This is a genomic window from Microbacterium pratiae, assembly GCF_047302165.1.
Lineage (GTDB): Bacteria > Actinomycetota > Actinomycetes > Actinomycetales > Microbacteriaceae > Microbacterium.
The window spans coordinates 1077712-1193054 of record NZ_CP154843.1 but is presented as its reverse complement, the minus strand read 5'-3'; the positions used below and the strand labels follow the sequence as shown (position 1 = coordinate 1193054).

96 protein-coding genes, 1 pseudogene and 1 riboswitch (2 of these 98 only partly in view) are annotated in these 115343 nt (G+C 71.0%); of the genes and pseudogenes, 48 read left to right on the top strand and 49 right to left on the bottom strand.

Features of this window, described 5'->3' with window-relative positions; all coding sequences use genetic code 11:
* Positions 1-257: the end of an FtsX-like permease family protein gene (locus AA0Y20_RS05540; protein ID WP_412937948.1), read on the top strand. The gene continues 1171 nt to the left of window position 1, outside the view; 257 of the gene's 1428 nt are visible here — the last part of the coding sequence; its start codon lies beyond the left edge, outside the window; it ends in the stop codon at positions 255-257.
* 26 nt (positions 258-283) lie between these two features.
* On the opposite strand, the gene AA0Y20_RS05535 is transcribed toward AA0Y20_RS05540, so the two are convergent.
* Positions 284-1129, bottom strand: a complete 846-nt coding sequence (locus AA0Y20_RS05535; protein ID WP_412937946.1) for an alpha/beta fold hydrolase — start codon at positions 1127-1129, stop codon at positions 284-286.
* A gap of 82 nt (positions 1130-1211) precedes the next feature.
* Between AA0Y20_RS05535 and AA0Y20_RS05530 the strand changes: the two genes are divergently transcribed.
* Both AA0Y20_RS05530 and AA0Y20_RS05525 read left to right on the top strand, forming a co-directional pair.
* A complete protein-coding gene (locus tag AA0Y20_RS05530) occupies positions 1212-1670 on the top strand; it encodes a MarR family winged helix-turn-helix transcriptional regulator (protein ID WP_412937944.1) in 459 nt (152 codons plus the stop codon).
* Positions 1671-1678: 8 nt separating this feature from the next.
* Positions 1679-3019 (top strand): MFS transporter, encoded by a 1341-nt coding sequence (locus AA0Y20_RS05525; protein ID WP_412937943.1) that lies wholly within the window; start codon positions 1679-1681, stop codon positions 3017-3019.
* A 145-nt stretch (positions 3020-3164) separates the two neighbouring features.
* Here AA0Y20_RS05525 and AA0Y20_RS05520 read toward each other — a convergent pair whose 3' ends face one another.
* From AA0Y20_RS05520 to AA0Y20_RS05510, 3 genes are all read right to left on the bottom strand, one after another.
* Entirely contained in the window at positions 3165-6041 is a 2877-nt protein-coding gene (locus AA0Y20_RS05520) for a rhamnogalacturonan lyase (RefSeq protein ID WP_412937942.1), read from the bottom strand.
* A 174-nt stretch (positions 6042-6215) separates the two neighbouring features.
* A complete protein-coding gene (locus tag AA0Y20_RS05515) occupies positions 6216-8633 on the bottom strand; it encodes a glycoside hydrolase family 2 TIM barrel-domain containing protein (RefSeq protein WP_412937941.1) in 2418 nt (805 codons plus the stop codon).
* Positions 8630-9289 (bottom strand): TetR/AcrR family transcriptional regulator, encoded by a 660-nt coding sequence (locus AA0Y20_RS05510; protein WP_412937939.1) that lies wholly within the window; start codon positions 9287-9289, stop codon positions 8630-8632. Before AA0Y20_RS05510 ends, AA0Y20_RS05515 begins: the two co-directional genes overlap by 4 nt.
* A gap of 183 nt (positions 9290-9472) precedes the next feature.
* Here AA0Y20_RS05510 and AA0Y20_RS05505 point away from each other — a divergent pair, with 183 nt between their 5' ends.
* The 8 genes from AA0Y20_RS05505 (at position 9473) to AA0Y20_RS05470 (ending at position 22955) form a co-directional block, all read left to right on the top strand.
* Positions 9473-10999: an ABC transporter substrate-binding protein gene (locus tag AA0Y20_RS05505; RefSeq protein ID WP_412937938.1), complete on the top strand. Its 1527-nt coding sequence runs from the start codon at positions 9473-9475 to the stop codon at positions 10997-10999.
* Positions 11000-11066: 67 nt separating this feature from the next.
* Positions 11067-12008: an ABC transporter permease gene (locus AA0Y20_RS05500; RefSeq protein ID WP_412937937.1), complete on the top strand. Its 942-nt coding sequence runs from the start codon at positions 11067-11069 to the stop codon at positions 12006-12008.
* On the top strand, positions 12005-13870 hold the full coding sequence (locus AA0Y20_RS05495; protein WP_412937936.1) for a dipeptide/oligopeptide/nickel ABC transporter permease/ATP-binding protein: 1866 nt from the start codon (positions 12005-12007) through the stop codon (positions 13868-13870). Before AA0Y20_RS05500 ends, AA0Y20_RS05495 begins: the two co-directional genes overlap by 4 nt.
* Positions 13867-14715 (top strand): ATP-binding cassette domain-containing protein, encoded by an 849-nt coding sequence (locus tag AA0Y20_RS05490; protein WP_412937935.1) that lies wholly within the window; start codon positions 13867-13869, stop codon positions 14713-14715. Before AA0Y20_RS05495 ends, AA0Y20_RS05490 begins: the two co-directional genes overlap by 4 nt.
* Before the next feature lie 195 nt (positions 14716-14910).
* Positions 14911-17196 carry a beta-glucosidase gene (locus AA0Y20_RS05485; protein ID WP_412939709.1) on the top strand — a complete coding sequence of 762 codons (2286 nt, stop codon included), beginning with the start codon at positions 14911-14913 and terminating at the stop codon, positions 17194-17196.
* Positions 17193-18350, top strand: coding sequence for a serine hydrolase domain-containing protein (locus AA0Y20_RS05480; protein WP_412937933.1), 1158 nt, complete (start codon positions 17193-17195; stop codon positions 18348-18350). Before AA0Y20_RS05485 ends, AA0Y20_RS05480 begins: the two co-directional genes overlap by 4 nt.
* Entirely contained in the window at positions 18347-21124 is a 2778-nt protein-coding gene (locus tag AA0Y20_RS05475; RefSeq protein WP_413332186.1) for a family 78 glycoside hydrolase catalytic domain, read from the top strand. The genes AA0Y20_RS05480 and AA0Y20_RS05475 overlap by 4 nt, the downstream gene beginning before the upstream one ends.
* 73 nt (positions 21125-21197) lie before the next feature.
* Positions 21198-22955 carry a DUF5605 domain-containing protein gene (locus tag AA0Y20_RS05470; protein ID WP_412937930.1) on the top strand — a complete coding sequence of 586 codons (1758 nt, stop codon included), beginning with the start codon at positions 21198-21200 and terminating at the stop codon, positions 22953-22955.
* An 18-nt stretch (positions 22956-22973) separates the two neighbouring features.
* Here the strand turns inward: AA0Y20_RS05470 and AA0Y20_RS05465 are convergent, their stop codons facing one another.
* Entirely contained in the window at positions 22974-23690 is a 717-nt protein-coding gene (locus AA0Y20_RS05465; protein WP_412937928.1) for a FadR/GntR family transcriptional regulator, read from the bottom strand.
* Between the two features lie 107 nt (positions 23691-23797).
* Here AA0Y20_RS05465 and AA0Y20_RS05460 point away from each other — a divergent pair, with 107 nt between their 5' ends.
* Genes AA0Y20_RS05460 through AA0Y20_RS05425 form a run of 8 tightly spaced genes read left to right on the top strand, consistent with a single transcriptional unit; the run spans position 23798 to position 32433 of the window.
* A complete protein-coding gene (locus tag AA0Y20_RS05460; protein ID WP_412937926.1) occupies positions 23798-25180 on the top strand; it encodes an MFS transporter in 1383 nt (460 codons plus the stop codon).
* On the top strand, positions 25177-26916 hold the full coding sequence (locus AA0Y20_RS05455) for a dihydroxyacetone kinase family protein (protein ID WP_412937924.1): 1740 nt from the start codon (positions 25177-25179) through the stop codon (positions 26914-26916). The genes AA0Y20_RS05460 and AA0Y20_RS05455 overlap by 4 nt, the downstream gene beginning before the upstream one ends.
* Entirely contained in the window at positions 26913-27383 is a 471-nt protein-coding gene (locus AA0Y20_RS05450; protein WP_412937922.1) for a ribose-5-phosphate isomerase, read from the top strand. The genes AA0Y20_RS05455 and AA0Y20_RS05450 overlap by 4 nt, the downstream gene beginning before the upstream one ends.
* Positions 27383-28168 (top strand): triose-phosphate isomerase family protein, encoded by a 786-nt coding sequence (locus tag AA0Y20_RS05445; RefSeq protein ID WP_412937921.1) that lies wholly within the window; start codon positions 27383-27385, stop codon positions 28166-28168. The genes AA0Y20_RS05450 and AA0Y20_RS05445 overlap by 1 nt, the downstream gene beginning before the upstream one ends.
* Positions 28165-28986, top strand: a complete 822-nt coding sequence (locus AA0Y20_RS05440; protein WP_412937920.1) for a sugar phosphate isomerase/epimerase family protein — start codon at positions 28165-28167, stop codon at positions 28984-28986. Before AA0Y20_RS05445 ends, AA0Y20_RS05440 begins: the two co-directional genes overlap by 4 nt.
* Complete coding sequence (locus AA0Y20_RS05435; RefSeq protein WP_412937919.1) at positions 28986-29834, top strand: phosphogluconate dehydrogenase C-terminal domain-containing protein; 849 nt, start codon at positions 28986-28988, stop codon at positions 29832-29834. Before AA0Y20_RS05440 ends, AA0Y20_RS05435 begins: the two co-directional genes overlap by 1 nt.
* Before the next feature lie 11 nt (positions 29835-29845).
* Positions 29846-30601: an SDR family NAD(P)-dependent oxidoreductase gene (locus AA0Y20_RS05430; RefSeq protein WP_412937918.1), complete on the top strand. Its 756-nt coding sequence runs from the start codon at positions 29846-29848 to the stop codon at positions 30599-30601.
* Between the two features lie 2 nt (positions 30602-30603).
* Entirely contained in the window at positions 30604-32433 is a 1830-nt protein-coding gene (locus AA0Y20_RS05425; protein ID WP_412937916.1) for a hypothetical protein, read from the top strand.
* A 104-nt stretch (positions 32434-32537) separates the two neighbouring features.
* On the opposite strand, the gene AA0Y20_RS05420 is transcribed toward AA0Y20_RS05425, so the two are convergent.
* On the bottom strand, positions 32538-33542 hold the full coding sequence (locus AA0Y20_RS05420) for a LacI family DNA-binding transcriptional regulator (RefSeq protein ID WP_412937915.1): 1005 nt from the start codon (positions 33540-33542) through the stop codon (positions 32538-32540).
* 125 nt (positions 33543-33667) lie between these two features.
* Between AA0Y20_RS05420 and AA0Y20_RS05415 the strand changes: the two genes are divergently transcribed.
* The 8 genes from AA0Y20_RS05415 to AA0Y20_RS05380 all read left to right on the top strand — a co-directional run bounded on the left by AA0Y20_RS05415 (position 33668) and on the right by AA0Y20_RS05380 (position 43131).
* Complete coding sequence (locus AA0Y20_RS05415) at positions 33668-34087, top strand: L-rhamnose mutarotase (RefSeq protein ID WP_412937914.1); 420 nt, start codon at positions 33668-33670, stop codon at positions 34085-34087.
* Entirely contained in the window at positions 34084-35250 is a 1167-nt protein-coding gene (rhaI, locus tag AA0Y20_RS05410) for an L-rhamnose isomerase (RefSeq protein WP_412937913.1), read from the top strand. The genes AA0Y20_RS05415 and rhaI overlap by 4 nt, the downstream gene beginning before the upstream one ends.
* Positions 35247-36563, top strand: a complete 1317-nt coding sequence (locus tag AA0Y20_RS05405; RefSeq protein ID WP_412937911.1) for an MFS transporter — start codon at positions 35247-35249, stop codon at positions 36561-36563. Before rhaI ends, AA0Y20_RS05405 begins: the two co-directional genes overlap by 4 nt.
* Positions 36560-37420: an alpha/beta hydrolase fold domain-containing protein gene (locus AA0Y20_RS05400; protein ID WP_412937910.1), complete on the top strand. Its 861-nt coding sequence runs from the start codon at positions 36560-36562 to the stop codon at positions 37418-37420. The genes AA0Y20_RS05405 and AA0Y20_RS05400 overlap by 4 nt, the downstream gene beginning before the upstream one ends.
* Positions 37421-37448: 28 nt before the next feature.
* The gene (locus tag AA0Y20_RS05395) at positions 37449-39500 is read left to right on the top strand and encodes a bifunctional aldolase/short-chain dehydrogenase (protein ID WP_412937909.1); all 2052 of its coding nucleotides are present in this window, start codon (positions 37449-37451) and stop codon (positions 39498-39500) included.
* Between the two features lie 97 nt (positions 39501-39597).
* Positions 39598-41025 (top strand): rhamnulokinase, encoded by a 1428-nt coding sequence (locus tag AA0Y20_RS05390; protein ID WP_412939708.1) that lies wholly within the window; start codon positions 39598-39600, stop codon positions 41023-41025.
* Between the two features lie 175 nt (positions 41026-41200).
* Entirely contained in the window at positions 41201-41422 is a 222-nt protein-coding gene (locus tag AA0Y20_RS05385; RefSeq protein WP_412937908.1) for a hypothetical protein, read from the top strand.
* Between the two features lie 98 nt (positions 41423-41520).
* Positions 41521-43131 (top strand): DHA2 family efflux MFS transporter permease subunit, encoded by a 1611-nt coding sequence (locus AA0Y20_RS05380; protein ID WP_412937907.1) that lies wholly within the window; start codon positions 41521-41523, stop codon positions 43129-43131.
* Here AA0Y20_RS05380 and AA0Y20_RS05375 read toward each other — a convergent pair.
* The 12 genes from AA0Y20_RS05375 to AA0Y20_RS05320 form a co-directional block, all read right to left on the bottom strand.
* Positions 43115-43960 (bottom strand): transglutaminase family protein, encoded by an 846-nt coding sequence (locus tag AA0Y20_RS05375; RefSeq protein ID WP_412937906.1) that lies wholly within the window; start codon positions 43958-43960, stop codon positions 43115-43117. The two genes, AA0Y20_RS05380 and AA0Y20_RS05375, sit on opposite strands and share 17 nt — an antisense overlap.
* Complete coding sequence (locus AA0Y20_RS05370) at positions 43957-44889, bottom strand: alpha-E domain-containing protein (protein ID WP_023952605.1); 933 nt, start codon at positions 44887-44889, stop codon at positions 43957-43959. Before AA0Y20_RS05370 ends, AA0Y20_RS05375 begins: the two co-directional genes overlap by 4 nt.
* Positions 44883-46562 carry a circularly permuted type 2 ATP-grasp protein gene (locus AA0Y20_RS05365; protein ID WP_412937905.1) on the bottom strand — a complete coding sequence of 560 codons (1680 nt, stop codon included), beginning with the start codon at positions 46560-46562 and terminating at the stop codon, positions 44883-44885. Before AA0Y20_RS05365 ends, AA0Y20_RS05370 begins: the two co-directional genes overlap by 7 nt.
* Before the next feature lie 182 nt (positions 46563-46744).
* On the bottom strand, positions 46745-48238 hold the full coding sequence (locus tag AA0Y20_RS05360; protein ID WP_412937904.1) for a cellulase family glycosylhydrolase: 1494 nt from the start codon (positions 48236-48238) through the stop codon (positions 46745-46747).
* A 58-nt stretch (positions 48239-48296) separates the two neighbouring features.
* Positions 48297-49919 carry an FAD-dependent oxidoreductase gene (locus AA0Y20_RS05355; RefSeq protein ID WP_412937903.1) on the bottom strand — a complete coding sequence of 541 codons (1623 nt, stop codon included), beginning with the start codon at positions 49917-49919 and terminating at the stop codon, positions 48297-48299.
* On the bottom strand, positions 49916-50962 hold the full coding sequence (locus AA0Y20_RS05350) for a LacI family DNA-binding transcriptional regulator (RefSeq protein ID WP_412937902.1): 1047 nt from the start codon (positions 50960-50962) through the stop codon (positions 49916-49918). Before AA0Y20_RS05350 ends, AA0Y20_RS05355 begins: the two co-directional genes overlap by 4 nt.
* Positions 50959-52053: an ABC transporter ATP-binding protein gene (locus AA0Y20_RS05345; protein WP_412937901.1), complete on the bottom strand. Its 1095-nt coding sequence runs from the start codon at positions 52051-52053 to the stop codon at positions 50959-50961. The genes AA0Y20_RS05350 and AA0Y20_RS05345 overlap by 4 nt, the downstream gene beginning before the upstream one ends.
* Positions 52050-53093: an ABC transporter ATP-binding protein gene (locus AA0Y20_RS05340; RefSeq protein ID WP_412937900.1), complete on the bottom strand. Its 1044-nt coding sequence runs from the start codon at positions 53091-53093 to the stop codon at positions 52050-52052. Before AA0Y20_RS05340 ends, AA0Y20_RS05345 begins: the two co-directional genes overlap by 4 nt.
* Before the next feature lies 1 nt (position 53094).
* Entirely contained in the window at positions 53095-54015 is a 921-nt protein-coding gene (locus AA0Y20_RS05335) for an ABC transporter permease (protein ID WP_023952618.1), read from the bottom strand.
* Position 54016: 1 nt separating this feature from the next.
* A complete protein-coding gene (locus tag AA0Y20_RS05330; RefSeq protein ID WP_412937899.1) occupies positions 54017-55096 on the bottom strand; it encodes an ABC transporter permease in 1080 nt (359 codons plus the stop codon).
* A complete protein-coding gene (locus AA0Y20_RS05325; protein WP_412937898.1) occupies positions 55093-56736 on the bottom strand; it encodes an ABC transporter substrate-binding protein in 1644 nt (547 codons plus the stop codon). Before AA0Y20_RS05325 ends, AA0Y20_RS05330 begins: the two co-directional genes overlap by 4 nt.
* Before the next feature lie 264 nt (positions 56737-57000).
* A complete protein-coding gene (locus AA0Y20_RS05320) occupies positions 57001-58119 on the bottom strand; it encodes an aspartate aminotransferase family protein (protein ID WP_412937897.1) in 1119 nt (372 codons plus the stop codon).
* Positions 58120-58329: 210 nt separating this feature from the next.
* On the opposite strand from AA0Y20_RS05320, the gene AA0Y20_RS05315 reads away from it, so the two are divergent.
* On the top strand, positions 58330-59220 hold the full coding sequence (locus tag AA0Y20_RS05315; protein WP_412937896.1) for an aldo/keto reductase: 891 nt from the start codon (positions 58330-58332) through the stop codon (positions 59218-59220).
* A 74-nt stretch (positions 59221-59294) separates the two neighbouring features.
* On the opposite strand, the gene AA0Y20_RS05310 is transcribed toward AA0Y20_RS05315, so the two are convergent.
* Entirely contained in the window at positions 59295-59615 is a 321-nt protein-coding gene (locus tag AA0Y20_RS05310) for a hypothetical protein (RefSeq protein ID WP_412937895.1), read from the bottom strand.
* A gap of 49 nt (positions 59616-59664) precedes the next feature.
* Between AA0Y20_RS05310 and AA0Y20_RS05305 the strand changes: the two genes are divergently transcribed.
* Positions 59665-60249, top strand: coding sequence for a TetR/AcrR family transcriptional regulator (locus AA0Y20_RS05305; RefSeq protein ID WP_412937894.1), 585 nt, complete (start codon positions 59665-59667; stop codon positions 60247-60249).
* A 9-nt stretch (positions 60250-60258) separates the two neighbouring features.
* Here the strand turns inward: AA0Y20_RS05305 and AA0Y20_RS05300 are convergent, their stop codons facing one another.
* The 14 genes and pseudogenes from AA0Y20_RS05300 to thiM all read right to left on the bottom strand — a co-directional run bounded on the left by AA0Y20_RS05300 (position 60259) and on the right by thiM (position 76228).
* Positions 60259-60540: a hypothetical protein gene (locus AA0Y20_RS05300; protein ID WP_412937893.1), complete on the bottom strand. Its 282-nt coding sequence runs from the start codon at positions 60538-60540 to the stop codon at positions 60259-60261.
* A gap of 56 nt (positions 60541-60596) precedes the next feature.
* Positions 60597-64292, bottom strand: a complete 3696-nt coding sequence (locus AA0Y20_RS05295; protein WP_412937892.1) for a proline dehydrogenase family protein — start codon at positions 64290-64292, stop codon at positions 60597-60599.
* Positions 64293-64358: 66 nt separating this feature from the next.
* Positions 64359-64919: an acyl-CoA thioesterase gene (locus tag AA0Y20_RS05290; RefSeq protein WP_412937891.1), complete on the bottom strand. Its 561-nt coding sequence runs from the start codon at positions 64917-64919 to the stop codon at positions 64359-64361.
* 169 nt (positions 64920-65088) lie between these two features.
* Positions 65089-66630: an alpha-N-arabinofuranosidase gene (locus tag AA0Y20_RS05285; RefSeq protein ID WP_413332163.1), complete on the bottom strand. Its 1542-nt coding sequence runs from the start codon at positions 66628-66630 to the stop codon at positions 65089-65091.
* Between the two features lie 73 nt (positions 66631-66703).
* Entirely contained in the window at positions 66704-67621 is a 918-nt protein-coding gene (locus AA0Y20_RS05280) for a carbohydrate ABC transporter permease (RefSeq protein WP_412937889.1), read from the bottom strand.
* Positions 67618-68589: a carbohydrate ABC transporter permease gene (locus AA0Y20_RS05275; RefSeq protein ID WP_412937888.1), complete on the bottom strand. Its 972-nt coding sequence runs from the start codon at positions 68587-68589 to the stop codon at positions 67618-67620. The genes AA0Y20_RS05280 and AA0Y20_RS05275 overlap by 4 nt, the downstream gene beginning before the upstream one ends.
* Positions 68586-69917 (bottom strand): extracellular solute-binding protein, encoded by a 1332-nt coding sequence (locus AA0Y20_RS05270; RefSeq protein WP_412937887.1) that lies wholly within the window; start codon positions 69915-69917, stop codon positions 68586-68588. Before AA0Y20_RS05270 ends, AA0Y20_RS05275 begins: the two co-directional genes overlap by 4 nt.
* A gap of 132 nt (positions 69918-70049) precedes the next feature.
* Positions 70050-71102 carry a LacI family DNA-binding transcriptional regulator gene (locus AA0Y20_RS05265; RefSeq protein ID WP_412937886.1) on the bottom strand — a complete coding sequence of 351 codons (1053 nt, stop codon included), beginning with the start codon at positions 71100-71102 and terminating at the stop codon, positions 70050-70052.
* Positions 71103-71160: 58 nt separating this feature from the next.
* Positions 71161-72261, bottom strand: coding sequence for an epoxide hydrolase family protein (locus tag AA0Y20_RS05260; protein ID WP_412937885.1), 1101 nt, complete (start codon positions 72259-72261; stop codon positions 71161-71163).
* A 94-nt stretch (positions 72262-72355) separates the two neighbouring features.
* A complete protein-coding gene (locus AA0Y20_RS05255) occupies positions 72356-72859 on the bottom strand; it encodes a CGNR zinc finger domain-containing protein (RefSeq protein WP_412937884.1) in 504 nt (167 codons plus the stop codon).
* Positions 72860-72988: 129 nt separating this feature from the next.
* A complete protein-coding gene (locus tag AA0Y20_RS05250; protein ID WP_412939707.1) occupies positions 72989-73426 on the bottom strand; it encodes an RNA polymerase sigma factor in 438 nt (145 codons plus the stop codon).
* A pseudogene (locus AA0Y20_RS05245) lies at positions 73324-74709 on the bottom strand (bifunctional hydroxymethylpyrimidine kinase/phosphomethylpyrimidine kinase); the annotation flags it as partial. The gene AA0Y20_RS05250 and the pseudogene AA0Y20_RS05245, both read right to left, overlap by 103 nt.
* 23 nt (positions 74710-74732) lie before the next feature.
* A complete protein-coding gene (gene thiE / locus AA0Y20_RS05240; protein WP_412937883.1) occupies positions 74733-75413 on the bottom strand; it encodes a thiamine phosphate synthase in 681 nt (226 codons plus the stop codon).
* Entirely contained in the window at positions 75410-76228 is an 819-nt protein-coding gene (gene thiM / locus AA0Y20_RS05235) for a hydroxyethylthiazole kinase (protein ID WP_412937882.1), read from the bottom strand. Before thiM ends, thiE begins: the two co-directional genes overlap by 4 nt.
* A riboswitch (TPP riboswitch) is annotated at positions 76219-76315 on the bottom strand. (Overlaps the previous gene by 10 nt.)
* 117 nt (positions 76316-76432) lie before the next feature.
* Here thiM and AA0Y20_RS05230 point away from each other — a divergent pair.
* The 3 genes from AA0Y20_RS05230 to AA0Y20_RS05220 all read left to right on the top strand — a co-directional run bounded on the left by AA0Y20_RS05230 (position 76433) and on the right by AA0Y20_RS05220 (position 79588).
* Positions 76433-77455, top strand: coding sequence for a hypothetical protein (locus AA0Y20_RS05230; protein ID WP_412937881.1), 1023 nt, complete (start codon positions 76433-76435; stop codon positions 77453-77455).
* A gap of 62 nt (positions 77456-77517) precedes the next feature.
* Entirely contained in the window at positions 77518-78024 is a 507-nt protein-coding gene (locus AA0Y20_RS05225) for a GNAT family N-acetyltransferase (protein WP_094261138.1), read from the top strand.
* A gap of 118 nt (positions 78025-78142) precedes the next feature.
* Positions 78143-79588 (top strand): HNH endonuclease, encoded by a 1446-nt coding sequence (locus AA0Y20_RS05220; protein ID WP_412937880.1) that lies wholly within the window; start codon positions 78143-78145, stop codon positions 79586-79588.
* Positions 79589-79669: 81 nt separating this feature from the next.
* On the opposite strand, the gene AA0Y20_RS05215 is transcribed toward AA0Y20_RS05220, so the two are convergent.
* Entirely contained in the window at positions 79670-80599 is a 930-nt protein-coding gene (locus AA0Y20_RS05215; protein ID WP_412937879.1) for a cytochrome b/b6 domain-containing protein, read from the bottom strand.
* Positions 80600-80608: 9 nt separating this feature from the next.
* The gene (locus AA0Y20_RS05210; RefSeq protein WP_412937878.1) at positions 80609-81385 is read right to left on the bottom strand and encodes an enoyl-CoA hydratase-related protein; all 777 of its coding nucleotides are present in this window, start codon (positions 81383-81385) and stop codon (positions 80609-80611) included.
* Between the two features lie 119 nt (positions 81386-81504).
* Between AA0Y20_RS05210 and AA0Y20_RS05205 the strand changes: the two genes are divergently transcribed.
* Positions 81505-85296, top strand: coding sequence for a choice-of-anchor I family protein (locus AA0Y20_RS05205; RefSeq protein WP_412937877.1), 3792 nt, complete (start codon positions 81505-81507; stop codon positions 85294-85296).
* A gap of 59 nt (positions 85297-85355) precedes the next feature.
* Here AA0Y20_RS05205 and AA0Y20_RS05200 read toward each other — a convergent pair whose 3' ends face one another.
* From AA0Y20_RS05200 to AA0Y20_RS05185, 4 genes are read right to left on the bottom strand one after another with little or no spacing between them, the layout of a single operon-like run.
* Positions 85356-86564: a bifunctional 2-methylcitrate synthase/citrate synthase gene (locus AA0Y20_RS05200; RefSeq protein ID WP_412937876.1), complete on the bottom strand. Its 1209-nt coding sequence runs from the start codon at positions 86562-86564 to the stop codon at positions 85356-85358.
* Between the two features lie 41 nt (positions 86565-86605).
* Positions 86606-87532 carry a methylisocitrate lyase gene (gene prpB / locus AA0Y20_RS05195; RefSeq protein WP_412937875.1) on the bottom strand — a complete coding sequence of 309 codons (927 nt, stop codon included), beginning with the start codon at positions 87530-87532 and terminating at the stop codon, positions 86606-86608.
* Complete coding sequence (locus AA0Y20_RS05190) at positions 87532-89052, bottom strand: MmgE/PrpD family protein (protein ID WP_412937874.1); 1521 nt, start codon at positions 89050-89052, stop codon at positions 87532-87534. Before AA0Y20_RS05190 ends, prpB begins: the two co-directional genes overlap by 1 nt.
* Positions 89049-89711 (bottom strand): GntR family transcriptional regulator, encoded by a 663-nt coding sequence (locus tag AA0Y20_RS05185; protein ID WP_412937873.1) that lies wholly within the window; start codon positions 89709-89711, stop codon positions 89049-89051. The genes AA0Y20_RS05190 and AA0Y20_RS05185 overlap by 4 nt, the downstream gene beginning before the upstream one ends.
* A 106-nt stretch (positions 89712-89817) precedes the next feature.
* On the opposite strand from AA0Y20_RS05185, the gene AA0Y20_RS05180 reads away from it, so the two are divergent.
* Entirely contained in the window at positions 89818-90348 is a 531-nt protein-coding gene (locus tag AA0Y20_RS05180; RefSeq protein WP_412937871.1) for a ribonuclease H family protein, read from the top strand.
* A gap of 17 nt (positions 90349-90365) precedes the next feature.
* Here AA0Y20_RS05180 and AA0Y20_RS05175 read toward each other — a convergent pair whose 3' ends face one another.
* Genes AA0Y20_RS05175 through rlmN form a run of 4 tightly spaced genes read right to left on the bottom strand, consistent with a single transcriptional unit; the run spans position 90366 to position 94170 of the window.
* Positions 90366-91313 (bottom strand): hypothetical protein, encoded by a 948-nt coding sequence (locus AA0Y20_RS05175; protein WP_412937869.1) that lies wholly within the window; start codon positions 91311-91313, stop codon positions 90366-90368.
* A gap of 9 nt (positions 91314-91322) precedes the next feature.
* The gene (locus AA0Y20_RS05170; protein WP_412937868.1) at positions 91323-91805 is read right to left on the bottom strand and encodes an NUDIX domain-containing protein; all 483 of its coding nucleotides are present in this window, start codon (positions 91803-91805) and stop codon (positions 91323-91325) included.
* A gap of 12 nt (positions 91806-91817) precedes the next feature.
* Positions 91818-92831: an aldo/keto reductase family protein gene (locus AA0Y20_RS05165; RefSeq protein WP_412937867.1), complete on the bottom strand. Its 1014-nt coding sequence runs from the start codon at positions 92829-92831 to the stop codon at positions 91818-91820.
* A gap of 55 nt (positions 92832-92886) precedes the next feature.
* Positions 92887-94170 carry a 23S rRNA (adenine(2503)-C(2))-methyltransferase RlmN gene (gene rlmN, locus AA0Y20_RS05160; RefSeq protein WP_412937866.1) on the bottom strand — a complete coding sequence of 428 codons (1284 nt, stop codon included), beginning with the start codon at positions 94168-94170 and terminating at the stop codon, positions 92887-92889.
* 94 nt (positions 94171-94264) lie between these two features.
* On the opposite strand from rlmN, the gene AA0Y20_RS05155 reads away from it, so the two are divergent.
* The 6 genes from AA0Y20_RS05155 to AA0Y20_RS05130 all read left to right on the top strand — a co-directional run bounded on the left by AA0Y20_RS05155 (position 94265) and on the right by AA0Y20_RS05130 (position 101112).
* Positions 94265-95176, top strand: a complete 912-nt coding sequence (locus AA0Y20_RS05155) for a PRD domain-containing protein (protein ID WP_412937865.1) — start codon at positions 94265-94267, stop codon at positions 95174-95176.
* A 186-nt stretch (positions 95177-95362) separates the two neighbouring features.
* The gene (locus AA0Y20_RS05150; RefSeq protein ID WP_412937863.1) at positions 95363-97222 is read left to right on the top strand and encodes a beta-glucoside-specific PTS transporter subunit IIABC; all 1860 of its coding nucleotides are present in this window, start codon (positions 95363-95365) and stop codon (positions 97220-97222) included.
* A 130-nt stretch (positions 97223-97352) separates the two neighbouring features.
* Entirely contained in the window at positions 97353-98768 is a 1416-nt protein-coding gene (locus tag AA0Y20_RS05145; protein WP_412937861.1) for a glycoside hydrolase family 1 protein, read from the top strand.
* Positions 98769-98852: 84 nt separating this feature from the next.
* Complete coding sequence (locus AA0Y20_RS05140; protein ID WP_412937860.1) at positions 98853-99728, top strand: Cof-type HAD-IIB family hydrolase; 876 nt, start codon at positions 98853-98855, stop codon at positions 99726-99728.
* A gap of 23 nt (positions 99729-99751) precedes the next feature.
* Complete coding sequence (locus tag AA0Y20_RS05135; RefSeq protein ID WP_412937859.1) at positions 99752-100621, top strand: Cof-type HAD-IIB family hydrolase; 870 nt, start codon at positions 99752-99754, stop codon at positions 100619-100621.
* Positions 100621-101112, top strand: a complete 492-nt coding sequence (locus AA0Y20_RS05130; RefSeq protein WP_412937858.1) for a GNAT family N-acetyltransferase — start codon at positions 100621-100623, stop codon at positions 101110-101112. The genes AA0Y20_RS05135 and AA0Y20_RS05130 overlap by 1 nt, the downstream gene beginning before the upstream one ends.
* Before the next feature lie 14 nt (positions 101113-101126).
* Here AA0Y20_RS05130 and AA0Y20_RS05125 read toward each other — a convergent pair whose 3' ends face one another.
* Positions 101127-101816, bottom strand: a complete 690-nt coding sequence (locus tag AA0Y20_RS05125) for a GntR family transcriptional regulator (RefSeq protein ID WP_412937856.1) — start codon at positions 101814-101816, stop codon at positions 101127-101129.
* A gap of 188 nt (positions 101817-102004) precedes the next feature.
* Here AA0Y20_RS05125 and AA0Y20_RS05120 point away from each other — a divergent pair, with 188 nt between their 5' ends.
* Genes AA0Y20_RS05120 through AA0Y20_RS05095 form a run of 6 tightly spaced genes read left to right on the top strand, consistent with a single transcriptional unit; the run spans position 102005 to position 109190 of the window.
* Complete coding sequence (locus tag AA0Y20_RS05120; protein ID WP_412937855.1) at positions 102005-102922, top strand: ABC transporter permease; 918 nt, start codon at positions 102005-102007, stop codon at positions 102920-102922.
* Positions 102919-103818 carry an ABC transporter permease gene (locus AA0Y20_RS05115; RefSeq protein WP_412937853.1) on the top strand — a complete coding sequence of 300 codons (900 nt, stop codon included), beginning with the start codon at positions 102919-102921 and terminating at the stop codon, positions 103816-103818. Before AA0Y20_RS05120 ends, AA0Y20_RS05115 begins: the two co-directional genes overlap by 4 nt.
* Complete coding sequence (locus AA0Y20_RS05110; protein ID WP_412937851.1) at positions 103815-105434, top strand: dipeptide ABC transporter ATP-binding protein; 1620 nt, start codon at positions 103815-103817, stop codon at positions 105432-105434. The genes AA0Y20_RS05115 and AA0Y20_RS05110 overlap by 4 nt, the downstream gene beginning before the upstream one ends.
* Positions 105431-106981 (top strand): ABC transporter substrate-binding protein, encoded by a 1551-nt coding sequence (locus tag AA0Y20_RS05105; protein ID WP_412937849.1) that lies wholly within the window; start codon positions 105431-105433, stop codon positions 106979-106981. The genes AA0Y20_RS05110 and AA0Y20_RS05105 overlap by 4 nt, the downstream gene beginning before the upstream one ends.
* A complete protein-coding gene (locus AA0Y20_RS05100; RefSeq protein ID WP_412937847.1) occupies positions 106978-108198 on the top strand; it encodes an amidohydrolase family protein in 1221 nt (406 codons plus the stop codon). Before AA0Y20_RS05105 ends, AA0Y20_RS05100 begins: the two co-directional genes overlap by 4 nt.
* Complete coding sequence (locus tag AA0Y20_RS05095; protein ID WP_412937845.1) at positions 108195-109190, top strand: ornithine cyclodeaminase family protein; 996 nt, start codon at positions 108195-108197, stop codon at positions 109188-109190. The genes AA0Y20_RS05100 and AA0Y20_RS05095 overlap by 4 nt, the downstream gene beginning before the upstream one ends.
* A 43-nt stretch (positions 109191-109233) precedes the next feature.
* On the opposite strand, the gene AA0Y20_RS05090 is transcribed toward AA0Y20_RS05095, so the two are convergent.
* From AA0Y20_RS05090 to AA0Y20_RS05080, 3 genes are read right to left on the bottom strand one after another with little or no spacing between them, the layout of a single operon-like run.
* On the bottom strand, positions 109234-110076 hold the full coding sequence (locus AA0Y20_RS05090) for an SDR family oxidoreductase (protein ID WP_412937843.1): 843 nt from the start codon (positions 110074-110076) through the stop codon (positions 109234-109236).
* The gene (locus AA0Y20_RS05085; RefSeq protein ID WP_412937841.1) at positions 110073-110897 is read right to left on the bottom strand and encodes an enoyl-CoA hydratase/isomerase family protein; all 825 of its coding nucleotides are present in this window, start codon (positions 110895-110897) and stop codon (positions 110073-110075) included. Before AA0Y20_RS05085 ends, AA0Y20_RS05090 begins: the two co-directional genes overlap by 4 nt.
* A complete protein-coding gene (locus AA0Y20_RS05080; RefSeq protein WP_412937840.1) occupies positions 110894-111655 on the bottom strand; it encodes an SDR family NAD(P)-dependent oxidoreductase in 762 nt (253 codons plus the stop codon). Before AA0Y20_RS05080 ends, AA0Y20_RS05085 begins: the two co-directional genes overlap by 4 nt.
* Positions 111656-111849: 194 nt before the next feature.
* On the opposite strand from AA0Y20_RS05080, the gene AA0Y20_RS05075 reads away from it, so the two are divergent.
* Together AA0Y20_RS05075 and AA0Y20_RS05070 are read left to right on the top strand one after the other, a co-directional pair.
* Positions 111850-112593, top strand: coding sequence for a phosphotransferase (locus tag AA0Y20_RS05075; RefSeq protein WP_412937839.1), 744 nt, complete (start codon positions 111850-111852; stop codon positions 112591-112593).
* Entirely contained in the window at positions 112578-113111 is a 534-nt protein-coding gene (locus AA0Y20_RS05070) for a GNAT family N-acetyltransferase (RefSeq protein ID WP_412937838.1), read from the top strand. The genes AA0Y20_RS05075 and AA0Y20_RS05070 overlap by 16 nt, the downstream gene beginning before the upstream one ends.
* A gap of 73 nt (positions 113112-113184) precedes the next feature.
* Here AA0Y20_RS05070 and glpK read toward each other — a convergent pair whose 3' ends face one another.
* Both glpK and AA0Y20_RS05060 read right to left on the bottom strand, forming a co-directional pair.
* On the bottom strand, positions 113185-114699 hold the full coding sequence (gene glpK / locus AA0Y20_RS05065) for a glycerol kinase GlpK (protein WP_112616195.1): 1515 nt from the start codon (positions 114697-114699) through the stop codon (positions 113185-113187).
* 47 nt (positions 114700-114746) lie between these two features.
* Positions 114747-115343 carry the 3' portion of an MIP/aquaporin family protein gene (locus tag AA0Y20_RS05060; RefSeq protein WP_274178264.1) on the bottom strand. It continues 156 nt past the right edge of the window, so 597 of the gene's 753 nt are visible here — the last part of the coding sequence; the start codon falls outside the window, past its right edge; the stop codon is at positions 114747-114749.

Genomic DNA, 115343 nt, shown 5'->3' with positions numbered 1-115343 from the left:
GTCTCGGGATGGAGCCCGCGGAGCTCGCCCGCGCGCGCCGGATCACGGTGATGCTGCCGCTGCGATGGGCGGCCGCCGGCGGTGCGGTCGTCGGCGCCGCGTTGGCTCTGCCGATCGTGGGGATCAGTCTGGTCGTGGCGCCGCTGACCATGGCGGTCATCGCAGCGACGTTCGCAGCCGGATTCGGCGCGGTCGCACTCGCGCTCGCGGCCTCACGACCCCTCGTCACCGCGATCCGGCGGGGCTCCGCCGGATGACCCGGCGCCCGCCCGTTTCCCGCGGCTCAGCTCCGCGGGAAACGGGCGTCGAGCCACGCGAGCAGGTCGGCCTGCACATCGCCTCGGACCGCCTCGTTGAAGATCTCGTGGCGGGCGCCGGGGTACACGAGCGTCGTCACGTCCGTGAGGCCCGAGCGCGTGCGGTAGGCGTCGGCGAGGCGGTGGACGCTCCGCGGCCCGCCGACCGTGTCATCGCGCCCCACCATGAGGAGCACGGGAACGTCGACCCCGACGTCCCGACGGGGTCGCCCCATGAGCTTGAGCGTCTCGACGGGTCCGAACAATCGCGGCAGAGGTGTCGTCGTGGTCAGGGGATCGTCGAGGAACGCCTGCTGGACGGCGGCATCCGTGCTCAGCCATTCGACGCCGGTCGCGCCGGGAGCCTTCCACGGCGCGTTCAGATCGCCTGAGTTGAGCGATCCCGGCCAGCGCAGCGCCGACCCCGACAGCACGAGCCCGGCGTAGGCGTCCGGCCGGTCGTCGAAGAGCATCTGCGCGAGGAACGATCCCCAGGAATGGCCGAGGAGCACGATCGGAACCCCGGGGCGGTCGCGCTCGATGATCCGGGTCAGCTCGGCGCACGCATCGCGGGCGGCATGCAGCCCGCCGCGCCCCAGTCGGCCCAGCTTGCGCGGGTCGCCGTGCTGCCGGATGCCGGTGCGTCCGTGACCGCGGTGATCGTCGGCGTACACCGTGAAGCCGGCGGCCGTGAGCACGGCCGCGAGCTCGCCGTATCGGCCCGCGTGCTCGCCGACGCCGTGCAGCAGCTGCACGACCGCCCGCTGCTCGCCCTGCGCGGGATGGATGTCGTAGACGATCGCGACCCCGTGCGCGTCGATGAACTCGGGCATGCGGCGAGTCTACGTTTTCCCCGTCGTTTCCCGGACACCACGGACCCTTAGCAAAACTAATGAGCTAAGCTAAGTATCACCGATGAGCACTTCTTCCCCCTCCGCCGCCCCGCCGCCCGCCATCGACCTCGCGCACGAAGCGACCGATCTTCGGATGGCGACGTTCCGCCTCGCGCGCCGGCTCCGCGCGCAGCGCGCCGTCGACTCGATGAGCGACGGGCAGTTCGCCGTCCTGGCGAACCTCCACGTGCACGGGCCGCACACGCTCGGCGAGCTCGCCGACCGAGAGCGCGTGTCCGCGCCGTCGATGAACCGCACCGTCAACCACCTCGAAGAACTCGGCTACCTGACGAGGACTCCCGACGACGGCGACCGACGGAAAGTCAACATCGCCCTCACCGACGAGGGACGCACCGTCGTGATCGAGACGACCCGCCGTCGCGACTCGTGGCTCGAGCACGCGCTGGAGGACCTCGAACCGGCCGAGCGCGAGACCCTCGCCGCCGCGGCCGTCATCATGCGGGCGGTGGCCGAGCGATGAGCTCCGCGATGTTCCGCTCGTTCTCGGTGTTCAACTACCGGGTGTGGTTCTTCGGCGCCCTCGTGTCGAACGTCGGCGCCTGGATGCAGGCGACGGCACTCAGCTGGGTCGTCCTGACCGGGCTCACCGACAACGACGCGGGCGCGATGGGCATCACCATGGCGCTGCAGTTCGCCCCGCCGCTCCTCCTCGTGGGCGTCACGGGGTGGGTGGCCGACCGCTTCGACCGGCGCCGCCTGCTCGTGGTGACCCAGAGCTCGCTCCTGCTCGTCGGCCTGGTCATCGGGACGCTCCTGCTCACGGGCGTCATGACGCTCCCGCTCATGTACGTGTTCGCGTTCACGCTCGGCATGATCTCGGCCTTCGACAACCCGGCGCGCCAGGCGTTCGTGTCCGACATCGTGGCGCGCGAGATCGCCGCGAATGCGGTCGCGCTCAACGCGGCATCCTTCAACGGCGCACGGATGATCGGTCCGGCGGCCGCGGGGATCGTGATCGTCGCGGTCGGCACCGGCTGGGTCTTCTTCATCAACGCCGCGACCTTCCTCGCGATGATCGTCGCGCTGTTCCTCATCCGTCCCGGCGAGCTCATCCCCCGCGTGACCTCGCCGGGCGCCGCCCGCCTCGCCGACGGCTTCCGCTACGTGCGCGGGCGCCCCGACCTCATCGTCACCTTCGCGATGGTGTTCCTCCTCGGCGCGTTCGGCATGAACTTCCCGATCTTCGCCTCGACCATGGCGATCGAGTTCGGGAGGGACGCCGACGGCTACGGGCTGCTCAGCTCGATCCTCGCGATCGGGTCGCTCGCCGGCGCGCTGATGGCGGCCCGTCGTGAGCGGGCACGGATCCGCGTCGTCATCCTCGGCGCCGGGCTCTTCGCGGCGGCCGCGGCGGTGTCGGCGTTCATGCCGAGCTACTGGTTGTACGCGGTCACGCTGATGTTCACGGGTTTCGCGGTCGTGACCACTCTGACGACGGCCAACGGGTATGTGCAGACGACGACCGACCCGGCCCTGCGCGGCCGCGTGCTCGCGCTGTACATGGCGATCCTCATGGGCGGCACGCCGATCGGCGCCCCGATCGTCGGGTGGGTCGCCGACCAGTTCGGGCCGCGCGCCGCCATCGGACTCGGCGCGGTGGCCGCGCTCGTCGCGTTCGGCGTCGGGGTCACCTGGATGCTCGTCTCCGGACGCGTCCACCGGTCGAGCTCACGTCGTTTCGCCCTCTCGCTCGACGAGACGCGCCCGATCTCGGTCGTCGCCCCCGAGGAGTTCAGCGACGAGGTCGCCGGCACGACACCCATCTCACTGCCCGACGCAGCCGCCGAGCGCCCCCGCCGCACCCGCTGACGCCCCGCACCCGCGCCCCCGCCCGCCCGATCCCGATACATCCGTCGGACGGGTGGGGCCGGTGAGCATTCGCACTGCCTCACCGGCCCCATCCGTCGCTCCGGCCCTGCAGATGTATCAGGGCATCAGGCCTGAGCGAGACGCGTCAGCACATCCGGGCGAAGTAGGGCACGTCGTAGGTGGCGTGGTAGCCCACCCCGTCGAGCCACTGGTAGGCGGTGACCGTCGCCGATCCGGGCACGAGCGAGTCTCGCCCCGAGTCGAAGAGCCGGTACGCCGCATCGCCCGCCGCGACCTTCTGCTGCGCATGGTCGCCGCCGACCGCGGCGAGCCGCACGTCGACGGGGGCGCCCGCCTGGTTGGCCGCGTGGACCGCGACGTGCACCGCTCCGTTCACACACTGCGACCGGGCGCTGACCCGCAGCGGCACCGGCTGCCCCGCGCGCACCGTGGCCGTCGCCGACGGCTGCGACGGTGCCGCCGAGCCGAAGGCTCCCGCGGGGGTGACGGTCGCGGCCCACTCCCCCGCCGGCACCTGCGCGAACCGCGCGGTGCGGGCGTCGGCGCCGACCTGCTGCTCGACCGTCTCGCCCGCCGCCGAGCGGAGCGTGACGGTGAAGCCGGTGGCCGAGGCGCCGGCATCCGTCGTCGTCCAGGTGACGTTCACCCCGGCCGAGTCCACCCCGATGCCGGGAGCCGCGACGGGCGCGGGGGCGGGCCGCAGCGGAACGCCGCCGAAGTCCATGCCCGACGCGAGGTGGAACCCGGTGTAGCTCGGCTGGTTGTAGGTCGTCTGCTGCCGGGCGACCTCGGCGCGGTACTGCGGATCGTGCATCAACGTGTACAGCTTGTGCGCGCTGAGCTCGGTCGAGACGTAGACCCGCAGCGCCGACGAATCGACCGTCCGCACGACGAGCTCCTCGCGCCAATCGCCCAGCACGTCGGCGACGAGGCCGGGATTGCCCTTCGTGCCGTTGTTGGCGAGGGTTCCGGATGCCGTCAGCACGGCGCCGCGCGCCCAGTCGTCGATCGTCGGGGTGACATCGCCGCTGCCGTTCACGATCTGGGTCGTCAGATCACCCGCCCAGCGGATCGAGGCGTTGGTGCCCGGCGTCGCCGCCGAGAGCACCTCGCCCTGCGCCGTGAGCAGACCCGAGGCATCCGTCCCGCCGGGCATGCTCGACCAGACCTCCAGGCCGGGGACGTCGGGACGGACATCGCCGATCATGCCGCGTCCGGTGTCGCGACCCGAGTACGCACCGAAGATGACCTCGCCGGTGGCGGCATCCCGCAGCGCTGTGCCATACGGCGCGTACGCCCCGCCCTCGTGCACGGTGAAGATCTCCAGGCCCGGGCGGGACGGGTCGATGTCGGCGACGTGCATCGCGTCGCCGTGACCGAGCCGCGCGATCTCGCCGGGTGTCGCCGATCCCTCGGGCATCTCGGCGAACGAGCTGTAGAGCAGGCTGCCGTCGTCGTCGAGGGTGGCCGAGCCGTAGACGATCTCGTGGCGACCGTCGCCGTCGACATCCGCCGCCGACATGCTGTGGAACCCCTGCGTCGTGATGGTGCCGTACACGGGATCGGTGCCGTCGACGCCGTGAGGGCCGTCGTTGAACGGGTTCGTCATGGGCGCGTGCCCGCTGTCGACGAACCAGCGTTTGACGAGGTTATCGCCGTCCCAGTCGTAGGTCGCGATCGTCGTGCGCGTGTAGTACCCGCGGGCGAAGACCGCCGACGGCCGCTCGCCGTCGAGGTAGGCGACGCCGGCGAGGAACCGGTCGACGCGGTTGCCGGGCTCGATGCGCGCCATCGCGTAGTCGCCCCACAGCAGGCCGTCGTCGCCGCGGTCCGGCTCGTAGCGGACGGTCTGCAGCTCGGCTCCGCTCTCACCGTCGAACACGGTGAGGTACTCGGGTCCGTCGAGGATGAAGCCCTCGAAGCTCCGCAGGACGTTGCGCGCGCTGCGGCTCGGGGCGTACACGTCGATGAAGTGGTCGACGAGGGCACGGGCATCGGCATCCGACAGCGGGTAGTCGTACCGCGGCTCGATGCCGAAGGCGGCTTCGAGCGTAGCGGGCCACTGGCCCGAGACGACCTCGTCGCGCGTCGACCATCCGCGGAACACCTCGACGAGATGGTCGGCGTAGTCGGCGGCGCTCATCCGGTAGTCGTCGGTGTGTGCGTACCCGGCCGCGACGTCCTCAGCGGGCATCGTGATGTACTGCTCCGAAGCGATCGACCCGTCATCGGCGTAGGTGATGGACTTCGTTCCGGGCGCGGTCTTGAGCATCGTCTCGGAGCGGCCGTCGCCGTCGAAGTCGTAGACCAGGAACTGCGTGTAGTGCGCACCCGCGCGGATGTTCGGGCCGAGGTCGAGCCGGTTCAGCAGACGCCCGTCGAGGCTGTAGGTGTCGATGTAGACCCCGCCGGTGTATCCGACCTGCGAGACGTCCTTGGAGTTCGAGGGATCCCATTTGACGATGAACTCATAGCGGCCGTCGCCGTCGACGTCCCCGACCGAGACGTCATTCGCCGAGTAGGTGTACTCCTCGCCCGCGGGCGTCACGCCGCCGTCGGGTCGCTGCAGCGCGACGTCGAGGAAGCCCCCGTCCATCGTGATCGCGGCGTCGCTCTTCGCCGCCTCGACGCCCGCCGTCACCGGCGCCACGCGATAGACGGATGCCGCCGTCCCGGCGTCGTCGCGGTAGTTCGTGCTGTCGGTGACGATGGCGATCGGCTCGTCGCCTCGGTACACGACGAAGTCGGTGCCGGTGAGCCCGGTCTCGCCCGCACCGCTGGCCTCACCCGCGAGCAGGCGCCAGCTGAGGAACACCCCTTCCTCGGTCGGCACGGCGACGAGGCCGCGATCGAGTGCTTCGAGCCGGGGCACGGGCCCGGGTGGCGCCGCCTCGGCCCCCGCGGCCGGGAGCGTCGCGACGCCCCCGACGGTGAGGGTCGCCGTGGCGAGCGTTCCCGCGGCGAGGCCGGCGAGCAGCGTGGAGCGGAGTCTGTTCTTCATCGAATCGATCCCATCGGAATGCGCTTTCCTGCGTCCCGACGAGCCTAAGCGACCGCCCCTCTCCCCCCGATGAGTTCTCTCTCATCCCCTATCCCCCCGCTCAGCACCGCGAGGATGCGCATCCGCACGGTCCGGACCCGCCCGCACCGTGCATTCGCGCACTCTCGCGGCTCGTCAGGGAGAAGAGACCTGGAACGTGGCGGATGTGGGAGGGAAGCCGGGGGCGGATGCCGAGACCGAGACGGTCCCGATCCCGGTGGGCTTCACGACCGCGAGCAGACGTCCGTCGAAGGTCGTGAAGACGGGACCGGCATACGACTCCTCGCTGTCGGTCCGCCCCGAGCCGATGCCCGCCAGCACCCCGGACCCGGTCACCTCGACCGTCACCGGAACGTCGCGGTCGCAGACCACGACTCCGCCGTCGTCTTCGAGCGTCAGGGCGACGAACGCCAGTGCATCGCGGTCCACGACCGCGTCCTCCGCTCGCGCGACGAGCGCGACCGGCCCCGCCGTGGGCAGCTCGTGTCGACCGATCTCCGCACCGCCGCGGCGCGCCACGGCGACGAGGCGGCCCGGACGGTAGCGGGTCTCGAAACGCGCGAGGAACGCCTTCTCGCGGCCGACCGGCGCGACCCCGACGCTCTCGTCGTCAACCAACAGCTCGACCTCGTCGGCATCCGCGTAGACATCGACGGTGACGGGCGCGCCGGATGCCGCACCCCACGACCACGAAGCCACCGTGTCGGTCCACGACCACGGTGTCGTCGCGGTCGGGCGGCCGTGGTGCTCCGGTCGGTGCACCGCGATATAGGGGTCTCGGCGCAGCCCGTAGACGATCTCGCGGTAGTACGAGATCGGGCGGCGGAATCCGGTGATGTCGATGTCACCGCACCCGGCGAGCCGATAGGGATAGGGGCCCGCCGTGCCGGTGGGCATGTAGCCGGGCTCGTCGGTGTAGTCGACGCGGCCGATGCCGGCTTCTCCGAGGTAGTCCCAGCCGGTCCAGGTGAAGTCGCCGATGACGTGCGGCAGCTCGCGCACGAGGCCCCACATCACGTCGATCCGCTCGGGAAAGGTCTCGGAACCGACGATGACGCGGTTCGGATGCTCGAGGGCGTCCTGCCGGTAGCGCGAATCGGCGTAGTTGAACCCGACCACGTCGAGCACCGCCGCCGACTCCTCGATCGACGCGCTGACGAGCGGCGAGGCGTTCATGAGACCCATCTGCTCGCCCATGTCGGCCATCATCGTGTTGGCGTCGGGAAGCTGGTCGCGCGCCTCGGCCATGCGGTCGAGGTTCGCGATGATGCCGTTGATCCCGTTGGTGACGAAACGCGTCGGGTCGAGCTCGCGCACCCGCTCGGCGAGGCGTCGGCTCCAGGTCGCGCCGAGCGGCGTGCCGAGCTCGAGGATCTCGTTGCCGATCGAGTACATGACGACGCTCGGGTGGTTGCGGTCCTTCGCGACGAGGGCCGCGATGTCGTCGCTCCAGCGCTCGGCGAACGTGATCGTCGCGTCGAACGGAGCCTTCGACCGGGTCCAGGCATCGGTGAGCTCGTCCATGACGAGCATCCCCTGCCGGTCGCACGCTGCGAGCATCGCGCGGCTCATCGGATTGTGGGCGCTGCGCAGCGCCGTGAACCCGGCCTGCTTGAGCAGCCGGACGCGCCGATCCTCGGCCGCGGGCTCGGTGGCCGCCCCGAGCATCCCGTTGTCGTGGTGCACGCACGCCCCGCGCAGGTCGATCGAGCGCCCGTTCAGACGCAGGCCGTGCCGCGGGTCGAGCTGGAGCGAGCGGATGCCGAAGTCGGTGTCGTCCTCGTCGAGCAGCGCGCCGTCGGCGGAGGTCAGCGTGCTGTGCAGGCGGTAGAGCTCAGGGCTCTCGACGTCCCACCGGCGGGGCGCGTCGACCACGAGGCGCGTTCGGGCCACGGCGCGCTCGCCCGGCAGGGCCGTGACGGGCGACTCGCCCCGCGCGACGACGGCCCCGTCGGGCGCGGTGATGCGCCAGCTCACACGCGTGAGCGCGGTGTGGCGGGTCGTGTTCGCGACCTCCGTCGCGACGGCGACGACCGCCCGCTCGTCGTCGATGTCGGGCGTCTCCACCCGCACCCCGTCGAGGGGGATGTGCACGGGGTCGGCGACGACGAGATGGACCGGACGGTAGATCCCCGCCCCCGAGTACCACCGCGAGTCACGATGCGCGCGCGCCTCGACGGTGATGCGGTTGACGGCACCGAAGCGGAGGAAGGGATCGAGCACGACCGAGAAGCCGGCGTAACCGCTGGCCTCGTGCGCGGCGAAGGCGCCGTTCACGAAGACCACGGCGTCACGATAGACGCCCTCGAACTCCAGCAGGACGGTGCGCGAGCGCCAGTCGACGGGCACGTCGAGCGACCGCGCGTACTCGAACACGCCGCCCGGGGTGTAGCCGGTGTGCACGCCCTGCGGTTCGTCGGGGGTGCGCGGGAGATCGCGCAGCGCGTCGTGCGGCAGCGTCACGCCGACGGGCGCCCGGCCGTCGCCGGCCGACTCGAACGGCCCGAGCTTGGGGCCGACGGTCCATCCGTCGAGCAACGGCACGCGGATCACGCGGGCTGCTCCGCGCCCTGTTCGACCGACCAGTCGATGTCGACGAAGCTCGCGAACAGGGCGCGCAGCTCACCCGCCATGTCCAGCGCGTCGCGATCGAGCAGCCACTGCACCTGCAGCCCGTCCATGAGGGCGACGACGGTGATGGCCGCGCGACGCGGGGTCATCCCGTGCCGCAGGCGCCCTTCGTCGCGCAGCGTCCGGAACGACCGCTCGATGTTGCCGCGGGTGTACTCGTACCGGCGGACGAAGTAGCCGTGGGCCGGATGATCGGATGACGTCGCCTCGGCCGACAGGGTCGTGTAGAGCTCGACGACGCCGGGCGTCGAGGCGTTGTGCGCCGCGAGGGAGACCAGCCCCCGCAGGACCTCGGCCCCGTCCTCCGACTCGATCGGAACCAGCGCCCGGGCGCGGTCGTCGCGCTCCTCGAGCACGGCCTCGAGCAGCGCGCTCTTGTTCCGGAAGTGGTGGAGCAGCCCGGCCTCGCTCATGCCCACCCGCATCGCGATGTCGCGGAGCGATCCGGCGCGGTAGCCGGATTGCGAGAACACCTCGAGAGCGGCATCCAGGATCGCCTGGCGGGTGGCTTCGGTCTTCGCGTAGGTGCCGCGCCGTCGACGGCGTTCAGGCGCCGTCGCGTCGGTCGTCGTCATCATCGTCCATCTGTCCGTGGTCGCCCTCATCGGCGAACGGAGGCCAGTCTGCCCGCTCGGATAACGAAAACCTAGCGATCGGTAGAAATTCGTTTCAAAAATCTAGTCACCGCTCGGATTTGGTGCTAGCGTCCACGGCCAGGGCGATCCACCGGGGTATCGCCTCTCCCGAGAAAAGGACCAAAGATGTTCCGATGGAAGGCCACAGCAGCCCTCACGGTCGTCGCCGCACTCGCTCTGGCGGGGTGCGCGGGGACGGATGACGGATCCGGCGGCGAGAGCGGTCGCGCCGACCGGCTCACCCTCACGGCGATCGCCGCCCCCACGAGTTACGACATCGGCCAGGGCGCGGAATGGGGCAACCGCAGCCCCTTCTTCCAGGCCGTGTTCGACACCCTCCTGTCGAAGGACTCGTCCGGTGAGACGCAGCCCTGGCTCGCCACCGAGTGGTCGTACAACGACGACAACACGGTGCTGACCCTGACGCTCCGCGAGGGCGTGAAGTTCACCGACGGCACCGACCTCGACGCCGCGGCGGTCGTCTCGAGCCTCGAGCACTTCCGCGACGGCACCGCCCCGCAGGCCGCGACTCTCGCAGGCAAGGAGTTCGCCGCTGTCGACGCGACGACGGTGACGATCACGCAGGAGGCGCCCGACCCCTCGCTGATCAACCTGCTCTCGATCGCGCCGGGCCTGATCCAGGCCCCGTCGACGTTCGATGACCCCGACTCGGCGACCGACCCCATCGGCTCGGGCGCGTACATCCTCGACACCGCCTCCTCGGTGACGGGCACGACGTACAACTACACCGCCAACCCCGACTACTGGAACGCCGACGCGGTCAAGTACGACAACCTCACGATCAACGTCCTCGAAGACGTCACCGCGACCGTCAACGCCGTCCGCGCGGGCGAGGCGAACGGCGCGAAGATCGCCGACAACAACACGATCTCCGAGGTCGAGGGCGCGGGCTGGACCATCGAGTCGAACGAGCTCGACTTCCAGGGACTGCTGCTGCTCGACCGGGCCGGCACGATGGCCCCCGAGCTGGCCGACGTGAAGGTGCGCCAGGCGATCAACATGGCCTTCGACCGCGAGGCGCTGCTGGCGTCGCTGCAGAGCGGCTACGGCACCGTCACCGAGCAGGTGTTCCCCGAGACCTCCGTGGCATACGACGCCGCGCTCGACAGCACCTACCCGTACGACCCGGATGCCGCGAAGGACCTCCTCGCCGAGGCGGGCTACCCCGACGGGTTCACACTCAACATGATGTCGACCCCGGCCTTCCAGACCACCTTCGACCTCGTCGCCCAGCAGCTGTCCGACATCGGGATCACGGTCAACTACACCGACCCCGGCACCGGCAACTTCATCACCGACATGCTGGCGCCGAAGTACCCCGCCACCTGGATGGCCCTGGAGCAGAACCCCGACTGGCAGCTGATCAACTTCATGGTCGGCCCCGACGCGACGTTCAACCCCTTCAAGTACCAGGACCCGACGGTCGACGGCTACATCCAGACCGTGCAGTTCGGAACGCCCGAAGAGTCGGACCAGGCGCTGAAGGACCTCAACAAGTACCTCGTCGACGAGGCGTGGTTCGCGCCGTTCTTCCGGGTGCAGGGCACGTTCGCGACCGACGCGAACACGAACCTCGAGTTCTGGCCCACCAACGCCTACCCGTCGATCTTCGACTTCTCGCCGAAGAACTGATCAGACTCCCCCGGCGCGGGCAGCCACGCACCGCCCGCGCCGGGGGCACCACCTTCGGGAAGGCATCATGCTCACATTCATCCTGCGGCGCCTGCTCTCGGGCGTCGTGCTGATCGCGGTGATCTCGTTCCTCGCGTTCGTCCTGCTCTACGCCGGCGGGGGCGACATCGCCCGCCGCATCCTGGGCGAGAACGCGACCGCCGAGACCGTCGCGAAGAAGACCGAGGAACTCGGTCTGAACCGTCCCCTCCTCGTCCAGTACGGCGACTGGGTCGCCTCGGCCCTCACCGGGAACCTCGGCCGCAGCTGGTTCACGGGCGAGCTCGTCTCGGTGAGCGTCAGCGGGCGCCTCGCCGTCACGCTCTCGCTCGTCCTGGGCGCGACCGTCGTCTCCGCCATCCTCGCCGTCGTCCTCGGTGTGCTCGCCGCGCGCCGCGGCGGCATCGTCGACGGGGCCGTGCAGTTCCTCTCGCTCGTCGGATTCGCCGTGCCGGGCTTCCTCATCGCCCTGCTGCTCGTGCTCGTCTTCGCGATCAACCTCGGGTGGTTCAAGGCGACCGGGTACGTGCCCATCACGACATCGCCGACCGGATGGATCGCCTCGGTGACCCTGCCCGTGGTCGCCCTCTCACTGGGCGCGATCGCGACGGTCGCGGCACAGGTGCGCGGCTCGGTCATCGACGCGATGTCTCGCGACTACGTCCGCACGCTCCGCTCGCGGGGCCTCGGCATGCGCTCGGTCATCTACAAGCACGTCCTCCGCAACGCGGGCGGACCGGCGCTGGCCGTCCTGGCCGTGCAGTTCGTCGGCCTCCTCGGCGGCGCGGTCGTGGTCGAGCAGATCTTCGCCATCCCCGGCATGGGGCAGCTGAGCGTCCGCTCCACCACCCTCGGCGACGTCCCCGTCGTCATGGGCCTCGTGATCGCCTTCGCGATCATCGTCGTCATCGTGAACCTCCTGATCGACCTCGCCCAGGCCGCTCTGAACCCGAAGGTGAGACTGTCATGACCGCCGTCGACGTCCCTCCCGCCGTCCCGATCGCCCCCGTGCGGGTGAACCTGTTCCGCCGCCTGCTGAAGAAGCCGCTCGGGGTCGTCTCGGCGCTGTTCCTGCTGCTGGTCGCCGTCATCGCGATCATCGGCCCCGCGATCGCGCCGCAGGACCCCAACTTCGCCGACATCCGCAGCATCCTCGCCCCGCCCAGCGCCGCGCACCTCCTCGGCACCGACGGCAGCGGCCGCGACGTGCTGTCACGGCTGCTCGCGGCGACGCAGACGAGCGTCGCCGCGGCCCTCATCGCGGTCGTCGTGGCCGTGATGCTGGGCGTCGTCAGCGGGCTCATCGCCGGCTACTACCAGGGGTGGTTCAACACCGTCGCCACGTGGGTGACCGAGCTGAACATGGCGCTCCCCGGCATCGTCGTGCTGCTCGCGGCACGCGCCGTGCTCGGCCCGTCCGTGTGGATCTCGATGCTGATCTTCGGCATCCTGCTCGCCCCCGCCTTCTTCCGGCTCGTCTACGCGGCGGTCACAGCGGTACGCGGCGAGCTGTACGTCGACGCCGCCCGCGTCTCGGGGCTCGGCGACGGCCGCATCATCGGCCGCCACGTCCTCGCCGTCGTCCGGGCGCCCATCATCATCCAGGGCGCGATCATCTCGGGCATCGCCCTCGCGATCCAGTCGGGCCTCGAGTTCCTCGGGCTCGGCGACGTCAACGTGCCCACGTGGGGCTCGATGCTGACCGACGGGTTCAAGAACATCTACAAGACGCCCGTCCTGATGATCTGGCCCTCGCTCGCGATCGCCCTGACGTGCATCGCGCTCACGCTCCTCGCCAACGTCATGCGCGACGAGCTCGAGCGCACCGTGACGGTCCGCCGCAAGCGTCGTCGTGCCGTCACCACCGCGACCGGCTCGGTCGCCGCCGTCACCACTTCGGTGTCGACCGGTGGCGGCGAGCCCATCGAGGACCTCGACGAGCTGCCCGTCGTCGAGGGGGCGGGCGTCATCGTCCACCCCGAGGACGCACGCAGCAAGGCGACCGAACGTGTGCTCGAGATCCGCGACCTGCACGTCGGCTACGACCAGCCCGATGGCTCGCACATCGAGGTGGTGCACGGCGTCTCGCTCGACATCCGCCGGGGCGAGGTGCACGGCCTCATCGGCGAGTCGGGCTCGGGAAAGACGCAGACCGCCTTCGGCGTGCTGGGCCTCCTCCCCCGCGGCGGCCGGGTGACCGGCGGCTCGATCCGCTACGAGGGCATCGAGCTCGCCGACGCCTCCGACCGGGTCTACGCCGGCGTGCGCGGCAAGCGCATCGGCTACATCCCGCAGGAGCCGATGAGCAACCTCGACCCCGCTTTCACGATCGGCAGTCAGCTCGTCGAGCCCCTGCGCACGACGCTCGGCCTGTCGAAGAAGGATGCGACCGAGCGCTCGCTCGACCTGCTCGCGCGCGTCGGCATCCCCCAGCCCCGGCGCACGTTCGACGCCTACCCGTTCGAGGTGTCGGGCGGGATGGCGCAGCGCGTGCTGATCGCCGGGGCGGTCTCGACCGACCCCGACCTGATCATCGCCGACGAGCCGACGACGGCTCTCGACGTCACGGTCCAGGCCGAGGTGCTCGACCTGCTCCGCGACCTCCAGGCGGAGCGCCACATGGCGATGCTGCTCGTGACCCACAACTTCGGCGTCGTGGCCGATCTGTGCGACCGCGTGACGGTCATGCAGAACGGGCGCTTCGTCGAGCAGGGCCCGGTGCGCTCGATCTTCCACGACGCACGTCATCCGTACACCCGCGCGCTGCTCGACGCGATCCTCGACGAGGGTCCCGCCCGCCCGGCGCTGGCCACGAAGGGAGCGAGCGCATGACCGCTCCGCTGCTCGAGGTCTCCGACCTCGTCGTCGAGTACCCCGGCAAGGGCTTCCGAGCCGAGCCGTTCCGCGCCCTCAAGGGGGTCTCGCTCGACATCCTGCCCGGAGAGACCGTCGGGCTCGTCGGCGAATCGGGATCGGGCAAGACCACGCTCGGACGCGCCGCGCTCGGCCTCGCACCCGTCACCGAGGGCTCGATCGTCTTCGACGGCCGCGACATCTCGCACCTGTCCCGGCGCGAGCGGCGCCCCCTCAGCGCCGACATCCAGGTCGTGTTCCAAGACCCGTACTCGTCGCTGAACCCGTCGATGACGATCGAGCAGATCCTCACCGAGCCGCTCACGGCGGCCGGGGTCGGCACGCGCGAGGCCCGCGACCGCGTCCGCGAGCTGCTCGACCAGGTCGGCCTCCCCGCGGACGCGCGCAGCCGTCTTCCGCGCGAGTTCTCGGGAGGTCAGCGTCAGCGCGTCGCGATCGCCCGCGCGCTCGCGCTGCGTCCCCGCTTGATCGTCTGCGACGAGCCGGTCTCGGCCCTGGATCTGTCGACCCAGGCCCGGGTGCTCGATCTCTTCATCGAGATCCAGGAACGCACCGGGGTGGCCTATCTCTTCGTGACGCACGACCTCGCGGTCGTCCGCCATGTGAGCCACCGCGTCGCGGTGATGTACCGCGGCGAGATCGTCGAGTCGGGCGACGCCGACCAGGTCACCGCGCGGCCGGAGCACCCGTACACGCAGCGCCTGTTCATGGCTGCGCCCGTTCCCGACCCCGATCGGCAGGAGGAGCGTCGCGCCGCCCGACGCGCGTTCCTCTCGTCGGAGGCCGCGCGCGGCGCAGCCTGAACGGATGCCGGGGCTCCCGTTCCGGCGCCCCGGCATCCATCCCCTCACCCCCTCTCGCTTGGAGTCCCCGTGACCGCGTCCACCGAACACCTCCGTCCCCTGCTCGACCGGCTCTCGCTGGAGGACAAGGCCGCCCTCGTCCAGGGCGCCGACTTCTGGACGACGGTGCCGCTACCGGCGATCGGGCTGCGGGCGATGACCCTCTCCGACGGCCCCGCCGGCGTGCGCGGACCGCGATGGGATGAGCGCGACCCCTCGCTGAACCTGCCCTCCGGATCGGCGCTCGCGGCGTCGTGGGACGCCGATCTCGCCTACCGCTACGGCGCGGCGTCGGCCTCGGAGGCCCGCCGCAAGGGCGTCGACGTCGTGCTCGGCCCGACCATCAACCTGCACCGCTCGCCGCTCGGCGGACGTCACTTCGAGTGCCTGTCCGAGGACCCCGAGCTCACCGGCGAGCTCGGCGCCGCCTACGTCCGCGGCCTGCAGGACAACGGGGTCGCCGCGACCCCCAAGCACTACGTCGCCAACGACTCCGAGACCGACCGCTTCACGGTCGACGTGCAGGTCGACGCCCGCGCGCTGCGCGAGCTCTACCTCGCCCCGTTCGAGCGCACCGTCGCCGACGCGGGCGCCTGGGCGCTCATGAGCTCGTACAACTCCGTCGACGGCGTCACGATGACGGAGAACGACCTGCTCGAGACCCCGCTGAACTCCGAGTGGGGCTTCGACGGCGTCGTCATCAGCGACTGGACCGCCGTGCGCTCGCTCGGCGCCGTGCCCGCGGCCCAGGACCTCGCGATGCCCGGCCCGGCGCCGGCGTACGCCGACCTCGTCGCCGCGGTGCGCGACGGCCGGGTCGACGAGGCCGACCTCGACCGCAAGGTGTTGCGCATCCTGCTGCTCGCCGAGCGGGTCGGCGCCCTCGGCGACAGCACCCCGCGCGAGACGGCCCCGGTCGACGGCGTCGCGTTCGCGCGGGAGGCCGCCGTCGCCGGGACCGTGCTGCTCCGCAACGACGGGACGCTGCCGCTCGACGCCGCCGTCCTCCGCCGGGTCGCCGTCCTCGGACAGAACGCGCGGGATGCCCGGACCCAGGGCGGCGGGTCGGCGACGGTCGTCCCCGAGCGCGTGGTCTCGCCGCTCGACGGATTGCGTGAAGCCCTCCCGGACGCCGACGTGCGCTTCGAGATCGGCGCCGTCGTGCAGGAGGGCGTCGCGGAGCTGCCGCTGTCGCAGCTGACGAACCCGGTGACGGGCGAGCCCGGCATGCGCGTGAGCTTCCTCGATGCCGCCGGCCGCGAGATCTTCGCCGAGAACCGGCGCTCGACCGCTCTCGTGTGGTTCGGCGGCGACGCTCCGATCGGAGAGAGCTCGACGATCGTCTACGAGACGCGCCTCACCCCGGACGAGTCCGGCGAGATCGAGCTCGGCTTCGCCGGGGCGAACCCCGGCCGCCTCTTCGTCGACGGCGAGCTGCGCCTCGACGACACTCCCGTGCTGACCGGCACCGACCTCGGCGCGGCGTTCCTCAACCCGCCCTCGCTCACGGCACCGGTCACGGTGACGGCGGGCACCCCCGTCGACATCCGCGTGGAGTTCGCTCGGGCGGGCAGCGGTGCGATCGCGGGCGCCTTCTCGGCCACGGTCGGCATCGCCCCCGAGCGCACCGACCCCGACGAGCTGATCGCCCGTGCGGTCGAGGCCGCCGCGGCGGCCGAGGTCGCGGTCGTCGTCGTGGGCACGAACTCCAAGGTCGAGTCCGAGGGGTACGACCGGGCCGACCTCGACCTCCCCGGCCGCCAGGACGACCTCGTGCGGGCGGTCGCGGCGACGGGCACTCCGACGATCGTCATCGTCAACGCCGGCTCGCCGGTCGTGCTCCCCTGGGCCGGCGACGTCGCCGCCGTGCTGCAGGGCTACTTCGGCGGCCAGGAGTTCGGCCACGCCCTCGCCGACATCGTCACGGGCGCCGCCGAGCCGGGCGGCCGCCTTCCCACCACCTGGCCCGCCGCGCTGTCGGACGTCCCCGTCACCGACGTGACGCCGACCGACGGCGTGCTGCGCTACGACGAGGGCATCCACATCGGCTACCGGGCCTGGCTGCGCGACGACGTCGAGCCCGCCTTCGCCTTCGGGCACGGACTCGGCTACACGACCTGGCGATGGGATGCCGCCGAACGCCGCGGCGACGCGCTCGCGGTGACCCTCACCAACACCGGCGATCGCGCCGGCAGGCAGGTCGTGCAGGTCTACGCCGAACGGGAGGGCTCCGTCGTCGACCGGCCGGTGCGCTGGCTCGTCGGCTTCGCCGTCGTGCGCGCCGAGGCCGGACAGACCGTGTCGGTCGAGATCCCGGTCGCCCCGCGTCGCCTGGCTCACTGGGACGGCGCCTGGGTCGTCGAGCCCGGCACCTATACCCTGCACACGGGAGCGTCGGTGGCCGAGCTCCCGCTCACCGCGGAGTGGGAGGTTCCCGCATGACCACCGAGTCGACCACCGAGCTGACCACCGAGCTGACCGGCATCCTGCGCGGGCAGGCCGACGACCGCCTCGCCGCGGTCGTGACCGAGCTCGAGGAGATGCTCGCCGCCGATCCCGATCTGTCTTTCCAGGTCGCGGCGATCCACCGCGGCCGCACCGTGCTCGACGCCTGGGGCGGCCCGCACCTCGACGGCGACTCCGTCATCGTGCCGTACTCGGTCACGAAGAACACGATCGGGCTCTCGGTCGGGCTGCTCGTCGAGCGGGGCGAGATCGACCTGGACGAGCGCGTCGCGCACTACTGGCCCGAATTCGGGGCGAAGGGCAAGGGGGCCGTCACCGTCCGTCAGCTGCTGTCGCATCAGGCCGGCCTTCCGCAGACCGATGACCCCCTCACGTGGGACGAGCTGCTCGACCACCACGCCGCCGCGGCGCGACTCGCCGACTCGACACCGTTCTGGCACCCCGGCAGCGCCTTCGGCTACCACGCGATCACGATCGGCAGCCTCGGCGACGAGCTCGTACACCGCGTGACCGGCCGCACCCTGCACGAGTTCTACGAGACGGAGATCCGGGCGCCCCACGCGATCGACTTCCATCTCGGGCTGCCGACGGAGCTCGAGCACCGACGCGTCGACGTGCTGCCGATGATACGGCCCGTCTCCGACACCGCGGAGCGGTCGTCATCGGCACTCGGCCCGAAGGTGTTCGCCCCCGCCGCGGGCGGCCTCGACCTCGCCAACTCCCCGCGGAGCTGGCGCTACGGGCATCCCGCCGGCAGCGGTACCGGCTCGGCCCGCGGCCTCGCCCGACTGTTCGCCGCCATGGTCACGGGTGTCGACGACGCCGCACCGGTGCTGAGCGCCGACACCGTGGCCGTGATCGGCCAGCAGCAGGTCCGCGGCTACGACGAAGTGCTCCACCAGCACGACCGTGCGCACGCCATCGTCTTCCAGAAGCCGTCGCAGCAGCTCGCCTTCGGCGGACCGCGCGCGTTCGGTCACGACGGAGCCGCCGGCGCGCTCGCCTGCGTCGATCCCGACACGGGGCTCGCCTTCGCCTGGACGATCGCCCGCGGGCCCTGGCCCGGCGGCGCCGATCCGCGCGCTGTGGCGCTGGCCGCGCGGCTCGGCCGCATCCTGGGCGACGCATGAGCGCCGCCGTAGCGACGCTGCGCGCCGAGCTGCGCGACGACACCGCTTTCGTCGCCACCCCGACACCGCGGCTGAGCTGGACCGTCCGGACCGACGAGCCCGCATGGCTGCAGCAGCGGGCCGAGATCGACGACGGCTCGGGCCCGGTCGCGTTCGAGCACGACGAGAGCGCGCTCGTGGCGTGGCCCTTCGCCCCGCTCGCGCCCGGCGAGACGCGGCGCGTGCGCATCCGGGTCTCCGGCGTCTCGGGCACGGTGACGCCTTGGAGCGACGACCTCGTCGTGGCGGCGGCCTTCCTCGCCGATGGCGAGTGGGTCGCCGAGCCGGTCGGGCTCGCCGATCCGCAGCGTGCGGCCCAGCCCGCCGTCGTCCGCACCCGGTTCCGGCCGGCCCGCCCCGTCGCCCGCGCGATCCTCTTCTGGACGGCGCTCGGTTCGGCCGAGCCCGAGATCAACGGCACCCCCGTCTCGGACAAGGTGCTCGCCCCGGGATGGACCGCCTACCGGGATCGTCTCGTGCACGAGACCGTCGATGTCACCGACCTCCTCCGCGACGGCGAGAACGAGCTCTCCGCGACGCTCGCGGGTGCCTGGTACACCGAGAAGTACGGCTTCTTCGCGTTCGCCGACCGCCTGTACGGCGACCAGCCGTCGTTCCTCGCGCAGCTGCGCGTGACGTACGACGACGGCACGATCGAGACCCTCGCCGCGACCGGAGCGGGATGGGAGGCGGCCGGCGACGGGCCGATCGTCGACTCCGGCATCTACGCCGGCGAGCACCAGGATCTCGCGCGCACGGCGACCGCGTTCTGGACGGCTCGGGTCGGCGCGGCGGCACGCCCCGGTTACGAGAACGTGCCGACCCCCGAGGCGCGCATCGCTCCGCCGGTGCGACGCACCCAGACGCTCCCGGTGTCGGAGGTGCTCACCACGCCCTCGGGCGGCCGCATCCTCGACTTCGGTCAGAACCTCGTCGGCCGGATCCGCCTACGCGTGCGCGGCCGGGCCGGTCAGCGCGTCGTCATCCGCCACGCCGAGGTGCTCGAGCATGGCGAGCTCGCGCTGCGGCCGCTCCGCAACGCGGCGGCCACCGCCACGTTCGACCTCTCCGGCGACGACGACGTGCTCGAATCCCGCTTCACCTTCTACGGTTTCCGCTACGCGGAGGTGACCGGCTTCGACATCGACCCGGCCGGCGTCGAAGCCGTCGTCCTCCACACCGACATGACGCGCACGGGGTGGTTCGCGTCGTCGGCCCCGCTCATCGACCGGCTGCACGAGAACATCGTGTGGGGGATGCGCGGCAACTTCCTCTCGATCCCGACCGACTGCCCGCAACGCGACGAGCGCCTCGGCTGGACCGGCGATCTGCAGGTCTTCGCACCGACGGCATCCTTCCTCTACGACTGCGCCGGGTTCCTGACGTCGTGGCTGCGCGACCTCGCTCACGAGCAGCGCCGCAGCGGCGGCTCCGTTCCGGTCGTCGTCCCTGCCGCACTGACGGCCTTCGGGGCGTTCGGGGTGAGCCCGGCCGCCTGGGGGGATGCCGCGACGGTCGTGCCCAGCGTGATGCACGAGCGCTTCGGCGACCGCGACGTCGTCGCCGCTCAGTACCCGAGCATGCGCTCGTGGGTCGACGCGGTGGCAGCGGATGCGGGCGAGAGCGGGCTGTGGGCAGGACGCATGCAACTGGGCGACTGGCTCGACCCCGCCGCCCCGCCCGACAAGCCGGGCCAGGCGAAGGTCGACTCCGACATCGTCGCGAGCGCCTACTTCGCCCGCTCGCTGCGGCAGGTCGCCGACGCGGCCGGGCTGCTCGGGTTCGACGCGGACGCCGCGCACTACGGGGCCCTGGCGGAGCGCAGCCGCTCGGCCTTCGTCGCGGAGTACGTCACGCCCGCCGGCCGGATGGTCAGCGACGCACCTACCGCCTACGCGCTCGCCCTCGAGTTCGACCTCGTCGTCGACCACCGAGTGCGCGCGGCGCTCGCGACCCGGCTGGCCGACCTCGTCCGCGAAGGTGGCTACCGCATCGGCACCGGGTTCGTCGGCACACCGCTCGTCGCCGACGCCCTCACCGAGGGCGGACGACGGGATGCCGCCGAGCGTCTGCTGACGCAGACGGAGTGCCCGTCGTGGCTGTACCCGGTCACGCAGGGCGCGACGACCGTCTGGGAGCGCTGGGACTCGCTGCTGCCCGACGGCAGCGTCAATCCGGGCGAGATGACCTCGTTCAACCACTACGCGCTCGGCGCGGTCGCCGACTGGCTCCACCGGACGGTCGCGGGCCTCGCCCCGGCGGCCCCGGGCTACCGGCGGCTGCGGATCGCGCCACGCGCACTGCGCTCGCTCGACCACGCCGCGGCGCGACACCTCACGCCGTACGGCGAGGCGAGCGTGGCGTGGCGCCGCGAGGGCGACGAGGTCGCGGTCACCGCTGTCGTGCCGCCGAACACGCGCGCCGACGTCGACCTCCCGGGCCTGCGCGCCGACGTCGGGTCGGGAACGCACGAGTGGCGCTTCCCCGCCGAGACCCCGCCGGAGCCCCGCCCGCTCGACGGCCTGAGCGCGTCGCTCGCCGACGTGATCGACGACCCGCGGGCGTACGACGCGCTGCTCGGTGCGCTCGAGCGCCACGCCCCGGAGCGAGTGCCGTCCGTGCGCGACGAGACCCGCTGGGGCGCGGGCCGGACGGTGAGCTCCGTGCTCATGTTCAGCCCGCCCGATCTGCTCACGGCCGTCGACTCCGCCATCCGCGACGCCACCGCGCGCTGATCCGCCTGTTCCGCCCGCCCGTCACGCCACCCCGTCCGCCCCCCGCCCACCCGTCCCCGCCCAGGAGGCATGAATGTTCGACCGCGCCACGACCTTCGGTGAAGCCCTCGACGATCCCGCCGCGCGCGCCATCCTCGAGCGATACATGCCCGGGGTCGCCGCCTCGCCGATGGCGACGCAGTTCCGGGGCGGACGTCTCGGCCAGCTCGTCGCCATCGTGCCGGCGCTCGAGGACCTCGCCGAGCGCGAGCGCTTCTTCGCCGCCCTCGCCGAGGTCGGCAGTGGCGCGCCTCGCCCGCCCTATGCGCCGGCGATCGACCCCGACCCGTCGTACGAGAGCGACGACGTCGCGCGCGGATCGGCGTCGCTCTCGGTGCCGGCGAGCGCGGCGCTGTGGGATCCGATCGAGATCCGGCTGACGGGGCCGACGCACGGCAACCCCTTCGTCGACGTCGAGCTCGACGCGGTCTTCGAGCGGGACGGGGCCGAGGTGCGGGTCGGCGGCTTCTACGACGGCGACGGCGTCTACGTCATCCGCGCCCTCGCCGACACGGTCGGGACCTGGACGTTCCGCACCCGGTCGACGGCGCGCTCGCTCGACGGCATCACGGGCGGCGTCGAGGTCGTCGCGGCGCGGGCGGGCTCGCACGGCCCGGTTCGTGTGGACGGGTTCCACTTCCGGCACGCCGACGGCACGCGGCACCGGCCGCTGGGAACGACCGCCTACGCCTGGACCCACCAGCCCGACGCCCTGCAGGAACAGACACTCGCCACGCTCGCGGCCGCGTCGTTCGCGAAGCTCCGCATGTGCGTCTTCCCGAAGTCGTACCTCTACAACAGCGACGAGCCCGCCGACTTTCCCTTCGTCGGCAGCCTCGCCGACGGGTTCGATCTCGAGCGGTTCGACCCCGCGCACTTCCGCCGGCTCGAGAAGCGGATCGCGCAGCTCGGCGAGCTCGGCATCGAGGCCGACGTCATCCTCTTCCACGCCTACGACCGGTGGGGCTTCGCCGATCTCGGTCCCGCCGTCGACGAGCGGTACCTGCGCTACGTCGTGCGCCGCTTGTCGGGGTATGCGAACGTCTGGTGGTCGATGGCCAACGAGTACGACCTGCTCTGGTCGAAGGACCTCGACGACTGGGAGCGGCTCGCCGCCGTCGTCGGCGAGGAGGACGCGTTCGGCCACCTGAACTCGATCCACAACTGCCGACCGGTCTACGACTACGACAGGCCCTGGATCACCCACGTCAGCATCCAGCGGGTCGACGTCTACCGCACGGCCGAGAACACCGACCAGTGGCGCGAGCAGTGGGGAAAGCCCGTCGTCATCGACGAGTGCGCCTACGAGGGCGACATCGATCAGGGCTGGGGCAACATCACCGGCGAGGAGATGACGCGGCGTTTCTGGGAGGGCGCGGTGCGCGGCGGCTACGTCGGCCACGGCGAGACCTACTACCCGCCCGCGCACGGCCGCGACGACGAGATCCTCTGGTGGTCGAAGGGCGGTGAGCTGCACGGCTCGTCACCCGACCGGATCGCCTTCCTGGAGCGCCTGCAGGACGAGTCGCCGACCGGGGTCTGGGACCCCCTGCCGAGCGATTGGGACGTTCCCTGGGGCGGGGTCGCGGGAGCCGTGAAGGTCGGCTACTTCGGCTTCAACCGCCCGCGGTTCCGCAATGTCATGCTCGACGAGGGGTCGTGGCGGGTCGAGGTCATCGACACCTGGAACATGACGGTCGAGCCGGTGCCGGGTGAGCATCGCGGTCAGCTGCGCGTCGAGCTTCCCGGCCGCCCCTACATGGCTGTCCGCCTCACCCGCCTCGCCGACTGACCAGGGGCCCGCGGGCGGTCAGGGGGCGATGCGGCGGGCGGCGGTGGCCATGTGCGCGGCCATGGCCGAGGCGGCGGCATCCTCATCGCCGGCGACGACGGCACGGGCGATCTCCTCGTGCTCGGCGAGCGCGCGGCGGGCCTGCTCGTCGTCGTGGACCGCGCGGTCGGCGTAGACCTGCAGCAGCGACCGCACGACGTGCAGCAGATCGATGAGCATGGCGTTGCCGGCGATGCGGGCGAGCTCATGGTGGAACGCGAGGTCGGCGCGGGCGAAGGCGCCCAGGTCGCTCAGCGTCGACCGCATCCGTTCGACGTGGGCCTCGAGGTCGCCGGAGCCCTCCGCCGCCGCCGCGAGACGGGCGACGTAGATCTCCAGCCCCGATCGCAGCTCGATCAGCTCGTGCGTGTTCCGCTCGCCGATGAGCAGTCCCCACCGCAGCGTCTGGGGCAGCAGCTCGCTCGCCGCGCCGCGCAGGTACGTGCCCGAGCCGGGGCGCACGTCGACGATCCCGAGGATCTCGAGCGCCGCGAGCGCCTCGCGCACGGCGGACCGCCCGACCTCGAGCGTCGCGGCGAGCTGGCGCTCCGGCGGCAGCCGCGTGCCCGGTGCGACATCGCCCGACGTGAACAGGTCGAGCAGACGTCGTGCGACCTCCGAGACGGGGGTGCGCGCCGGGAGCGCTGCGAGGGATGCCGCGAGGTCGGGCGATCCGTCGGAGCGATAGGCGGGCATGACGACCAACCTACCCGGCGGAATCGGGTTTGCAATTGGTCAACCGGTTTGCCAAACTAGCCGAGCGATGAGGCAACCCATCGCGCAACCGACGATGGGAAGTCAGCGTGGACACCTCTTCCGAAACGGAATCACCCGTAGCCCGTTCCGCGATCCGCAAGGTCGCAATCCGCCTCGTGCCGTTCGTGGCGTTGATGTTCTTCATCAACTACCTCGACCGCACGGCGATCGGCTTCGCCGCCCCGAACGGCATGAACGACGACCTCGCCCTCAGCGCCGCCCAGTTCGGGTTCGCCTCGGGGGTGTTCTTCATCGGCTACATCCTGCTCGAGGTGCCCTCCAACCTCGCGCTGCACCGATTCGGCGCCCGCAAGTGGCTCGCACGCATCATGGTCAGCTGGGGCATCGTCGCCGTGCTCTTCACGTGGGTGCAGAACTTCGAGCAGCTCGTCATCCTGCGCTTCCTGCTCGGCGTAGCCGAAGCCGGCTTCTTCCCCGGGGCGATCCTGTTCCTCAGCCTCTGGGTGCCCTCGCGCTACCGCGGCCGCATCCTCATGCTCTTCTACCTGGCCCAGCCCCTCACCACCGTGATCGGCGCCCCGCTGGCCGGCGCCCTCATCCAGCAGCACGGCGTCTTCTTCGGACTCGAGGGCTGGCGGTTCATGTTCCTCGGCGTCGCGATCCCCGCCGTCATCGTCGGCGTCGTCGCCTGGTTCTACCTGAAGGACTCCCCCGCCGACGCCACCTGGCTGACCGCGGACGAGAAGACCTGGCTCACGGGAGCCCTCGCGGCCGAGCGTTCGGCCACGGAGGCCCGCGAGAAGCACGTCTCGGCGCGGTTCGCGTTCCGCAGCGGTCGCGTCTGGGCCCTGTCCTTCATCTACTTCGGCTTCATCTACGGCCTCTACGCTCTCGCGTTCTTCCTCCCCACGATCATCGAGGGCTTCCAGGAGCAGACGGGCCAGACCTTCGACGTCTTCCAGAAGGGCCTCATCACCGCGATCCCGTACCTCCCCGCAGCGATCGTCATGGTGCTGTGGTCGCGCGATGCGCACCGCCGAGGCATGAAGACCTGGCACATCGCGGTGCCCGCCGTGGCCGGCGCCGTGTCGATCCCGCTCGCGCTCTTCGCCGGCTCGCCCGCCGCGACGATCGCCGTGATCACGATCACCGCATGTGCGATCTTCGCAGCCCTGCCGAACTTCTGGACCCTTCCCACCCGCTTCCTCACGGGAGCCGCAGCCGCCGCCGGCGTCGCCCTCATCAACACCGTCGGCAACCTCGCCGGGTTCAGCGCGCCCTACATCACCGGCGCCGTCCGCGACTGGACCGGCGGCTACGAGATGCCGATGGTCATCGTCGGCGTGATGATGCTCGTCTCGGCCGTGCTGATGGTACTGCTCGCCCGCGGCGACCGGATGGCACCGGCGACCGTCCCGCGAACAGGCGAGACGACAGCCGCGACGCACAACGGACCCGCGGCACGATGACCCGCCTGTGGAACGACCCGGCCGACTTCGCCGACGAGATGATCGAGGGCTTCGTCGCGGCCAACGCGCGCTATGTCCGGCGCGTCTCGGGCGGCGTGGTCCGCACCGCCCCCGCGCCCGAGGGCCGGGTGGCCGTCGTCGTCGGCGGCGGGTCGGGGCACTACCCGGCCTTCGGCGGGCTCGTGGGCTCCGGCCTCGCCGACGGCGCCGCGATGGGAAACCTGTTCGCTTCGCCGTCGACCCAGCAGATCCACTCCGTGGCGCGCGCCGCCCACTCCGGCGGCGGGGTGCTCTTCTCGTACGGCAACTACGCCGGCGACGTGCTCAACTTCGACGCGGCGCAGGAGCGCCTGCGCCGCGAGGGCATCGCCTGCGAATCGGTGGCGGTGACCGACGACATCGCCAGTGCGGCAGCCGACGAGGCGCACCGGCGGCGCGGCATCGCGGGAGACCTCACCGTGTTCCGCTCCGCGGCGGGTGCGGCATCCGCCGGGTACGACCTCGCGGACGTCGCGCGTGTGGCGCGCCTCGCCAACGACCGCACCCGCTCGTTCGGCGTCGCGTTCTCGGGATGCACGCTCCCCGGCGCCTCCGCGCCCCTGTTCAGCGTTCCCGAACGGCGCATGGCGATTGGGCTCGGCATCCACGGTGAGCCGGGCATCGACGAGGCCGAGGTGCCGACCGCCGACGGGCTGGCCGAGCTGCTCGTGTCGAGGCTGCTCGCCGAGCGCCCCGACGGCGCGGACGGACGTGTCGTCCCCATCCTGAACGGCCTGGGCTCGCTCAAGCACGAGGAGATGTTCGTCGTCTACCGGCGCATAGCTCGACTGCTCGCCGAGACGGGCCTGGAGGTGATCGACCCGCACGTGGGCGAGTACTGCACGAGCTTCGACATGGCCGGCACCTCGCTGACGCTGTTCTGGCTCGACGACGAGCTCGCCGAGCTGTGGGAGACCCCCGTCGACACCCCCGCCTACCGCCGCGGTTCCGTCGCGCCCGACGCCTCCGCCCGGGCGGCTCGGCCCGAGGACTCCGGAACAGGCGAGGCCGACAGTGCGATCGTCCCCGGCGACAGCGAGTCGCAGTCCGTCGCCCGCCTGATCGTCGAGGTCGTCGACGCGGTCGCCTCGACCGTCGACACCCACATCGACGAGCTGGGACGCATGGACGCGATCGCGGGCGACGGCGACCACGGCATCGGGATGCAGCGCGGCTCGCACGCCGCCCGCACTGCCGCCCACGAGACCGCGGCCGACGGGGCGGGCGCCGCCACGACGCTCACCCGCGCCGCGGACGCCTGGTCCGACCGCGCCGGCGGCACGTCCGGGGCGCTGTGGGGCGTCATCCTCACCTCGGTCGCGAGCGCGCTCGGCGACACGGGCCGACCGGATGCCGCGGCCGTCGCGAACGGTGTCGCCGCCGCGACCCGCGGGGTGATGTCGTACGGCAAGGCCGAGCTCGGCGACAAGACGATGGTCGACGCGCTCGTGCCTTTCAGCGCGGGGCTGTCGAGGAGCGTCGCCGCCGGAACGACGCTCGCCGAGGCCTGGCGCACGGCGGCGTCCGCCGCCACGACCGCCGCCGCCGCGACCGCCGCCCTGCTGCCCCGCATGGGCCGGGCGCGCACCCACGGCCAGCACAGCGTCGGCACCCCCGACCCGGGTGCGCACTCGCTCGCGCTCATCGCAACCGCCATCGGCGACGTGCTCACCCACCACGAGAGGAACCCGTCATGACCGAACCGCTCCGCATCGTCATCGGCTGCGACGACGCCGGCTTCGACTACAAGGAGGTGCTCAAGCGCGACCTCGAGGCCATCGACGGCGTCGCGTCGGTCGTCGACGTCGGCGTCGGCGCCGACGGGCACACCCCCTATCCGACCGTCGCGATCGAGGCCGCCGAGCGGGTCGCGCGCGGCGAGGCCGACCGCGCCCTGCTGATCTGCGGCACCGGGCTCGGCGTCGCGATCGCCGCGAACAAGGTCACCGGCATCCGCGCCGTCACGGCGCACGACTCGTTCTCGGTCGAACGCGGCGTCCTGTCGAACAACGCACAGGTGCTGACGATGGGCCAGCGCGTCGTCGGCATCGAGCTCGCCCGACGCCTCGTCCGCGAGTGGCTGACCTACCGATTCGACGCCGCCTCGGCCTCAGCCGAGAAGGTGGCCGTCATCGATCGATACGAGAGCACCGGATCCTGCTGATGCTCCCCGTGACCGTCGGGGTGAGCCTCAAGGCGTACTTCGGCCGACGCGCCGCCCGTGTGTGGTTCGGTGAGGTCGCCGCCGTCGTGGGCGCCCATGAGGCCGTGCGCAACGGCGACGTCGAGGTGTTCGTCATCCCCACGTACCTCCAGTTCGACGACGCCCGCGACTTCCTCGCGCCCGCCGGCATCCAGGTCGGCGTCCAGGACGTCTCGGCTCATGAGCCGGGCGCCTACACGGGCGAGATCACGGCGGCCGAGGTCGCCGAGTCGGGCGGGACGTTCACGGAGGTCGGCCACGCCGAGCGCCGGCGCCTCTTCGGCGAGACCGACGAGATCACGGCGGCCAAGGCCGCGGCGGCCCTGCGGCACGCCATCACCCCGGTGCTGTGCATCGGAGAGTCGGAGCGGATGGATGCCCCGGCCGCGGCGCGCACGACCGTCGCACAGCTCCGCGCCGACCTCGCGGGCGCTCCCGCGGGCCGGGTCGTCGTGGCGTACGAGCCGGTCTGGGCGATCGGGGCTCCCGAGCCCGCGCCGACGGAGCACATCGTCGCCGTGAGCCGTGCGCTCCGGGCCGCGCTCGACGCCGACCCCGCGCGCGTCGGATCGAGCGTCATCTACGGCGGATCGGCCGGGCCCGGTCTGCTCGCGCGGCTCGAGGGCGCGGTCGACGGCCTCTTCCTCGGGCGGTTCGCGCACGACGCCGCCGCCTTCGGCCGCGTCATCGACGAAGCCGCGGAGCTCGCGGCATCCCGCAGCACCCCGGACGGAGCTACATCGTGATCGGCCTCGGCACCTACGCCTTCCTGTGGGAGCACTCCGACCGTGCGCCCCAGCCCCTCTCGCTCGTCGGCGCGTTCGAGCGCACCCGCGAGCTCGGCGTCGACCTGTTTCAGATCTGCGACTACGCGCCGCTCGAGCTCATGGACGACGTCGAGCTGGACGATGCGGCCGCCGCAGCCCGCGACCTCGGCCTGACCATCGAGGTCGGGACGAAGGGCGTCGCCCCCGAGCGGCTCACCCGATTCCTCGAGCTCGCGGCCGTCTTCGACGCGCGGCTCGTCCGCAGCATGATCTACGCCCCCGACTCCCGGCCGACGCTGGCACAGGCGGAGGCGTGGCTGCGCGGCATCCTGCCCGCCTACGAGGCGGCCGGAGTATCCCTCGCCCTGGAGACCTACGAGCAGGTGTCGACCGCCGACCTGACGCGCCTGATCGCAACGATCGGCAGCCCCGCCCTCGGCGTCTGCCTCGACCCCGCCAACGTCGTCGCGCGACTCGAGCTGCCGCGCGAGACCGTCGAGCTGGCAGCGCCCTACGTCACGAACATCCACGTCAAGGACTTCGCCTTCGCCCGGCAGCCCGGCTGGGTCGGCTTCACGTTCACGGGAACCCGCATGGGCGAGGGCCTGCACGACTACCCCCATCTGCTCGAGACCGTCCGGCCGCGCGAGCGCGAGGTCAACGAGCGCAAGGTCAACGAGCGCGAGGTCAACGAGATCGTCGAGCACTGGCTGCCCTGGCAGGGCGATGCCGAGACCACTGTCCGAACCGAGCGGGAATGGACCCGCGCCACCCTGGAATACCTGAGGAGCACCTGATGAGCCACACGATCGCCGTCGTCGGAGCAGGCGGGAAGATGGGCATGCGCGTGTCCAACAACCTCGTGAAGACCGACCACACCGTCTTCTACGTCGAGAACTCGCCCGCCGGCCGCGAGCGCACGATCGCCGCAGGGCGCGAGCTGACGGATGCCGCCGACGCGGTCACCGACGCCGACATCGTCGTGCTCGCCGTGCCCGACCTCGCACTGGGTCCGGTGACCGCCGACCTCGTTCCGCAGCTTAAGCCGGGCGCGATCGTCCTGACGCTCGACCCGGCCGCCGCCTACGCGGGCCTGCTCACGACGTGCGACGACGTCATCCAGGCCGTCGCGCACCCGTGCCACCCGTCGGTCTTCCTCGAGCGGACCACGAAGGAGGAGTGGGCCGACACGTTCGGCGGCATCGCGGCCCCGCAGGACGCGATCGCTGCGATCGAGTCGGACGACCCCGAGAAGCAGCGCATCGTCGAAGAGACCGTGCGGGCCATCTACGCGCCGGTCATCGACGTGCACTGGGTGACGATCAAGCAGCTCGCCCAGCTCGAGCCGACCCTCGTCGAGACCGTCGCCTGCATGATCGGGTCGCTCCTGAACGAGGCGCTCGACGAGGCGATCCACACGATGGGCGTGCCCGAGGCGGCGGCCCGCAGCATCCTGTACGGCCACACCCAGGTCGCCCTCGCGAACGGTCTGCGCGGCGACAACCCGTTCAGCGATGCGTGCCTGATCGCGATGGACTACGGTCGCGAGAGCATCATCAAGGACGACTGGAAGAAGATCTTCCGCGACGACGAGCTCGACAAGAACCTCGCCCGGATGCTGCACCTGGACCACATCGAGCGCTGAGGACGACGACGATGACGAGACTGCAGGGCAAGACGGCGCTCGTGACCGGCGCTGCGATGGGTATCGGGCACGCCGTCGCCGAGCGGTTCGTCGCGGAGGGCGCGCGCGTCGTTCTCGCCGACCGCAACGGGCCGACGGTCGGCGACGCCGCGGCCGCGCTCGGGCCGCTCGCGCGTGCGGTCACCATGGACATCGCCGACGAGTCCGCCGTCGCGGCGGCCTTCGCCGAGCTCGAGGCCGCCGGCTGGACACCCGACGTCGTCGTCGCGAACGCCGGCGTCCAGCTCTTCGGGCAGGACGCCCCCGCCGCCGACCTCGACCTCGAGGTCTGGCGGCGGACGATCGACATCAACCTCACCGGGACGTTCCTGACGGTGAAGTACGCCGTCCGCGCGCTGCTATCGCGCGGCGGCGGGTCGATCATCCTGACCGGGAGCCCGACCGCCGTCAACGGCGAGGGGTGGGCGTTCACCGCCTACAGCGCGTCGAAGGCCGGCGTGCACGGGCTCGGCCGCACGGTCGCCGCGGCGTATGCCGATCGCGGCATCCGGGTGAACATCGTGCAGCCGGCGTATACCGAGACGCCGCTCGTGTCGGCCATCAGCGACGACCCCGAGTCGCGGGCAGCCATCGTCTCGCGCATCCCGGTGGGTCGCGCGGGCACCCCCGCCGACGTCACCGGCATCATGGTCTACCTCGCGAGCGACGAGGGCTCGTTCGCGACGGGTGCGACCTTCTCGGTCGACGGCGGCATGACGACCCTCTGAGGATGCCGACGATGTGGGGGCGCGACGAGGCGGACCGGCGACGGATCGGAGCATGGGAGTTCGAGCTGCGCGGCGACGAGCTCGCCGACATCCGGCGCGACGGCCGCCTTGTGCTGCGCAGCATCCGGGCCGTCGTGCGCGACCGCGATTGGAACACGGTCGACCTCGTCGTCGACCGTGTCGCCGCCGGCGAGGCGAGCATCATGCTGCACGTCCGCAGCACCGACGAGCGGATGCCGCTGAGCGGCGTCGTCCGCGCCGAGGTGCGCGGCGAGAGCCTGCGGGTGCTGTGCGACCTCGAGGCGGCGACGCGCATCGAGACGAACCGCACCGGCCTCGTCGCCCTCATCCCGCCCGCAACGGCCGGGGCCGGGCTATCGGTGACGCACCGTGCCGGCGGCACGTCGGAGACGACGCTGCCGATGGCCATCAGTCCCCACCAGCCGGTGCTCGACATCGCAGGTCTGCGGTGGCGCCACGACGGCATCGAGGTCGGCCTCGTGTTCGACGGCGACGTGTTCGAGATGGAGGATCAGCGCAATTGGACCGATGCCTCGTACAAGGTCTACAGCCGGCCGCTCGCGCTGCCGTTCCCGTACCCGGTCGAGGCGGGCGAGCGCGTGCGGCAGGCCATCACCGTCACGGCTGAGCCCGTGCCGGTGCCGGGTGCCGTACCGGACGCGGATGCCGCCGCCGAGGGCGACGAACCCGAGGGCGCGGTGATCGAGCTGCGGCCCGCCGGGGCCTTCCCCGCGATCGGGCTGAGCGCGTCGACCGCGCCCGACCCCGCGCCTGCAGGCATCGGCGACGGCGGCGCGGCGACCACACTCGTCGAGCTCGACCTCGCGTGGCCGGGATGGTCGGCGGCGCTCGAGCGCGCGGCATCCGAAGGCCCTTCCCTCGACGTCCGGCTCGTGCTGCCCGCCGAGGCGGGCGTGTCAGGCGACGCGGATGCTGCGATCGCCGCGGCGCTCTCCGGCGCGGTTGCCGCGCTCGGTCGTCATCGTGTGACCCGGGCGACGGCGTTCCAGCCCAGCGGGGCGGCTCGGCACGTGTCGGATGAGGCGGCCGTCGCACTGCTCCGAGATGTGCTGGAACGCTCGGGCCTCACCGTGCCCGTCGTCGGCGGCGTGCGCTCGCACTTCACCGAGCTCAACCGCGAGCAGCACCGCCTGCCTCGGGATCTCGCGGGTTTGACGTTCAGCGTCACCCCGCTCTTCCACAGCCGCGATACGGAGCAGCTCGTCGAGTCGCTCGCGATGCAGCGACGGGTCGCGACGCAGGCCGTCGAGATCGGCGGCGGGGTGCCGGTGCACGTCGGTCCCGTGACCCTGCGGCCGCACTTCAACGACGTCGCCACGACGGCGCCGCCGCGTACCGCGGCATCCGATCTGTCGGCCGGCTACGGCACGCACCTGACCGATGCGGACGACCCGCGGCAGCGCGCGCCCGAGCTCGCGGCGTGGACGATCGCGAGTGCCGCGGCTCTCGCCGTTCCCGGTGTCGCGAGCCTGACGTTCTTCGAGTCGTGGGGTCCGCGCGGCATCGTCGATGCCGACGGCACGGTGCTGCCCGTCGCCGAGGCGATCGCAGCCCTCGCCGCCCTCGCGGGCTCCGAGCTGCTGTCGGGCGCGAGCCCCGACGGCCTCGTCTGGGCCATCGGTGCCGAGCGTCGGGGCGAGGTCACGGTGCTGGCAGCCAACCTCGACACCCGCCCTCGCACGCTCACGTTCACCATCCCCGCCCACCCCACCCTTCTTTCCCCCACCCCTCTCTCCCCCACCCTCCTCTCCCCCACCCTCCTCTCCCCCGGCACCTGGTCCCGCCTCTGACCCCCGCCCCGCCTCGCACCGAGGACGCGCGAACGCACGGTCAGAGCGGCCCAACACCGTGCAGATCTGCACTCTCGCCGCTGGTCAAGAGCGGAACTGAGGGATCAGCCGGTGGAGTCGCGGACGACGAGCTCTGGGCGGAACCGCACGCGGCGCTCGTGCTCGCCCGCGGGGTCGTCGAGGCCGCGCAGCAGGAGGTCGACGGCGCGGTATCCGATCTCGTGCGCGGGCTGGCGGATCGAGCTGAGCGGCACGACGGTGGCCGACGCGAAGTCGATGTCGTCGTAGCCGATGAGCGCGACCTCCTCGGGAACGCGCAGCTGCCCGAGCACCGCGAAGGCCTGCAGCACCCCCACGGCGAGCAGATCGTTCGCCGCGAACACCGCGTCGACACGGTCGTCCCCGCGGCGCTCACGCAGCCGCTCACCCGCAGCGCGGCCGTGCAGCACCGAGAGGGCGGGTACGGCGATCTCCTCCAGGCGGGCACCGGCGACCTCGGCCACCGCGCGCCGCGCACCCTCGAGACGGTCGGCGACCTGACGGATCGACACCGGCCCCCGAACGAACGCGATGCGCCGACGCCCGCGCGCGAGAAGGTGCGACACGGCGAGGTACCCGCCCTCGACGTCGTCGACCGAGACCGAGGCGAAGACGTCGTCGGGCACCTCGCGGTCGACGAGGACGACCGGCACGCCGGCCGCCTGCAAGCCGCGCAGCCGCTCGAGATCGTCGCTCGCGGGGGTGACGAGCACGCCGTTGACGCGCTGTTCGCGGAAGAGGTCGAGATACGCCGACTCGCGCTCGGGCTTCTCGTCGCTCGTGCTGAGCAGCACGGCCATGCCGCTCTCGGCCGCACGCTCCTCCGCGCCGCGCGCCACCTCGGCGAAGAACGGGTTGCCGATGTCGAGCACCACGAGCCCGATCGAACGGCTGCGACCGGCGCGCAGCTGCCGCGCCGCGTCGTTGCGTACGAACCCGAGATCGGCGATCGCCTGCTGAACGCGGGCGACCATCTCGGGCGACACGCGCGTCGGGTTGTTGAGGACGTTCGAGACGGTCCCCACCGAAACGGATGCCGCGACCGCGACATCCCGCACGCTCACTGCCATGCACACCACCGTAGCGCGAGCGCGACAGCAACGGCAGGATATGGGTAAGCGCTTGCCGTTTGTGTCCGCGCGCACAACCCGCTACGCTCGTGAAACGATTCACAACCGCTCACCAAGGAGCCTCGATGACGAGTGCATCTGCCCACCGGGTCTGCTTCTCGCTGCAGATCCGTCCGGACCTGCTCGATGAGTACATCGCCCGGCACACCCCTGTCTGGCCCGAGATGCTGGCGGAGATCGCGGCATCCGGCCGTCGCAACTACTCGCTGTTCCTCGGCGAGGGCGGCCGGCTGATCGGCTACTACGAGGTCGACGACGACGCCGCGGCCCGGGCGTACCTCGCCGCATCCCCCGTCGCGGCACGGTGGGAGGCCGAGATGGCCCGCTTCTTCGTCGGGCTCGAGGGGCGCCCCGACCAGGCCGCGACGCCCCTCACCGAGGTCTTCAACCTGCACGACCAACTCGCGGCGACGGACACCGGCGCCGTCACCGACACAGCCTCACCGACATCCATCCCCACCGACGAAAGCGACGACGCATCGTGAGCACCCTCTCCCCCGACCACTTCGCCCGGCTCGAGCGCCAGGGCATCGAGCTGCCCAGCTGGGCGTTCGGCAACTCGGGCACGCGCTTCCGCGTGTTCCCCACGGCGGGCACGCCGCGCGATCCGTTCGAGAAGATCGCGGATGCCGCCGAGGTCAACCGCGTCACCGGGCTCGCGCCCGCCGTCGCGTTGCACATCCCCTGGGACAAGGTCGACGACTTCGGCGCCCTGCGCCGCCACGCCGAGGATCTGGGCGTCGCGCTCGGCACGATCAACTCCAACACGTTCCAGGACGAGGACTACAAGTTCGGCGCCCTCACCCACGAGGACGACGCGATCCGCCGCAAGGCCATCGACCACCACCTCGAGTGCATCGACGTCATGGATGCCACGGGCTCGCGCGACCTGAAGATCTGGCTGGCCGAGGGGTCGAACTACCCCGGGCAGAACGACATGCGTGCACGTCAGGACCGCCTGGCCGACTCGCTGCAGCGGATCTACGACCGCCTGACGGGCGAACAGCGCCTCGTGCTGGAGTACAAGTTCTTCGAGCCGTCGTTTTACCACACCGACGTCCCCGACTGGGGGACGAGCTACGTGCAGGTGGCGGCCCTCGGCGAGCGCGCGATGGTCTGCCTCGACACCGGGCACCACGCCCCCGGCACGAACATCGAGTTCATCGTCATGCAGCTGCTGCGCCTCGGAAAGCTCGGCTCGTTCGACTTCAACTCGCGCTTCTACGCCGACGACGACCTCATCGTGGGCGCGGCCGACCCGTTCCAGCTGTTCCGGATCCTCGTCGAGGTGCTGCGCGGCGGCGGCTTCGACAACCCCGACGTGGTCTTCATGCTCGACCAGTGCCACAACATCGAGGCGAAGATCCCCGGGCAGATCCGTTCGGTGCTCAACGTCCAGGAGATGACGGCGCGTGCGCTGCTCATCGACGCCGACGCCCTCGCCGCCGCGCGCACCGCGAACGACGTCCTCGGCGCGCAGGCGGTCTTCATGGACGCGTTCTACACCGACGTCCGGCCGGCCCTCGCCGAGTGGCGCGAGTCGCGGGGACTTCCCGCCGACCCGATGGCCGCATACGCGGCATCCGGCTACCAGCAGAAGATCGAAGCCGACCGCGTGGGAGGCACCCAGGCGGGGTGGGGCGCATGAGCAGTACGCGCACCCGGCGCCCGCTGAGCGCCTGGAAGGCGACCATCGCCGTCGCCATGTCGAACTACATCGAGGCCGGCGCCATCATCGCGCTCGCCACGAGCCTGACGCTCTGGCAGGAGGCGTTCGGGTTCGACGACGGCGTCGTCGGGATCGTCGCCGCCCTGTCGGCCAACGCTTTCGGCGCCGCGATCGGTGCGGCGATCGGCGGTCCGCTCTGCGACCGGCTCGGCCGCAAGTTCATCTACACCTACGACCTGATCGTGTTCATGCTCGGCGCTCTGGCCGTCACGTTCGCGCCGAACCTCGCGATCCTGCTCGTCGGAGTCATCCTCATGGGCATCGCCGTCGGCGCGGGCGTTCCGGCATCGTGGACCTACATCGCCGAGGAGGCCCCGAACGAGCACCGGGCCGCACACGTGGGCACGGCCCAGCTCGCCTGGTCGATCGGCCCGGCGGTCGGGTTCCTGCTCGCGGTCATCGTCGGTCCGCTCGGCCTGCTCGGCTCGCGTCTGATCTTCTTCCACCTCTTCGTCATCGCCGCCGTCACGTGGTGGGTGCGCCGCGGACTCCCCGAGTCGCGCCGGTGGAAGAGCCAGCGCGAGGCCGCGCTCGTCGCGGGCGAGCGCCCGTCGTTCTTCTCCGGCATCGTGGGCCTGCTCAAGGAGCCGAAGAACTGGGGCGCCCTCGCCTTCCTCATCGGCGTGTACGGCCTCTGGAACACCGTCGCCGGCCAGGCCGGCATCTTCCAGCCGCGGGTGTACGACGCGGCGGGCCTCCACGACCCGATGCAGCAGAACCTGCTGCAGGTGCTCGTCTGGAGCCTCACGGCGGCGGCGACGTTCTTCGGATTCATGCGCTTCGGCGACCGGGTGCGCCGCAAGTGGCTGTACCTCGGCGGGGCGGCGCTCGGCGTCGTCGCGTGGGCCGTGCTGATCTACGCTCCCCCGGGCCTGTTCTCGCTGCTCTTCTTCGCCGTCGCGTGGGGTGTCTCCGCCGGTGTCGGAGCCCAGGCGTTCTACGGCCTGTGGACCGCCGAGCTGTTCGCGACGCGCTATCGCGCGAGTGCGCAGGGCGTGCTCTTCATGCTCGCGCGTGTCATGGTCGGGCTGCTGAGCCTCGTCTTCCCGGTCCTGCTGTCGGGTCTCGGGCTCGCCGGCCTGGGCGTCATCATCCTCGGCCTGCTCGTCGCGGCGCTGCTCATCGGCACGATCTGGGCACCGAACACCGAGGGCAAGTCGCTCGAGGACATCGAGCTCGAGCGCTACGGCCGGCACGTGCCGAGCCCGGCGGAAGAGTCGGTGCGGCGATGAGCGCCGCTGCGGCCGCCGCGCCCTCCCCGACGTCCGAGGCCGGGGGCCTCATCCGGCTCTACCGCGCGGCGGAGCCCGACGGCACCGGCCTCGTGTGGATGCACGGCGGCGGCTTCGCGTTCGGCGACCTCGACATGCCCGAAGCGGATGCCGTCGCGCGCGAGCTCTCCGCCGCGGGGACGACGGTCCTCTCCGTCGACTACCGCCTCGCCCCGGTCCCGCCCACGTGGGACGGCGCCGACCAGCAGAGCGAGGACCGGAGCGGCAACCGCTACCCGGCGGCATCCGACGACGTCCTGCGCGCGTGGGAGTGGGCGACGGCGCACGCCGACGAGCTGGGCGTCACGCGCCTCGCGATCGGCGGCGCGAGCGCGGGGGCGAACCTCGCGACGGGGGCGACCCTGCGCCTTCTCGGCGCGGGCGGCGACCTGCCCCACCTCGTCGTGCTCGCCTACCCCACCCTCCTCGCGGTGCAGCCGGCCCCCGGTCCCGCGCTGCGCGCCGCCCTCGCCGCTCACCCCGAGCACGACCGGTTCGGAGCCGACGTCGTCCGCGCGATGTACGAGAACTACCTCGGCGGCTCGGTGATCGGCGCGCCGATCGCCGCGGTGCCGGGCCTCGCGTCGACCGGTGAGCTGCGGGGCTTCCCTCCGACCCTCATGATCAACAGCGAGATCGACGAGCTGAGCGTCTCGGGCGACGTGTTCGCCGCGACGCTGCGGGCCGCCGGCGGCGATGTCGACGTCATCGTCGAGCCGGGCACCGATCACGGCCATCTCAACCGGCCCGAGCATCCGGGCTTCGCCGCCTCGATGAGACGCGTCGTCCAGCGATTCGCCTCGCTCGCCGCATCCTGACCTCCCCTCCCTACCCCGAAGGAAAGCCATGACCTCCGCCACAGCCGCCGACCTCATCGCGCGCAGCAACCGCCTGGGCTCCGACCCCGCGAACACCAACTACGCCGGGGGCAACACCTCCGCCAAGGGCACCGACATCGACCCCGTCACCGGCGAGCCCGTCGAGCTGCTGTGGGTCAAGGGGTCGGGCGGTGACCTCGGCACTCTGACCGAGTCGGGGCTCGCGGTGCTGCGGCTCGACCGGATGCGCGCGCTGGTGAACGTGTACCCCGGTGTCGAGCGTGAAGACGAGATGGTCGCCGCGTTCGACTACTGCCTGCACGGCAAGGGCGGCGCAGCTCCCTCGATCGACACCGCGATGCACGGACTGGTGGATGCCGCACACGTCGACCACCTGCATCCCGACGCCGGCATCGCCATCGCGACCGCCGCGGACGGCGAGGCGCTCACCGCGAGAATCTTCGGCGACGGCACCGGTTCACAGCGTGTCGTGTGGGTGCCGTGGCGGCGACCGGGCTTCCAGCTGGGCCTCGACATCGCCGAGATCAAGGCGCAGAACCCGCAGGCCATCGGCTGCATCCTCGGCGGGCACGGCATCACGGCGTGGGGCGACACGTCGGATGAGGCGGAGGCGAACAGCCTCTGGATCATCGAGACCGCGCAGGCCTACATCGACGAGCACGGCGCGGCCGAGCCCTTCGGCGGCGTGCGCCCCGGCTTCGAGGCACTGCCCGAGGCCGACCGCCGAGCCCGCGCCGCAGCCCTCGCCGCGACGATCCGCGGCATCGCCTCGACCGACAAGCCCATGGTCGGCCACTACACCGACGCCGACGTCGTGCTCGACTTCCTGGCGTCCGAGAAGGCTCCCGCCCTCGCCGCGCTGGGCACGAGCTGCCCCGACCACTTCCTGCGCACGAAGGTCAAGCCGCTCATCCTCGACGTGCCCGCGACCGCATCCGTCGACGAGCAGGTCGCCCGCCTGCACGAGCTGCACGCCGAGTACCGCGCCGACTACCAGGCGTACTACGACGCGCACGCCGACGCGTCGTCGCCGGCGATCCGCGGCGCGGACCCGCTCATCGTGCTGGTCCCGGGCGTGGGCATGTTCTCGTATGGCGCGAACAAGCAGACCGCCCGCGTCGCGGGTGAGTTCTACGTCAACGCGATCAACGTCATGCGCGGCGCCGAGGCCCTCTCGACCTACGCACCGATCTCGGACGCCGAGAAGTTCCGCATCGAGTACTGGGCGCTCGAAGAGGCGAAGCTCCAGCGGATGCCGAAGCCGAAGACCCACCAGGGTCGCATCGCGTTCGTCACGGGCGCGGCATCCGGCATCGGCAAGGCCATCGCGACCCGACTCGCCGCCGAGGGCGCGTGCGTCGTCGTCGCCGACCTCGACCTCGAGAAGGCGCAGGCCGCGGCCGCCGAGCTCGGCGGCACCGACGTCGCGATCGGCGTCGCAACCAACGTCGCCGACGCCGACGGCGTGCAGGCCGCGATCGACGCGACGCTGCTGGCGTTCGGCGGCATCGACCTCGTCGTCAACAACGCCGGGCTGTCGCTGTCGAAGCCGCTGCTGGAGACCACCGAGAAGGACTGGGACCTGCAGCACGACGTCATGGCGAAGGGCTCGTTCCTCGTCGCCAAGGCGGCGGCGAAGGCGCTCATCGAGCAGAAGATGGGCGGCGACGTCATCTACATCTCCTCGAAGAACTCCGTCTTCGCCGGGCCCAACAACATCGCGTACTCGGCGACGAAGGCCGACCAGGCCCACCAGGTGCGGCTGCTCGCAGTCGAGCTCGGCGAACACGGCGTGCGCGTGAACGGCATCAACCCCGACGGTGTCGTGCGCGGCTCGGGCATCTTCGCCTCCGGCTGGGGCGCCAACCGCGCCGCGACCTACGGCGTCAACGAGGAGGACCTCGGCCAGTTCTACGCCAACCGCACGATCCTCAAGCGCGAGGTGGTCCCCGAGAACGTCGCCGACGCGGTCTACGTGCTGACCGGCCCCGAGCTCTCCCGCACGACGGGCCTGCACATCCCCGTGGACTCCGGCGTCGCCGCCGCCTTCCTCCGATGAACGCGTGGGCTCGAGTGCACGGCTTCGCGCCGAGTGCACGGCATCCGCACGGTCCGAGGTCGTGCACTCGGCGACAGGCCGTGCACTCGCGGGAAGGATGCCGCGCGTGAGCGCGTCGGGGGACGTCGCGGCGGTCGATCTCGGGGCCACCAGTGGGCGAGTCATCGTGGGGCATGTGGGGGCTGACACGCTGCGCACCGAGACGGTCGCGCGGTTCGCCAACGACCCGGTGCATGCCGGCGACGGCCTGCACTGGAACCTCGTGGGCATGTACGGCTCGGTGCTGGGAGGGCTGCGCGACGCGTTCCGCACGACCCCCGGCATCGCGTCGATCGGGGTCGACTCGTGGGCCGTCGACTACGCGTTGCTGCGCGGCGGGCGGATGCTGGGCGAGCCGTTCCACTATCGCGACGAGCGCACCGCCCGCGGGGTCGAGAGCGTCCACGCGCGCTTCCCCCACGCCGAGCTGTTCGAGCGCAACGGCCTGCAGTTCCTGCCGTTCAACACGCTCTACCAGCTCGCCGCGGAGGACCCCGAGGTGCTCGCGTTCGCCGACACCGCGCTGCTCGTGCCCGATCTCGTCGGGTACTGGCTCACCGGCGAAGCCCGCGCCGAGCAGACCAACGCATCGACGACCGGGCTGCTGCGGGTGCTGCAGGCGTCGTGGGACGGGGCCCTCGTCTCGGCGCTCGGCATCCCCCGCGGCATCCTTCCCCCGCTCATCGCGCCGGGTGATCGGCTCGGTGCGCTGCGTGCGGACGTCGCGGCGTCGATCGGAGCACCCGAGGGCACGCCCGTCACCGCCGTCGGCTCGCACGACACCGCTTCGGCCGTCGTTGCCGTGCCGATGCAGCCGGATGCCGCGGCCTACATCTCATGCGGCACGTGGGGGCTCGTGGGGGTCGAGGTCGATCACCTCGTGCTCAGCCGCGCCGCGCTCGAGGCGAACTTCACGAACGAGGGCGGTGTCGACGGACGCGTCCGTCTGCTGCACAACGTCATGGGTCTGTGGATCCTGAGCGAGGCCGTGCGGCAGTGGGAGCGCCGGGAAGGGCACCGCATCGACCTGCCGACGCTGCTCGATGCCGCGCGCGAGGCCGACGGCGTCGTCTTCGACGTCAACGACCCGCGCTTCCTCGCCCCCGGCGACATGACCTCGCGCATCGACGTCTGGTGCGCCGAGCACGATGTCGCGTCGCCCCGGACCCGCGCGGAGTACACGCGGTCGATCGTCGAGTCGCTCGCGCAGGCGTTCGCCGACGCCGTGGCCGACGCCGCGCGCCTGGGCCGGGTCGACGTCCGGACGATCCACGTCGTCGGGGGCGGCGCGCTGAACGAGCTGCTGTGCCAGCGCACCGCCGACCGCGCCGGAATGCCGGTGCTGGCCGGCCCCGTCGAGGCGACGGCGCTCGGCAACGTGCTCGTGCAGGCCCGCGCCGCCGGTTTCGTGTCGGGCTCGCTCGAGGCCCTGCGCGACCTCGTCGCCCGCACCCACGAGCCGCGCCGGTACGAGCCCCGCGTCTAGCCCGTCCGGCCGTCGGTGGCCGATACATTCGTCGGGCCCGCGGTGCGGGAGTGGCCTCGAACAGCTGTCGAGACGACACCAGCCACAGCAGTCCGACGAATGTATCGGCGACAGGCGCGTCGATCCGGTGTCAAGGGGTGCCGCGGGCGGCGACGGCGAGCGTAACGTCGCGGCCATGAGCAGCCATGACACCCCGGCCGGCGGCGCCGGCGACAGCGCGAACCCGTCCGACGAGCCCACCGGCGACCGGCACCTCGACGACCCCAGCTCCGAGCAGTCGATCACCGACGACGCACCCCGCGGCGGCGACGCGACGACCGAGGAGGAACTCACGGCGGACAACGCCGCCGAGGAGGACATGCTGAAGACCCTCGACCCGGGCGACCCGCCCGCCTGACGAGTGTCATGCCGCGGCCGGTCCCCCTCGGGGCCGGCCGTTTCGCGTTGCGCGAAGCCCCTCTTGCTTCCGCGATTTTGCTAGCTATTCTAGCAATTATGGCAACCTCGTCACGCCGCCGCTGGGCGGGACTCGTCTTCATCAGCATCGCTGTGGCGCTCATCATCGTGGACTCCACGATCGTGAACGTCGCCGTGCCCTCGATCGTCGACGACCTCGGCATCACGTCGACCCAGGTGCAATGGGTGCAGGAGGCGTACACCCTCGTCTTCGCCTCGCTGCTGCTCGTCTTCGGCAGCATCGCCGACCGCGTCGGCCGTCGCCGGATGCTGCTGACCGGCGTGGTCGTGTTCGCGCTCGCCTCCGTGGGTGCCGTGGTCGCGGCGAGCGGCGACCTGCTCATCCTCGCCCGGTTCGTGCAGGGCGTCGGCGGGGCGATGATCCTGCCGACGACGCTGTCGCTCCTGAACGCGACCTTCCGCGGCCGCGAACGCGGCATCGCCTTCGCCGTGTGGGGATCCACGATCGGCGGCATGGCCGCGGTCGGGCCGCTGCTCGGCGGCTGGCTGACGACGACGTTCTCGTGGCACTGGGCCTTCGGCATCAACATCCCGCTCGGCATCCTCATCATCGTGGGCGTCCTGCTCACGGTCGATGAGTCGCGCGGCGGCTCCGCTCGGATCGACGTCGTCGGCGCCGTCCTGTCGGTCATAGCCATGGGCGCCCTCGTGTTCGGCCTCATCGAGGGACGCACCTACGGCTGGTGGACGGTCGATCAGCGCCCCGAGCTCTTTGGCGCGTCGTGGCCGGGGGACCTCTCGCCCGTGCCGATCGCGTTCGCGCTCTCCGCCGTCGCGATCGCCGCTTTCATCGCCTGGGGTGTGCACCGCCGCCGGGCCGGCCAGCCGACGCTGCTCGCCTTCGGACTCTTCGGCATCCCCTCCTTCCGCAACGGCAACCTTGCCGCCCTCGTCGTCGCGCTCGGCGAGTTCGGCATCATCCTGGCGCTCCCCCTGTGGCTGCAGTTCGCGCTCGGGTTCGAGGCGGTCCAGACGGGCCTCGTGCTGCTCGCCCTCGCCGCGGGCTCGTTCGTCGCGAGCGGGCTGGCCGGTGCGCTCTCGGGCAAGGTGGCGCCCGTCTGGATCGTTCGCGCGGGCCTGGCCGCCGAGATCATCGGGGTCGGCGGCGTCGCCCTCGTCATCGCCCCCGACGCGACGTGGGGCCCGCTCGTCCCGGCGTTGTTCGTCTACGGCGTCGGCGTCGGCCTCGCCACGGCGCAGCTGACCGGCGTCGTGCTCGCCGACGTCCCCGTCGCCGAGGGCGGGCAGGCATCCGGCACGCAGTCGACCGCTCGCCAGCTCGGCGCAGCGCTCGGCATCGCGATCCTCGGGACCATCCTGTTCTCGACGACCTCCGGTGCGCTCGCGGCACGGCTCGACGACCGCGGCATCCCCGCGGAGCAGCGTGATCAGGTGGTCAGCGCCGTCGTCGAGAGCGCGGGCGGAGCGATCGCGGGCCTCGAAGCCTCACCGCAGACCGCCGACATCGCCACCGACGCGAAGGCCGCCCTCTCCGACGGTACGCGCGCCGCGAGCTTCGCCGCGGCGGGCTTCCTCGTGCTGGGCCTCGCCGCGACGGCATCCCTCGGTCGGGGCACCCGCCGCGAGCGGGACGAAGCGGATGCCGCGGAGGTCAGGCCTCGCGCGTGATGGTCACCGTCACGTGCAGGGCGCTCTTGTAGGGCCCGGCGAACACTCCCCGCAGCGGCGGGACGTCGTTGTAGTCGCGGCCGCGACCGACCAGCACGTGACGATCGCTGATCTCGACGTTGTTGGTGGGGTCGAAGCCCTGCCAGTCGCCCGCGAACCACTCGATCCAGGCGTGCGACTCGCCCGTCACCGCGACGCCGACCTGGGCGTCGGGGTCGGGGTGCAGGTAGCCCGAGACGTAGCGCGCCGGGATGCCGACGCTGCGCAGTGCGCCGAGGGTGATGTGCGCGATGTCCTGGCACACGCCCTTGCGCTCCGGCCACGACTCCGCGGCGGTCGAGTGCACTCCGGTGACGCCGGGCATGTACTCGACGGCATCCCCGATCGCGATCGCGATGGCGTGCGCGGCCGGTCCCGGTTCGTCGTACGACGCCGCGATCTCGTGAGCGAGCTTCACGACCTCGGGATGCGGCGCGGTGCGGGCCGTCTGACCGAGCTGCTCGACCGTGTGGATCGAGCGTGCGGTCTCGTCGGCGAGCTCGTCCCACGAGGTCTGCCGGTGCTCGATCGGACGGGGGCGCACCTCGACGAGCGATCGGGCCGTGATTGCGAGCGAACGGTGCGCGGCGAGCACGTCGAACGCGGCGACCCGGGTGCCGAAGTAGTCGACGTAGTGGTTGACGGCCGTCGTCGGGTCGATGTCGAGCTGCGAGCTCAGCACGAACTGGCTGTCGGTCGAGCTCGGCAGCATCCGCGCCTCGTTGTACGACGCGGCGACGTCGCCGGGGTAGGTGAATCCGGTGGTGTGCTCGATGCGCAGGCGCTTCACGAGGTCTCTCCGATCCAGTTCGGCTCGGCCGCGGTGGGGAAGAAGCGGCTGCGGATCGCCTCGGACGCCTCGCGGGTCACCTTCTGCACGTTGTCCATGTGCTCGGGAAGCTCCGAGAGGATCTCGCCCAGCGGCCGGTACTCCAGGTCGTTTCGGATGCGGCCGAGGGCGCGCAGCACCGCGTTGGAGTGCCCCACGCGGTCGGCGACGGGATCGATGGCGCTCATGCACTCCTCCGCGCGCTGGATCGAGTGGATGATCGAACGCGGGAAGAGGCGGTCGAGCAGCAGGAACTCCGCCGCGTTGCGCGCGCTCGGCATGCCGCGGTAGGTGCGCAGGTACGCCTCGTACGCACCGCACGAGCGGAGGATCGTCGTCCAGGACGGGCCGGACTCCTCGGTCAGCGACCGGGTCGCGAGCAGCCGGGCCGTCATGTCCGTGCGTTCGATCGATCGTCCCAGCGTGAAGAACTGCCAGGCCTCGTCGCGGCTCGTCGACGAGTCGGTGACGCCGACGGCGAGCGCCGCGCGCTCGCGCACCCAGTGGAAGAACTCATGCACCTTCTCGGCGTTCAGACGCCGCGGCATCCGGGAGTAGGTCGTGTTGAGGGTCTCCCACAGCTCGGTCGAGACGATCTCGCGCGCGCGGCGGGCGTTCTCGCGGGCCGACTGCAGCGAGTAGGCGATGCTCGACGGGTTGGTGCGGTCGACCGCGAGCCGGGTCAGCACGTCCTGACGGGTCACGGTGTCGAGCCCTTCGGGCGGGAAGGAGCCCATGACCGACAGGAGCGACCGGCACGCGGTGTCCTCGTCGATCCACGGGTCCTCCAGCAGCAGCTGCAGGTGGACGTCGAGGATGCGGGCGGTGCCGTCGCTCCGCTCGATGTACCGTCCGATCCAGAAGAGGCTCTCGGCGATCCGGCTCAGCACGTCGCACCCCCTGTCGGCTGCTGCTCCTGTTGCTGCTGCTGCTCCTGCTGCTCGCTCAGGCCGCCCGGGTGGTCCTGCGGCGAGTGGGCCGGCTCATCCTGCTCGTCGTAGATGATGGGGATCGCCTGCGTCGACGCCTGGTCGGCGACGAGTCCGGCGAGGTTGCCCTGGCTGTACTCGGCCGTGCGCGGCGCATCGCCGCCGACGACCCAGGTGTCCTTCGAGCCGCCGCCCTGACTGGAGTTGACGACGAGCTGGCCCTCCGGCAGCGCGACGCGCGTGAGACCGCCCGGAAGCACCCAGACCTCTTCGCCGTTGTTGACGGCGAACGGCCGCAGATCGGCGTGGCGGGGGCGCATGCCGTCCTCGACGAGGGTGGGGATCGTCGAGAGCATGACGACGGGCTGCGCGATCCACCCGCGCGGGTCGGCGAGCAGCTTCTTGCGGAGCTTCTCGAGCTCGGCCGGAGAGGCGTCGGGGCCCACGACGAGCCCCTTGCCGCCCGAGCCGTCGACCGGCTTCACGACGAGCTCGTCGAGGCGGTCGAGCACCTCTTCGAGCGCCCCCGGGTCTTCGAGCCGCCAGGTGTCGACGTTCTTGAGGATGGGCTCCTCCGCGAGGTAGTAGCGGATGAGGTCGGGAACGTAGGTGTAGAGCAGCTTGTCGTCGGCGACGCCGTTGCCCACGGCGTTGGCGATCGTGACGTTACCCAGGCGCGCAGCGAGCATGAGGCCCGGGGCACCGAGCATGGAGTCGGCGCGGAACTGCAGCGGATCGAGGAAGTCGTCGTCGACCCGGCGGTAGATGACATCGACGCGCTGCGGGCCGCGCGTCGTGCGCATGAACACCTTGCCGCCCGAGCAGACCAGGTCGCGGCCCTCGACGAGCTCGACGCCCATGAGGCGCGCGAGCAGCGTGTGCTCGAAGTAGGCGGAGTTGTAGACGCCCGGGGTCAGCACGACGACGTTGGGGTCGTCGACTCCGGGCGGGGCGGAGGCACGCAGCGCCTGAAGAAGCTTGTTCGGGTAGTCGCCGACGGGACGCACCCGCATCGAGACGAACAGCTCGGGCAGGGTCTGCGCCATCACGCGTCGGTTCGAGATGACGTAGCTGACACCCGAGGGCACGCGGACGTTGTCTTCGAGCACGCGCATCTCGCCGTGCTCGTCGCGGATGAGATCGATGCCCGAGACCTGGATGCGCACGCCGTTGGCGGAGCGAATGCCGGCGGCCTGCCGGTAGTAGTACTGCGACGAGGCGATGAGCTTCGCGGGCAGCACGCCGTCGCGGACGCAGAACTGGTGGCCGTAGGCGTCGTCGAGGAACGCCTCGAGCGCGCGCACGCGCTGCTTCACGCCCGACTCGACGTGCGACCATTCGTCGTAGTCGATCACGCGGGGCACGGCATCCAGCGGGAAGGGCCGCTCCTCGCCCGCGAAGTCGAAGGTCACGCCCTGCGCGAGGTACGAGCTCGCGAGCGACTCGGTACGTCCGCGGAGCTCCTCCTGGGTCATCTGCGCGAGCGCCTGATACAGCTCGCGGTACGCCGCGCGCGAGCTTCCCGGGGCCGGCATGGTGCCCGAGACCTCGAACATCTCGTCGTACGGCGGCACCCCCGTCACGGTCTTGCGCGGCGTCAGCGTCGAGCCGTATCCGTCGAAGAGGTCACCCATGGATGCGAGCCTAATCCGGGCTGTGTTGCGTCAGTATTTCCCGCTCGGTTTCGTTCGCCGTGTTGACATCCGACGCGTCGGTCGGGGATACATCGGTCGGACCTGTGGTGCTGGTGTCGTCCCGCCCGGGGCGGGAGCACACACCAGCACCACCGGTCCTGCAGGTGTATCGCGGAGGCGTGTCAGCCGCGCACGGCGAGCTCGTAGACGCGAGCGATCTTGGCCTCGGTGGTCGAGGCCGAGGGGTTCGTGACCACGAGACGCACCGCCTCGACCCCGTCGACGCCGATCGCGACCTCGCGCGCAGCCTGCGTGTTGCCGGTGACGGCGGCGACCTGCTGCCAGCCCGCCGCGGTGCGGACCTCGACCGTGAAGTCGACGAGCACGACGCCGGTTCCGGCCCCGCCGCCGAACCCGCTGTACACGCCGAGCGAGCTCACCCGCTGCGGCGCGGCCAGCTCGATCGTCGCCGTCGGCGTCGCGTCGCCCACCGCTGAGAGCCACCGGCCGGCGTCGGTGCAGTCACCGTCGACGAGGCGCGAGCCCGGATACGCCGCGGAGTACGTCGACGACACCGTGACCGCGGCCCCGAGGCCGTCGTGCGAAGCGCACGGCGAGACGTTGGGCAGACCGCCCAGCCAGTCCTTCACGAACTGCCCCTGGTGCTCGCCGCCGAGGATGTTCCAGTCGTAGTCGAACATCTGCGGCTTCCAGAAGTTGTCGAGGATCCATGCCTGCCACCCGATCCACGGGCGCGCGTCGAGGTAGGCGCGGAACGGGACACCCCAGTTCGTCGTGGTTCCCGCCGTGATGCTGTCGGAGAACTCCCCCGGCGGGTTCCATCCGAACTCGGTGATCACGACGGGAATCTGCTGGGCCGCGTTGCCGAACTTGCTGTCGAGCAGCGCCGTCGTGGGCGCCCCCTGGTTGGGGTAGATGTGGAAGACATAGGCGATGTTGCCGCCCGCGATGGGGTCGCTGACGGCGCCGTTGACGAACGTGCTCCACTGGGGCGAGCCCATCAGCAGCAGGGTGTCGGGCGCCGTCTCCCGGATGCCGTCGACGACGGGCTGGATGTAGGCCTTCCACGTCGCCCAGCTCGCGGGGTTGATCGGCTCGTTGAACACTTCGAAGACGACGTTGGTCACGTCGCCGTACTGCGGCGCGATGTAGTCCCAGAAGCGCTCGACCGTCGAGCGCGGCACGGCGCCCGCCCCGTCGCCGTAGTCGCGGACGAGGTGCAGGTCGATGATGAGGTAGATGCCGAGGTCGACGGCCTGCTGGACGTACGGCGCGATGTACTCGGCGTCGTAGGCGGCGAGGTCGGTGGTCACGGAGATCTCGGTGACGGGCAGGCGCACGACCTTCGATCCCCAGGCCGCGGCGAGATCGATCATCTCGGAGGTCGGCCGCGAGTCGCAGTAGTCGCAGAGGTCGTTCTGCTCGGGAGCGAGCACCGACACTCCGCGCAGGGCGACGTCTGCTCCGGTGGCGTCGACGACGCGGTTCCCCTGCGTCGACAGCGCGGGGAGCGATCCGTCGGCGACGGCCGCGGGGGGCGCGACCCACGCGAGGCCGGCGATGAGCGCGACCGCCGAGACGACGGCGCCGAGACGGCGTCGCAGGCGCCCGCGTCGACGCGCGACGGGATGGGGCGGGTGGGAGAGAGGGGGCATGGATCCGTCCTTCCTGACACGTGCGCCGGCCTCGTCGCCGACGTACGATCCCGACGCGTCAGCGCGACGGGACGATTTCGCGGGCTCGTTCCCGCGGCTTCCAGTGGTGCGTGCGCACCTCTTCCGGCCAGCGCAGCGTGATGCCGAGACGGTCGGTCAGCACCCGGCGCAGATCGTCGAGCAGTCGCGGCTGGGCCCGGACGGCGCGTGGGGGCACCCGCTCGGCGAGTGCGACGGCCGCGAGTGCGGCGACGGCCTCGCCGATGCTCCATTCGACCGGATGCAGGCGGTAGCAGCCGTTGGTGATGTGGGTCGAGCCGATGTTCTTCGCGGCCGGCAGCAGGTTGTCGACGCGCACCGGCAGCAGTGCGCCCAGCGGGATCTGGAACGGGTACGACTCGATGTCGACGTAGGTGCGCCCCGCCGTCGAGGGATGCAGATCGATGCGGTAATGCCCGAGCCCGACGCTGTCGTCGAACACGGCGCTTCCCGCTCCCGCGCCGCGGGCCTGCACGCCGACGTGCTGCTCGAGCACGCGGAACTCGGTCACCGCTCGCCGCGCCTCGCGGATGTAGACGCGGTCGGCGTATCCGTCGGCGGTGCCGGTGACGTCGCCGCGCAGGCGGAGACCGGGGTACCCGGTGCCGCCGTCGTGCCGCGGCGCCTCGGTCTGCATCCAGTAGAGGAACGACTGCGACAGCTCGCGGCTCGCCGCCCGCGCCCGATCCGCCGCGGCCGCGTCGACGCCGAGAAGGGGCGCCTCCCAGTAGTCGATCTGCGGCCAGTTGACGAGCGTCACGTCGGAGATGCCGCCCGTAAAGTTCTCGGCGGCGAGCACGCGGCGATACCGCCAGAGATCGAAGGGCACGTCGGGGGTGTCGACCTCCTGGAAGAGCGGGCGGGTCCGTTCGTGCAGCCCGATCGGCTCGATGTCGGTCCACGACAGCTGCGGTCCCGGCCAGAAGGAGTCGACGTGCGTCCGCCAGTGCTCGTAGCGCGCGGGGCGATCGCCTACATGGTCCTCGCCCTCGCGGTGCTCGATCGCGAAGCACCACGAGACCGCCTGCTGATCCATCGGGTCGGCGACCGCGGGGGCGTGCAGCTCACCGGTGTCGTCGACTCCCTCGGCGCCGATGACGTGCTCGACCCGTGCGAGCTCGAGCAGGTCGCCGAGCTCGGTGGCATCCACCACGATCGGCGCCGTCAGCACCGTCTCCTCCCCGGTCCGGCTGCGGACGACCACGCCCTCGACCCGATCGCCCACGACGTCGACTGCGACGGGCTCGTGGTCTCGGAGCACCCGAAGTCGCCCGGTCGCGAGCCACGGCGCGAGCATCTCGTCGATGACCGCGTCGGCGACGCGCGGCTCGTGGCAGAGGCGGCTGACGATGCCGCGTCCGGGGTTGAAGATCGGCTCGGCGGCGGCCGCGGGCGTGACCGGATAGTTGCGGCGGTAGTAGTCGCGGACCCGGCGACGGAACTCGGCGTAGCTCGGCGATGTCGTCGGCTGCTCGATCCAGGCGTGCTCGTCGGGCGGCACCGCCTGCGAGGTGAGCTGCCCGCCGAGCCGACCGGACTCCTCGGTCATCACGACCCGCAGGCCCAGACGCGTCGCGGTGATCGCCGCGGCCACCCCGCCGACGCCGCCTCCGATGATCAGCAGGTCGATCGACTCGGTCATGCTCGTTCCTCCCTGACGCGGGCGGCCGTGCCGCCTGCGACCACCTCGCACGCGACGAACGTGCTCTCCCTGGCGGCATCCGGATCGTCCACCATCTCGATGAGGCGGTCGACGGCGAGCCGGCCGATCTCCTGGCGCGGGATGCGGAGATCGTCCCACCGCAGGTCCGCGGCGCTCGTGTCCTCGAGGACGGCGACCGAGACGTCGCCCGGGATGTCGACCCCGAGCTCGGTCAGTCGGCTGCGGAGCTCGACCGCCACCCGCTCGCTCTCGGCGACGGCGGCGGTGCAGCGTCCGGCGGCGAGAGCCGCGACGACCTCGTCGGGAACGCCCGCGCGGCCCTCGCGGAATCCGGGTGACGCGTCGGCGATACCGAGGCGGGTGACCGCCTCCGCATAGCCGGCCCGGCGGTCCTCGTACGGTTCGACGTCGATCGAGTCGCGCAGGTACGCGAGGTCGCGATGCCCGAGGGCGTGCAGACGCTCAACGATCTCGGATGCCGCCGCACGGTAGTCGGGGATGATGCACGGGATCGCGGCTCCGGGGACGTCGCGACGACCGATGTGGATGAAGGGGTATCCCTCGCGCCAGAGCTTCGCAAGCTCGTCGCGGTCGGGCGAGACGCCCAGGAGGACGCTGCCGTCGGCGATGCGCAACCGGTTCGTCTCGTCGCGGTAGATCCGCCGTCCGCCGGCACCGTCGCCCGTCGAGCTGAACAGCACGAGGTCGTGGCCCGTCTCCTCGGCCCGCTGCTCGATGCCGAGCAGGAACTCGACGTAGAAGCCTTCGCGGGCGTTCGGGAAGAGCGGCTCGAACGTGTGCACACCGAGCAGTTGCGTGCGTGAGCCACGGAGATTGCGCGCGACGGGGTTGGGCACGTAGCCGAGCTCGGCGATCGCCTCGTGGATGCGCTGACGCGTCTCGTCGGGGATGCGCGCGGCGTCGCCGCTGATCACGCGCGACACCGCCGACTGCGAGACGCCGGCGAGGCGGGCGACGTCGGACTGGCGGATCGAGCGCGGGCGGGTGCTGGGCGTGGTCACGAGACCTCCTCGGTCAGGGTGCGGGAGACGAGCTGCGTCATCGACGAACCGGCGAGCTCGTGCCCGCGACCGACGTCGTGCAGCCAGCAGTCTGCGCCATGGTCGGGCCCCACGACGATCCGAGGCGGACGCGTCGTGCGGCACTGCTCCATCGCGAACGGGCACCGCGGGTGGAAGCGGCATCCGCTCGGCGGGTCGATGAGGCTGGGCGGCTCGCCGAGGTCGTCGGCCGACCCGAAGACGGCGTCGCGATCGCGATCGGCATCGCCCTGCGGGTCGGGCGACGACTCGATGAGCAGCTTCGTGTACGGATGCTGCGGGTCGGCGATCACCGCCTCCTTCGGGCCCATCTCGACGATGCGGCCCGCGTACATCACGACGATGTCGTCACAGAGGTAACGGGCGCTCGCGATGTCGTGGGTGATGTACAGCAGCGCGAGACCGTCCTCGCGGCGGAGCCGGTCGAGGAGGTTGAGCATCTCGAGCCGGATCGAGACGTCGAGCATCGAGATCGGCTCGTCGCCGAGGAGGACGCGCGGCTCGACGGCGAGGGCGCGAGCGATCACGACGCGCTGGCGCTGGCCGCCCGACAGTTCGTGCGGGAACTTCTCGAGGTAGTCGTCGGCGGGCGTGAGCGCGACGCGTTCCAGCAGCTCCCGCGCGCGGCCGAGCCGCTCGGCGCGGGAGAGCCCGCGGTGGTGCAGCCGGATCGCCCGGTCGATGTTGTGCCGCACGCGGTGCAGCGGGTTGAGCGACCCGAAGGGGTCTTGGAAGATCAGCTGCACGGCCTTGCGATAGGCGAGCTCGGCCTGGCCGGTCGGGCGTTCGACGGGTCTCCCCTCGAGGCGGATGCTGCCCGAGGTGGGTTCGTAGAAGCGCGCGAGCAGCCGCGCGAGCGTCGTCTTGCCGCTGCCGCTCTCGCCGACGACGGCCGTGACCCGCCCGGGGACGAGCCGGAGGGTGATGTCCTCGACCGCGTGGACGGTCGCCTTGGCGCCGAGCCCCGAGGTGACCGTGAAGTGCTTGGTGACATCGACGGCCTCGAGCACGGGCGCGGATCCGATGGGCTTCGTCGTCGTGGTCTCGGTCATGAGCCGACCTCCTCGGGTTCGCGCAGATGGCAGGCGACGGACCGCTCGCCGTGCGGGGTGAGCTGCGGCAGCTCCGACCGGCAGCGGTCGAACGCGTGGGCGCAGCGCGGCGCGAACGGGCAGCCCGCGGGGAGCAGACGCAGGTCGGGAGGCGTTCCCGGGATGCCCTCCAGACGCTCGATCGGAGCATGCAACGGCGGGAAGGAGTCGCGGAGACCCTGCGTGTACGGATGCAGCGGTGAGCGGTAGATCTCGCGCGACGCCGCGAGCTCGACGATGCGACCGGCGTACATGACGGCGATGCGGTCGGCGAGCTCCAGGAGCAGTGACAGGTCGTGCGTGACGAAGACGACGGCGAACCCGAGCTCGCGCCGCAGCCGGAGCACCTGCGCGAGGATCTGCCGCTGCATGACGACGTCGACCGCCGTCGTCGGCTCGTCCATGACGACGAGCTCGGGCCGGCAGGCGAGAGCCAGCGCGATCGTCGCGCGCTGCCGCATCCCGCCCGACAGCTCGTGCGGGAAGCTGCGCGCCCGGTCGGCCGAGATGCCGACGAGCCCGAGCAGCCGCCGCGCCTCGTCCCAGGCCGCGGCCCGGCTCATCGAACGGTCGTGCGTGCGCAGCACGTCGACGAACTGCTCTCCGACGCGGGTGACCGGGTTGAGCGCGTCCATCGCGCTCTGCAGCACGATCGACAGCCGGGTCCAGCGGAGCCCCCGCAGCCGCCGCGGGGTGAGCCGCACCAGATCGATGCCCGCGCCGCCCTCGCGGGGGTGGTAGACGACGCTTCCCGCCGTCGTCACGGCCGGCGGCCGTTGCAGCCGGGTGAGCGCCGTGATGAGCGTCGACTTGCCCGACCCCGACTCGCCGACGACCCCGAGGATCTCGCCCCGCTGCAGGTCGAAGGTCACGTCGGCGCACGCGCGCACCGCGCCCGTCGCACCGGCGTACTCGACCGCGAGTCCCCGCACTTCGAGCAGCACGTCCGAGCCCGCGGCATCCGAGGGCGCGTCCGGTCGTCTCTCCTGGATCATCGTCATGTCATGCCCTCTCTGCACCGGTCGTCTCGAGCACGGCGGCCTCGCGGCGCACCGAGGCGGTGCGCTTGGCGACCCGCCGGCTCGCCGCCCGCAGCTTGGGGTTGGCGAGCTCGTCCACGCCGAAGTTGATGAGCGCGGCGGCCGTGCCGACGAGCGCGATGCACAGCCCCGGCGGCACGAACCACCACCAGAGCCCGCGCAGCACGGCGCTCTGCTGCTGCGCGGCCTGGATCATCGTTCCCCAGCTGATCGCCGACGAGTCGGAGACTCCGAGGAAGGCGAGGCCCGCCTCGGCCATGACGGCGCCGATGAGGCCGCCGAGGAACATCGAGGCGATCCAGCCGTACAGGTGCGGCAGCACCTCGACGAAGATGAGGCGGCGATGCGGCTCGCCCAGCATCCGCATGGCCTGGACGAAGTCGCGGTTGCGCACGCTCATCGCCTGCGCCCGCAAGGTGCGCGCACCGCCGGCCCAGCCGAACACCCCGATGATGATCGCGATCATGACCAGGCCCGTGCCCTGCAGGTAGCCGGCGACCACGAAGATCAGTGGCAGCACCGGCATGACGAGGAAGATGTTGGTGAGGAAGTTCAGCAGGTTGCCCGTCGTGCCGCCGAAGTAGCCCGCCGGCACGCCGACGACGATCGCGATCGCGGTGCCGATGGCCGCACCGAGGAACCCGACGAACATCGAGCCCCGGGCGCCTTCGATGACCTGGGCGAGCACGTCCTGGCCGAACTGGGTCGTACCCAGCGGATGCGCGGCGCTCGGCGGCGCGGCGATCGCCGAGATGTCGTTGGCGCGGGCGTCGAGACCCAGCGCCGACAGGAGCACGGGGCCCAGCAGCGCGAGCAGCACGAAGAACGCCAGCACCACGACTCCGAAGAGCACCTTGCCGTTGCGGAGCAGGGAGGCGCGCATGTCAGCTCTCCTCTCGGACGCGCGGATCGAGCCACACGTACAGCGAGTCGGCGATGAGGTTCGCCAGCAGGACGGTGAGGGTCACGAGCAGGAACACGCCCTGCATGACCGGATAGTCGCGCTTCTGCAACGCCGAGAACAGCAGGTATCCGATGCCCGGGTAGCTGAAGACGATCTCGGTCAGCAGCGCCCCGCCGACCACGCCGCCGAGCGCCATCGCGAAGCCGGTGAACTGCGGCAGCATCGCGTTGCGCGCTGCATAACGCCAGCGCACGCGCGCGGGAGAGAGGCCCTTGGCCTGCGCGAGGAGCACGTAGTCCTCGCGCACCGTCGTGACGGTCATGTTGCGCATGCCCAGCATCCATCCGCCGAACGCCGAGAAGATGATCGTCAGTGCGGGCAGCGCCCCGTATTGCATGACGCTCAGCAGGAAGGCCGGATCGAGCGAGATCGGCAGGTTCGGGTCGTATCCGCCCGAGAGCGGGAACCAGCCGAAGACGAAGCCGAACAGCCACAGGGCCAGCAGCGCGATCCAGAAGTAGGGCACCGACGAGACGAACGTGATGAACGGCGTCATGATCGAGTCGAACCGCGACCCGGCCCGCCATCCGACCGCGACTCCGAGCATCGTGCCGAGCACGAACGAGATGACCGTCGTCGTGCCTACGAGCAGGAGCGTCCAGGGCAGGCCCGCGCCGACGAGGTCGGCGACCGGCACCGGGAAGTTCGAGATCGACACCCCGAGGTCGAATCGCGCCAGCTGGCCGATGTAGGCGCCGTACTGCTCGAACAGGTTCTGATCGGGATTGCCGAAGAGCCCGCGGATCGACACCAGCGCCTCCGGCGCCAGCGCCTGACCGCTCACCCGTTCGAGCTGGTCGATGATCGCCGCCGACGGGTCGCCGGGCATGAGACGCGGGATCACGAAGTTCAGCGTGATCGCCGACCAGGCGGCCACCAGGTAGAACCCGAGGCGCTTGAGGAGGAAGGCACCGCTGCGCCGGCGGGGCTTCCGGCGCGCCGAGACCTCGGCCAGGGCCGTCGTCGTCGTGGGCGTGGGAGCCCCGCCGAGCGCGGTCATGACGCCGGCTTCAGCGAGAGCAGGGTGCGGACGGTGTCGGGCCCGAGGCTCGGGAAGGGCACGGCGTCAAAGTCGTCGGGCGTCGGCCAGCCGGTCCAGTGCGTCGCGTTGATGTCGACGAACCAGTACGAGTTGTACAGCGGGCTGAAGGGCACCTCGTCGACGACGATCCGCTGCATCTCCTGTCCGAGAGAACGCAGGGTGTCCTCATCGGCCGCCCGGGTCATGTCCGCCAGGATGCGGTCGGTCTCGGGATCGTTCCAGCGCCCGACGTTCGTCGCGGCGGCCGTGCCGAGGGGCTCGACGTACCGGCTGTCGAGGAACCCGTAGACGCCGTAGACCCCCGCGCCTCCGGTCGTGGCGATCGTCAGGTCGAAGTCGCCCGTCTTCTGCTGGTCGTAGAGAGTCGCACCCGGGGCCCCCGCCGGAGCGACCGAGATGCCCAGCACCGACTTCCAGCCGTTGATCATGATGTCGGCGTACGCGTTCCATCCGAAGTCCTGGTTGAACGACAGGCGGGGCGAGTACCGCTGCCCGTCCTTCTCGAGGGCGCCGTCGACGACCGTGAAGCCGGATGCCGCGAGTGCGGCCTGCGCCGCGGCGGCATCCACGTCCTGCACGACACCGCGGTACTCCGGCGCGATCCAGTCGGCGTAGATCTGGTCGACGAGGCCCGTGGGGCCGGCCTCGGTGCCCGGCCGGTTGAGCGTCGCGGTGATGTCCGATCGCGGGATCGAGAGGGCGAGCGCGCGCCGCAGGTCGGCGTTGTCGAAGGGCGGCTGCGCGGTGTTGTACATCATCGAGTAGGCCCCGCCGGTGGCGTAGAGCTGGTACAGATTGGTCTCGGGGCTCTGCGCGACGAACTCCTCCTCCGCACCCGCCCACGAGGCCGGCGCCCAGTCGACGTCGCCGCGGAGCAACTGGGCCTTGACGGCCTCGACGTTCGTCGCGAGCACCTTGAGATAGGTCATGGGCATCTGCCCGCCCCAGTAGTCGTCTCGCGCCTTGAGCGTCACCTGCTGGGCCGCGAACGCGTCGACCGTGAAGGGACCCGTGCCCACGGGGTCGGGGTTCGTCCAGCTCATGAGGTCCTGGTCGCGCCAGATGTGCTCGGGGACGACGGGCAGCGAGCTCGATGCGAACTGGTTGAGAGCGGCGAACGAAGGCTCGGCGAAGTCGACCTGGACCGTGTCGTCGTCGATCTTGCTCACCGCCTCGTAGGTCACGCCGGCGAGGTTGAGCTCGGGGCGTTCGAGCGGGAGCGAGAGCGAGTAGACGACATCGTCGGCATCCATCGTCTCGCCGTCCGAGAACGTCACATCGGAGCGCAGCTCGATCGTGAGCGCGGTGCCGGCCTCGTCGAACTGCAGCGATTCGGCGAGCCACGGCTCGACGACGGCGCCGTTGGCGTAGTCGATGCGGGCGAGCGGCTCGTAGATCAGCTCGGCGTTGGGGGCCTTCTCGGTCGCGGGGCCGAGGACGTTGTAGTTGCGGACGTAGGTCGTGCCGCCGTCCGACTTGCCGTAGATCAGCGTCTCGGCGCGGGCGGCGGTGTTCGTGGCGGTGCCCGGCGTGCAGGCGGCGAGAGCGAGCGCCGCCGTCGCGAGGGCGGCGGTGGCGGCGATTCGGGAAGTGCGCATTCCGGTCTCCTGTGACGTGGCGTGCGATTCCGACGGTCATACGTATGAGCGTCGGTCCGTAGAAGAACGACGATGTGCTTCTACGTATGACCAGCACGGTAGCGGGCGCAGGGCGACGGTGTCAACGGTCATTTCCGGCTCAGTGGCGATACACCTGTCGGAGCCGTGGGGCGGGTGTCGCTCACCGAGCACCGCGAGCCATCACCAGCACCGCCGGTCCTGCAGATGTATCGCGATGTGACCCGGGGGGGGCAGGCGCGGGGGTCAGGCGGTGAGGACGACGCGCAGCTGCTCGACCACCCAGTCGAGCTCGGTCGCACGAATGACGAGCGGCGGAGACAGCACGACCGTCGTCTCGCCGACCACGTCGACGAGGACACCGCGCGCGACGAGGCGCCGGGCGACCTCCGCGGCCGTCATCACGGCCGGGTCGACGTCGATGCCCGCCCAGACTCCCGCGGAGCGCACGGCGACGGCCCCTGCCCCCGCGAGCACCTCGATCCGGCCGGCGAGGTGTTCGGCGAGCGCACGGGCCCGGGTCTGCAGCTCGCCTGCCTCGAGCATCTCGACCACGCGGTGCGCGAGGGCGCTCGCGAGCGGAGAGGGGGATGCCGCACCGGGGGCGGCGTCGAGCAGCGCACGGCTCCCGACGACGGCGGCGACGGGAACGATGCCTCCGCCGAGGGCCGGGCCGAGCACGCGGAGATCGGGCGCCTCCCCGTCCCCGGCGAGCGCGACGGTGTCTCCGAGCCGGCCGAGCCCGCTGCGCGTCTCGTCGAGGATCAGCGCGACCCCGCGGTCGGCGCACGCCTGCCGCGCGCCCTCGAGGTACCCCGCGGGTGCGGCGATGACTCCCGCTGCGACCTGCACGGGCTCGAGGACGACGGCGGCGACCGTGTCGTCGAGCGCCGCGGCGAGCGCGTCGATGTCGCCGAACGGCACCGTGACAGCACCCGACGCCGCGAGCTCGGGGTGCGAGCCCGCCGCGACCACGACGGTCGTCCGGGGCGCCGCGCCGAGTGCCGCCTCGACGGCGGCGCGAAGAGCGTCGGGCCCGGTGGCGGCCGGCAGCACCGCCTCGGCGCCGATCAGCGCGGCGAGGGCATCAGCGAAGCCGTCGGCGCGGTCGTCCGCGACGACGGCGCTCGAGGCGGTCAACCGTCCGAGCTGCTCCGTCGCGACGGCGAGCAGGGCGGGATGCCGGTGCCCGAAGGTGAGCGCCGGGTCGGCGGTGAGGTCGAGGTAGCGACGCCCCTCGACGTCCGTCACCCACGCGCCCTCGCCCGTTGCGGCCATGACCGGCAGCAGGGGCCGCCTCCCGGCCAGGGCATGCGCCCTCGTCTCACCGCCGTCGGGCATCGGGTGGTTGTCGGCGATCGTCATTCGAGCTCCTGGCGTTCGGCGGTCGCGCACACGGCGGCGGGTCGCCGGGTGGCCGGCATCCATTCTCCCCCGAGTGCCCATCGGACCCCGCTGGGAACGTCGGCCCGATCGCGAGGTGAGTGGCCCCGGGCGATTGCGCAAGGTGCTGCCGGATCCTGGCGGCGGCTGCCAGGCTGGGTTCACACCACCGCGAATCGTCGAAGGAGACCCATGCAGCAGCGCACCCTCGGACCGTTCACCGTCTCGGCCATCGGCCTGGGCGGAATGCCCGTCTCGATGAACAACGACAAGCAGATCCCCGACCGCGCCGACGCGGTCGCCACGGTTCACGCCGCCCTCGACGCGGGCGTCACTCTGCTCGACACGGCCGACATCTACGCCCCGAGCTGGGACACGATGGGCCACAACGAGGAGATCATGGCCGAGGCCCTGGCCACCTGGGGCGGCGATCGGTCTCAGATCATCGTCGCGACGAAGGGCGGGATCACCCGCAGCGAGGGCGAGACGTGGGGCCGGGACGGCTCGATCGACTACCTCAGGAAGGCGGTGGAGGCCTCGCTCCGCGCGCTCCGGGTCGACGTCATCGACCTCTACCAGTACCACCGACCCGACCGCTGGATGGTCTACGGCGAGGTCATGGAGAACCTCAAGACGCTGCAGCAGGAGGGCAAGATCCGCGCGGTCGGCATCTCGAACGCGAGCGTCGAGGAGATCGAGATCGCCGAGCAGGTGCTGGGCGAGGGCAACCTCGCGAGCGTGCAGAACGAGTTCTCGCCGCGGCATCCGGGCAGCTACGACGAGCTGCGGCACTGCGCCGACCGCGGCATCGCGTTCCTCCCCTGGAGCCCGCTGGGCGGCACGGGCGGCGGGGCCCGATCGATCGGCGACCGCTTCGCCGTCTTCGGCGAGGTCGCGCGCGCCCACGACGTCAGCCCGCAGCAGGTCGTGCTGGCCTGGGAGCTCGGACTGGGCGACACCGTCATCCCCATCCCGGGAGCCCGACGGGCCGAGTCGATCATCGACAGTGCGAAGGCCGTCGACCTCGAGCTCTCGGGCGACGAGCACGCACGCCTGTCACACTCGGTCGGCATCGACGCCTGACCCGGCGCACACCCCTCGCGGCCCGCTCCCGGTTCTCCCGGGGCGGGCCGCCGCGCGTCCGGCGGAATAGTGGCTCAGGCGGACAGTGGGTGCTCGCCGACGACGACGTCCGCGTTCATCGGGATGGGTCCGTGGATGCGGGGGCGCCCGTCGACCCTCGTGACCGCGACGCCGTTGCGGGCGAGGCCGTCGATGCTGCAGTCGATCCGCAGCAGCGGCAGTCGCACATCCGCGTAGACGGCCGCGACGACTGCGGCGACGTCGGCAGGGTCGCAGGCGTGGATGTACTCACCGGGCTCCCACGGCACGCCGCGCGTCGCGACCTCGTACTCGCCGAACTTGCGACTCATCCCCCAGTCGTCGGCGATCGCGATGTGACAGACGATCTCGTCCATGGCTCCTCCTTAATGAAACGTCACCGTATCATTCTGGTAGCCTGTCGGCATGACCGCGCCCTCGACCTCGACCGCGACCGCGAATCGACCGAACGGGCGCCGCGGCCGGCCGCCCGCCCACGAGCAGGCCGCGCGCGACGACCGCATCGTCGCCGTGGCCGCGCGGCTGTTCGTCGAGGCCGGGTTCCACGCCGCTTCGCTCGACGCGATCGCCCACGAGGCAGGCGTGACCAAGCGCACCATCTACGACCGGATCGGCGACAAGTCGTCGCTCCTCCGCGCCGCCGTGACCGACGTCCACGACTACCTCGGCATCACCGCGCGCGACCTGCGTCACGCCTGCATGCTGATCGCGACCGCGCTCTTCGCCGACCGGGCCATCGGCCTGCACCGCGCGGCCGTGGCCGTCGCTCTCGACGACCCCGCGATCTCACGGGCGTTCTACGATGCCGGCCCCCTCGCGGCCCAGCGCTACCTCGCCGCTCATCTGGACGGCGACGAGCGCCGCGCCGCGCACCTGTTCGCGGGACTCCTCGGCGAGCCGCACCGTCGACGCCTCCTCGGGCTCGATCCCGAGCCGACGTCTTCGGCGCTCGATGCCCACGTCACCGAGGTGCTCGACGCCTTCTCCTGAGAACCGCGCTCAGCGAGAGGCGACGGCGGAGGCCGACTCGAGCCGGTCGAGCGCGGCCGCGGCCCGGGCGGCGGCAGAACGTCGCAGGATGCCGTGCACGAGCAGCACCGCACCCGCGCCGACGCCCACGAGCACCGGCAGGCTGAGCGACGGCGAGAACGCCAGCGCGATGACCGCGATGGCGAGCCCCACCGCCCCGAGCCCGATGAACATGGCCCCGAGGAGCGACTCGCGCTCGATCGACAGGCGGGCGAGGATCAGGGTGGGCGCGGCGGCTGCGTCATCCGTCATCCCGCCACGCTACCGAGACGGCACCGCCGCAGCCACTCGCGACCGCCCGCACCGATTCAGATGACCGCCTCGGACCAGTCGTCGGGGTTGCCGAAGCGGTGCGCCGTGATCGTGATCGACTGCTCGTGCACGAACGGCAGCAGCTCGATGCGCCCCGCCGTCGTGACCTCGTCGGCGTAGACGGCGACATCCGGATCGCCCTCGGTGGCTCCCCCGACGGCGCTCCGCAGCTCGGCCACCGCGTCACGCGACCCGACCAGGCGGATGCGGCCGGGGCGACGATCCGCCGCGGCGATACGCTGCAGCCACTCGCCGTCCGTCTCGACCGACACCGAGATGTCCACGTCGCCGAGCGCACGTCGCACCTCAGCGGGAAGACCCACCGGCGAGCTCAACGTCACCCCCGACCCGGCTCGCACGGCCGCCACGATCACGCGGAGCACCGCCTGCCAGGTCGCATCCGATGCCGCTCTCACCGCGACGTCGACCGGGCGGTACCGGAAGAGGTTCCGCTCGACGCCCAGGCCCGAGACGTCGCGCACCTGACCGAACTCGCGGTCCCAGGCGACGGCATCCGAGAGTGCGCCCCGCCGCAGCCATTCGAACGACTCGTAGTCGAGCGTGGGCTGGGCCGACTCGATGATCGTCGTGATGCGCGAGTCGAGACCGCGCAGGTGCAGCGTGCTGGACGCCGACCCGCTCGAGGCGCGCCAGGAACCGAGACCGATCAGGTAGTTCGGTCCCCCGGCCTTCGTGCCCGCGCCCACCGACGACCGCTTCCAGCCGCCGAAGGGCTGGCGCTGGACGATGGCGCCCGTGATGCCGCGGTTGACGTACAGGTTGCCGGCCTCGACCCGGTCGAGCCACGTCGCGAGGTCGGCGGCATCCTGCGTGTGAAGGCCCGCGGTCAGGCCGTAGGCGACCGCGTTCTGAAGCTCGATCGCGTCCTCGAGCGTGCGGGCGTGCATGACGCCGAGCACCGGCCCGAAGAACTCCTCGAGATGCGTCCGCGACCCGGGGCTCACCCCGACCTTGACGCCCGGAGACCAGAAGCGGCCCGCGGTGTCGTCACCGAGGTCGAGACGACGCGGCTCTACGAGCCATCGCTCGCCGTCGTCGAGAGAGGTGAGCGCCCATTCGAGCTTGCCCTGCGGCGGCTCGATCACGGGCCCGACCTCGCTGCGCGGGTCGGTCGGCGGGCCGACACGCAGCGAACGCGTGGCATCGACGAGCTGGCGGGCGAACCGCTTCGACCGCCCCACCGGCCCGACGAGGATGGCGAGCGACGCGGCGGAGCACTTCTGTCCCGCATGGCCGAACGCGCTCTTGATCAGGTCGGCGGCCGCCAGGTCGAGGTCGGCCGACGGCATGACGATGATCGCGTTCTTGCCGCTCGTCTCGGCCAGCAGCGGCAGCTCGGGCCGCCACGACCGGAACAGCGACGCGGTCTCCCACGAGCCCGTCAGGATGACGCGGTCGACCGACGGGTGAGTGATGAGGCGTCGGCCCAGATCGCCTTCGTCGATGTCGACGAGCATGAGGAGATCACGGGGCACTCCGGCATCCCAGAGCGCCTCCGCCACGACGGCCGCGCACCGCCGGGCCTGCGGAGCGGGCTTGAAGACGACTCCCGATCCGGCCGCGAGGGCTGCCAGCACGCCGCCGGCGGGGATCGCGAGCGGGAAGTTCCACGGCGGGGTGACCACCGTCACCGACGCCGGCTGGAACACGGCACCGCTCACGCGGTCGAGCTCGCGCGCCGTCGCCGCATAGTAGGCGGCGAAGTCGACCGCTTCGCTGACCTCGACGTCTGCTTCGGCGAGCACCTTGCCCGTCTCGGACGCCGCGACCTCGATCAGCTCGACCCGGCGCGACTCGAGCGCGCGCGAGGCCGCGAGCAGAACGGCGCTGCGATCGGCGGCGGCCAGGGCGCCCCACGAGGATGCGGCCGAGCCGACGCGCGCCACGATCTCGTCGAGCGTCTCGGCGTCGTCGACCCGGGCCGCGGCGATCGTCTCGTCACCGGCCGTGCTGCCGGCGATGCGCGAGAGGATGCCTCGGGCCCACTCCCGGTTGACCGCGAGCGCGGGGTCGGAGTCGGGCGTGTTGGCGAATCCCGGCGCGCCGAGCGCGGGGGCCCGACGGGTCTCACGCGGCGCGTACACCGCCGTCTCGACGAAGCGCTCACCGCCGAACAGGACATCGTCGTGCTCGCCGAGGGCCGTCGTGTCGTCCGAGCGCCCCGCGGCGTCGGCGATGCCCAGCACGGCCTGCGTGAGACCGTCCTCACCCTCGGCGGGGTCGCGTGTGATGCGCTGCGGCGCGATGGGCCGCAGCGCCAGGGTGCGGTCCTGCGTGCGGTTGGGGCCGCTCGGCAGGGCGGGGTCGGCTGCGCGTTCGAGGGAAGCGAGGAACCGGTCGCGTTCGCGGTCGAACAGGCTCGCATCGGTGGCGAGGTCGAATGCGGCCGAGAGGAAGTTCTCGCTCGAGGCGTTCTCCTCGAGCCGACGGACGAGGTAGCTGATGGCGACGTCGAACTCGTCGGGCCGGACGACCGGCACGTAGAGCAGCACGTGGCCGACGTCTCGCGTCACCGCCGCCACCTGGCCCTGAGCCATGCCGAGGAGCATCTCGATCTCGATGTCCTCTCGCACTCCGCGCTCGCCGGCGAGCAGCCAGGCGTACGCGATGTCGAACAGGTTGTGGCCGGCGACGCCGAGGCGCACCGCCGCGCTGCGCTCGGGCCGGAGGGCGCGGTCGAGGCAGCGGAGGTACATCGCGTCGGCGTCGAGCTTGCTCGCGTGGGTCGCCAGCGGCCAGCCGTGGATCGTGGCGTCGACCCGCTCCATGGCGAGGTTCGCGCCCTTGACCAGCCGCACCTTGATGCGGCTTCCGCCCGCGCTGACGCGGGCCTGCGCCCAGGCCGTCAGTTCGTCGAGCGCGTCGGCGGCGTCGGGCAGGTATGCCTGCAGCACGATGCCGGCTTCGAGCCCCCGCAGCCGCTCGTCCTCGAGGATGCGAGTGAAGACGGCGATCGTGAGGTCGAGGTCTCGGTACTCCTCCATGTCGAGGTTGATGAAGGTGCCGTCCTCTGCCGCGCTCAGATACAGCGGAAGCAGGCGTTCGACGACGTCGGCGACGACTTCGTCGAACGCCCACATCGAGATGCGGCTGACGATCGCCGACACCTTGACCGAGACGTAGTCGACGTCGGATCGGCGGATCAGCTCGTGGATGCCCTCGAGCCGTCGCCGGGCCTCGTCCTCGCCGAGCACCGCCTCGCCGAGGAGGTTGAGGTTGAGGCGGGCCCCGGACTCGCGGATGCGGGCGATGGCGGGACCCAGCTTGTGCGGCCGCGCGTCGACGACGAGGTGTCCGACCATCTCACGCAGGGCCGTGCGGGCGATCGGCACGACGGGGGTCGGGAGCACCGGGGCGACGGCACCGCCGACGCGCACAGCGCCGCGCAGGTACCAGGGAAGGAACTCCGGCACGAGCGGCGCGACGTGGTGCAGGCGGGTCGCCGCCGCGGTCACGCTCTCGGGACGCATCACGCCGTCGACGAAGCCGATCGTGAACGGCAGCCCGTTCGGATCGCGCAGCACGCCGGCGAGGCGCTGAGCCGCGGCATCCGCGGGGAAGTCCGCCGACGTGTGCACCCAGGTGCGGGCCAGTTCCACCGCCTGCTGGGCGAGGGGATCGTCGGCGGGGAAGCCCGGCGGGGTGGTGCCGGACGATGCGGTGTCGGACATGCCGTCAGCCTATGTCTCGGACACCCTCCCGGCGCGGCGCCTCGCCCGGGCTCAGAAGCCCACGGGTCACTCCCAGACGCTGGGCGCCTCGGCGCGCGTCGACGGCAGAGCGGTCGCCGCAGCCCACTCGGTCATCCAGGGCTCGAGCTGGGGCAGGTCGTCGCGACGTCCGAGCACGGCGAACAGCTCGTCGAGGGGCACGATGCCGCCGGAACGCCGCAGGAACCGCGACCGCACGAGCATCTCGGCGTACACCTCGCCGCGGACGACCGCGCGATGCACCATGTACACCGACTTGTCGTCGTGCCCGTGCAGCCGCGTCTCGATCGTGAAGCGCTGCCAGAGGTTCAGCGACTTCCGGAAGGTGATCGTGCTGCTCGCGACGACGCCGTACCAGCCCTTCTCCTGGAAGGTGTCCCAGATGCCGTTGCGCACCAGCAGGTCGAACCGCCCCAGGTCGAACAGCGAGGCGTACCGGCCGTTGTTCATGTGTCCGAGCAGGTCGATGTCGGTGGGCAGCGTACGCAGCCGCACCCGGCCGACCGCCATGAGCGGCCGCGGGCCGTTCCTGCGCAGCTGTCGCTTCGCTCGCCAGATCGTCAGCAGGGTCCGGAGCCACACGTTCACGAGGGCCGACGCTATCGGACACCCCATGCCGCCACCCGCATCCGTTGTGCACCTCCCACAACCTGCGCGCCCGCCGACGTGCACGAGCGGAGAATCGCGCGAACATCGGAGGATCTCGCGGGATCCGTCCGACGTACGCGCGATTCTCCGACGTGCGCGCGGCGCGCGGTCAGGCGCGCGCGGTGTCGAGCACGATCACCGCCCACGACAGCGCGGGCAGGGTCGCTCGCAGCACGCCCTCGTCGAGGCCGACGCCAGGCAGGGGCACGAGGCCGACGGCATCCTGGTCCTGCTCGGTGTTCGCCGATAGCCGGTCTCCGCCCTCGGGCACCGTCAGCACTTCGGCCGACACGACGCTCGACGCGCCCAACCCGCGCAGCTCGAGCGACACCTCCGTCTCGGAGTCGAGAGACCGGTTCGCGACGAAGAGAGCGACGCGACCGGTCGACTCGTCCCAGGTGGCGGCAGCGTCGACGACATCCACATCGCCGAACTTCGCCGTCGGGGTCTGGTCGGAGTCGATCGCGAGCCGGAGCACGCGGCCCTGGGCGAGCTGCGACATGCGGGCGAACGGCCAGAAGATCGACTGACGCCACGCCGGACCACCCTCCTCCGACCGGATCGGGGCGATGACGTTGACCAGCTGCGCCTGATTGGCGATGCGCACGCGGTCGCCGTGCCGCAGCAGGCTGTGCAGGAATGTCCCGACCACGACGGCGTCGGTGACGTTGTACGTGTCCTCGATGAGACGCGGGTGGGCGCGCCACTCCTTCGACGCCGAGACGATGTGCGGCTGGTCCTCGGTGTCGAGGCCCCGCTGGTACCAGACGTTCCACTTGTCGAACGAGATGTCGACCTGCTTGCGGTGCTTTCCGGCGGCCTTGACGGCGTCGATCGTCGAGACGACGCCGTCGATGAAGGCGTCCATGTCGACGGCCTCGGCGAGGAAGGATGCCGCATCCCCCTCGTCCTCCTGGTAATAGGCGTGCATCGAGATGTAGTCGACCTCGTCGTAGGCGTGCGTGAGCACGGTGTGCTCCCACGTGCCGAAGGTCGGCATCTGCCGATTCGACGAGCCCACCGCGACGAGCTCGATGTCGGGGTCGACCAGACGCATCGCCTTCGCCGTCTCCTGCGCGAGCCGGCCGTACTCGTGCGCGGTCTTGTGACCGATCTGCCACGGGCCGTCGAGCTCGTTGCCGAGGCACCACAGCCGGATGTCGAACGGGTCTGCGGCACCGTTGCGGCGACGCAGGTCCGACCAGTACGTGCCGCCGGCGTGGTTGGCGTACTCGACGAGCGCCCGCGCCTCGTCGACACCGCGCGTACCGAGGTTCACCGCCTCCATGACCTCGACCTCGGCCTCGCGGGCCCAGTCGACGAACTCGTGGAGCCCGAACGCGTTGGTCTCGACGGTGTGCCAGGCGCCGTCGAGTCGGTGCGGCCGGTCGGCCACGGGACCGACGCCGTCCTCCCAGTTGTAGCCCGAGACGAAGTTGCCGCCGGGGTAGCGGACGACCGTGGCGCCGAGCTCCTTCACGAGCGAGAGGACGTCGCGCCGGAAGCCGCGTTCGTCGGCCTGCGGGTGGCCGGGCTCGTAGATGCCGGTGTAGACGCAGCGGCCCATGTGCTCGACGAACGAGCCGAAGAGGCGGCGCGGCACGTCGGCCACGGTGAAGTCGCGATCGAGGACGATGCGGGCGCGGGGCATGATGCTCCTGTTCTGTGCGGGGTGCGGGATGCGGGTGGGGATGTCGGGACGGTCGGCGGCGTGGCAGTGCCGGTCACTGACCGCCGAAGCCGGTCGTGGCGACGCCGCGGACGATCTGCTTCTGGAACACCAGGAAGACGATGATCAGCGGCACGGAGGCGAGCACCGCCTGGGCCATGACCTGCGCGTACTGCACGCCGTAGGCGCTGATGACGGTCTGGAGCCCGACCGGCAGGGTCATGAGGGTCGTGTCGTTGATGATGAGGAACGGCCACAGGAAGTTGTTCCACGCGCCGATGAACACGAAGATCGCGACGGCGCCGAGGATCGGCCGCGACAGCGGCACCACGATCGACCAGAACACCCGGAAGCGTCCGGCACCGTCGACGCGCGCGGCATCCTCGAGCTCGATCGGCACCTGGTCGAAGAACTTCTTGAGGATGAACACCATCGCCGGTGCGACGACCTGCGGCAGGATCAGGCCCCACGGGGTGTCGACGAGATTGAAGGCGAGCATCTCGTAGAACAGCGGGATGATCAGCACCTGCGGCGGGATGACGATCGAGGCGATCACCGCGCCGTACAGCAACTTCTTGCCGCGGAACTCCAGCCGCGAGAACGCGTATGCGGCGACGGCCGAGATCGCGACCGTCAGCAGGGTGATCACAGCGGAGGTCCAGAGGCTGTTCCCGGCCCAGATCCAGACGTTCCCCTGCGACAGGATCGAGGTGAACGCCTCGGCCGTGGGGCCGCTCTCGCCCACCCATCCGCCGGCGCCCGATGCGGCATCCGTCTCGGTCTTGAAGGCGGTGGCGACCGCCCACAGGAACGGCAGCAGCCAGCCGACCGCCATGAGGGCGAGGGCGACGAAGGCGACGACGTTGATCGCGCTGAACCGGCGCTCGCCGGGCTTGCGTCCCCGCGGGTCGGGAGCGACCCCGGGGGCGACGACGGCGCGCGTGGCCGTCGAGCTGGCGGTGGCGGCGCTCATGAGTGCTCCTTCCGGCGACGGGTGGCCAGGGCCTGGATGACGCCGATCAGAACGATGACGGCGAAGAAGACGTACGAGATGGCGGCCGAGTAGCCGAAGCGGTAGCCGACGAATCCGGACTCGTAGATGTACTGGACGATCGAGCGGGTGGTCTCGCTCGCGATGCCGCCGAGCATCTGATACGCCTGATCGAACAGCTTGAGCGAGGCCAGCACCTGAAGGATGACGATGAGCACGGTGACCTGGCCGAGCTGCGGGATCGTGATCGAGAAGAGCTTGCGCCACTCCCCCGCGCCGTCGATCGACGCGGCTTCGTACTGGGTCTCGGGGATGTTCTGCAACGCCGCGAGATACAGCAGGAAGTTGAACCCGATCGTCCACCACACCGTCGCGACGACGATCGCGAGCATGTTGGTGTCGGGGTTCTGCAGCCAGGCGATCGGCTCGAGCCCGAACGCCTCGAGGATGCCGTTGGCCGCGCCGATCTGCGGGTTGAAGATCCACACCCAGATCTGCGAGATCACGGTCGAGGCGAGCAGATACGGCATGAAGAACGACAGGCGCCACAGCCACTGCCCGGGCAGGCCGCGCTGCACGAGCAGCGCCATGACGAGAGCGAGAACGACGAGGGGCACGGTCGAGAGCACCGTGAACCAGGCCGTGTTGCCGAGCGACTGCCACATGACGGGGTCGCCAAGGGCCTCGACGTAGTTCGCGATGCCGATGAACGAGCCGCCGGCACCCGTCAGCGACTGGTCGGTGAAGCTGAGGTAGAGCCCATGCAGCAGCGGCCACACGAGGAAGAGCAGGAAGGCGGCGAGGAACGGCGCGAGGAAGGTCCAGGCGATGCGCTGCTCACCGCGGTCGCCGACGTGGCGGTGCCGCCCTGTGCTGTCGCCGGTGACGATCGTGCGCGTCGCCGCGGTGTCGGCGAGGCCGGCGCGGCCGGATCCGGTGTCGAGGGTCATGCGCGGGCTCCTTCCGGTGCGGCCGGGTTCGGCGTCTGCAGGCGCTGGTCCACGCCCGCGCGGAAGCGGGCGACCGCGGCCGCCGGATCGGCGCCCTGGAGCAGGACGTTCTGCACGGCGGCGCCGAAGTCGGCCTGGAACCGCGATCCCGAGCCGGTGAACCAGGCCGGCGGGTCGTAGCGGACGAGCTCGGCGGCCTCGGCGTAGTGCGCCTGCGGCAGCAGGTCGGCGTAGGCGGCGGACTGCGTCACGGGGAGATACGCGGGGATGTGGCCGGCGCCGGCCCAGTCGAACGACCCCTTCAGGATGTCGGCGACGAAGCGGTAGACGAGATCGCGGGTCTCCTCGTCGGGCGCGCTCTGATGGGGCAGCGTGAACGAGTGCGAGTCGGCGTAGACCGACGGGGTGCCGAACACGGCCGGGATGACCGCGGCGTCGATCGGCAGGTTCTGCTGCTGCATCGAGCGCAGCTCCCAGACACCGGTGAGGAAGAGCCCGCTGCGCCCGGTGGCGAACTCGGCGATCGCGCTCTGATAGTCGGCGCTGCGCGAGGCGATCTCGTCGTCGAGCAGCTGCTGCATGAAGCTGAGCGCCGCGACCGCGGCATCCTCGTCGATCTCGGCCTTGCCGCCCTCGGGAAGCTGGATCTCGAGCCCGTGCTGCGTGTAGAGCGTGTAGAAGAGGCGCCACATCTGCGCACCGTCGCCGAGGTAGCCGAATGACAGCCCGTGCGATTCCGACACCGCGGCCACCGCGCGTCCGAGCTCGAGGAAGTCTTCGGGCGAGGTGATCGGCAGCAGCTTGCCGTCGCTGTCGAGCACGCCCGCCTCGCCGCAGATGTCGGTGTTGTACATGAGGATGAACGGATGCGCGTCGAGCGCGACGCTGTAGAGGTCGTCGCCGATGAACCCCTTGCGCCAGATCGCGTCGGTGAAGGTGCTCGCGTCGACGCCGAGGTCGGCCAGACGCCCCGTGTCCCACGTGTCGAGCAGCCCGCCCGGCGCGTACCCGACGACGCGCGAGGCGTGCATGACCGAGACGTCCGGCGCCCGGCCGCCGGCGGCCGCCATCGCGAGCTTCGTGTAATACGGCTCGCCCCAGGCGAGCACCGTCGGACGGACGCGGTAGTCGGACTGCGCGGCGTTGACGCCGTCGATGAGGCCCGACATCGTCACCCCGTCGGCACCCGAGAGCAGGTGCCAGAACTGGAGCGTGCGAGCGTGGGCGCCGCCGGGCAACCCCGCGCATGAGGCGAGGAAGGCGGTTCCGGCGAGAGCGGCGGCTCCGGTGAGGAACCGGCGCCGACTGAGTTCGAGGGGTGGGGCCATCGGTCACTCCTTTGTGACGGCACGACATCGTGACAACCAAGGACCCTCACACTTTTACATCGATGTAATCAATGCGCAAGGAAAATGCCGGATGCTGCCCCCGATGGCATCCGGACCGCCGACGGCGACGCCTCACCGTCGCGCGGAGATGCCCCGGGGCGCCGCAGCCGTGCTGGCCCGGACGACGACGCGGTGCCCGATCGCGACCGCACGCACCGGGATGTCGCGTGCCGCGATGCGCTCCTCCAGGAGAGCGACGGTCGCGCGCGCGAACTCGTCGCGATCGAACGACACCGTCGTGAGCTCGGGCGTCGTGTACCTCGACTGCTCGATGTCGTCGAAGCCGCACACGAGCACGTCGTCGGGAACCCGGACGCCGGCTCCGGCGAGCGCGTGCAGCGCGCCCACCGCGATCGAGTCGGTGAAGCACAGGACGGCGTCGAAGTCGACCCGGCGCTCCAGCAGCGTCCGGACGCCGATCGCCCCCGCCTCGAGGTTCCAGGGCAACGCGTTGATCTCGCGACGCCGATCGTGCGCGAGACCGGCTTCGTCGAGCGCGTCGCGCATCCCGGCGAGGCGCAAGCGGCTCGTCGCCGTGGCGAGACCGGCCTGCTCGTCCCCGCCGATCGCAGCGATGCGTCGCGCACCCTGAGCCACCAGATGGGCGACGGCGTCGCGCGCCCCGGCGCGGCTGTCCACGAGGACCCGGTCGGTCACGTGCTGCTCGACCTCTCCGATCAGCACGACGGGCGGGAGGCGGTCGTCGCGGTCGACCACGCTGTCCTCGATGCGGATCGGATTGAGGACGACACCGTCGACGAGGTGCTGCCGCGCCCGCGAGACGAGGTCTTGCTCACGCTCGGGCTCGAGCGCCGTCTCCTCGATCTGAACCGCGAAACCGCGCCGATGCGCCGCATTGACGAGGTGATGCAGCATCTCGGCCGAGTACGCCGTCGCGAGATCCGGCAGCGCGATGGCGATCACGCCGGAGCGGCCGTTACGCAGGCCTCGAGCGCTCAGGTTGGGCACGAAGTCGAGCTCGCGCATGGCCGATTCCACGCGCTGCTGCGTCTCGGGACGGACGGCCGCGGTGCCCGTCAGCACGTTGGAGACCGTTTTCGCCGAGACTCCGGCGAGCGCCGCCACATCCTTCATGGTGGCTCGGCCGGACCGCTGCTTCGGCATGAGCACAGACTAGGGCGTGTCTGACAGTGCGTGCGCGCGCGGCACTTCGGCCTCGCCGTCACCGAGCTAGGAGGCCTGCGTGGTGCCGGATGGCCGCAGCAATCGCTGCTGGGTCTTCCCAAGCTGTGAAGTGACCGCTCCTCTCCAGACGCTCGAAGCACCGGATGTCGGTGTAGCTCTTCTCAGCGAGGGATTCGGGGTAGCCGGACTCGTGCGTGTTGACGAGGATGGACGCGGGCACGGAGATGATCGGGTGATCGTCGAAGTCGTCGGGCTCGGCGTAGCTGCGGAAGCTCGTGCCGATCGATCGCGTGTGCCAGTACAGCGAGACCACGTTCAGAACATCGTCATCGCTGAGATTCGAGAATTCGGTCGCGTGTCCGCCGTGACTCCAGGCTGCGATCTTCTCGGCGATCCAGGCGAGAAGGCCCAGTGGGGAGTCCAGCAACGCTGCAGCCAGAGTGTCGGGCCGGGTGCCTTGCTGGTGGGCATATCCGCTTTCGGCTGAGTTCCTCGTCTGAAGGAGGAACTCGCGTTCGGCGGTTGTCAGGACGGTCCCGGGCCTCGCTTGCGCGGAGAACGACGGGTGTGAGGCAACGATCCCTGCGACCGAGCCCGGATACAGCCCTGCGATCCAGTCTGCGACGGGCGCACCCATGTCTTCGCCGTAGACGATGTAGCGCTTGTGACCGAGGCCATCGACCATCAGGTGATGAAACGCTTCGGCGATACGGCGCGCACTGTACGGCTGCGTTGACGCCGGTGAATGACCGAACCCGGGAAGGGACGGCGCGATCACGGCATGCGCGCCGTTCAGAGCATCTGCCATCGGGAGAAGCTGCGCGTACGAGTACGGCCAGCCGTGTATGGCGAGCACGGGCAGAGCCTCCGCGTCACCGCGGCGATGAACGTAATGGATGGGCCCGATCTCGCTGGGATGGAAGCTGTGCTCCTCGCGGTTCAGCGCCTGCTCATAGGGGCGCCAGTCGTAGCCGGAGGACCATCTTTTCCGCAGCCGGTCGAGCACGAGCGACGGGATTCCCCGGGACCAATCTTCTCCCGGGGATTGATGTGGGAGTTCGGCGTCGTGAAGTCTTTGGCGCAGCCGCTCGAGGTCGGCTTGCGGGATGTCCATGAAGGGGTCGGCAAGGGTCGTCATATCCGCTCAGGTCCATCGATTCGACGGGAGGTGGGTCTTCTCGTGGTTTCCCACAAGGGTCTGGGGCTTTGCCCGCAAGCCTGCATGGCTGTCGTCATCGATTCGCTCTTTCCGCTCGGTGCCGGCGAACTCGCGCCCGCGTCGCGCATCGGGCGCAGCAGTACTCCTGGCCACCACCCTGCGAGTTGATGAATGGAGTCACACACGGCGCGCTGGCGCAGCGCTTGGTGCGACCGCGCACCCCCGACACGACCCCAGAGAGCAGCGGTTCCGCCATCTGCGCCCACAGCGCGCTGACGGCATCCGCGTGCTTCGAGCGATACCTCAAGCCGGCTTGATCGACCGACGGCGTCACCGCTCGATCCGCCATGACGCGGTTCAAGATCGCGTAGGCGTGGGTGTCGGTTCCGTCCAGCAGGATCGCCCCGATCGTGTCGCGCACCTGCCTCGCCGTGCCGACATCACGAACATCGCGGCTCGCCGGCGCCATCTCCCCGAGGATGCGGTGGAACCGGTCCAGATCCAGTTGCTCCGGCCACTCACCTTCGGGGCGCGTGGCCGCCAACTCGACAAGCGGTCGGATGAGGTCGTCTGGCATGACTCGACCGTAGCAGAGTGGTAACGGCTTGTGGGGACACGCACCGTTACATCATTCCGGAGGGCGCGGAGGTGACTCGTGGCGCCATGGACCAGCCCGCGGAGCCGTCCGCCCGCACTCTACGATCCGTCAGACGCGTTCAGTGTGGAGCAGCGTCTGCAGCAGTGATCGCGCCCTCGCGTGTCGGCTGCGCACCGTAGCGGTGTTCATTCCCAGGTGTTGCGCGACGTCCACCAGTGAGAAGCCGTCCCAATAGACGAGGCGGATGATCTCCTGATCGACCGCCTGGAGCCGTGTGATCGCAGCGCGGACATCGGCGGCATGATCCTGCTCCTCGGGAACGTTGCACGAGAGGAAGAAGACGTCGTGCGGTAGCCGGGCGAGACGACCGCCTACTGCACGACGGGGGCGTCGAAGAAGGCGAGCTCGTGGCGCATCGATCGCTCGAACGCGACGCTCATACGCTCGCGCTCGAGCGCCGAGGCGTCTGCGGCGGCCCGTTCCACGATGTCGATCGCTGCGCGCGTCGACGCCGCGAAGGAGGGATCGGCATACGTCGAAAGCCAGTCGCGATAGGGATGCTGCGCGTGCGCGGCCTGCGCGAATCGTCCACCCAGGTCGGAGTACAGCCAGAAGCACGGCAGCAGGGCGGCGACCAGTTCGCCGTACGAGCACCGAGCCGACGCCGCATGCAGATGGTCGGTGTACGCGAGCGTCGTGGGCGCCGGGGCTGCGGCATCCGCGTCGACCCGCGAGCGATGCAACTCGGACTCGACCGCGATCGCCGTGGCGGCGGCTTCCGCCCAGAACACCTGTTCGTCACTCCGCGGCGCGAGAGCGCTGGCGCGGGCGAGCACGCGGGCGTACTCCGACAGATAGAGCGCATCCTGTCGGAGGTACCACGAGAACACGGACTCGTCGAGGGTTCCCGTCCGTAGCTCGTCGACGAAGGCGCACTCGTCGACGGCTGCCCGGAGCGGAGCGGCATCGGACCACGCTCGCGCCGTCCACGACGCCGGCGACACCGACGCCGATGCAGATGCCGATGCCGGCGGCAGAAGGTGCGGGCGCAGCTCGTGCAGGTGGTCGACGGGTCCCGCGCCGCGCCCGACCTCGAGCGCCGCGCCCGCCGCGATCGCACCGGCCAACCACGCGGTCGCTCGCGGCAGAGCATCGGACCAGTCGACGCCGCTCGCGCCGAGAGTCGCCATGGCCGCCGACAGGGAGCATCCGGTGCCGTGCGTGTTGGTCGAGACGATGCGCCGCCGCGACACCTCTCCCGCCACGCCCTCCGGCGTCACGATGGCGTCGGGGCAATCACCGCCGTCGAGGTGCCCGCCCTTGACGAGAACGGTCGCACCCGACGAACGGGCGAACCGCAGCGCTTGGGCGAGCGCGTCGGGCCAGGTGCCCGCGACCGGCTCGTCCGCCAGCACCGCGAGCTCGGGCAGGTTCGGCGTCACGAGGTCGACACGCGCGCAGAGGGCACGGATCGCCGCCTCCGCCGCGTGATCGAGCAGGCGGTCCCCGCTCGTGGCGACCATGACGGGATCCAGCACGACGAGGTCGCCGCGTCGACGCGCGAGCCAGTCGTCGACGACCGCGATGAGCGGCTCGGAGTGCAGCATCCCGATCTTCACCGCATCGATCTCGACGTCGTCGCCCACAGCGTCGAGCTGCGCACGCAGAAAGTCAGCGGGCGGCACGTGCACCGCCCGCACACCGCAGGTGTTCTGCGCCACGAGAGCCGTCACGACGGCCATCCCGTAGCCGCCCATCGCGGCGATCGACTTCAGATCAGCCTGGATGCCGGCGCCGCCCGAGGGATCGGTGCCGGCGATGCTCAGCACGCGAGGCACGCATGCGCCCGCCGTCACCGCACCGCTCCGTCCGTCGCCGCGACGGCGTCACGGCCGGTCGCTGCGGCGAAAGCACGGGCCGCGGCGGCGGGATCCGCGGCGCCGCAGATCGCCGACACGACGGCGACCCCGGCCGCACCCGCACGGCGAAGCGGAGCGACGTCCTCGGCGACGATGCCACCGATCGCGACACAGCCCAGGGGCGTCGCCGCGGACAGCGCGGCGAACCCGTCGATGCCGAGAGCCGGGGGGTGATCGGGCTTCGTGGAGGTCGGCCGGATCACCCCGACACCGAGGTAGTCGAGGGTCCCGACCGGCATCTCATGAGCGGCCCGCAGGTGCGCCTCGGTGTTCGCCGTCCACCCGATGACGGCGTCCGACCCGAGGACACGCCGTGCGGTCGTGGGCGGGATGTCGTTCTGACCGAGGTGCACGCCGTCCACGCGCACGCCCGCGTCGAGGGCGGCGAGGACGACGTCGACACGGTCGTCGATGAGCAGCGGAACCCGCCCGGCGATCACCTCCGACAGCATCCGCGCCCGCCGGATCAGCTCCCTCGCCGTCACCCTCTTGTCTCGCAGCTGCACCACCGTCACCCCACCGTCGACGGCGGCGTCGACGATCGACGGCAACGCGTCGGCGTCGAGCCGGTCGTCGGTGACGAGGTGAAGCGCGAGGTCGACCCGCCGGGTCACCGCGTCGCCTTCGCGGACATGAGGCGCGTCTCGACCCGGGACGCGTCGAGACCGTCGGGGGTCAGCGCGGCGAGCGCATCGAGGAAGGCGACGGCGAACGAGCCGGGACCGGATGCGACGGACGCTGCGGTCTCGCTCGCCCGTTTGTGCACGACCGATGCGGCGACCGCCGCCGAGAAGGGCTCCACCACACCGAGGAAGGCGGCCATCGTCGCGCCGAGCGAACACCCTCCGCCGGTGACGCGTGTCAGCAGGGGGTCTCCCCCGTGCACTCGGGCGACACGGTCGCCGTCGGTGATGAGATCGACCGCGCCCGACACCGCGACGACCGCTCCGGTCCGGTGAGCGAGGGCGAGGGCCGCCGCGTGCACCGTGTCGGGAACGTCGAGACTGTCGACGCCGCGACCGCCGGAGCCGCTGCCGGCGACGGCCGCGACCTCGGAGGCGTTGCCGCGGATGATCGCGGGCCGGGCCGACACGAGCTCGGCCGCGAGCGCCGTCCGGACCGGAAGCGTCCCCACCGCGACCGGGTCGAGCACCCAGCGCCGCGTCACCCGGACGACTTCTCGCGCGCTGGCCTGCTGCTGCGGCGTGGGGGTTCCGAGGTTCAGCAGAACGCCGTCGGCGACTCCCGCGAAGACGCCCGCCTCGCCTTCGATGTCGACCATGGCGGGACTCGCGCCGAGCGCCAGCAACGCGTTCGCGGTGAACCCGGTGACGACGGAGTTGGTCACGCAGTGCGTCAGCGGAGCAGCATCCCGTAGCGCTCGGAGCGCCGCTTCCGGGCCTCGGACGGTGGGCACGACATCGCGCATCTCGACATCCCTTCGCCAGCATTGCACTGGAGCAGGTTCGACGGGTCTGATCTCAGCTCGCGGTCGCGGGCACCCCGTGTCGGGACCCGACCATAGCAGGCCGGTTTCCCCGCCGCGTTACGGTGACGCTTTTCTCCCGGGGCCGTGTGCGCGTAGGTTGCGAGTGAGCGCGCTCACGGGCCGGTGCGCGAGGGGGTGGGGGCCGTGCTGACAGCAGGCGTCGTACTGGTCTGCGCGTGCCTGGCGACCATCGCAGGACTGTTCTACCTGTTCGTGGTGCGGCCGAGCTGGCGCCGCCGCGGCGGTGTTCTGCGCTTCGGCATCGTCGGGACGCTGTCGGCGATGACGTCGAGCCTGCTGTATCTCGTGCACACGCAGACGGGCGACCCCGCCACACTCGTCATCAGCGACGTCGCGATGGTCCTGGGGCCGGGCCTGGTGTTCACCGGCCTGGGCTCGTTCACCGGCAGCGTCCTGACCCGCGCCGGCATCACCGCATCCCTCGCGGCCCTGGTCGGCGTCGTCTCCGCCGCTGTCGGGATGCCCGCCTCTCTCACCGCGAAGGTCCTGGTCGTGGCGGTCGTCTGCTGGCTGACGTCCGCGGCGGCGAGACACCCCGCGATCGCCGCACGGCGCGGGTCATGGCTGCTCGCTGTCGCGATGGCGGCGTACGGCCTCTTCTCCGCGGCCCGCGCCGTCGTCGGGCTCACAGCGGGGTGGGACTCGCCGTTCTACCTCTCGGCGATGTCGGTCGTGCCGACGACCGCCGCCGGAGCCGTGCTGGTCCTGCTGACCGGCACCGCACTGGTGATGATCCTGTCGGACCGGAGGGCGATCACGGCCGCGCAGCATCCGCCCGCCGGCGCGACGTTGGAAATCGGCCTCGGAGCGATGTGGTCGGTCACGCTGGACTCGTTCGACATCGTGCGCGCCGCGCTCGGCCCCGCCCGCGCGGACCGGATGAAGGAAGATCTGATCGCCGCGGTACGGACGCTCGCCCCCGAGGCGGCCCACGACGCACCGGACACGGCGACCCGCGCGCGCGTCGGGGGCGAGCAGGCGGCGGTCGAGGAGGCGCTCCGCGACAGCCTCGCCGCGGCGGGGTGGAGCCCGGGCGAGGTCAGCCTGCTCTCTGTCGAGGCCACGAGCGCCGACGTGGTGGCGGATGCCGCGGGCTGCCGAGGCGAGGACGGCATGGGCGACGACGTCGAGGTCGACGTGCGATGACCGGCTTCGCAACCCGCGTCCCCCGATTTCACGCCTTCGCCGGCCGCGCGTAGAGTCTGGCCATGGAAGCCGAACTGCAGACCGACATCGTCGTCCGTCCGGTGCGGGATGTCGACGCCGAAGCCCTCGGGCGCGTGCACGCCACCTGCTGGCACGAGACTTACGACCACCTCATCAGCACCGCCGCGCTCCAGAGCGTCTCGCCCCGCCGCCTCGCGGAGCTGTGGACCCACTGGGCTGCGCAGGGCGAGGACTTCCGGATGCACGCCGCGCTCGTCCGCGGCGAGATCGTCGGATTCGTGGGATCAGGCCCCGCCCGCGACCGCGACGCACCTCGCATGCGCGAGCTCTACTTCATCTACCTGCTCGACGCCTGGCACGGCACCGGCATCGGCCAGCGCCTGTTCGACGCGGCGGTCGAGAAGGATGAGGGCATCTACCTGTGGGTCGCGGAGGACAACCCCCGAGCGCACCGTTTCTACGAGCGCAACGGCTTCACGCTCGACGGCCAGACCCACACCGAGCCGTTCCTCGGCGAGACGCTGACCGAAGTCCGCTTCGTTCGCTGAGCAGGAATCGGCCGGGCCGCTCGGCCGCCCCTCCTCCCCCACGGTGAACTTCGACGAGCTATCGCCAGGCGAAGATATGTTCTAACTCAGTGTCGTACCCCACTGTCATGATGGGAACATGGCAGCGAATGGCGAGGGTGGCGAGGCAGGACGCGATGACGTCGTGCCCTCGCAGGCGCTCGCTTTCTCGCGGTATGCGAAGGCGCTCGAGCTCACCCATTCCGCCGATATCGCGCGGATACGGGCGTTGGCCGACCTCGGCCACGCCGCGTTGCGCGATGCGCGTCGTGACGGTGTGCGCGGCATGGCGTCGGACATGGAGCTGCGGTCGGTCGCGGCCGAAGCAGCGGGAATGGCGCGGCTCACGGACCGGCGGTTGCAGGGTGAGATCGATCACGCGATGACGGTCATCGACGACTACCCCGCGGTGTTCGAGGCGTGGGCGTCACGGCGGATCGAGCGCGGACACGTGGATGTGGTCGTGCGGGTCGGCACCGGGGTGCCGGCCGAGGTGCGGGGCGAATTCGAGGCGGCGGCGATCGGCGTGTGCGAGCGGGACGTGCCCTCACGGGTGCGAGGTTCGCTGGAAGCTCTCGCGGCCAGGCTGCATCCGCGGGACTTCACCGAGCGACACAAGACCGCGGCGGCGGAACGGTGCGTACGGGTATTCCATGGGACGGACGGGATGTCGAACCTCGTCGCGAACCTCCCGACCGTGATCGCCGCGGGAATGCTCGACCGGCTGACCCAGATGGGACAGTCCGTGAAGGACTCCCGGGTCGCGGGCGCTGGCGGGGCGGATGCCGCCGGGGTTGTCGGAGTGCACGCTGACGCGGTTGCCGGCGCGGCGGAAACGGACGCCGCGGGCGCGGATGCCGCACCGGATATCCGGACAATGGATCAACTGCGCGCGGACATCCTCGGTGACCTCGTGCTCGGAGGAGCGCCCGTCGTCGATCCGACCTACGGGGCCGACCGGGCCGGCGGGCTCGGCGCGATCCGCGCACGCGTGCAGGTCGCGGTTACCGCCGAGACCCTGACGGGCACGGATGAGCACCCCGCCGAGGCCATCGGGGCCGGGCTCATCGACGCCGGAACAGCACGACAGCTCGCGGGGCAGGTGTCGGAGTGGGGCCGGCTCTTCATCGACCCCGTCACCCGCACCCCGGTCGAGATCGACACCTACCGACCCACCGTGGCCATGAAGAAGCTGCTTGCCGCGAGAGACCAGCACTGCCGGTTCCCCGGATGCCGACGAGCCGCGATCCGCTGCGAACTCGACCACACCATCGACTACGCCCTCGGCGGCCACACCCACGTCAACAACCTCGCGCACCTCTGCCAGCGACACCACTCGATGAAGCAATTCACCAAATGGGAAGTCAGACAACTCGGCGGCGGAGTCCTGGAATGGACCTCACCCCGCGGCCGGGTCTACCGCGAAGACGTCCCGAAGCCCGCGGTCTGCTTCACGATCGACACGGGCGACGCCATCGACACGGCGAACCCACCACCGGCTCCTGCACCCGGTGGAGCCCCACCCGACGAACCGCCACCCTTCTGATCCGGGGCTGACTCCGGGTGCCCGAGAGGGCCGCAGTTTCGGAGTCCTCAGAGCGCGTGACGGCATCCCGCACCCACGCGGTCAGCGGCTGGTGGTCGTGCCGAACAGCTGCGCGACCGGTACGAGCACGGCGGGGCGAGCGGCGGCGCATGCCCCGACGATGACACCGAGCGACAGCACGAACAGCCAGAAGCCGGCCCAGTTGTCAGCGAAGGCCGCCGGGTCCGCCGACCCTTCCGCGGCATACATGTGATTGAGGTTGCGGAGCGCTCCCGTCGCCAGGACGAGAGCGACATGGGTCACGATGAAGACGACGAAGAAGAGCATCACCAGCACGTGCAGGCGGCGCGCCGACTCCCAGGGGAACAACCGGTTCAGACGCGCGTCACCCCGCGGCCAGAGAGTGCTGAGCCGCAGCCCAGTCGCCACCGCGAGCGGGGCCGCGACGAACACCGTCGTGGCGTAAGCGAGCTGCTGCAGGCTGTTGTAGTTGACCCAGCCGTTCTCGGTCGGCCAGTCGAGCGAGACGTACTGCAGCACCGCCGACGCCGCATTCGGCAGCACGTCCCAGCTCGTCGGGACGATCCGCATCCACTGCCCCGTCGCGAACAGCAGGATCACGAACGCCACCCCGTTGACGACCCAGACGACGTCGAGCGCCTGATGGAACCAGATCGTCAGGCTCGTCCGCCGCTTCGGCCGGCCGCGCGGCGACCAGAACACCCTCGGACGCTTCTCCCTGCGAACCTGCAGCCCCGACCGGATGATCAGCACCATCAGGAACGCGTTGAAGAAGTGCTGCCAGGCGAGCCACGCCGGAAACCCCACGGGTGCACCGGCGGGCAGCGGGTACGCCCCCGGGTACCGGTCGAGAAACCCGCGCACCGCATCGAGACCCAGCGCCCATCGGGCCGACACCACCGCCCCCGCAGCCGCGAGCACCAGCACCGCCCCGAGAACTAATACGATCACCGCCCGGCGACGCACGGCGGACCCGCGTTCGACCAGCACCGCGACGGGTCAGCGGTGCCGGAACTCGGGACTGCGCTTCTCGGCGAACGCCGCCATGCCTTCCTTCTGATCGTCGAGGGCGAACAGCGACGCGAAGAGCGTCCGCTCGAGGCGGAGCCCTTCGGCAGCGGTCGTCTCCTGCGAGGCACGCAGCGCCTGCTTGGCAGCGTAGGCGACCGGCAGAGACCGCGACGCGATCCGCTCAGCGACCGCACCGGCCTCGGCGAGCAGCTGATCGGCAGGCACGACGCGCGACACCAACCCGGCACGCTCGGCCTCCTCAGCCGGCATCCGCCGACCGGTCAGCACCAGCTCGGCCGCCTTATAGTACCCGATCGCACGCGCCAGGCGCTGGGTGCCCCCGATGCCCGGGATCACGCCCAGATCGATCTCGGGCTGCCCGAAGACCGCGGTATCGGCCGCCAGCACGATGTCGCACATCATCGCCAGCTCGCACCCGCCGCCGAGCGCGAACCCGGCGACCGCCGCGACGACGGGGGTGCGCACGCGCGCGAAATCCTCGAGCGCCGCGAACGGGTTGTCCATCGACATGTCTCGGGCGCTCTTGCCCGCCATCTCCTTGATGTCCGCACCCGCAGCGAACGCCCGCTCCGAGCCCGTCACGACGATCGCGCCGATCGACTCGTCGCGATCGAACGCCGTCGCCGCATCCGCGAGCTCGGCCACGAGCGTCGAGTTCAGGGCGTTCAGCGCCTCGGGTCGGTTCAGGGTCAGCCAGCCGACGCGCCCTCGCGTCTCGCTGACGATCGTCGTGTAGTCGCTCATACCCTCATCGTGCCACGCAGCCCGTCGGGCGTCTCCGGCCGGTTGCCGGGCATTCACATGCCGGACACGTGCGCGGAGTAGTCACGACACGCACCCGTTCACCCGACCAGAGGACACCCATGCCTTCGCCTGCCCGGAACCGCACGGTTCCCCGCACGCTCGCCGCCGTCGCGACGGCCGCGCTCACCTGCACGCTCGCGCTGACCCCGCTCGCCCCGGCATCCGCTGCGATCGTCGCCGCCCCGATCACCGACTCGGCTCCCGGAGCGACGCTCTCGCTCACACCGACCGGCACCCACGAGACCGGCGTCTTCGACGCTTCGGCCGCCGAGATCGTCCAGTCGTACCGCGACCGCCTGTACGTCGTCAACGCGCAAGCGGGCTCGGTGACCGTACTCGACAACAGCGACCCCACCACGCCGGTCGAGCTGTTCACGATCTCGGATGCCGGCACGGCGAACTCCCTCGCGATCCGCGACGACGGCCTCGGCGTCGTCGCCTTCGAGGCGGAGGACAAGACCGCGAACGGAACGCTCGTGTTCTTCGACGCGAACGCCGACGACGTCGCATCCACGCGCCTGGGCTCGGTCACCGTCGGACCACTGCCCGACATGGTCACGATCTCGAAGGACGGCGCCTACGCGGTCGTCGCCAACGAGGGCGAGCCCGCCGACGACTTCTCGACCGACCCGGAAGGCTCGATCGGCGTCGTCTCCCTCCCCAAGACGGTGTCCGCCCCCGCACAGTCGGCCGTGCGCGTCGCGGGCTTCGGTGCCTTCGAAGCGGGCGGGTCGAAGGCGCTGCCCGCCGGCGTCCGCGTGTTCGGGCCCGACGTCGCCGCACCCGACCAGGGCGACAAGCCCCTCACCGCCAACCGTGTGAGCCGCAACCTCGAGCCGGAGTACATCACCGTCGACGGCACGACCGCCTACGCCGCGCTCCAGGAAGCCAACGCGGTCGCCGTCGTCGACCTCGCGAAGTCGGAGGTCACCAAGATCCTCCCGCTGGGGGTCAAGGATCACGGCGCCGCCGGCAACGAGCTCGACGCGAGCGACAAGGATGGCGCGATCAACATCACCACGTACGCCGGGTTGAAGGGCATGTACATGCCCGACGGCATCCAGTCGTACTCCGCCGCCGTCGGCGGCAAGAGCAGCACCTACCTCGTCACCGCCAACGAGGGCGACGCCCGCGAATGGGGAGACTACGCCGAAGCCGTCCGCGTGAAGGACCTCGGCAAGAAGAGCCTCCCTGCCGTCTGCGCGGACTCGCCGCTCGCGACGCAGCTCGGCGACGCAGCCCTCGGCCGCCTCAACGTCTCGATCGAGGACGGGCTTCGTGCCGATGGCAGCTGCTACGACGAGCTGCACTCCTTCGGAGGACGCTCCTTCTCGATCTGGGGCACCGACGGCACGCTCGTGTTCGACTCGGGCGACCAGTTCGAACGGATCCTCGCCCGTGTGGCACCCGAGTACTTCAACTCCAACCACACCGAGGCGAACCTCGAGGGCCGCAGCGACGACAAGGGCCCCGAGCCCGAGAACCTCTCGATCGGCACCGTCGGCGGTCGCACGTACGCCTTCATCGGCTTCGAGCGCGTGGGCGGCGTCATCGTCTACGACATCACCGACCCGACGGCGGCGACCTACGTCACGTACGTCAACAACCGCGACTTCAGCGCCGCCGCCGATTCGCCGGCTGCCGGCGACCTCGGGCCCGAGGGCATCCAGTTCATCCCGGCGCACCGATCGCCCTCGGGGCAGGCCCTGCTCGTCGTGGGCAACGAGGTGTCGGGCAGCACGACGGTCTACGGCATCGAGCAGCTCGTCGACGGTGCATCCGCGGCTCAGCCCGACATCCGCATCCTGACGATCAACGACTTCCACGGCCGCCTCGTCGCCGAATCGAACGGCGTCGCCGGCGCCGCCGTGCTCGCGGGCGCGGTCCAGTCGTTCCGCCAGCAGAACCCGAACACGCTGTTCGTCTCCGCGGGCGACAACATCGGTGCGTCGGCATTCGAGTCGTTCATCGACGCCGACAACCCCTCGATCGACGCCCTGCGCACCGTGGGGCTCGACGCGAGCGCAGTCGGCAACCACGAGTTCGACCGGGGCTTCGCCGACCTCACCGATCGCGTCATCCCCCGCTACGAGGGCGATGAGGATGCCGACGCGTTCAGCGACCTCGCGCTCGGTGCGAACGTCTTCGTGAAGGGCACCGACGAGCACGCGCTCCAGCCGTACACGATCTCGGAGGTCGACGGCACGAGAGTCGCCTTCGTCGGCACGGTGACGCAGCAGACCGCCGGCATGGTGAGCCCGCAGGGCATCGCCGGCATCGAGTTCCGCGACCAGGTCGCCTCGGCCAACGATGCCGCGGCAGACGCGGTCGCCGCGGGCGCCGACGTCGTCGTGCTCCTCGCCCATGAGGGGTCGGCCGGCTCGGACTGCACGGCGATCGCGACAGAGTCGGGCGACTTCGGCGACCTCGTCCGCGGCGCCTCCGACGACATCGACGCCATCGTCTCGGCGCACACGCACCAGAAGTACGCGTGCGAGATCGGTGGCCGTCCGGTGATTCAGGCCCACCAGTACGGCACGACCCTCGGCTCGCTCGACATCGAACTGACGGATGCCGGCGACCTCGAGTCCATCACGGGCAGCACCGTGGCGCTCATCGACCCGACCCTCGCCCAGCCCATCGCCTACCCCGACGTCGACACGCGTGCGGTCGTCGACGCGGCGGTGCGAGTCGCTGACGAGAAGGGGCGCCTCCAGGTCGGATCCATCACGGCCGACATCCTGCGCGGCAAGACCGCGGCGGGAGCGGAGGACCGCGGCGTTCACTCGACGCTCGGCAACACCGTCGCCGACGTCTACCTCTGGGCCACGACGCAGAACCCGGGGTACGGCGGAGCGAAGGCCGAGATCGCGTTCATGAACCCCGGCGGCCTGCGCACCGACCTGCTGTACGGCGACGACGGCGGATCGGTGTCGTACCGCGAGGTCGCGAACGTCCAACCCTTCGCCAACACACTCGTGACCCTCGAGCTGACGCCCGCGCAGATCAAGCAGGTGCTCGAGGAGCAGTGGCAGCCCGCCGGGGCCTCCCGCCCCAAGCTCGCGATGGGCGTGTCGAAGGGCTTCTCCTTCGAATACGACCCGGCCGCACCCGCGGGCTCGCACATCCGCTCGATGCAGCTGAACGGCGAGCAGCTCGCGCTCGACGACTCGGCGACGACGATCCGCGTCGTCACCAACTCGTTCCTCGCGGGCGGCGGCGACAACTTCGGCACCTTCGCGACGGGCACCGGCGCAGCCGACTCCGGTCAGGTCGACCTGCAGGCGACGGTGGAGTTCTTCGCCGCCGTCGGCCCGGTGTCACCCGCGCCGGTGAACCGCGCCTACGTCACCGGCGAGCAGCCGCCCGTCGAGCAGCCGGGCTTCCCCGGCCCCGGCGCACCGGGCGAGCCGGGCGAGCCGGGAGAGCCGGGAGAACCGACGCAGCCGTGGGCGACGGTCGAGCTCGCGAGCGACACGGTCGTGCAGGGCGGCACGCTCGAGGTCGCGGTGTCCGGGCTCGAGCCCGGTCAGCGGATCGCCGCGACGCTGTTCAGCGACCCCGTCGTGGTCACGGGCATCCCCGCGGCAGACGACGCCGGCCGGACCACGTTCACGGTCGCCGTTCCTCGCGACTTCGCGACCGGCGCGCACCGCCTCGTCGTGACGTCGGGCGCGCTCGAGCCCATCGAGGTCGCGGTGACGGTGACCGCGGCAGCCCCCGCGGGCACGATCGCCGTGACGGGCGGGACCGCACCGATCGAGTTCGCGTTGGCGGGCGTGCTGGCCCTCGCCCTGGGCGGCCTGCTGGTCGCCGCGCGTCGCCGGAGCGCCGACCGCCGGAACGCCTGACCCGCACGAGGTCGATCGGCCCGCTGCATCCCCGAGAGGCGGGGCAGCGGGCCGATCGCTCAGCCGGCGGCTTCCTCCGGACGCTCCGCCACGTCGACCTCGGCTTCGTCGGCGACGTAGCCCGCGATGTGACGCTCGTCGGGCCCGTCGTACGCCGACAGCGGCCGGATGAGCGCGTTGGCGGCGTACTGCTCCATGATGTGAGCCGTCCACCCGACCACGCGCGCCGCAACGAACAGCGGCGTGAAGGTGACCGTGTCGAACCCGATGAGGTTGTAGGCGGGCCCCGACGGGTAGTCGAGGTTCGGGTAGATGCCCTTGCGCTCCGTGAACTCACGCTCGAGGGCGCCGTAGAGCTCGGCGACATCCGGACGGTCGTAGTGCTCGACCAGAGCGTCGAGCGCAGCTTTCATCGTCGGCACGCGCGAGTCGCCGCGCTTGTAGACGCGGTGGCCGAACCCCATGATCTTGCGCTTCTCGGCGAGCGCCCGGTCGAGCCACGCCTCGACGCCGGCGGCGTCCCCGATCTCGTCGAAGACGTGCATGACGGCCTCGTTCGCACCGCCGTGCAGCGGCCCCTTCAGGGCGCCGATCGCACCGACGACGGCCGAGTACAGGTCGCTCAGGGTCGAGGCGATGACGCGAGCGGTGAACGTCGAGGCGTTGAACGAGTGCTCGGCGTACAGGATCAGCGACCGGTTGAACGCGTCGGCGACGACCGGATCGGGCTCCTCGCCGAAGGTCATCCACAGGAAGTTGGCCGCGTCGTCGAGATCGTCGCGGGGCTCCACCAGCCCGAGCCCGCGACGGCGCCGCTGCCCGTACGCGACGATGGCCGGCAGCACGGCGAACAGGCGCAGGCTCCGTTCGAGGTTGCGCTCGGGCGTCCCGACCGCGTCGAGCACGGATGCCGCGCCGGCGGTGTCGAGCGCGCCGAGCACGCTGACGGCGGTCCGCACCTCGTCCATGGGGTGCGCGTCCACCGGCATCCGGTCGATCGCCTCGCGCAGCTCCCGCGGCAGGGCACGATGGGCGCGGGCCTGTCGTCGCTGCTCGGCGAGCTGGTCAGCGGTCGGCAGCTCGCCATGCCACAGCAGGTGAGCGACCGCGTCGACCGGCTGCGTCGCGGCGAGCTCCTGCACCGGGTAGCCCCGGTAGAGCAGCGAGTTCGTCTCGGGGTTCACCTTCGAGATCGCCGTCACGTCCGCGACGACCCCCACGAGCCCCTTGCGGACATCGTGCCCGCTGCCGGTGTCTTGCTGGTTCATGTTCTGTTCCCTCTCCGTCGAGTAGCCAGAATCTGCGGGTCTCAGCCCCGGTCGATCGACTCATTCTGGCGAGTCGACAGGGTGAAGTCGAAGACCGACGAGTCGAAACGCGTGTAGCCCTCGTAGTCGACGAGGTCGTACAGGTCGGCGCGGTGCTGCATCTCGCCGAGCTTCGCCGTCAGATTCCCCGCCGTCGTGAGCTCCTCGAGCGCACGGCCCGCCGCGCCCATCGCGATGCGCAGCAGCGAGACGGGCCAGATCACGATCCGCACGCCCGCGTCGCGCAACTGGTCGACGGTGAACAGCTCCGACTTCCCGAACTCCGTCATGTTCGCCAGGATCGGCACGTCGACGGCGGCGGCCATCGCCTCGAACTCGGCGAGGTCGCGCATCGCCTCGGGGAAGATCGCGTCCGCGCCGGCATCGACGAGCGCGCGGGCGCGGTCGACGGCGGCATCCATCCCCTCGATCGCCCGCACGTCGGTGCGCGCCATGATGAGGAAGTCCGGGTCGCGCCGGGCATCGACGGCAGCCCGGATGCGGCCCACGGCGGTGTTCTCGTCGACGACGCTCTTCCCATCGAGATGCCCGCATCGCTTGGGGTTGACCTGGTCCTCGATGTGGCAGCCGGCGAGCCCGGCATCCTCGAGCGTCTGGATCGTACGGGCCACGTTCATCGGCTCGCCGAACCCCGTGTCGGCGTCGATGATCGCCGGAAGCTCCGTCATCCGCGCGATCTGCTGGCCGCGCCCGGCGACTTCGCTGAGCGTCGTGAGCCCGACATCGGGCAGGCCGAGATCGGCCGCGATGACCGCGCCCGAGACGTACACGCCGTCGAAGCCGTGCCGCTCGATGAGCCGGGCCGAGAGGGGGTTGAACGCCCCCGGGAATCGCAGGGTCTCACCGCTCGCGAGCCGCTCCCGGAGGATGCGGCGCTTCTCGGCCGCCGTCGTCTGCGAGTACAGCATCAGAACAGCCCCCGCGGGTTCGGCGCCGACGCGATGACGCCCGCGCGCGCGACGATGTTCAGCTCGCGCACCTCGTCTGCGGTGAGCTCGGGCAGACGCTGCGCGAGGTCGAGGAAGCGCTCGATCTCGGCAGCATCGAGTACGGGCTCGGCGAGGATCCGGAACTTGCGGATGTAGTCCTCGCGCGCGAACGGGCGGGCACCGAGCGGGTGGGCGTCGGCGACGGCGATCTCGTCGACCAGCGTGGAGCCGTCGGCCATCCGGATCTCGACGCGTCCGCCGAAGGCCTTCTCGGCCGGATCCTCCGAGTGATAGCGCCGCGTCCATTCGGCGTCCTCGGCCGTCGTGACCTTCTGCCAGAGCGCGACGGTGTCGGGGCGCGCGGCCCGCTCGGGCGTGTACGAGTCGACGTGGTGCCAGCCGCCGTCCTGCAGCGCGACCGCGAAGATGTACGGGATCGAGTGGTCGAGCGTCTCGCGCGACGCGGTCGGGTCGTACTTCTGCGGATCGTTCGCGCCCGAGCCGATGACGTAGTGCGTGTGGTGGCTCGTGTGCAGCACGATGCTCTCGATGTTGGCCGGATCGACGAGCTCGGGGTGCTCGCCGTGGAGCTTCCGCGCGAGGTCGATCCAGGCCTGAGCCTGATACTCCGCCGAGTGCTCCTTGGTGTACGAATCGAGGATGCCGCGCTTGGCCTCGCCCGGCGCGGGGAGCGGCACCGTGTAGGCGGCATCCGGCCCGTCGAGCAGCCACGCGATGACCCCGTCCTCGCCCTCGTAGATCGGGTTCGGGCTCGTCTCGCCGCGCATCGCCCGGTCGACGGCCTCGACCGCGAGCTTCCCGGCGAAGGCGGGGGCGTGCGCCTTCCAGGTGGAGATCTCGCCCTTGCGTGACTGGCGCGTCGCGGTCGTCGTGTGCAGCGCCTGCCCGACCGCCTGGTAGATCGTGGCGGCGTCGAGGCCGAGCAGCGTGCCGATGCCCGCAGCGGCCGAGGGCCCGAGGTGGGCGACGTGGTCGATCTTGTGCTTGTGCAGGCAGATGGCCCGCACGAGGTCGATCTGGATCTCATACCCGGTCGCGAGGCCTCGCACGAGCGCCGCGCCGTCGGCACCGACGTGCTGCGCGACCGCGAGGATCGGCGGGATGTTGTCGCCGGGGTGCGAGTAGTCGGCCGCGAGGAAGGTGTCGTGGTAGTCGAGCTCGCGCACCGCGACGCCGTTCGCCCACGCGGCCCACTCGGGGCTCGTGAGGTCGGTGACGCCGAACACGCTCGCCCCGGCGCCGCCGCGCGAGACGGGGTGATCGAGCGCCTGCGCGCGCGCCGAGCTGACGGGAGCCCGCGTGAGGGATGCCGCCGCGACGGCGGCGTTGTCGATGATGCGGTTGACGATCATCCCGACGACGTCGGGCTCGACCGCGACGGGGTCGACGGCGACCTCCGCGATCTTCCACGCGAGCTGGTCCTCGCGGGCGAGCTCCTCATCGCTCCGATGGACGCGGACGTGATGGCTGACGGTCATGCGGATGCCTCCAGGGAGTCGAGGATGCTGGTCAGGGCGTTGTGCAGGTGGATGTGGGTCGCGTGCGCGGCGAGGTCGGCGTCGCGCGCGGCGATCGCGCTCGCGATGAGCCGGTGCTCCCCGATCGACGCGGCGAGTCGCGCGGGATTGTCGCGCGCGAGGCGGCGGACCCGCACGAGGTGGGCGCGGACCTTCGTGAGCGCGGATGTCAGGTAGGCGTTGCCGGCAGCGTCGTCGAGGGCGGTGTCGAAGCGTGCGATGAGCGCGTAGTACGCGTCGGGGTCGCCCGCAGCGGGCGCATCGGACTGCGCCGTGCGCTCGAACGCCGCGGCGAGCTCGGCGAACAGCGCCGCGTTGCCCCGGGATGCCGCGAGCCGTGCGGCGGTCTCCTCCAGTGCGCGCCGCACCTCGAAGAGCGACCGGATGTCGTCGCGGTCGATGTCGGCGACGACGGTCACGCGCGGCGAGGCCTGGCGCACGAGGCCGTCGGCCGCGAGCCGTCGAAGCGCCTCGCGCAGCGGCGTGCGGCTGACGCCCAGTCGGGTCGACTGCTCGACTTCCGCGAGCACGGCACCGGGCGCGAGGTCGCCGTTCTGGATCTCGGTCAGCAGAGCGGCGTAGGCGCGCTCTCCCGCCCGTGCTCCACCCTCGGCCACCATGCAGCGATTGTATACACAACGGCAAGCTCACCGGGTGAAATCACGTGAATCTGACGCGAACGTATACAGAAACCGCATCCAGCCGGGCCCCGGTACCCTTGCCCGAGTGAGTTCCGACCGATACACCGTGGCCACCGACGGCGCCTGCAAGGGCAATCCCGGACCGACCGGCTGGGCCTGGGTCGGCGAGGACGGCCATTGGGCCGCCGGAGCGATCCCGCAGGGCACGAACAATATCGGCGAGCTGCTCGGTCTGCTGAAGGCGATCGAAGACCACCCCGACGTCCGCGAGCTCGTGGTCCAGGCCGACTCCAAATACGCGATCGACACGTACGCGTCATGGATGGACGGCCACCGTCGCCGCGGCTGGAAGACCTCGACCGGGGCGCCCACGAAGAACCGCGACATCCTCGAGCAGCTCATCGCCGCCCGCGACGCCCGCCGTGCGCGCGGCCTGCCCGATGTCGTCCTCGAGCACGTCCGCGGACACCGCGGCCACGTCCTGAACGAGTGGGCCGACGAGCGAGCCGTGCGCGGCGCCGAGCACGCTGCGAAGGGCACCGCGAGCGCGTGGTCGTCGCTCGGCGGACTGCACGAGAAGCTCGACGTCTCGGAAGCGCCGAAGAAGAAGCGCTGACGGGACGACGAGACCGGTCAGCCGTCCCGGTTGTCGGGATGCCGCGGATCGTCGGCGGTGTACGCCGACCGTGCCAGCCCCGCCGGCAGCCAGGTGAGCGGATCGGCCAGATCCGCGATGATCACCCCGCCCGCGGCGTGCGCGTCACCGTGCCGCGCCAGTCGCCGACGGGCCGGTTCGGGCACGCGCTCGTCGTCCCGTAGCCGCTCGAAGACGGCGGTGCGGGCGCGTTCGACGAATCGTGCTCGCTCCGGCGGCAACGCAGCGCTCGTCTCGCGCTCGAGACGCTCGACATGGGCGGGGAGGTCCGCGATGACCTCCCGGTAAGCGGCGGTCAGACTCTCATCCACCTCACGCGCCTGTTGCGGCCTGCCACGCCGGATGACTATGCCGGCGATCAGCGAGGTGCCGACGATGATCGGTGCGCCCACCAACACGGCCATCGCGGGTGCTGTGGCGCCGCCGCCGACGAGGACGACGGCAACCGCCGTCCCGACGAGGGCGAAAGCCTGCGGCCGCCACAGCCCACGATCGAGCGGGCGCCCTCGCGCACCCACGGCCGCCACCAGCACGGCCATCGCCGTCGCGGCGGAGAACGCGGCCGTGATCAGCACGTTCTTCGTCTGCAGCGCGGCGGCGAAGGCGAGCCCACCCGTGAGAGCGGCGAGCACGAGCACCCACCCGATCCAGCCGATGCTCGAGGTGCGACCGCCGAAGCGGAGCCGAGCCGACGACCGGGCGCGCGCGTTGGCTGATTCACCCAACCGGCGGGCGGCGCGCCAGATACGCACGCCGTCCGCGCTCATACCGGACGCGTCGAAGATGACCATCTCCGCCTGCCGCGGCGTGAAGTCGGTGGCGGCGGAGGCTCGGACGATGCGATCCGTGGCGACGGGGACGACGCGCGCGAGATGCTCGTCGGAGAACGGCTCCCATCGGTCGGCGGGGATGATGCGATGCTGCACCACCCTCGGCTACCCGCCGCTCGCTCGAACGAGCTCGTCGAGCCGGTCGAGGGCCGGTCGCTGGCCCTTCACGAGCAGCTCGCGAGCGCGGCCGAGGTCGACCCACTCGACGCGGTCGACCTCCGGAAAGGATGCCGTACGACCCGACCGCGGCGGCCACTCCATCTCGAACTCGCCGAACACCGCATCCGAGACGTCGAGATCGGCGCCGTCGACGACGAACACCGTGATGCGCTTGCCCGACGCGTACGAGAAGGTGCCGAGCTCGGCGTACTCGCCGTCGGGTGGCTCGAGCCCGAGCTCCTCACGGAACTCGCGACGCGCAGCATCCAGCGCCGCCTCCCCGTCGGGGTCGTACTCGCCTTTGACGATCGACCATGCGCCGGCATCTTTGGCCGACCAGTACGGCCCACCCATGTGCGCGACGAGCGCCGACACCGTGCCGTCCGCAGCGATGCGGTAGGGCAGGATGCCGGCGCTCGTCGTGACCACGATCAGCCCGGATCAGGCCGGGCGCGTCTTCGGCGAGACCTTGTCGGTCTCGGCCGGGTCGGTCACCGCGACGCCGGCGAGGGCGTCGTTGATCGCGTCGTACGCCGACTGCTCGAGCTTGACGCCCGAGGCCTTGACGGTGTCTTCGAGCTGCTCCGGTCGCGAGGCGCCGACGAGGGCCGCCGCGATGTTGTCGTTGTGCAGCACCCAGGCCAGCGACAGCTGCGCGACGGTGAGGCCCGCTTCGTCGGCGATCGGCTTGAGCTTCTGGACGGCGGTGAGCACCTCGTCGTTCAGGAAGCGCTTGATAAAGTTCGCGCCGCTCTTCTCGTCGGTCGCGCGCGAGCCCTCGGGCACGGGCTGACCCGGCTGGTACTTGCCCGTCAGCACGCCCTGCGCGAGCGGCGACCAGACGATCTGCGAGATGCCGAGCTCCTGCGAGGCGGGGATGACCTTGCCCTCGATGACGCGCCAGAGCGCCGAGTACTGCGGCTGGTTCGACACGAGCTGGAACCCGAGCTTCGTCGCGAGGGCGTGGCCCTCGCGCAGCTGCTCGGCGGTCCACTCGCTGACGCCGATGTAGAGCGCCTTGCCCTGGCGGACGATGTCGGCGAAAGCCTGCATCGTCTCTTCCAGCGGCGTCTCGTAGTCGTAGCGGTGCGCCTGATAGAGGTCGACGTAGTCGACGCCGAGCCGACGGAGCGACCCGTTGATGCTGTCGAAGATGTGCTTGCGCGAGAGACCCTGGTCGTTCGGTCCCTTGCGGCCGGTCGGCCAGTACACCTTCGTGAAGATCTCGAGCGTTTCGCGGGGCTGACCCTTCAGCGCCTCGCCGAGCACGACCTCCGCGGCCGTGTTGGCGTAGGCGTCCGCGGTGTCGAACGACGTGATGCCGAGATCCAGCGCCTTGTGGACGGTCGCGATGGCCGCGTCGTTCTCCACCTGCGACGCATGCGTCACCCAGTTGCCGTACGTGATCTCCGAGACCTTGAATCCACTGTTGCCGAGGTAGCGATACTCAACCATGGGAAAACGCTACCTCGCGGCGAGCGCGGACGGGCCGGAGTTGCGTCTTATGACCTCAACCCGCAGGAACGGTGTCGGCCGCGCGCTGGTCGTCCTCGGTCGCCACGAGCTGACCGCAGGCCCCGTCGATCTCTTTGCCGCGGGTGTCGCGGAGGGTCGTCGGGATGCCGGCCTCGTTCAGCCGACGCACGAACTCGTCCTGCACCTCGGGCTCGGAGGACGTCCAGATCGAACCGGGCGTCGGGTTCAGGGGGATGGGGTTGACGTGCACCCAGCCGCGACCGCGCGCGTTCAGCTTCTCGGCGAGCAGGTCCGCGCGCCACGCGTGATCGTTCATGTCCTTGATGAGGGCGTACTCGATCGACACCCGCCGACCCGTCTGGTCGAAGTAGGCCTTGGCGGCGTCGAGCGCCTCGTCGACCTTCCAGCGTGAGTTGACGGGGATGAGCTCGTCGCGCAGCTGGTCGTCCGGGGCGTGCAGCGAGAGCGCGAAGGTGACGGGGATGTCCTCCTTCGTCAGCTTCTGGATCGCCGGCACGAGGCCCACCGTCGACACCGTGATGCCGCGCGCGCTCATCCCGATGCCGTGGTCCTTATCGACCATGGTGCGTACGGCCTGCATGACGCGGGCGTAGTTCGCGAGCGGCTCGCCCATGCCCATGAAGACGATGTTCGTGACGCGTTCGCCTTCGTGACCCACCTTGCGGGGATCGCCCAGGCCGCCGTCGGCGATGAGCCGGTTGGCGCGGACGACCTGCTCGATGATCTCGGCGGCCGACATGTTGCGGGTCAGGCCCGCTTGGCCCGTGGCGCAGAACGGGCAGTTCATGCCGCAGCCGGCCTGGCTCGACACGCACAGCGTGATGCGGCCGGTGTAGCGCATGAGCACCGACTCGACGAGGGCTCCGTCATGGAGCTTCCACAGGAACTTGATCGTGTCGCCGCGATCGGTCTCGAGCCGTCGAACTTCGGTCAGGAGCGGCGGCAGCAGACCCGCGACGAGCTCGTCGCGGCCCGCGGCGGGCAGGTCGGTCATCTCGGCGGCATCCGAGGTGAAGTGGCGGAAGTAGTGCTTCTCGAGCTGCTTGGCACGGAAACCGGGCATGCCCAGCTCCTTCACCTTCTCGACGCGCTGCTCGGGTGTGAGATCGGCGAGGTGCACCGGCGGCTTGCCGCGCTTGGGGCTCGCGAACTGCAGGAGGGGGCGACCCGACTCGTCCTTCTGCTGCGACCACCCCTCGGTCGCCGGACGCACCTGGCGCGGCTTGGTGGAGCGCACGGGCGACGCGGTCTCGCGCACGGACGACGCGGTCTCGCGCGCGGGATCTGAATCGGTCATATGATCCAGGGTACCGGCGCCGCCTGCAGGAAGGCTGGCTGCCGGTCCTCGCTGCGCCCGGCGGCCCCCATCGCCTCCGCTCTAGACTTCAGCCATGGACCTCGACGACGTCGCCCCGCCCCCGCGCGGCACCGTCGTGCACAAGGTGCTGAACAACAACGTCGTGATCACCGTCGACGAGCACGGCCGTGAGCGCGTGCTCATGGGACGGGGACTCGGGTTCCAGCTCAAGCCGTCCGACACCCTCGACCCCGACAAGGTCGAGAAGACCTTCATCCTCGACGCCGGGGATGCCGGCGACCGTGAGCGCCAGCTCCTCACGGATGTGCCCTACCCGGTCGTCGAAGCCGTGACCCGGGCCGTCGACGAGGCCGAGCGCCGCCTCGGCCACCACCTCGACCGGTTCTTCACGATGGCGGTCATCGATCACATCCAGTTCGTGCTCGAACGCCTCGACAACGGCATCCGCATCCCGGCCACGAACATGCCAGAGCTGCGCGTGCTGCACCCGCACGAGTTCTCCGCCGCGCAGCGCATGGCCACGGCGATCTCCGAGTCGCTCGACCGTGAGCTGCCCGCCGAAGAGTCGGTGTTCCTCACGATGCACCTGCTCAACGCGACCCGCGACGAGCCGAACGGCACAGCGGCGCTGCTGTTCCGCCGGCTGCAGCACGTCGTCATGACGGTCGAGAACGGCCTCGGCGTCAAGCTCGACACCGACAGTCCCGACTACGCCCGCTTCATCCTGCACATCCAGTTCCTGCTGCAGCGCCTGGTCTCGAAGACCATGCTGCGCAGCGCCGACACGTCGTTCTTCGAGTTCGCCAAGCACAGCTACCCGCGCTCGTACGCGATCGCGGAGGAGGTCAAGGCGTACGTGCGCGCCGCGACCGAGTCGGAGCTGACCGACGAGGAGCTGCTCTACGTCATCGTCCACGTCGAGCGCCTCGCGACACAGGTCGGAGCAAACGCCGCTGGCGGAGACCCGCCACCCGTGGTACCGTGACCCTCGCAGGGCGTCGCTGCCCTGCGGAAGTCTCCGGATTGTTACCGCGGCAGCGGGCAAAACCTGAACTCACATCGCTTTGAACGGCGGTGAACGAGTTCAGGTTTTTTTGTTGCCCGGAAACAGGATGCGGGGGCCTCCTCCACCCGAGTGCCGCGATGCTGCGGCAGAAAGCGAGCAGTCCCGATGGATTACTCGAAGACCGCGGCCGGCGTCCTGGAGGGCGTCGGCGGCGAGGAGAACGTGAACTCCCTCGTCCACTGCGCGACGCGTCTGCGTTTCGTGCTGAAGGACGAGTCGAAGGCGAACACCGCCGCCGTCAAGGCCGTGCCCGGTGTCGTCACCGTCGCCCAGGCCGGCGGTCAGTACCAGGTCGTCATCGGCAACGACGTCCCCGACGTGTTCGCCGAGATCGGCAAGATCTCGAAGTTCGGCGCCGGCGCCGACGCCGCGGCATCCGAGGGCCCGAAGGGCAATCTCTTCAACCGCTTCATCTCGATGATCTCGGCGATCTTCACGCCGTTGCTGTGGGCCCTGGCGGGCACCGGTCTGCTCAAGGCGTTCCTCGCAGCCGCGGTCACCTTCGGGTGGATCGGCACCGACAACTCGACCTACGCGGTGCTGAACGCCCTGTCTGACGGTCTCATCAACTTCCTGCCGATGGCGCTCGCCTTCACCGCGGCGCGCTACTTCAAGGCGAACGAGTTCACCGCCTTCGCGATCGCCGCGGCGCTCCTCTATCCGACCATCACCCCGCTCGTCGGGGTCGAGGGCCTGACCTTCTTCGGCATCCCCTTCACGATGGTCACCTACGTCTCGAGCGTCATCCCGATCATCGTGATCGTCTGGCTGCAGAGCCACGCCGAGAAGTTCCTCTACGCGAAGCTCCCGGGCGCGGTGCGCCGCTTCGTCACCCCGATGATCGTCGTCCTGATCGCCGTCCCGATCGTCTTCGTCGTCATCGGTCCGATCTCCGCGATCCTCAGCGGCGCGCTCGGCAACGGCATCGGCTGGGTCTTCGAGAACGCGCCGTGGGCCGGCGGCGCCATCATGGGCGGTTTCTGGCAGGTCTTCGTCATCTTCGGTCTGCACTGGGGTCTCGTGCCGCTGTTCACGCTGGAGTACCAGACCACCGGTCAGATCCTGCTCATCGGCCCCGTGTTCGCAGCCGTCCTCGCGCAGGCCGCTGCCGTCGCCGGTGTCTGGGTGCGCGCACGCAACAAGAACCTCAAGTCGCTCGCAGCCCCCGCGACGCTCTCGGGCTTCCTCGCCGGCATCACCGAGCCCGCCATCTACGGCATCAACCTGCCGCTCAAGCGCCCGTTCGCCTTCGGCATCGTGGGCGGTGTCGTCGGTGGCGCGATCATCGCGATGGGCGGCGTCTTCTCGACCGCGTTCGTCGTTCCGTCGGGCCTCGCGCTTCCGGCGCTGTTCGGCAACGGCAACATGGTCATGCTCATCATCGGCCTGGCCGCCGCGATCGTCATCCCGTTCCTGCTCACCGCCATCATCGGATTCACGGAGCCCGAGGAGGATGCCGCGCCGGCAGCCGCCCCCGCGGCATCCGGCAACGACGTCGTCGTGCTGAGCCCCGTCGACGGCACCGTCGTGCCGCTGAGCGAGACCCCCGACGCCGCTTTCGCCGAGGGCAGCCTCGGCGACGGTGTCGCGATCAAGCCGCGTTCCGGCGCGGTCTACGCCCCGTTCGACGCGACCGTCGCGGCCGCGTTCCCCACCGGTCACGCGATCGGCCTGCGCCACGCGGACGGCGCCGAGCTGCTCATCCACATCGGCATCGACACGGTCAAGCTCGCCGGCGCGCACTTCGACGTCAAGGTCACCACCGGCCAGGAGGTCAAGGCCGGCGATCTGCTCGTCGAGTTCGACGGCGACGCGATCGAGCGTGCCGGCTACGACCTCACCACGCCGGTCATCGTCACCAACGGCGAGCTGTACCCGGCCCTGACCGGCCAGGCCGCCGGCCCGATCGCGCACGGCGAGCCGCTGTTCACGGCGGTCTCGGTCGAGTCCGCGCTCGCGAGCTGACCGCCCCACCCCGAACGGAGGGGGTGCGGACCCGACCGCGCCCCCTCCCCCACCCGTCCCGCCACCCGCGGGACCAGCGATACACCGTCCCGTCACCATCGGGACGAGCGACACGAAACGAGAGAGAGCCATGAGCACCACCACCTTCCCCGACGGATTCCTCTGGGGCGGCGCGACCGCCGCCAACCAGCTCGAGGGCGCCTACGACGAAGGCGGCAAGGGGCTCTCGGTGCAGGACGTCATGCCCCGCGGCATCGTCGGCGCCCGCACCGACGAGCCGACCCCCGACAACCTCAAGCTCGTGGGCATCGACTTCTACCACCGCTACGCCGAGGACATCGCCCTCTTCGCCAAGATGGGCTTCAAGACGTTCCGCTTCTCGATCGCCTGGAGCCGCATCTTCCCGAAGGGCGACGAGACCGAGCCGAACGAGGAAGGCCTCGCCTTCTACGACCGCGTGCTCGACGAGCTCGAGAAGCACGGCATCGAGCCGCTCGTCACGATCTCGCACTACGAGACGCCGCTCCACCTCGCCGAGACCTACGACGGATGGACCGACCGCCGTCTCATCGGCTTCTACGAGAACTACGCGCGCACGCTCTTCGAGCGCTATGGCGCACGGGTGAAGTACTGGCTGACCTTCAACGAGATCAACTCGCTGCTGCACGCCCCCTTCATGTCGGGCGGCATCAACACCCCGAAGGACGAGCTGACCGAGCAGCAGCTGTACCAGGCGATGCACCACGAGCTCGTGGCATCCTCCCGCGCGACGCGCATCGCTCGTGAGGTCGCCCCGAGCGCCCAGATCGGCTGCATGGTGCTCTCGATGCCCGTGTACCCGCTCTCGCCCTCGCCCGCCGACGCGCTCGAGGTCATGTCGTTCGATCACTCGAACCTCGTCTACGGCGACGTCCACACACGCGGCGCCTACCCCGGGTACTTCCTGCGCACGCTCGCCGAGAAGGGCATCGAGCTCGACATCACCGATGAGGATCGCGACGACCTCACGAACACCGTCGACTTCGTGTCGTTCAGCTACTACATGTCGGTCGCCGCGACCGCCGACCCGGCGAAGAAGGTCACCGGCGAGGGCAACATCATGGGCGGGGTTCCGAACCCGACCCTCGAGGCGAGCGAGTGGGGCTGGCAGATCGATCCCGTCGGCCTGCGCCTCGTGCTCAACCAGTTCTGGGACCGCTGGCAGAAGCCGCTGTTCATCGTCGAGAACGGCCTCGGCGCGAAGGACCAGCTCGTCGAGGTCGACGGCGTCAAGACGGTCGTCGACGACTACCGCATCGCCTATCTCAACGACCACCTCGTGCAGGTCGGCGAGGCGATCGCCGACGGCGTCGAGGTGCTCGGCTACACCTCATGGGGCTGCATCGACCTCGTCAGCGCCTCGACCGCGCAGCTGAGCAAGCGATACGGCTTCATCTACGTCGACCGCAACGACGACGGCTCGGGCACGCTCGAGCGCTACGAGAAGAAGTCGTTCGGCTGGTACGCCGAGGTCATCCGCACGAACGGCGCCTCCCTCACCCGCTGAGACGCCGACCCGACCGGGCGCGGTCGCGGGGCCCTCCTTCTGGCCCGCGACCGCGCCCTTTCTCCGCATCCGAGAGGGGATCGCATGACCTCGTCCGACTTCCGCCGCCGCGCCGTCTTCCTCGACGTCGACGGCACCCTGCTGCAGGACGGCACCCATCTTCCCGACTCCGCCGTCACCGCCGTCCGCCGTGCCCGCGAGAACGGGCACCTCGTCCTGCTGAGCACCGGACGCGGCATGGCCGAGCTGCGCGGCCGCATCCTCGACATCGGGTTCGACGGCGCCGTCACCAACGGCGGCGCGTTCGCGGCGGTCGGCGACGAGCTGATCGTGTCGCGGCTCATGACCGCCGACGAGGTCGCGCGGCTCAGTGCGGCGTTCGAGGCCCGCGGCATCCATTGGTATTACCAGTCGTTCGACCGCATGTTCGCGAGCCCGGGCCTGCCGGCCCTGCTCGCGGACCGGCTCGAGCGCGACCGCGCCCGCCACGCCGACGAGGCGCGGGCCGCCGGGGTCGATCCCGACGCGCTCGAGTTCTTCAGCGTCGGGATGAAGACCTTCGACGACGAGGTCCATTTCTCCGACGCCGAGGTCGCCAAGGCCGTCATCCTCGGACAGGATGCGGATGCCGTCGCCGACCTGCTCGAGCAGCTCGCCCCCGACTTCGCCGTCGTCTCGGGCACCATCCCGCTCCCCGAGGGCAGCTCGGGCGAAGTGGCGCCGCGCGGGGTGAACAAGGGCGCCGCGATCCTCGAGGTGCTCGCCCACCTGGGGATCGACCCGGCCGACGCGATCGGCGTCGGCGACAACGGGAACGACGCCGAGATGTTCGAGGTCTGCGGCACCGCGATCGCGATGGGCAATGCCGCGCCCGAGGTCCAGGCCCTCGCCGACGAGGTCACCACCGCGATCGACGACCACGGCATCCACAACGCCTTCGCCCGGCACGGCCTGCTGTGAGCGCCTCGCATTACGCTGGAGGGGTGACGTCGGAATCTCGCATCATCTTCCTGGACGTCGACGGCACCATCCTCGCGCACGGCGAGACGATCGCCCCCTCGACGGTCGCAGCGGTTCGCGCCGCCCGCGAACGCGGGCATCTCGTCTACCTCTGCACGGGACGCGCCGCCGGCGACATCAACCCTCGCGTCCTCGACATCGGCTTCGACGGCGCGATCTCCAACGGCGGCGCCCTCGCGGTCTCCGGCGACGAGACGGTGCTGGCGGAGCTGATGCCCCGCGCCGCCGTCGAGCGGGTCATGGCCTACTTCGACGAGCAGGGCACGCGGTACTTCATCCAGTCGCACGACGGGGTGTACGCGAGCGAGGGCGTCCGGTCGTTCATCGCCGACTTCATCAGCGAGCGTCGCCGCCGCCACGCCGACGACCTCTCCACCGTCGCCCTCGCCGAGGATGTCGTGGCGGCGCCGCGCTTCGCTCCGGTCGAGGAGGCCGATCTCGATCACATCGCGAAGGCGGTCTTCGTCAGCGCCGATCCCGACGCCGTCGAGAAGACCCAGCAGGCGCTCGGCGACGAGTTCCACGTCATCCCGGGCAGCATGCCCCTTCCGGCGGGATCGAACGGCGAGGTCGGCATGCGCGGCACCAACAAGGGCACCGGCATCGAGGCGATGCTGACGCACCTCGGCCGCGATGCGGCGGATGCCGTCGGCATCGGCGACAGCTGGAACGACGTCGAGATGTTCGAGGTCTGCGGCACCGCGATCGCGATGGCCGAGGCCGACCCGAAGCTGCAGCGGATCGCCGGTGAGGTCACCACCGGTGTGCTCGACGACGGCATCTGGAACGCTTTCGTCCGCCACGGCATCATCGACCCCGAGACGGCCGCCTGATGTCGGCCGACGCTGACGGCGCCGACGACCGCGACATCCGACCCATCGAGCCGACCGACGCGGGCGAGGTGCTGACCCTCCAGCGCGCCGCGTTCGTGTCGGAGGCGCTCATCTACGACGCCGCCGACATGCCGCCGCTCACGCAGACCCTCGACGAGCTGCGTGCGGAGCTGCAGGAGAACCTCGGCTGCGTCGCGATCGACGACGGCCGCATCGTCGGAGCCGCTCGCGCGCGCCTCGACGGTGAACTGCTGCTGATCGGCCGCATCGCGATCGCCCCCGACCAGCAGGGATCCGGCCTCGGCACGGCGCTCCTCGCCGCGGTCGAGGAGCGGGGCCGCGAAGCCGGGGCACGGCAGGCCGAACTGTTCACCGGCTCGCTCAGCGAAGCGAACCTGCGCCTGTACGAACGTGAGGGGTACGTCGAGTCCGAGCGGATCCCCCAGGGCGACGGCACCTTCCAGATCTTCCTGCGCAAGCCGCTCGCCTGACCGCGGATCCGCGGTCAGCGCGTCGCAGCACGGCGCCGGCGGCGTCGCACCGGTTCGGCCGGAAGCCGCTCCGCCAGGCGGGGCATCGACTCGACTCGCCCCCGCTCGACGTGGGCGGCAGCGAGCGCGAACGCGAGGTCCGCGTGCCCGCCCAGGATGGCCTCGACGATCTCGTCGTGCTCGTCCCACCGGCGCTCCGTGTCCCGCTCCGGCGTGAGTCGGAACAGCCACCGCGTGCGGCCCGTCAGCTGTCCGCTCATCCGCAGCAGCAGCCGGTGTCCGGCGAGCGCGAAGATCTCCTCGTGCAGATCGGAGTTGCGGGTCGACGCCGGTGCGTCCTCGTCGTGCGCGACATGAGCGACCTCGAGCGCAGCGACCAGATGGGTCGTGTCGGCGCCGGCGGCGGCGCTCCGAGCGGCGAGCGAAGCCGCGAAGGGCTCGAGCTGCATCCGCATGTCGAAGAGCTCGACCGCGTCGTCGAGAGTGAACGTGTGCACGATCGCGGCTCGGCGATGGGAGGACGACACGAACCCCTCGGACTCGAGCAGTTGGAGCGCTTCACGCACGGGCACCCGCGACACCCCGAGCTGCAGGGCGACATCGCGCTCACCGAGCTTGTCGCCCATCGCGATGTCACCCGTGATGATCCGCTCGCGGAGGGCGTGCGCGATGCGCCGTCCGGCAGCATCCGTCTCGTCGTCCACCCGACCATCCTGACAGGTCGGACGGGCGGAGCGAGAATCCCCGTTTGGTATTCCGAATAACGTCTTGAAGTCGATTTCACGGCCCCAAACGGCCATTCGGTACGCCAAAGTGACGCAAGCGTAAGAGTTGTGTTGCGTGTTCGTTACGCGGGCCGATCCGCGAGCCGACGTGCCATAGCGTCCTGCTCGTGCTCCCCTTCCTCCTCCGCCGCCTCGGCCTCGCCGTCGCCACGATCTTCCTGGTGGTGACCGTGGGCTTCGTCCTCGGTCGTCTGACCGGGGCGCCCGGGGCGCTGCTCCTGCCCGACAACGCCTCAGCGGCCGACGTCGACGCACTCAACGCCGGCCTCGGTTTCGACCGGCCGGTGATCGTGCAGTACCTCGACTACCTCGGCGGCCTCTTCGTGGGCGACTTCGGCGACTCGTACCGTCGCCACGAATCCGCCCTGGGCCTCGTCCTCGAGCGCGTCCCCGCGACCATCGAGCTCGCGTTCTGGGCGTTCATCGCCGGTTTCGCCCTCGCGCTCGTCGCGGCGCTCGCCATCCAGCTGACCGGCAGCCGCCTGTTGCGCGCGGTCGTCGGGTGGAGTGGCGCGGTGCGCCAGTCGGTGCCCGACTTCTTCTTCGCGCTGCTCCTCGTCCTGGTCTTCTCGGTGCTGCTCGGGCTCCTCCCCTCGCTGGGCCGGACGAGCCCGGCCAGCCTGGTGCTTCCCGTCATCACCCTCGCGACCGGCCAGTTCGTGATGTACCTGCGCCTCCTCGACGCCGCGCTCAGCGAGCAGGCCGAGCAGGACTACGTGCGCACCGCGTTCGCCCAGGGACACAGCCGGGTCAGCATCCTGCTCACGCAGATGCTGCCGAACGCCCTGGCGCCCGTCCTCGGGATGGCGGGCCTGAACCTCGGCGGGCTTCTCGGCGGCACGGTCGTCGTCGAGGTCGTGTTCGCCTGGCCCGGCCTCGGCAGCCTCCTGACCGACGCGGTCAGCCAGCGAGACTTCCCGATCGTGCAGGCCGGCCTGCTCTTCGTGGCCCTGATGTTCGTGCTCGTGAACACCATGGTCGACATCCTCGTCTCCCGCATCGACACCCGGACGGCTCACTCATGACACTCACGCCCGTCGCTCCCGCGCCCGTCGCAGCGTCACCCGCGGCCGGTCTCCGCGCGCCGCGCCTGCGGCTGCGTCCCTCCGCCGTGGTCGGGTTCGTCATGATCGGGCTCGTCGTCGCCCTCTCGGCGCTGCGCCCGATCCTGCCCGGCTTCGATCCGATGGGGCAGGACCTCTCCCGCGCACTGCTGCCGCCGTTCACCGACCCGGCGCATCCGCTCGGCACCGACCCGCTCGGCCGCGACCTGTTCAGCCGGGTGGCGCTCGCGTCGTCGGTGACGCTCGGCATCACGCTCGCCATCGTCGCCCTCAACGCGCTCATCGGGACGACGGCCGGAATCGTGTCCGGCTACTTCGGGGGCAAGATCGAGGCCGGGCTCTCCGTCCTGTCGAACACCGTCCTGGCGATGCCCGTGGTCCTGTTGCTCATCGCCATCTGCGCCGTCGTCTCGCCGAGCGCCGGCCTGACGATCCTCGTCGTCGGCTGCACCTGGTGGGTCGGGTACGCCCGTGTGACGCGCAACATCACGGCGGCGCTGCGGCGCCAGGACTTCGTGGTCGCGCCGCTCACGCAGGGCGCCGACACGTTCTGGACCATCACCCGCCACGTCGTGCCCAACGTCTGGCCCCACACCCTCATCATCGCGGCGACCGACATCGCCACCATCGTCCTCATCGAGGCTTCCCTCGAGTACCTCGGCCTGGGCGTGCAGCCGCCCACGCCGAGCTGGGGCGCGATGATCTTCGACGGCCAGAAGTACCTCTCGACCGATCCGTGGCTGGTCATCCTGCCCGGCCTCGTCATGTTCCTCGCGGTCGCGGGGGCCCAGTTCGTCAGTCAGCAGTTCACCGCGGAGGCGCGCGGCGCCCTGCTGCGCAAGGGAGGCCGGCGATGACCGCATCGGTTCTGACCGTCGAGGACCTGTCGCTCGAGGCCGTCACCCCCAGCGGCCCGCGACCGCTCGTGACCGGCGTCTCGCTCGACATCGCACGGGGCCGCGCGCTCGGGATCGTGGGCGAGTCCGGGTCGGGCAAGAGCCTCACGATGCTCGCGACCATGGGGCTGCTGCCCGAGGGCGTGCGGGTGACGAGCGGGCGCATCATCCTCGACGGGCGCGACGTCACGGCGCTCGGCGACCGCGAGCTGCGGTCGAGCCGCGGGCGCGTCGCGGCCATGATCTTCCAGGACCCGATGTCGTCGCTCAACCCGCTGCGCGCGGTCGGCGCCCAGGTCGCGAGCGCTGTCCGCGTCCACGCGCCGAGCCTCGGGCGCACCGCCGCCCGGCGCCGCGCGGTCGAGCTGCTCGAGTCGGTCGGCGTCCGGAACGCGGCCGAGCGCGCCGCGGCCCGGCCCCACCAGTGGTCGGGCGGGATGCGGCAGCGCGCGATGATCGCGATGGCGATCGCCCACGACCCGCTGCTGCTCATCGCCGACGAGCCGACGACGGCCCTCGACGTGACCGTGCAGGCCCAGGTCATGGCCCTCCTCGACGAGGTGCGGGAGCGGACCGGATCCGCGCTCGCGCTCATCACGCACGACCTCGGGCTCGTGGGCGAGCACACCGACGACATCGCCGTCATGCGCTCCGGCACCGTCGTCGAACGGGGCACGACCTCGGATGTGCTCGCCGCTCCGCGCGAGGACTACACGCGGATGCTGCTCGCGGCGGTCCCCTCGGCGCACGAGCCGCCCGCGCGCGCGGCGGCCGCAGCAACCGCAGCGGCCGACCATGCCGCGGAGATCGCGCTGGAGGTCACCGACCTCGTCGTCGAGTACCCCGGTCGACGCGGGCGCACCGTGCGCGCCGTCGACGGCGTCTCGCTGCAGATCCGGGCGGGCGAGACCCTCGCCGTGGTCGGCGAGTCCGGATGCGGCAAGTCGTCGCTGCTGCGCGCGATCCTCGGCCTGACCCCCGCCACCGCGGGCAGCATCGCGATCGCCGGCACGAACGCCGCCCCCGCCATCGCCGGACGCTCCGCGGCCGAACGCGCCCGCACGCAGATCGTCTTCCAGGACCCGTCGTCGGCCCTCGACCCACGGGTGAGCGTCGCCGGATCCGTCGCCGAGCCGCTGCGCGTGCGGCACTCCTACAGCCCCGCCCGCGTCCGCGAGCTCCTCGCGGGTGTCGGCCTCGACCCGTCCTTCGACGATCGCCTGCCTCGCCGGCTCTCCGGCGGGCAGCGGCAGCGCGTCGGGATCGCCCGCGCGCTCGCGCTCGACCCGGCGCTCGTGCTGCTCGACGAGCCCGTCTCCGCACTCGACGTCTCGATCCAGGCCCAGGTGCTCGACCTCCTGCGCGACCTGCAGCGCGACCGCGGGCTCGCATACCTCTTCGTCTCGCACGACCTCGGCGTCGTCCGCGGCATCGCCGATCGGGTCGTCGTGATGGAGAGCGGTCGCATCGTCGAGCACGGCCTCACCGAAGACGTCTTCACCGACCCGCAGCATCCCTATACCCGCACCCTCCTCGACGCCATCCCGCACCTGACCCCTCGAAAGGCCCTCTCATGACCCGACACACCTCCCGGCGCGCTCTCGCCGGCGGATCTCTCCTCGCCCTCGGCGCGCTCGTGCTCGCCGGCTGCGCCGGGGGGTTCGATTCGCCGTCCGGCGGCTCCGCCTCCGGCTCCGGTTCGGCACAGACCTCGATCACCGCCGCCCTGCCGACCGATCCGACCTCGATGGACCCCATCCGCTCGGGCGCGCTCGTGGTGCTGTCGGTGTTCTTCCACACGCACGACCAGCTCGTGAAGATCACCGCCGACGGCGAGATGGTCCCCAAGCTCGCGACCGAGTGGACGTCCAACGCCGACCTGACCGAGTGGGAGTTCACCCTCCAGCCCGACGTCACGGCGAGCAACGGCGAGGAGATCACAGCCGACGACGTCGTGTTCTCGTACGAGACGATCCTCGGCGACCCGACGGGTGAGAACTACGCCTACCTCTCGTCGGTCGACCGCGTCGAGAAGGTCGACGACCTGACGGTGCGCTTCGTCCTGAAGCAGCCGTTCTCGGCGTTCCCCCGCAACACCTCGCTCATCTCCATCGTGCCGGCCGACACCTACCAGGAGATGGGTGCCGACGCCTACGCCCGTGAGCCGATCGGCTCGGGCCCCTACGTCTTCGACCGCATCACCGCGGGGGTCTCGTACGACCTCGTGCGCAACGACGACTACTGGGGCGAGGCGCCCGCCATCGAGACCATCTCGCTGCAGCCGGTCTCGTCGGCGGAGTCGCGGGCGAGCGGCGTCCTCTCGGGCGACCTCGACGTGGCGCAGATCGGCCCGACCCAGGTGTCTAGCATCGAGTCGGCCGGCAACGCGCAGGTGTTCTCGGCGCTGTCGAACGGCGTGGTCTTCCTCGGCGCGAACTCGACCGCCGGCCCCCTGCAGGACGTCCGCGTGCGCGAGGCCATCGGTCACGCGATCGACACGGAGGCGATCGTCGACTCGCTGCTGGCCGGACTCGCCGAACCGGCGAAGGCGATGCTCGCCCCCGCCGTCGAGGGCTACTCCGACGACGTCGAGGCGATCGGCTACGACCCCGAGGCGGCGCGCGCGCTGCTCGCCGAGGCCGGATACGACGGCACGCCCATCCCCTTCGACTACGCCACCGACGGCCGCATCCCGCTCTCGAGCGAGGTCGCCCAGAGCATCCAGGGCTACCTCGAGACGGTCGGCATCGCCGTCGACATGCGCGGCGCCGATCAGCAGAGCCACACGCTGAAGGTCCGCGGCAAGGAGATGCAGGGCATCTACCTGAACACGTGGGCGCCCTCGACCCTCGACGGCGACCTGCCGCTGACCGACTTCTACGAGCCGGCCGGCAACAACAACTACGCGCTCGACCCGACCACGACCGAGCTCGCCGAGCGGCAGCGCGGCGTCGAGGGCGCGGAGCGCGAGGACGTCTTCGCCGAGCTCCTCGGCTACAGCAACGAGCAGGTCTACTTCGTCCCGCTCTACGTGCCCGCCAACAACTTCGCCGCCGGATCGTCGCTGCAGTGGACGCCCCGCGCCGACGGCCTCTACGACTTCACCGAGACGAGCTTCGAATGACCCGCACCATCCTCAGCCGCGTCCGCCCCTGGGGCGGTGCGACCACCGACGTGATCGTGGACGGCGGTGTCATCACCGGCACCGCCGCCCCCGGCACGGTGGACACCACCGCCGCAGACGTCGTGGACGGACGCGACCGCATCCTGATCCCCTCGTTCGCCGACGTCCACGTCCACCTGGACTCGACCCGCGTCGGCCTGCCCTTCCGCCCCCACACGGGATCACCCGGGGTGTGGAACATGATGCTCAACGACCGTCGCAACTGGCGCGAGGCCGAGGCGTCGATCGAGGCACGCGTCGCGACGACGCTCGAGCGGGCGATCGCGCGCGGCACGACCGCCGTCCGCACCTACGCCCAGGTCGACGTCGACGCCCGGCACGAACGTCTCGACGCGGTCGTGGCGGCCCGGGAGGCCAACGCCGGGCGCTGCGACGTCGAGATCATCGCGTTCCCGCAGGCGGGCCTGCTGCGCGAGAAGGGGTCCGCCGACGTCCTGGACGAGGCGATGGCCCGCGGTGCCGACGTCGCCGGCGGGATCGACCCGTGCGCGCTCGACCGCGACCCCGTGCGCCACCTCGACATCGTCTTCGGCATCGCCGAGAAGCACGGCGCCCCCATCGACATCCACCTGCACGAACCCGACCAGCTGGCGAAGTTCTCGACCGAGCTGATCATCGAGCGGACGCGCGCCACCGGGATGCAGGGCCGGGTCACCATCTCGCACGGGTACGGCCTCGGCCGCCTGCCCGAGGCGCAGCTGCGGCCGCTCCTCGACGAGATGCGCGAGCTCGACATCTCGATGGCGACGATCGCGCCGCCGACGCCGCTCCCGACGCTGATGCTCGCCGAGTACGGCGTCCGGCTCGGCCTCGGCCAGGACGGCCAACGCGACTACTGGTCGCCGTACGGCAACACCGACATGCTCGACCGCACCTGGCAGCTCGCCTTCACCAACGGCTTCCGCCGCGACGAGGACATCGAGCACTGCGTCGCGATCGCGACGGCGGGCGGGCGATCCGTCATGGGACGCGCGGCGGCTCTGGACGGTGCCGCCGACCGCCCGGGGCTCGCCGTCGGAGACCCGGCCGACCTCGTGCTCGTGTCGGGCGACACCGTCACCGCGGCGGTCATGGACCGGTCCCCCGACCGGACCGTGCTCTACCGCGGCGTCGTCGTCGCCGACGGGCTCGAGCTCACCGGCGGGGTGGCCGCGTGACGCTGCTGCTCGGCGCCTCCGAGCTGGAGTCCCTCGTCGACCGCGAAGCCGTCCTCGACGCCGTCTCACGCGCTTTCGCGGAGATCGCCGACGGCGGCGCGCACCAGCCCGGCCCCACCTCGATGGCGACGCCGGGCGACACCGGCCGGTTCATCCTCATGGCGGCGGTCTCGGACGCGGCGGGCCTGGCCGGGGTCAAACTCCTCGCCGACGTCCCCGACAACGCCGCGCGCGACCTGCCGACGCAGCGATCGATGATCCTCGTCGTCGATCGCACCGACGGCGCGCCCGTGGCCCTGCTGCACGGTCGCGTCCCGACGCGCGTGCGCACGGCGGCGGCGAGCGCCGTCGCCACCCGCGCGCTCGCCCGCGACGACAGCCGGTCGCTCGGCCTGCTCGGGGCCGGAGCGCTGGCACGCGAGCACGTGCGGGCGCTGCGGAACGTGCGCCCGTTCGAACGCCTCACCGTCTGGTCGCGCTCGGCCGACACCGTGGCGCGTTTCACGGCCGAACTCGAACGCGCGGGCGACTGGGACGGCGAGATCGTCGCCGCGTCGTCGCCCCGCGACGCCGTCGACGCCTCCGACGTCGTCTGCACGCTCACCCCCTCGGTCGAGCCGATCCTCGAGGGCGCATGGCTTCGCGCAGGTCAGCACCTCAACGTCGTCGGAGCGCGCCCGCGTCCCGACGAGCGCGAGGTCGACGGTGCCGCGCTCGCCCGCGCCTCCGTGTGGGTCGACGACCGCGCGACGGCGGAGACGAAATCGGGCGACCTCCTCCTCGCCGTGTCCGACGGCGCCGTCACCCTGGACGACGTCGTGGGCACTCTCGGCGAAGTGCTCACGGGTCGGGTCCGCGGCCGGTCGCGCGCCGACGAGATCACCCTGTTCGACTCGGTCGGCATCGGCGCGCAGGATGTCGCGGTCGCCGCCGTCCTGCTCGACGCGGCGCAGGAGCGCGGCATCGGGATGCGCGTCGACCTCAACGCCTGAGCGGGGCCGGCCGGACCCTGGAGCGGGGCCGGCCGGTTCCGCCTCAGTCGAGGAAGACGTCGGGGAACAGCGCCTCGTCCGGGGTGCCCGGCACGGCGGCGTAGCCCGAGAAGTCGGTCACGCCCGACGCCTCGAGCACGTCCTCGACGATGAGCGTCTGCCCGCTGTACCCGCGCGCCGGTTGTACCAGCACCTCGTAGGCGGCATCCGCGTAGATCTCCGGGGTACGGCTCGCCGCCATCATCCGGTCACCGCCGAGGGAGTACTGCACCGCCGCCGTCGCGATCGTGGTGCGCGGCCACAGCGTGTTCGCGGCGATCCCCTCGCCGGCGAACTCGGCGGCGATCCCGAGGGTCGCCATCGTCATGCCGTACTTCGCGAGCGTGTACCCGGTGTGGGCACCGAGCCACTTCGGCGAGAGGTTGAGCGGCGGTGACAGCGAGAGGATGTGCGGGTTCTCGGCCTCGCGCAGGATCGGAAGCGCAGCCCGCGAAAGCAGGAAGGTTCCGCGCACGTTCACGGCCTGCATCAGATCGAAGCGCTTCGCCGACAGCTCGAGCGTGCCCGACAGGTCGATCGCCGAGGCGTTGTTCACGACGATGTCGATACCGCCGAACTCGCCCTGCGTCTTCAGCACGGCCTCGGTGATGGAGTCCTCGTCGCGGACATCGCCGACGATCGGCAGGGCGCGTCCGCCCGCCGCGATGATCTCCGCGGCGGCGGTGTGGACGGTGCCCTCGAGCTTCGGGTGCGGCTGATCCGTCTTCGCGAGCAGGGCGATGTTCGCGCCGTCGCGCGCGGCACGGAGCGCGATCGCCAGGCCGATGCCGCGGCTCCCGCCCGACATCAGCAGGGTCTTGCCGGCGAGGGGCTTCGCGTCGGTCATGAGGTCTCCTCGGTTCGGGTGCGGCGGGCGGATGCGGCGGCGAACGCGTCGATGCGGACACGCGCCTCGTCGGTGTCGAAACGCGACCCGATGGTCCGCGCCTCGGCGTCGAGGTTCTCGGCGAAGGTGCGGCCGGCGCCATCGCGGACGAGCCGCTTGGCCTGACCGAAAGCCGTCGTCGCACCCGTGAGCCACGAGTCGGCGAGGGCCCGCGCCCGGGCGGCGGGGTCGTCGACGACCTCGGCGATCAGCCCCCAGTCGAGCGCCGTCGCGGCGTCGAGTGTCGTGTCGTGGAGCAGCAGTTGCAGCGCCCGGCGCTGCCCGATCGCTGCGGGCAGCAGAGTCGAGACGCCGAGGTCGGGGGTGAGGCCGATGTTGGCGTACTTGCTGACGAACACCGCCGTCGGCGACGCGACGATGTAGTCGGCGACGAGCATGATGCCGAGCCCTCCCCCGGCGACCGCGCCCTGCACCGCGGCGACGACCGGCACGGCGGCGCCGGTCAGCGACGTGATGCCGTCGTGGATGATGCGGGCGGTCTCCGTGACCGCCGCGCCGCCCATGCCCGACGTCGACATCGACACGACGTCGCCGCCCGCGCAGAAGGCCCGGCCCGCGGCATCCAGGATCACAGCGCCGATCGACGGATCGGCCGCGACGTCGGCGGTCACCTCCCGCCAACGGGACGCCATCTCGGCGTCGACGGCGTTGAGCGACGCCGGACGGTTCAGTGTGATGCGGGCGAGTCCCCCTTCGCGGCGGAGGAGGACGGTCTCGCTCGTCGGTGTGTCGTGGCTCATCTCGGGGGTGCTCTCGCTCATCGTGGGGCCATCCTGATCGCGCCGTCGAGACGGATCGTCTCGCCGTTGAGGTAGTCGTTGTCGACGATGTGGGCGGCGAGGGCGGCGAACTCCTCCGGCGCGCCCAGCCGCTGCGGGTACGGCACCTGCTCGCCGAGCGAGCGCTGCGCGGCATCCGGCAGCCCCGCCATCATCGGCGTCTGCATGATCCCGGGGGCGATCGTGCAGACGCGGATGCCGTGACGCGCGAGCTCGCGCGCGATCGGCAGGGTCATCGCGTGCACCGCGCCCTTCGACGCCGCGTAGGCGGGCTGACCGATCTGTCCGTCGAACGCCGCGACCGAGGCCGTGTTGACGATGACGCCGCGCGCACCGGTCTCCGTCGGGTCGGTCCGCGCGATCGCCGCCGAGGCCTGGGCCACGACGTTGTAGGTGCCGACGAGGTTGATCCGGACGACGCGCTCGAAGTCGGCGAGCGGCGTCGGCGCACCCGAGCGATCGAGCACCTTCGCGGGTGGCGCGATGCCGGCGCAGGTGACGACGATGCGCAGGGGCGCTGCCCGGCCGGCCGTCTCGACCGCCGCAGCGACCTCGTCCGGGTCGGTGACGTCGGCGGCGGCGAAGGTGCCGTCCAACTGCTCGGCGACATCCCGGCCCGCCGATCCCGGCAGGTCGAGGATCGTGACCCGCGCGCCGTCGGCGGCGAGGCGCCGCGCCGTGGCCGCTCCCAATCCGCTCGCACCGCCCGTGACGAGGGCCGAGACTCCCGCGATCTGCATGTGTTCTCCTTCGAACTCGCCCCTCCACCCTAGAACGCCCGCGCCCCGGGCCGGTGCCCGCGTCCGTGCCGTCAACAGGCTGAGCCACGGTGCCGCCGCCGTCCACCAGCGGGAGATGCCGCCCAACCTGTCGACGGCACAGCTCCCGGGCGCGCCGCGGGACGGCGACGGACGCCGATGGGCAGGATGGTCGCGTGCCCCTTCCGCCGCCCGACTTCGACGCGCCCGTGCGCGCAGACATCTCGGAGCGCCTGGGCCTGCTCACCGCCGGCGCGACGCTCACGCCGCTCTGGCGCAACGCGATCGGCGGCGTGACGTTCGGCACCGACGACGGCCGCGTCGTGAAGGTGGGCCCGCGCAACGCGGAGACGTCGATGAGCGCCGAGTCCGGGCGGCTGCGATGGGCCGCGCCGTACACGCCGGTGCCCGAGGTGCTGGAGGCGGGCGAGGACGGCGACGTCGAGTGGCTCGTCACGCGCACCCTCCCCGGCCTGTCGGCGGTCGATCCCCGGTGGATCGCCGATCCGGCGACCGCGGTGCGCGCGGTCGGCGAAGGGCTCCGTGCTTTCCACGACGCCCTCCCCGTCGCCGACTGCCCCTACGACTGGGGCGTCGCGCAGCGGCTGCGCAACGCGGCGGTCCGGGGCATCGCCGTGCCGGCATCCCTCCACGACGCACCCGAGCCCGACCTCCTCGTCGTCTGTCACGGTGACGCGTGCTGTCCGAACACCCTGGTCGGCGACGACGGACGGTGGCTCGCGCACGTCGACCTGGGCGCGCTGGGTGTCGCCGACCGCTGGGCCGACATCGCGGTGGCCTCGATGAGCACCGAGTGGAACTACGGTCCGGGCTGGGAGGACGAGCTCATCGCCGCCTACGGGATCACCCCCGACTCCGACCGGCTGGCCTACTATCGGTCGCTGTGGAACGAGACCTGACCTGGCGGATCATCGACGTCGCCTATGACGACCCCCGCGCACGAGAGCTGCGACGGCAGCTCGACGACGATCTCGGCGCTCGATACGACGGCTTCCACGGCGACGAGCCCGACGAGCGGCGCCGCGCCCGTGCCCGCGCGCTCGCGACGCACCCCGACGAGATCGTCACGACCCTCATCGCCATGGCGGCGGAAACCGGGGCCGAAGCCGCCGCGGAAGCCACCCCCGCGGGACACGTCATCGTCCGCCGGCTCGGCGATGACCGGGAGATCAAGCGCCTCGTCGTCCTGCCCGGGTTCCGCGGTATCGGCATCGCCCGCGCACTCGTGTCGGCAGCGCTCGATGCCGCCCGCGCGGACGGCGCGGAGCGCGTGATCCTGCAGACCGGGCTCCAGCAGCCGGAGTCGATCGCGCTCTACACGTCGATGGGATTCAGCCGCATCCCGGTCTACGAGCCCTACGTCGAGACGATGCCGCGGTCGGTCTGCTTCGCGCTCGCGCTCCCGCGAACGCTCTGACGAGACGCGGCCCCCGATCCGGAAGGATGCGGGGGCCGCGCCGGGCCTCAGACGCAGGCCTCAGACTCGAGCCTCAGCGGACGTCGTCGTCGACCCAGTCCATCGACTTCGTCACGGCCTTCTTCCACAGCCGCAGCTGACGCTCGCGCTCCTCGACGTCGTCGTTCGGCGTCCAGCGCTTGTCCTCCTGCCAGTTGGCCCGGAGCTCGTCGAGGTCGCTCCAGAACCCGACGGCGAGACCGGCGGCGTAGGCGGCACCGAGGGCGGTGGTCTCGGCGACGACCGGCCGCACGACCGGGACGCCGAGGATGTCGGCCTGGAACTGCATCAGCGTGTCGTTGGCGATCATGCCGCCGTCGACCTTCAGCTCGGCGAGGTCGACGCCCGAGTCGGCGTTGACGGCATCCAGCACTTCGCGCGTCTGGAAGGCCGTCGCCTCGAGCGCGGCGCGCGAGAGGTGGCCGCGGTTGGCGTAGCGCGTGAGGCCGACGATCGCGCCGCGGGCGTCGGGCCGCCAGTACGGCGCGTACAGTCCCGAGAACGCCGGCACGAAGTAGACGCCGCCGTTGTCCTCGACCGACAGCGCGAGCTGCTCGACCTCCGGCGCCGTCGAGATGATCCCGAGCTGATCGCGCAGCCACTGGATGAGCGATCCGGTGACGGCGATCGAGCCCTCGAGCGCGTAGTGGGTGGGACCATCGCCGAGCTTGTACCCGACCGTCGTGAGCAGGCCGTTCTCGGACTTCACGATCTCGGTCCCCGTCTGGAAGATCAGGAAGTTGCCGGTGCCGTAGGTGTTCTTGCTCTCGCCGGCGTCGAAGGCTGCCTGACCGAAGGTCGCCGCCTGCTGGTCGCCCAGGATGCCGGCGACCGGCGTCTCACGCAGCAGCGAGGTGTCTCGCGCCTCGCCGTAGACCTCGCTGGAGGAGCGGATCTCGGGCATCATCGAGCGCGGCACACCGAAGTCGGCGAGGATGTCGTCACGCCATTCGAGGGTCTCGAGGTCCATGAAGAGCGTGCGCGACGCGTTCGTGACGTCGGTGGCGTGGATGCCGCCCGTCGGGCCGCCGGTGAGGTTCCACAGCACCCAGGTGTCGGTCGTGCCGAAGATGAGGTCGCCGGCCTCGGCCTTCTCGCGCGCGCCCTCGACGTTCTCGAGGATCCAGACGATCTTCGTGCCCGAGAAGTAGGTCGCGAGCGGCAGGCCGACGATGTCCTTGTACCGCTCGACCCCTTCGTCGCCGGCCAGGCGATTGACGATGGACTGCGTGCGGGTGTCCTGCCACACGATCGCGTTGTACACGGGGATGCCGGTGTTCTTGTCCCACACGACGGCGGTCTCGCGCTGGTTGGTGATGCCGATCGCGGCAATGTCGTGGCGGGTCAGGTTGGCCCGGCCGAGCGCGATGCCGATGACTTCGCGCATGTTGTCGCGGATCTCGATCGGGTCGTGCTCGACCCAGCCGGCCCGCGGCATGATCTGCTCGTGCTCCTTCTGCCCGACGGAGATGATCGAGCCCTTCTTGTCGAAGATGATCGCGCGGCTCGAGGTCGTGCCCTGGTCGAGGGCGATGATGTAGTCGGTCATGATGTGACGTCCTTGTCTGTCAGCGTTGGCGGTTCGGGGTGGACGGATCAGGCGAAGCCGAGCAGTGCGCCGGCAGCGAGTGCCGCGAGCGTACCGCCGATGAGGGGTCCGACGACGGGCACCCACGCGTACGACCAGTCGCTCGAGCCCTTGCCCTTGATGGGGAGCACGGCGTGCGCGATGCGGGGTCCGAGGTCGCGGGCGGGGTTGATCGCGTAGCCGGTGGGGCCGCCGAGCGAAGCGCCGATGCCGACCACGAGGAGGGCCACCGGCACGGCGGTCAGGGGTCCGAGCGAGCCCGGGGTGCCGATCTCGATGTCGCCGTAGTCGGCGAAGCCGAAGATGACGAACACGAGCACGAAGGTCGCGATGATCTCGGTGACGAGGTTCCAGCCGTAGGCGCGGATGCCGGGGCCGGTCGAGAACACGCCGAGCTTGTTGGCCGGGTCGGGCTCGGCGTCGAAGTGGTCGTGGTAGGCCAGCCAGCACAGCACGGCGCCCAGGAACGCGCCGACGAACTGGGCGGCGATGGCGACGAGGAACTGGACGAACTCGATCTTCCCGCCCACGAGGAGCCCGATCGACACGGCGGGGTTGAGCTGAGCGCCCGAGTACGACGACACGAGCACACCCGCGAACACCGC

Coding starts and splice junctions, on each gene's coding strand:
- AA0Y20_RS05525 (WP_412937943.1), top strand. CDS start 1,679: ATGTTCCGCTCGTTCTCGGTGTTCAACTACCGGGTGTGGTTCTTCGGC.
- AA0Y20_RS05205 (WP_412937877.1), top strand. CDS start 81,505: ATGCCTTCGCCTGCCCGGAACCGCACGGTTCCCCGCACGCTCGCCGCC.
- AA0Y20_RS05080 (WP_412937840.1), bottom strand. CDS start 111,655: ATGCAGATCGCGGGAGTCTCGGCCCTCGTCACGGGCGGTGCGAGCGGA.
- AA0Y20_RS05485 (WP_412939709.1), top strand. CDS start 14,911: ATGACCCTCTCCGACGGCCCCGCCGGCGTGCGCGGACCGCGATGGGAT.
- AA0Y20_RS05300 (WP_412937893.1), bottom strand. CDS start 60,540: ATGACGGATGACGCAGCCGCCGCGCCCACCCTGATCCTCGCCCGCCTG.
- AA0Y20_RS05505 (WP_412937938.1), top strand. CDS start 9,473: ATGTTCCGATGGAAGGCCACAGCAGCCCTCACGGTCGTCGCCGCACTC.
- AA0Y20_RS05495 (WP_412937936.1), top strand. CDS start 12,005: ATGACCGCCGTCGACGTCCCTCCCGCCGTCCCGATCGCCCCCGTGCGG.
- AA0Y20_RS05145 (WP_412937861.1), top strand. CDS start 97,353: ATGAGCACCACCACCTTCCCCGACGGATTCCTCTGGGGCGGCGCGACC.
- AA0Y20_RS05185 (WP_412937873.1), bottom strand. CDS start 89,711: ATGGTGGCCGAGGGTGGAGCACGGGCGGGAGAGCGCGCCTACGCCGCT.
- AA0Y20_RS05385 (WP_412937908.1), top strand. CDS start 41,201: ATGAGCAGCCATGACACCCCGGCCGGCGGCGCCGGCGACAGCGCGAAC.
- AA0Y20_RS05315 (WP_412937896.1), top strand. CDS start 58,330: ATGCAGCAGCGCACCCTCGGACCGTTCACCGTCTCGGCCATCGGCCTG.
- AA0Y20_RS05430 (WP_412937918.1), top strand. CDS start 29,846: ATGACGAGACTGCAGGGCAAGACGGCGCTCGTGACCGGCGCTGCGATG.
- AA0Y20_RS05520 (WP_412937942.1), bottom strand. CDS start 6,041: ATGAAGAACAGACTCCGCTCCACGCTGCTCGCCGGCCTCGCCGCGGGA.
- AA0Y20_RS05305 (WP_412937894.1), top strand. CDS start 59,665: ATGACCGCGCCCTCGACCTCGACCGCGACCGCGAATCGACCGAACGGG.
- AA0Y20_RS05220 (WP_412937880.1), top strand. CDS start 78,143: ATGGCAGCGAATGGCGAGGGTGGCGAGGCAGGACGCGATGACGTCGTG.
- AA0Y20_RS05490 (WP_412937935.1), top strand. CDS start 13,867: ATGACCGCTCCGCTGCTCGAGGTCTCCGACCTCGTCGTCGAGTACCCC.
- AA0Y20_RS05110 (WP_412937851.1), top strand. CDS start 103,815: ATGACCGCATCGGTTCTGACCGTCGAGGACCTGTCGCTCGAGGCCGTC.
- AA0Y20_RS05285 (WP_413332163.1), bottom strand. CDS start 66,630: ATGCCCCGCGCCCGCATCGTCCTCGATCGCGACTTCACCGTGGCCGAC.
- AA0Y20_RS05330 (WP_412937899.1), bottom strand. CDS start 55,096: ATGACCGCGCTCGGCGGGGCTCCCACGCCCACGACGACGACGGCCCTG.
- AA0Y20_RS05510 (WP_412937939.1), bottom strand. CDS start 9,289: ATGATGACGACGACCGACGCGACGGCGCCTGAACGCCGTCGACGGCGC.
- AA0Y20_RS05465 (WP_412937928.1), bottom strand. CDS start 23,690: ATGCCCGCCTATCGCTCCGACGGATCGCCCGACCTCGCGGCATCCCTC.
- AA0Y20_RS05475 (WP_413332186.1), top strand. CDS start 18,347: ATGAGCGCCGCCGTAGCGACGCTGCGCGCCGAGCTGCGCGACGACACC.
- AA0Y20_RS05420 (WP_412937915.1), bottom strand. CDS start 33,542: ATGGCAGTGAGCGTGCGGGATGTCGCGGTCGCGGCATCCGTTTCGGTG.
- AA0Y20_RS05140 (WP_412937860.1), top strand. CDS start 98,853: ATGACCTCGTCCGACTTCCGCCGCCGCGCCGTCTTCCTCGACGTCGAC.
- AA0Y20_RS05155 (WP_412937865.1), top strand. CDS start 94,265: ATGGACCTCGACGACGTCGCCCCGCCCCCGCGCGGCACCGTCGTGCAC.
- thiM (WP_412937882.1), bottom strand. CDS start 76,228: ATGCGCGATGTCGTGCCCACCGTCCGAGGCCCGGAAGCGGCGCTCCGA.
- AA0Y20_RS05360 (WP_412937904.1), bottom strand. CDS start 48,238: ATGCCCCCTCTCTCCCACCCGCCCCATCCCGTCGCGCGTCGACGCGGG.
- AA0Y20_RS05280 (WP_412937889.1), bottom strand. CDS start 67,621: ATGAGCGCCGCCACCGCCAGCTCGACGGCCACGCGCGCCGTCGTCGCC.
- AA0Y20_RS05130 (WP_412937858.1), top strand. CDS start 100,621: ATGTCGGCCGACGCTGACGGCGCCGACGACCGCGACATCCGACCCATC.
- AA0Y20_RS05480 (WP_412937933.1), top strand. CDS start 17,193: ATGACCACCGAGTCGACCACCGAGCTGACCACCGAGCTGACCGGCATC.
- AA0Y20_RS05150 (WP_412937863.1), top strand. CDS start 95,363: ATGGATTACTCGAAGACCGCGGCCGGCGTCCTGGAGGGCGTCGGCGGC.
- AA0Y20_RS05255 (WP_412937884.1), bottom strand. CDS start 72,859: ATGCCAGACGACCTCATCCGACCGCTTGTCGAGTTGGCGGCCACGCGC.
- AA0Y20_RS05365 (WP_412937905.1), bottom strand. CDS start 46,562: ATGGGTGACCTCTTCGACGGATACGGCTCGACGCTGACGCCGCGCAAG.
- AA0Y20_RS05090 (WP_412937843.1), bottom strand. CDS start 110,076: ATGACCGACGCGAAGCCCCTCGCCGGCAAGACCCTGCTGATGTCGGGC.
- AA0Y20_RS05380 (WP_412937907.1), top strand. CDS start 41,521: ATGGCAACCTCGTCACGCCGCCGCTGGGCGGGACTCGTCTTCATCAGC.
- rlmN (WP_412937866.1), bottom strand. CDS start 94,170: ATGACCGATTCAGATCCCGCGCGCGAGACCGCGTCGTCCGTGCGCGAG.
- AA0Y20_RS05200 (WP_412937876.1), bottom strand. CDS start 86,564: ATGAACCAGCAAGACACCGGCAGCGGGCACGATGTCCGCAAGGGGCTC.
- AA0Y20_RS05450 (WP_412937922.1), top strand. CDS start 26,913: ATGACCGAACCGCTCCGCATCGTCATCGGCTGCGACGACGCCGGCTTC.
- AA0Y20_RS05400 (WP_412937910.1), top strand. CDS start 36,560: ATGAGCGCCGCTGCGGCCGCCGCGCCCTCCCCGACGTCCGAGGCCGGG.
- AA0Y20_RS05100 (WP_412937847.1), top strand. CDS start 106,978: ATGACCCGCACCATCCTCAGCCGCGTCCGCCCCTGGGGCGGTGCGACC.
- AA0Y20_RS05500 (WP_412937937.1), top strand. CDS start 11,067: ATGCTCACATTCATCCTGCGGCGCCTGCTCTCGGGCGTCGTGCTGATC.
- AA0Y20_RS05425 (WP_412937916.1), top strand. CDS start 30,604: ATGCCGACGATGTGGGGGCGCGACGAGGCGGACCGGCGACGGATCGGA.
- AA0Y20_RS05435 (WP_412937919.1), top strand. CDS start 28,986: ATGAGCCACACGATCGCCGTCGTCGGAGCAGGCGGGAAGATGGGCATG.
- AA0Y20_RS05270 (WP_412937887.1), bottom strand. CDS start 69,917: ATGGCCCCACCCCTCGAACTCAGTCGGCGCCGGTTCCTCACCGGAGCC.
- AA0Y20_RS05355 (WP_412937903.1), bottom strand. CDS start 49,919: ATGACCGAGTCGATCGACCTGCTGATCATCGGAGGCGGCGTCGGCGGG.
- AA0Y20_RS05345 (WP_412937901.1), bottom strand. CDS start 52,053: ATGACCGAGACCACGACGACGAAGCCCATCGGATCCGCGCCCGTGCTC.
- AA0Y20_RS05455 (WP_412937924.1), top strand. CDS start 25,177: ATGACCCGCCTGTGGAACGACCCGGCCGACTTCGCCGACGAGATGATC.
- AA0Y20_RS05320 (WP_412937897.1), bottom strand. CDS start 58,119: ATGACGATCGCCGACAACCACCCGATGCCCGACGGCGGTGAGACGAGG.
- AA0Y20_RS05340 (WP_412937900.1), bottom strand. CDS start 53,093: ATGACGATGATCCAGGAGAGACGACCGGACGCGCCCTCGGATGCCGCG.
- AA0Y20_RS05165 (WP_412937867.1), bottom strand. CDS start 92,831: ATGGTTGAGTATCGCTACCTCGGCAACAGTGGATTCAAGGTCTCGGAG.
- AA0Y20_RS05445 (WP_412937921.1), top strand. CDS start 27,383: ATGCTCCCCGTGACCGTCGGGGTGAGCCTCAAGGCGTACTTCGGCCGA.
- glpK (WP_112616195.1), bottom strand. CDS start 114,699: ATGACCGACTACATCATCGCCCTCGACCAGGGCACGACCTCGAGCCGC.
- AA0Y20_RS05210 (WP_412937878.1), bottom strand. CDS start 81,385: ATGAGCGACTACACGACGATCGTCAGCGAGACGCGAGGGCGCGTCGGC.
- AA0Y20_RS05535 (WP_412937946.1), bottom strand. CDS start 1,129: ATGCCCGAGTTCATCGACGCGCACGGGGTCGCGATCGTCTACGACATC.
- AA0Y20_RS05335 (WP_023952618.1), bottom strand. CDS start 54,015: ATGCGCGCCTCCCTGCTCCGCAACGGCAAGGTGCTCTTCGGAGTCGTG.
- AA0Y20_RS05405 (WP_412937911.1), top strand. CDS start 35,247: ATGAGCAGTACGCGCACCCGGCGCCCGCTGAGCGCCTGGAAGGCGACC.
- AA0Y20_RS05190 (WP_412937874.1), bottom strand. CDS start 89,052: ATGACCGTCAGCCATCACGTCCGCGTCCATCGGAGCGATGAGGAGCTC.
- AA0Y20_RS05530 (WP_412937944.1), top strand. CDS start 1,212: ATGAGCACTTCTTCCCCCTCCGCCGCCCCGCCGCCCGCCATCGACCTC.
- AA0Y20_RS05395 (WP_412937909.1), top strand. CDS start 37,449: ATGACCTCCGCCACAGCCGCCGACCTCATCGCGCGCAGCAACCGCCTG.
- AA0Y20_RS05415 (WP_412937914.1), top strand. CDS start 33,668: ATGACGAGTGCATCTGCCCACCGGGTCTGCTTCTCGCTGCAGATCCGT.
- AA0Y20_RS05115 (WP_412937853.1), top strand. CDS start 102,919: ATGACACTCACGCCCGTCGCTCCCGCGCCCGTCGCAGCGTCACCCGCG.
- AA0Y20_RS05225 (WP_094261138.1), top strand. CDS start 77,518: ATGGAAGCCGAACTGCAGACCGACATCGTCGTCCGTCCGGTGCGGGAT.
- AA0Y20_RS05275 (WP_412937888.1), bottom strand. CDS start 68,589: ATGACCCTCGACACCGGATCCGGCCGCGCCGGCCTCGCCGACACCGCG.
- AA0Y20_RS05325 (WP_412937898.1), bottom strand. CDS start 56,736: ATGCGCACTTCCCGAATCGCCGCCACCGCCGCCCTCGCGACGGCGGCG.
- AA0Y20_RS05085 (WP_412937841.1), bottom strand. CDS start 110,897: ATGAGCGAGAGCACCCCCGAGATGAGCCACGACACACCGACGAGCGAG.
- prpB (WP_412937875.1), bottom strand. CDS start 87,532: ATGCTGTACTCGCAGACGACGGCGGCCGAGAAGCGCCGCATCCTCCGG.
- AA0Y20_RS05295 (WP_412937892.1), bottom strand. CDS start 64,292: ATGTCCGACACCGCATCGTCCGGCACCACCCCGCCGGGCTTCCCCGCC.
- AA0Y20_RS05260 (WP_412937885.1), bottom strand. CDS start 72,261: ATGACGACCCTTGCCGACCCCTTCATGGACATCCCGCAAGCCGACCTC.
- AA0Y20_RS05105 (WP_412937849.1), top strand. CDS start 105,431: ATGACCCGACACACCTCCCGGCGCGCTCTCGCCGGCGGATCTCTCCTC.
- AA0Y20_RS05310 (WP_412937895.1), bottom strand. CDS start 59,615: ATGGACGAGATCGTCTGTCACATCGCGATCGCCGACGACTGGGGGATG.
- AA0Y20_RS05390 (WP_412939708.1), top strand. CDS start 39,598: ATGCCGCGCGTGAGCGCGTCGGGGGACGTCGCGGCGGTCGATCTCGGG.
- AA0Y20_RS05265 (WP_412937886.1), bottom strand. CDS start 71,102: ATGCCGAAGCAGCGGTCCGGCCGAGCCACCATGAAGGATGTGGCGGCG.
- AA0Y20_RS05470 (WP_412937930.1), top strand. CDS start 21,198: ATGTTCGACCGCGCCACGACCTTCGGTGAAGCCCTCGACGATCCCGCC.